The 102,485-nt window shown below is 71.4% G+C and carries 82 protein-coding genes, 1 pseudogene and 1 riboswitch; of the genes and pseudogenes, 29 read left to right on the forward strand and 54 right to left on the reverse strand.

What is annotated here, in order from left to right; genetic code table 11:
* Nucleotides 1-399 (reverse strand): annotated as a pseudogene (locus M8I34_RS25205) (two-component sensor histidine kinase); the annotation flags it as partial.
* 5 nt (nt 400-404) lie between these two features.
* Nucleotides 405-1,058: a response regulator transcription factor gene (locus M8I34_RS25210; protein WP_006602630.1), complete on the reverse strand. Its 654-nt coding sequence runs from the start codon at nt 1,056-1,058 to the stop codon at nt 405-407.
* Nucleotides 1,059-1,384: 326 nt separating this feature from the next.
* Between M8I34_RS25210 and M8I34_RS25215 the strand changes: the two genes are divergently transcribed.
* Complete coding sequence (locus tag M8I34_RS25215; RefSeq protein WP_006602631.1) at nt 1,385-1,561, forward strand: hypothetical protein; 177 nt, start codon at nt 1,385-1,387, stop codon at nt 1,559-1,561.
* Nucleotides 1,562-1,642: 81 nt separating this feature from the next.
* Here M8I34_RS25215 and M8I34_RS25220 read toward each other — a convergent pair whose 3' ends face one another.
* Nucleotides 1,643-2,488 (reverse strand): inositol monophosphatase family protein, encoded by an 846-nt coding sequence (locus M8I34_RS25220; protein WP_250052724.1) that lies wholly within the window; start codon nt 2,486-2,488, stop codon nt 1,643-1,645.
* A gap of 41 nt (nt 2,489-2,529) precedes the next feature.
* On the reverse strand, nt 2,530-3,684 hold the full coding sequence (locus tag M8I34_RS25225) for a ferrochelatase (protein ID WP_250052726.1): 1,155 nt from the start codon (nt 3,682-3,684) through the stop codon (nt 2,530-2,532).
* Nucleotides 3,685-3,869: 185 nt separating this feature from the next.
* On the opposite strand from M8I34_RS25225, the gene M8I34_RS25230 reads away from it, so the two are divergent.
* The gene (locus tag M8I34_RS25230; RefSeq protein ID WP_250052728.1) at nt 3,870-5,144 is read left to right on the forward strand and encodes an MFS transporter; all 1,275 of its coding nucleotides are present in this window, start codon (nt 3,870-3,872) and stop codon (nt 5,142-5,144) included.
* 245 nt (nt 5,145-5,389) lie between these two features.
* Nucleotides 5,390-6,733 (forward strand): D-arabinono-1,4-lactone oxidase, encoded by a 1,344-nt coding sequence (locus M8I34_RS25235; RefSeq protein ID WP_250052730.1) that lies wholly within the window; start codon nt 5,390-5,392, stop codon nt 6,731-6,733.
* A gap of 104 nt (nt 6,734-6,837) precedes the next feature.
* On the opposite strand, the gene M8I34_RS25240 is transcribed toward M8I34_RS25235, so the two are convergent.
* The gene (locus tag M8I34_RS25240; RefSeq protein WP_250052732.1) at nt 6,838-8,046 is read right to left on the reverse strand and encodes a hypothetical protein; all 1,209 of its coding nucleotides are present in this window, start codon (nt 8,044-8,046) and stop codon (nt 6,838-6,840) included.
* Nucleotides 8,047-8,543: 497 nt separating this feature from the next.
* On the opposite strand from M8I34_RS25240, the gene sepH reads away from it, so the two are divergent.
* Entirely contained in the window at nt 8,544-9,614 is a 1,071-nt protein-coding gene (gene sepH / locus M8I34_RS25245; RefSeq protein ID WP_244418349.1) for a septation protein SepH, read from the forward strand.
* A gap of 113 nt (nt 9,615-9,727) precedes the next feature.
* On the opposite strand, the gene M8I34_RS25250 is transcribed toward sepH, so the two are convergent.
* On the reverse strand, nt 9,728-10,567 hold the full coding sequence (locus tag M8I34_RS25250; RefSeq protein WP_250052741.1) for a sulfurtransferase: 840 nt from the start codon (nt 10,565-10,567) through the stop codon (nt 9,728-9,730).
* A 249-nt stretch (nt 10,568-10,816) separates the two neighbouring features.
* On the opposite strand from M8I34_RS25250, the gene M8I34_RS25255 reads away from it, so the two are divergent.
* Entirely contained in the window at nt 10,817-11,593 is a 777-nt protein-coding gene (locus M8I34_RS25255) for a VOC family protein (RefSeq protein ID WP_250052743.1), read from the forward strand.
* A 104-nt stretch (nt 11,594-11,697) separates the two neighbouring features.
* On the opposite strand, the gene M8I34_RS25260 is transcribed toward M8I34_RS25255, so the two are convergent.
* From M8I34_RS25260 to M8I34_RS25275, 4 genes are all read right to left on the reverse strand, one after another.
* Entirely contained in the window at nt 11,698-12,363 is a 666-nt protein-coding gene (locus tag M8I34_RS25260) for a thymidine kinase (RefSeq protein ID WP_244418352.1), read from the reverse strand.
* A 70-nt stretch (nt 12,364-12,433) separates the two neighbouring features.
* A complete protein-coding gene (locus tag M8I34_RS25265; protein WP_250052745.1) occupies nt 12,434-13,624 on the reverse strand; it encodes an alkaline phosphatase family protein in 1,191 nt (396 codons plus the stop codon).
* Nucleotides 13,624-14,217, reverse strand: coding sequence for a DUF5998 family protein (locus M8I34_RS25270; RefSeq protein ID WP_030078412.1), 594 nt, complete (start codon nt 14,215-14,217; stop codon nt 13,624-13,626). Before M8I34_RS25270 ends, M8I34_RS25265 begins: the two co-directional genes overlap by 1 nt.
* Before the next feature lie 38 nt (nt 14,218-14,255).
* Nucleotides 14,256-17,291 carry a GNAT family N-acetyltransferase gene (locus M8I34_RS25275; protein WP_250052747.1) on the reverse strand — a complete coding sequence of 1,012 codons (3,036 nt, stop codon included), beginning with the start codon at nt 17,289-17,291 and terminating at the stop codon, nt 14,256-14,258.
* Nucleotides 17,292-17,513: 222 nt separating this feature from the next.
* On the opposite strand from M8I34_RS25275, the gene M8I34_RS25280 reads away from it, so the two are divergent.
* Complete coding sequence (locus tag M8I34_RS25280; RefSeq protein WP_030990508.1) at nt 17,514-17,795, forward strand: HPr family phosphocarrier protein; 282 nt, start codon at nt 17,514-17,516, stop codon at nt 17,793-17,795.
* Nucleotides 17,796-18,103: 308 nt separating this feature from the next.
* Here the strand turns inward: M8I34_RS25280 and M8I34_RS25285 are convergent, their stop codons facing one another.
* From M8I34_RS25285 to M8I34_RS25300, 4 genes are all read right to left on the reverse strand, one after another.
* A complete protein-coding gene (locus tag M8I34_RS25285) occupies nt 18,104-18,793 on the reverse strand; it encodes a GntR family transcriptional regulator (RefSeq protein WP_250052749.1) in 690 nt (229 codons plus the stop codon).
* Between the two features lie 286 nt (nt 18,794-19,079).
* Nucleotides 19,080-19,859 carry a M23 family metallopeptidase gene (locus M8I34_RS25290; RefSeq protein ID WP_250052751.1) on the reverse strand — a complete coding sequence of 260 codons (780 nt, stop codon included), beginning with the start codon at nt 19,857-19,859 and terminating at the stop codon, nt 19,080-19,082.
* Between the two features lie 13 nt (nt 19,860-19,872).
* A riboswitch (cyclic di-AMP (ydaO/yuaA leader) is annotated at nt 19,873-20,028 on the reverse strand.
* Nucleotides 20,029-20,237: 209 nt separating this feature from the next.
* The gene (locus M8I34_RS25295; RefSeq protein WP_250052854.1) at nt 20,238-21,620 is read right to left on the reverse strand and encodes a pitrilysin family protein; all 1,383 of its coding nucleotides are present in this window, start codon (nt 21,618-21,620) and stop codon (nt 20,238-20,240) included.
* Nucleotides 21,621-21,658: 38 nt separating this feature from the next.
* Nucleotides 21,659-22,990, reverse strand: a complete 1,332-nt coding sequence (locus M8I34_RS25300; RefSeq protein ID WP_244420186.1) for a pitrilysin family protein — start codon at nt 22,988-22,990, stop codon at nt 21,659-21,661.
* A gap of 298 nt (nt 22,991-23,288) precedes the next feature.
* Between M8I34_RS25300 and M8I34_RS25305 the strand changes: the two genes are divergently transcribed.
* Complete coding sequence (locus M8I34_RS25305; RefSeq protein ID WP_250052753.1) at nt 23,289-25,736, forward strand: DNA topoisomerase (ATP-hydrolyzing) subunit A; 2,448 nt, start codon at nt 23,289-23,291, stop codon at nt 25,734-25,736.
* Nucleotides 25,737-25,798: 62 nt separating this feature from the next.
* Here M8I34_RS25305 and M8I34_RS25310 read toward each other — a convergent pair whose 3' ends face one another.
* Both M8I34_RS25310 and M8I34_RS25315 read right to left on the reverse strand, forming a co-directional pair.
* Nucleotides 25,799-26,923: a GTP-binding protein gene (locus tag M8I34_RS25310; RefSeq protein WP_250052755.1), complete on the reverse strand. Its 1,125-nt coding sequence runs from the start codon at nt 26,921-26,923 to the stop codon at nt 25,799-25,801.
* 122 nt (nt 26,924-27,045) lie between these two features.
* On the reverse strand, nt 27,046-28,215 hold the full coding sequence (locus M8I34_RS25315; RefSeq protein WP_250052757.1) for a citrate synthase/methylcitrate synthase: 1,170 nt from the start codon (nt 28,213-28,215) through the stop codon (nt 27,046-27,048).
* Between the two features lie 113 nt (nt 28,216-28,328).
* On the opposite strand from M8I34_RS25315, the gene M8I34_RS25320 reads away from it, so the two are divergent.
* The 4 genes from M8I34_RS25320 to M8I34_RS25335 all read left to right on the forward strand — a co-directional run bounded on the left by M8I34_RS25320 (nt 28,329) and on the right by M8I34_RS25335 (nt 34,126).
* A complete protein-coding gene (locus M8I34_RS25320; RefSeq protein WP_250052759.1) occupies nt 28,329-29,576 on the forward strand; it encodes a citrate synthase in 1,248 nt (415 codons plus the stop codon).
* 201 nt (nt 29,577-29,777) lie between these two features.
* The gene (locus tag M8I34_RS25325) at nt 29,778-30,776 is read left to right on the forward strand and encodes a sucrase ferredoxin (protein WP_250052761.1); all 999 of its coding nucleotides are present in this window, start codon (nt 29,778-29,780) and stop codon (nt 30,774-30,776) included.
* A 1,023-nt stretch (nt 30,777-31,799) separates the two neighbouring features.
* Nucleotides 31,800-33,455, forward strand: a complete 1,656-nt coding sequence (locus tag M8I34_RS25330; RefSeq protein WP_250052856.1) for a sensor histidine kinase — start codon at nt 31,800-31,802, stop codon at nt 33,453-33,455.
* The gene (locus tag M8I34_RS25335; RefSeq protein WP_244418362.1) at nt 33,452-34,126 is read left to right on the forward strand and encodes a response regulator; all 675 of its coding nucleotides are present in this window, start codon (nt 33,452-33,454) and stop codon (nt 34,124-34,126) included. The genes M8I34_RS25330 and M8I34_RS25335 overlap by 4 nt, the downstream gene beginning before the upstream one ends.
* Nucleotides 34,127-34,291: 165 nt before the next feature.
* Here the strand turns inward: M8I34_RS25335 and M8I34_RS25340 are convergent, their stop codons facing one another.
* From M8I34_RS25340 to M8I34_RS25365, 6 genes are all read right to left on the reverse strand, one after another.
* Entirely contained in the window at nt 34,292-35,896 is a 1,605-nt protein-coding gene (locus tag M8I34_RS25340; protein ID WP_250052763.1) for a cation acetate symporter, read from the reverse strand.
* Complete coding sequence (locus M8I34_RS25345) at nt 35,893-36,402, reverse strand: DUF485 domain-containing protein (RefSeq protein WP_250052765.1); 510 nt, start codon at nt 36,400-36,402, stop codon at nt 35,893-35,895. Before M8I34_RS25345 ends, M8I34_RS25340 begins: the two co-directional genes overlap by 4 nt.
* Nucleotides 36,403-36,497: 95 nt before the next feature.
* Nucleotides 36,498-37,184, reverse strand: coding sequence for a response regulator (locus tag M8I34_RS25350; protein ID WP_374210985.1), 687 nt, complete (start codon nt 37,182-37,184; stop codon nt 36,498-36,500).
* Nucleotides 37,181-38,347, reverse strand: a complete 1,167-nt coding sequence (locus M8I34_RS25355; RefSeq protein ID WP_250052767.1) for a sensor histidine kinase — start codon at nt 38,345-38,347, stop codon at nt 37,181-37,183. Before M8I34_RS25355 ends, M8I34_RS25350 begins: the two co-directional genes overlap by 4 nt.
* 31 nt (nt 38,348-38,378) lie before the next feature.
* Nucleotides 38,379-38,867, reverse strand: a complete 489-nt coding sequence (locus M8I34_RS25360; RefSeq protein ID WP_250052769.1) for a DUF1453 domain-containing protein — start codon at nt 38,865-38,867, stop codon at nt 38,379-38,381.
* A 156-nt stretch (nt 38,868-39,023) separates the two neighbouring features.
* Nucleotides 39,024-41,144, reverse strand: a complete 2,121-nt coding sequence (locus tag M8I34_RS25365) for a type IIA DNA topoisomerase subunit B (RefSeq protein ID WP_250052770.1) — start codon at nt 41,142-41,144, stop codon at nt 39,024-39,026.
* Nucleotides 41,145-41,587: 443 nt separating this feature from the next.
* Between M8I34_RS25365 and M8I34_RS25370 the strand changes: the two genes are divergently transcribed.
* Complete coding sequence (locus M8I34_RS25370) at nt 41,588-41,818, forward strand: hypothetical protein (RefSeq protein WP_006602664.1); 231 nt, start codon at nt 41,588-41,590, stop codon at nt 41,816-41,818.
* 122 nt (nt 41,819-41,940) lie between these two features.
* On the opposite strand, the gene M8I34_RS25375 is transcribed toward M8I34_RS25370, so the two are convergent.
* From M8I34_RS25375 to M8I34_RS25400, 6 genes are all read right to left on the reverse strand, one after another.
* The gene (locus M8I34_RS25375) at nt 41,941-42,750 is read right to left on the reverse strand and encodes a serine protease (RefSeq protein WP_250052772.1); all 810 of its coding nucleotides are present in this window, start codon (nt 42,748-42,750) and stop codon (nt 41,941-41,943) included.
* 138 nt (nt 42,751-42,888) lie between these two features.
* Nucleotides 42,889-44,448, reverse strand: coding sequence for an RNA polymerase sigma factor (locus tag M8I34_RS25380; protein ID WP_244418369.1), 1,560 nt, complete (start codon nt 44,446-44,448; stop codon nt 42,889-42,891).
* 397 nt (nt 44,449-44,845) lie between these two features.
* On the reverse strand, nt 44,846-45,847 hold the full coding sequence (locus M8I34_RS25385) for a FadR/GntR family transcriptional regulator (protein ID WP_308372704.1): 1,002 nt from the start codon (nt 45,845-45,847) through the stop codon (nt 44,846-44,848).
* Nucleotides 45,848-46,673: 826 nt separating this feature from the next.
* On the reverse strand, nt 46,674-47,438 hold the full coding sequence (locus M8I34_RS25390; protein WP_250052776.1) for an NUDIX domain-containing protein: 765 nt from the start codon (nt 47,436-47,438) through the stop codon (nt 46,674-46,676).
* Between the two features lie 48 nt (nt 47,439-47,486).
* Nucleotides 47,487-49,493, reverse strand: coding sequence for a glycogen debranching N-terminal domain-containing protein (locus M8I34_RS25395; protein ID WP_250052862.1), 2,007 nt, complete (start codon nt 49,491-49,493; stop codon nt 47,487-47,489).
* Between the two features lie 215 nt (nt 49,494-49,708).
* Entirely contained in the window at nt 49,709-51,361 is a 1,653-nt protein-coding gene (locus tag M8I34_RS25400; RefSeq protein WP_250052779.1) for a DUF4192 family protein, read from the reverse strand.
* Nucleotides 51,362-51,486: 125 nt separating this feature from the next.
* On the opposite strand from M8I34_RS25400, the gene M8I34_RS25405 reads away from it, so the two are divergent.
* Complete coding sequence (locus tag M8I34_RS25405; protein ID WP_250052781.1) at nt 51,487-53,652, forward strand: RecQ family ATP-dependent DNA helicase; 2,166 nt, start codon at nt 51,487-51,489, stop codon at nt 53,650-53,652.
* Between the two features lie 230 nt (nt 53,653-53,882).
* Nucleotides 53,883-54,626 carry a hypothetical protein gene (locus M8I34_RS25410; protein ID WP_374210986.1) on the forward strand — a complete coding sequence of 248 codons (744 nt, stop codon included), beginning with the start codon at nt 53,883-53,885 and terminating at the stop codon, nt 54,624-54,626.
* Between the two features lie 337 nt (nt 54,627-54,963).
* Here the strand turns inward: M8I34_RS25410 and M8I34_RS25415 are convergent, their stop codons facing one another.
* The 5 genes from M8I34_RS25415 to M8I34_RS25435 all read right to left on the reverse strand — a co-directional run bounded on the left by M8I34_RS25415 (nt 54,964) and on the right by M8I34_RS25435 (nt 59,978).
* Complete coding sequence (locus M8I34_RS25415) at nt 54,964-55,614, reverse strand: hypothetical protein (protein ID WP_250052783.1); 651 nt, start codon at nt 55,612-55,614, stop codon at nt 54,964-54,966.
* A 66-nt stretch (nt 55,615-55,680) separates the two neighbouring features.
* Complete coding sequence (locus M8I34_RS25420) at nt 55,681-56,382, reverse strand: ribonuclease HII (protein WP_244418376.1); 702 nt, start codon at nt 56,380-56,382, stop codon at nt 55,681-55,683.
* Between the two features lie 312 nt (nt 56,383-56,694).
* Complete coding sequence (locus tag M8I34_RS25425) at nt 56,695-57,603, reverse strand: ADP-ribosylglycohydrolase family protein (protein ID WP_250052785.1); 909 nt, start codon at nt 57,601-57,603, stop codon at nt 56,695-56,697.
* 11 nt (nt 57,604-57,614) lie between these two features.
* Nucleotides 57,615-58,274 (reverse strand): histidine phosphatase family protein, encoded by a 660-nt coding sequence (locus M8I34_RS25430; protein WP_250052787.1) that lies wholly within the window; start codon nt 58,272-58,274, stop codon nt 57,615-57,617.
* Between the two features lie 48 nt (nt 58,275-58,322).
* A complete protein-coding gene (locus M8I34_RS25435; protein WP_250052788.1) occupies nt 58,323-59,978 on the reverse strand; it encodes an ABC-F family ATP-binding cassette domain-containing protein in 1,656 nt (551 codons plus the stop codon).
* Between the two features lie 84 nt (nt 59,979-60,062).
* Here M8I34_RS25435 and M8I34_RS25440 point away from each other — a divergent pair, with 84 nt between their 5' ends.
* Nucleotides 60,063-60,824, forward strand: a complete 762-nt coding sequence (locus tag M8I34_RS25440; protein ID WP_250052790.1) for a TetR/AcrR family transcriptional regulator — start codon at nt 60,063-60,065, stop codon at nt 60,822-60,824.
* Between the two features lie 12 nt (nt 60,825-60,836).
* On the opposite strand, the gene M8I34_RS25445 is transcribed toward M8I34_RS25440, so the two are convergent.
* Both M8I34_RS25445 and M8I34_RS25450 read right to left on the reverse strand, forming a co-directional pair.
* Nucleotides 60,837-61,442, reverse strand: coding sequence for a YdbC family protein (locus tag M8I34_RS25445; protein WP_250052792.1), 606 nt, complete (start codon nt 61,440-61,442; stop codon nt 60,837-60,839).
* A gap of 69 nt (nt 61,443-61,511) precedes the next feature.
* Complete coding sequence (locus M8I34_RS25450; protein WP_250052794.1) at nt 61,512-62,924, reverse strand: amidase; 1,413 nt, start codon at nt 62,922-62,924, stop codon at nt 61,512-61,514.
* A 140-nt stretch (nt 62,925-63,064) separates the two neighbouring features.
* Here M8I34_RS25450 and M8I34_RS25455 point away from each other — a divergent pair, with 140 nt between their 5' ends.
* The gene (locus M8I34_RS25455) at nt 63,065-63,652 is read left to right on the forward strand and encodes a TetR/AcrR family transcriptional regulator (protein WP_250052795.1); all 588 of its coding nucleotides are present in this window, start codon (nt 63,065-63,067) and stop codon (nt 63,650-63,652) included.
* A gap of 204 nt (nt 63,653-63,856) precedes the next feature.
* Complete coding sequence (locus M8I34_RS25460; RefSeq protein ID WP_250052797.1) at nt 63,857-64,378, forward strand: TerD family protein; 522 nt, start codon at nt 63,857-63,859, stop codon at nt 64,376-64,378.
* A 266-nt stretch (nt 64,379-64,644) separates the two neighbouring features.
* On the opposite strand, the gene M8I34_RS25465 is transcribed toward M8I34_RS25460, so the two are convergent.
* Both M8I34_RS25465 and nrdR read right to left on the reverse strand, forming a co-directional pair.
* Nucleotides 64,645-67,524 carry a vitamin B12-dependent ribonucleotide reductase gene (locus M8I34_RS25465; RefSeq protein WP_250052799.1) on the reverse strand — a complete coding sequence of 960 codons (2,880 nt, stop codon included), beginning with the start codon at nt 67,522-67,524 and terminating at the stop codon, nt 64,645-64,647.
* 124 nt (nt 67,525-67,648) lie between these two features.
* Nucleotides 67,649-68,179 (reverse strand): transcriptional regulator NrdR, encoded by a 531-nt coding sequence (gene nrdR / locus M8I34_RS25470; protein WP_250052801.1) that lies wholly within the window; start codon nt 68,177-68,179, stop codon nt 67,649-67,651.
* Nucleotides 68,180-68,724: 545 nt separating this feature from the next.
* On the opposite strand from nrdR, the gene lexA reads away from it, so the two are divergent.
* Nucleotides 68,725-69,525 carry a transcriptional repressor LexA gene (lexA, locus tag M8I34_RS25475; RefSeq protein ID WP_030088314.1) on the forward strand — a complete coding sequence of 267 codons (801 nt, stop codon included), beginning with the start codon at nt 68,725-68,727 and terminating at the stop codon, nt 69,523-69,525.
* Between the two features lie 66 nt (nt 69,526-69,591).
* Here lexA and M8I34_RS25480 read toward each other — a convergent pair whose 3' ends face one another.
* The 5 genes from M8I34_RS25480 to M8I34_RS25500 all read right to left on the reverse strand — a co-directional run bounded on the left by M8I34_RS25480 (nt 69,592) and on the right by M8I34_RS25500 (nt 77,734).
* A complete protein-coding gene (locus tag M8I34_RS25480; RefSeq protein ID WP_250052803.1) occupies nt 69,592-71,595 on the reverse strand; it encodes an ATP-dependent DNA helicase in 2,004 nt (667 codons plus the stop codon).
* A gap of 41 nt (nt 71,596-71,636) precedes the next feature.
* Nucleotides 71,637-73,403: an IucA/IucC family siderophore biosynthesis protein gene (locus M8I34_RS25485; RefSeq protein WP_250052804.1), complete on the reverse strand. Its 1,767-nt coding sequence runs from the start codon at nt 73,401-73,403 to the stop codon at nt 71,637-71,639.
* 105 nt (nt 73,404-73,508) lie between these two features.
* Complete coding sequence (locus M8I34_RS25490; RefSeq protein ID WP_250052806.1) at nt 73,509-74,210, reverse strand: GNAT family N-acetyltransferase; 702 nt, start codon at nt 74,208-74,210, stop codon at nt 73,509-73,511.
* Nucleotides 74,211-74,318: 108 nt separating this feature from the next.
* Entirely contained in the window at nt 74,319-76,343 is a 2,025-nt protein-coding gene (locus M8I34_RS25495; RefSeq protein WP_250052808.1) for an IucA/IucC family siderophore biosynthesis protein, read from the reverse strand.
* Complete coding sequence (locus tag M8I34_RS25500) at nt 76,340-77,734, reverse strand: diaminobutyrate--2-oxoglutarate transaminase family protein (RefSeq protein ID WP_250052810.1); 1,395 nt, start codon at nt 77,732-77,734, stop codon at nt 76,340-76,342. Before M8I34_RS25500 ends, M8I34_RS25495 begins: the two co-directional genes overlap by 4 nt.
* A gap of 280 nt (nt 77,735-78,014) precedes the next feature.
* On the opposite strand from M8I34_RS25500, the gene M8I34_RS25505 reads away from it, so the two are divergent.
* Nucleotides 78,015-79,205, forward strand: coding sequence for a serine protease (locus tag M8I34_RS25505; RefSeq protein ID WP_250052813.1), 1,191 nt, complete (start codon nt 78,015-78,017; stop codon nt 79,203-79,205).
* Between the two features lie 117 nt (nt 79,206-79,322).
* Here the strand turns inward: M8I34_RS25505 and hflX are convergent, their stop codons facing one another.
* The 6 genes from hflX to miaA form a co-directional block, all read right to left on the reverse strand.
* The gene (gene hflX / locus M8I34_RS25510) at nt 79,323-80,810 is read right to left on the reverse strand and encodes a GTPase HflX (protein ID WP_250052815.1); all 1,488 of its coding nucleotides are present in this window, start codon (nt 80,808-80,810) and stop codon (nt 79,323-79,325) included.
* Between the two features lie 183 nt (nt 80,811-80,993).
* On the reverse strand, nt 80,994-82,661 hold the full coding sequence (locus M8I34_RS25515) for a M1 family metallopeptidase (protein ID WP_250052817.1): 1,668 nt from the start codon (nt 82,659-82,661) through the stop codon (nt 80,994-80,996).
* Between the two features lie 143 nt (nt 82,662-82,804).
* Nucleotides 82,805-85,000: a bifunctional (p)ppGpp synthetase/guanosine-3',5'-bis(diphosphate) 3'-pyrophosphohydrolase gene (locus tag M8I34_RS25520; protein WP_250052819.1), complete on the reverse strand. Its 2,196-nt coding sequence runs from the start codon at nt 84,998-85,000 to the stop codon at nt 82,805-82,807.
* Nucleotides 85,001-85,195: 195 nt separating this feature from the next.
* Complete coding sequence (gene dapF, locus M8I34_RS25525; protein WP_250052821.1) at nt 85,196-86,071, reverse strand: diaminopimelate epimerase; 876 nt, start codon at nt 86,069-86,071, stop codon at nt 85,196-85,198.
* Nucleotides 86,072-86,399: 328 nt separating this feature from the next.
* Nucleotides 86,400-86,927, reverse strand: a complete 528-nt coding sequence (locus tag M8I34_RS25530) for a hypothetical protein (protein ID WP_244418396.1) — start codon at nt 86,925-86,927, stop codon at nt 86,400-86,402.
* 108 nt (nt 86,928-87,035) lie between these two features.
* Nucleotides 87,036-87,974 carry a tRNA (adenosine(37)-N6)-dimethylallyltransferase MiaA gene (miaA, locus tag M8I34_RS25535; RefSeq protein ID WP_250052823.1) on the reverse strand — a complete coding sequence of 313 codons (939 nt, stop codon included), beginning with the start codon at nt 87,972-87,974 and terminating at the stop codon, nt 87,036-87,038.
* 182 nt (nt 87,975-88,156) lie between these two features.
* Here miaA and M8I34_RS25540 point away from each other — a divergent pair, with 182 nt between their 5' ends.
* Nucleotides 88,157-88,528, forward strand: coding sequence for a hypothetical protein (locus tag M8I34_RS25540; protein ID WP_250052832.1), 372 nt, complete (start codon nt 88,157-88,159; stop codon nt 88,526-88,528).
* Nucleotides 88,529-88,634: 106 nt separating this feature from the next.
* On the opposite strand, the gene M8I34_RS25545 is transcribed toward M8I34_RS25540, so the two are convergent.
* The 3 genes from M8I34_RS25545 to M8I34_RS25555 all read right to left on the reverse strand — a co-directional run bounded on the left by M8I34_RS25545 (nt 88,635) and on the right by M8I34_RS25555 (nt 91,566).
* Complete coding sequence (locus tag M8I34_RS25545; RefSeq protein WP_250052834.1) at nt 88,635-89,345, reverse strand: class III extradiol dioxygenase subunit B-like domain-containing protein; 711 nt, start codon at nt 89,343-89,345, stop codon at nt 88,635-88,637.
* 69 nt (nt 89,346-89,414) lie between these two features.
* Complete coding sequence (gene miaB / locus M8I34_RS25550; protein ID WP_244418399.1) at nt 89,415-90,929, reverse strand: tRNA (N6-isopentenyl adenosine(37)-C2)-methylthiotransferase MiaB; 1,515 nt, start codon at nt 90,927-90,929, stop codon at nt 89,415-89,417.
* 94 nt (nt 90,930-91,023) lie between these two features.
* Nucleotides 91,024-91,566, reverse strand: a complete 543-nt coding sequence (locus M8I34_RS25555) for a DoxX family protein (RefSeq protein ID WP_250052835.1) — start codon at nt 91,564-91,566, stop codon at nt 91,024-91,026.
* A gap of 276 nt (nt 91,567-91,842) precedes the next feature.
* Between M8I34_RS25555 and M8I34_RS25560 the strand changes: the two genes are divergently transcribed.
* Entirely contained in the window at nt 91,843-92,838 is a 996-nt protein-coding gene (locus tag M8I34_RS25560) for a TAXI family TRAP transporter solute-binding subunit (protein WP_030990396.1), read from the forward strand.
* Between the two features lie 163 nt (nt 92,839-93,001).
* On the opposite strand, the gene M8I34_RS25565 is transcribed toward M8I34_RS25560, so the two are convergent.
* The 3 genes from M8I34_RS25565 to M8I34_RS25575 all read right to left on the reverse strand — a co-directional run bounded on the left by M8I34_RS25565 (nt 93,002) and on the right by M8I34_RS25575 (nt 95,593).
* Nucleotides 93,002-93,205, reverse strand: coding sequence for a cold-shock protein (locus M8I34_RS25565; RefSeq protein WP_006602702.1), 204 nt, complete (start codon nt 93,203-93,205; stop codon nt 93,002-93,004).
* 215 nt (nt 93,206-93,420) lie between these two features.
* Nucleotides 93,421-94,836 carry a HAMP domain-containing sensor histidine kinase gene (locus M8I34_RS25570; RefSeq protein WP_250052837.1) on the reverse strand — a complete coding sequence of 472 codons (1,416 nt, stop codon included), beginning with the start codon at nt 94,834-94,836 and terminating at the stop codon, nt 93,421-93,423.
* 16 nt (nt 94,837-94,852) lie between these two features.
* On the reverse strand, nt 94,853-95,593 hold the full coding sequence (locus M8I34_RS25575; RefSeq protein WP_250052839.1) for a response regulator transcription factor: 741 nt from the start codon (nt 95,591-95,593) through the stop codon (nt 94,853-94,855).
* Nucleotides 95,594-95,868: 275 nt separating this feature from the next.
* Here M8I34_RS25575 and M8I34_RS25580 point away from each other — a divergent pair, with 275 nt between their 5' ends.
* The 8 genes from M8I34_RS25580 to M8I34_RS25610 form a co-directional block, all read left to right on the forward strand.
* The gene (locus tag M8I34_RS25580) at nt 95,869-96,654 is read left to right on the forward strand and encodes an amino acid ABC transporter ATP-binding protein (RefSeq protein ID WP_250052841.1); all 786 of its coding nucleotides are present in this window, start codon (nt 95,869-95,871) and stop codon (nt 96,652-96,654) included.
* Nucleotides 96,655-96,710: 56 nt separating this feature from the next.
* Nucleotides 96,711-97,622 carry a glutamate ABC transporter substrate-binding protein gene (locus M8I34_RS25585; protein ID WP_250052844.1) on the forward strand — a complete coding sequence of 304 codons (912 nt, stop codon included), beginning with the start codon at nt 96,711-96,713 and terminating at the stop codon, nt 97,620-97,622.
* 127 nt (nt 97,623-97,749) lie between these two features.
* The gene (locus M8I34_RS25590) at nt 97,750-98,397 is read left to right on the forward strand and encodes an amino acid ABC transporter permease (RefSeq protein ID WP_250052846.1); all 648 of its coding nucleotides are present in this window, start codon (nt 97,750-97,752) and stop codon (nt 98,395-98,397) included.
* Between the two features lie 73 nt (nt 98,398-98,470).
* Nucleotides 98,471-99,406 (forward strand): amino acid ABC transporter permease, encoded by a 936-nt coding sequence (locus M8I34_RS25595; protein ID WP_250052848.1) that lies wholly within the window; start codon nt 98,471-98,473, stop codon nt 99,404-99,406.
* A gap of 228 nt (nt 99,407-99,634) precedes the next feature.
* Nucleotides 99,635-101,455: an FAD-dependent monooxygenase gene (locus M8I34_RS25600; protein ID WP_250052850.1), complete on the forward strand. Its 1,821-nt coding sequence runs from the start codon at nt 99,635-99,637 to the stop codon at nt 101,453-101,455.
* Nucleotides 101,448-101,534, forward strand: a complete 87-nt coding sequence (locus tag M8I34_RS41995) for a putative leader peptide (RefSeq protein ID WP_311624691.1) — start codon at nt 101,448-101,450, stop codon at nt 101,532-101,534. Before M8I34_RS25600 ends, M8I34_RS41995 begins: the two co-directional genes overlap by 8 nt.
* A 78-nt stretch (nt 101,535-101,612) precedes the next feature.
* Nucleotides 101,613-102,155: a cysteine dioxygenase gene (locus M8I34_RS25605; RefSeq protein ID WP_030990379.1), complete on the forward strand. Its 543-nt coding sequence runs from the start codon at nt 101,613-101,615 to the stop codon at nt 102,153-102,155.
* Nucleotides 102,152-102,485 (forward strand): rhodanese-like domain-containing protein (locus tag M8I34_RS25610; RefSeq protein WP_250052852.1); only part of this gene is annotated, 334 nt, incomplete at its 3' end. The genes M8I34_RS25605 and M8I34_RS25610, both read left to right, overlap by 4 nt.

Here is a 102,485-nt window from a genome sequence, read left to right on the forward strand (position 1 = left end):
GCCGAGCAGGGCCAGCAGGGAGCGGTTGAGGAGGCTGTTGAGGGCCACCGCGCGCTGGTGCTGAAGGCACTGCTCGACGGCCTGCTGGAGCATCTGCCCGGAGGTCTCGGTGGGCAGGTCGCAGATGTCACTGGTCGACTGGAACTTTCCGCCGAGGATCTTCAGCGGCAGCGCACTGCCGTCGTGCAGCGCGTCCGCGGCCAGCATGTAGATGATCGTCAGCAGCACGATGCCGGCCATCAGGAACATGCCGCCGTACAGCAGCGTCAGCCGTATCCGGATCGTGGGCCGCAGCCACGGGAACGGACGGACATCGACCGGCCTGGGGTCCCAGGTCGGCTTGGGCGGAACGGGCGGCGGCGGGGCGGCCGCCTTGGAGAACGAGGGCAGGGAGGGCATCGCGGTCAGATCCGGTATCCCGAGCCGGGGACGGTCACGATCACCGCGGGCTCGCCGAGTTTACGGCGCAGCGTCATGACCGTCACCCGTACGACGTTGGTGAACGGGTCGGTGTTCTCGTCCCAGGCCTTCTCCAGGAGCTGCTCGGCCGAGACGACCGTGCCCTCGCTGCGCATCAGGACCTCCAGCACCGCGAATTCCTTCGGGGCGAGCTGGACCTCCTTGCCGTCGCGGAAGACCTCACGGCGGTTGGGGTCGAGCTTGATGCCGGCCCGCTCCAGGACGGGCGGCAGCGCGACGGTGGTACGGCGGCCCAGGGCGCGTACGCGGGCGGTCAGCTCCGTGAACGCGAAGGGCTTGGGAAGGTAGTCGTCCGCGCCGATCTCCAGTCCCTCGACGCGGTCGCTGACATCGCCGGAGGCGGTGAGCATCAGGACGCGGGTGGGCATCCCCAGCTCGACGATCTTGCGGCAGACATCGTCACCGTGGACGACCGGGAGGTCACGGTCGAGCACGACGACGTCATAGTCGTTGACCGCGATCCGTTCCAGAGCGGCAGCGCCGTCGTAGACCACGTCGACCGCCATGGCCTCCCGGCGTAGTCCGGTGGCCACCGCATCGGCGAGCAGCTGCTCGTCCTCGACGACGAGAACACGCACGTCGCTAGTCCTTCCTCAGGGCCCTTTCGGGCAGGCACAACAAAGTCTTCAGAGCTCCTCCATCCTGCCCCGAAGAGCCATAAACCGGCGGTAAGAGGGGTGCGGAGGGGTGGAGGGCCGGGGCCGGGGGCGCCCGACGGGCAGGATTCCCGGGCGGGTTGAGGTTTCCCTGAGGTGGGGGGTGGGGAGGACGACTGCACACCCGCGATCACGCCCTGTTTTTTTCGGCTACTTGCCATGAACTGATCCATCGCAGGGCCCACGCAGTGATCGACCCACCCGTCGGCACACCCCCGTGCCCACCGACCCACGACGAGGGGGCGCACATGGACGCGTTCACCGCAGGCATTTTGCAGCGCATAGAGAACACCGAAGCCGATCTGGACCGTGCCCGCGCTGCGGGCGATGACTTCCTCGCCGAGGTCGAGCAGGCAGAACTCGAAGATCTCCAGCGCCTGGCGACCGAGCACGGAGTGCGGTACGGAGCGGTCAGCAACGCCTGACCGCTTCCCGGCGCAGAGCGACAGCGCCCCGGCATCCAGGGGATGGTGCCGGGGCGCTGTGGTGCCCGGACGCGGGCCGGGTCAGTCGTGCCAGGCCCCGAGCTCGTCCAGGAGCGGCTGGAGCCGCTCGAAGAGGGCCGGGGAGGCGGCGAGGGTCAGCTCGTGGGAGGCCGGCTGTCCGGGACGGCCGCCGGTGAGCGCGCCGGCCTCGCGGGCGATCAGGGCACCGGCCGCCAGGTCCCAGGGGTTCAGCCCGCGCTCGTAGTAGGCGTCGAGCCGGCCGCAGGCCACATCGCACAGGTCGATCGCGGCCGAGCCGGCCCGCCGGATGTCGCGGACCTGCGGCAACAGGGTGCGCACCACCTCCGCCTGGGCGGCCCGGCGCTCGGCGAGGTAGCCGAAACCGGTGCCGACGAGTGCCTGGGAGAGCGGCGGCGCGGGCCGGTGGCGGAGGCGCTCGCCGTTGTTGAACGCGCCACGGCCCACGACGGCCTGGTAGGTCTCGCCGCGCATCGGGGCGGCAACGACCCCGACGACCACCTCGCCGTCCTTCTCCGCCGCAATGGACACCGACCAGGCCGGCAGCCCGTAGAGGTAGTTGACGGTGCCGTCGACGGGGTCGATGACCCAGCGGATGCCGCTGGTGCCGTCGGAGCTGGCGCCTTCCTCCCCCAGGAAGCCGTCGTCGGGGCGGTGCTCCCCGAGGAAGCCGGTGATCAGCTTCTCGGAGGCGAGGTCCATCTCGGTGACGACGTCGATGGGGCTGGATTTGGTGGCGGCCACACCGAGGTCGGCGGGACGGCCGTCGCGCAGCAGCGCACCGGCACGGCGGGCGGCCTCCAGGGCCAGTTCGAGAAGTTCGTCGTACAGCGCGTCGCTCTGCGCCGGGGCGGTCTGCGGGGCGTCGGGGTGCAGCGGGTCGGGCACGATGCTCCTTGCTCGGACGAGCGGTGGTCGGGGGTGGGGCGTTACGCGCGGGCCTCGGCGGCCGGGCCCCGCCAGTCGGCGCCGGCGGCGGCCGGGCGCGGTGCGCGCGCGGGGCAGCAGCCGACCGGGCACAGGTCGTGGCTCGCGGCGAGGGAGCCCAGGGCGCAGCGCTCCGGGGCGCGGCCCCGTTCGGCGGCCGCGCGCTCCAGGAGGAGGTCGCGGACAGCCGCGGCGAACCGGGGGTCGGCGCCCACGGTGGCGGACCTGGCGACCGGCAGGCCCAGCTCGGCGGCCTTGGCGGTGGCTTCGGTGTCGAGGTCGTACTTGACCTCCATGTGGTCGGAGACGAACCCGATGGGGGCCATCACGACGGCCGGGACGCCCGCGGCGTGCCGCTCCTCCAGGTGGTCGCAGATGTCCGGCTCCAGCCAGGGAATGTGCGGGGCGCCGCTGCGGGACTGGTAGACGAGCCGCCAGGGGTGGTCCACACCGGTCTCCGCACGGACGGCGTCCACGATCACCCGCGCCACGTCCAGGTGCTGGGCGACGTAGGCGCCGCCCTCGCCGCCTCGGGTGTGGTCGGCGGGGGTGCCGGAGGTGTCGGCTGCGGCGGTGGGGATGGAGTGCGTGGTGAAGGCGAGATGGGCGCCGTCCCGGGCCTCCTGGGGCAGGGCGGCGAGCGACGCCAGCACACCGTCGATCATCGGGCGGATGAAGCCGGGGTGGTTGAAATAGTGCCGCAACTTGTCGACCTGCGGCACCGGCAGCCCCTCGGCCCGGAGGGCGGCGAGGGCGTCGGCGAGGTTCTCGCGGTACTGCCGGCAGCCCGAGTACGAGGCGTAGGCACTGGTCGCCAGTACGGCGATACGGCGGTGCCCGTCGTGGACCATCGTGCGCAGGGTGTCGGTCAGGTAGGGCGCCCAGTTGCGATTGCCCCAGTAGACGGGCAGGTCCAGGCCGTGCTCGGCGAAGTCCTTGCGCAGTGCGTCCAGCAGTTCCCGGTTCTGGGCGTTGATGGGGCTGACGCCGCCGAACAGGAAGTAGTGCTGCCCCACCTCCTTGAGGCGCTCACGGGGGATGCCGCGTCCACGGGTGACGTTCTCCAGGAAGGGGACCACGTCGTCGGGGCCTTCGGGGCCGCCGAAGGACAGCAGCAGCAGGGCGTCATAAGGGCGGGGATCGCACTGTTCGGGCATGCCATCGATCCTGCCACCCTTCCCACGGGGGCGGCGGGCAGGTCCCGTCGCACCCATGGGAAGGCCGGCCGCCCCGGTGGGCGCTGCCGAAAATCCGAGGCGTACGGCGTCACCGCGCCCGTAAGCTGTATCGGCCCCAGTCATTCCTTACCGATCTTTCGGTCCTCACCGGCGGAGCACCCCCGTTGCCCAGTCCCTACCGCGCCATCTTCGGCCGCCCCGGCACCAAGTCGTTCTCGGCCGCCGGACTGCTGGGCCGGATGCCCCTGTCGATGATGGGCATCGGCATCGTCACGATGATCTCCCAGCTGACCGGCCGCTACGGCCTGGCCGGCGCGTTGTCCGCGACCCTCGCGCTGTCCGCCGCGGTCCTGGGCCCGCAGATCTCCCGGCTGGTGGACCGGCACGGGCAGAGCCGGGTGCTGCGCCCGGCCACCCTGGTGTCGATCGCCGCGGTCGCCGGGCTGCTGCTGAGCGCGCAACAGCGCTGGGCGGACTGGCTGCTGTTCGCGTTCGCGGCCTGCGCGGGGTGTGTGCCGAGCGTCGGCTCGATGATCCGGGCGCGCTGGGCGGAGCTCTACCAGGGCTCCCCGCGCGAGCTGCACACGGCGTATTCGTGGGAGTCGATCGTCGACGAGACGTGCTTCATCTTCGGGCCGATCCTGTCCATCGGCCTGTCCACCGCATGGTTCCCGGAGGCCGGGCCGCTGCTGGCCGCCGGTTTCCTGGCCGTGGGGGTCTTCTGGCTGACGGCGCAGCGTGCGACGGAGCCGGTGCCGCATCCGCGGGAGCAGCACGCCAAGGGGTCCGCGCTGCGCTCGCGGGGGCTACAGGTGCTGGTGGTGACGTTCGTGGCGACCGGCGCGATCTTCGGGGCGATCGATGTGGTGACCGTTGCCTTCGCCGAGGAGGTCGGGCACAAGGCGGCGGCCAGTCTGGTGCTGGCGGTCTACGCGCTCGGATCCTGCCTGGCCGGTGCGGTCTTCGGGCTGCTGCATCTGAAGGGCCATCCGTCCGGCCGCTGGGTGGTGGGGGTGTGCGCGATGGCGGTGAGCATGGTGCCGCTGCAACTGGTGGGCTCGCTGCCGCTGCTGGCCGTCGCGCTGTTCGTCGCCGGGCTGTCCATCGCCCCGACGATGGTGACCACGATGGCGCTGGTCGAGGAGCATGTGCCGCGGGCGAAGCTGACCGAGGGCATGACCTGGACCAGTACCGGCCTGGCAGTGGGCGTCGCGCTGGGTGCGTCGGCGGCCGGCTGGGTGGTGGACGCCGCCGGGGCCGCCCGGGGCTATCTGGTGCCGGGGGCGGCAGGGGTGCTCGCCGCGCTGGTGGCGTTCGCGGGCTACCGCAGGCTCCGCCCGCAGCCCGCGCCGCCGGTGGCGGGCACGGCCGTGGCCGGCAGCCTGGCCGGCGGGCACGGCACGGCCAACGAGCGGCAGGGCGAGGAGAGCGTCGCGTAGGGCCGCTCCGCAGGAGCCCGGTCGGACCGCTCCGTAGGGGGCGGCCCACCGGTCCGGGTGAACCCGCCCTGCCCCTTGGCGAGTTACCGGCGGTACGACATGTCCGGGAGCCGGGCGATTCCAGCCGATTCCTTGATCCTGTGATTCCCGTCACCCCACCTGAACGGCGCGTCGGTGACTGACATCATGCGCTCACACCAAGGCGGCCGAACCCGGCCGGCCCGCGGGGAGGGAGGGGACGTCACATGGCTCTCAGCAACGCCGTCGACGGCTCAGGAGGGCGCGGCCGGACGGCCGGGCCATGGCGCAACTGGGCGGGCAATGTCACCGCCCGCCCTGCCCGGAGCGTCGCCCCGGCGAGCACCGAGGAGCTGGCGGCCGCGGTCCGCGCCGCCGCCGAGGACGGGCTGACGGTCAAGGCCGTCGGCAGCGGTCACTCCTTCACCCCGGCGGCCGCCACGGACGGTCTGCTGGTCCGCCCCGACCGGCTGACCGGCATCCGCCGGGTCGACCGCGAGGCGGGCACGGTGACGGTGGCGGCCGGTACACCGCTCAAGCGCCTCAACGAGACGCTCGCCGCGCACGGACTGTCGCTGGCCAACATGGGCGACATCATGGAACAGACGGTCTCCGGGGCGGCCGCCACCGGCACCCACGGCACCGGCCGCGACTCGGCATCGATCGCCGCTCAGATCACCGCCCTGGAGCTGGTCACCGCCGACGGCTCGGTCCTGACCTGCTCCGCCGAGGAGAACCCGGATGTCTTCGCCTCGGCGCGGCTGGGCCTGGGTGCGCTGGGCGTGGTCAGCGAACTCACCTTCGCCGTGGAGCCGGAGTTCCTGCTGACCGCCCGCGAGGAGCCGATGGCCTTCGACGAGGTGACGGACCGGTTCCACGAGCTGGTCGCCGAGAACGAGCACTTCGAGTTCTACTGGTTCCCGCACACCGGCAGTTGCAACACCAAGCGCAACAACCGCAGCCAGGGCCCGGCGGCGCCGCCCGGGAAGGTCAGCGGCTGGGTCGAGGACGAGCTGCTGTCCAACGGGGTCTTCCAGCTCGTCTGCACCCTCGGCCGGGCGGTGCCGGCCGCCATACCGGGCATCGCCAAGATCTCCAGCCGCGCCCTGTCGGCCCGTACGTACACCGACATCCCGTACAAGGTGTTCACCTCGCCGCGGCGGGTGCGGTTCCTGGAGATGGAGTACGCACTCCCCCGCGCGGCCGCGGTGGCGGCGCTGGGTGAGCTCAAGGCCCTGGTGGAACGCTCGGACTTCAAGGTCAGCTTCCCGGTGGAGGTGCGGACCGCGCCCGCCGACGACATCGCGCTGTCCACCGCTTCGGGCCGGGACACCGTCTACCTCGCCGTACACATGTACCGCGGGACACCCTACGAGGCGTATTTCGCGGCCGCCGAGCGGATCATGACGGCTCACGACGGGCGCCCGCACTGGGGGAAGCTGCACACCCGCGATGCCGCCTACCTTGCCGACGCCTATCCGCGGTTCGGTGAGTTCACCGCGGTGCGCGAACGGCTGGACCCGGAACGCCGGTTCGCCAACGCCTATCTGCGACGGGTCCTGGGGGACTGACGACGACGGCTGCGACCCGGCGCCCTGTAGTGGGCACCGGGTCGCAGCCGTTGCGGGTCCGCCTCATCCGGACGGTCCGTCTGCCCCGGACGAAGCACCTGTCCTCAGGAGGAGGCGCCGGGGGCGGGGTCCGGTGCACCGGACTGCTGTCCGTCCGGACGGTCACCCTGGCTCCCGCCGTCGGTCGAACCGTCACCCGAACCGGTGGCGTCGTCGCCGGCCGAGCCGCTCGGGGACGGGTTCGGGGACGAGGGCGAGCCGGGGTCCGGCGACGTCTTGCCGCCGTCGGACGGGTCCGGGTCCGGCGACGGGGTGCCGCGGTCCGTTCCCTTTCCGGTGCCGGTGTCTTCTGACTTGCCCGGGTCCGGACTGGGGTCGCCGTTCCCGTGCCGCCTGCCGTCGTCCGGGGAGTGGCCGGTGCCGGGCGACTGCGGGGTGCGGGGCTGCTGCCGCTCCGATCCCCCGGTGTGGGTGAGGTTGCTCAGCGTCGTGCCCCGCGCGCCGCTCGGCGTCTGTCCGGTGATCAGCTCGGTACCGGTGACCACCCCCATGGCGAGCGCGAAGACCGCGAGCGCGCCGATCGCCGGCCGCTTCCAGCCACGCAGCCGGGTGCCGTACGTCGCGGTACTGAGCTCCTCGGGCGGGCCGTCCGGGTGCCGCGCGGCCGGGACACCGGCCGGGCGGGCGGCCGCCTGACCCGGCGCCATGGTCCGCTCGTCGAGACGCGGCACCAGCTGCGTCCGGTCGGCGGGCCGCCCCGGGCCGGTCCCGTCCACCGCACGCAGGGCGCGGGTCGCATCGGGGGCGGCGGGGCGCAGCAGCCGCGTCGCGTCATCGTCCTGCGAGGCGGGATGGGCGCCCGCCGGGTCGCGCCGACGGACCTGTTCGACCCGCGGGATCAGCTGCGTACGGGCCGTGCCGGCCCCGGTCGTCCTGGCGGCCACGGAGGTGACCTTGTCCTCCGCGCCCTCCTTGTCGAAGGTCGGCAGCACCATCGTGGAGGTGACCTGCCGGGCGTCCGGTGTGGTGGATCGAGTGCGGGCGGAGGAGAAGCGGCGCGGCTTCGGACGCGTGGTGACCGACGCTTCCTTGAGCTGTTCGCCGGTGCGCCGGAACAGGTGCTGGAATATCGAGCCGCCGGTGGTGGCCACGACACTGACCACACCCGCGCCGATGATGGTCCCGTAGACGCCGAGCCGGCCCGCGAGGTACGCGGCGACCGCCGCGGCAAGCGCGCTGCCGGCCACCTGAGCAATGCTCAGGTCTATCCGCTTCTCCTTCTTCTTCGTGTCGCTTTCGGTTTCTTCGTCCATCTCCAACCTTTGATAGCCCCTTCGATCCATCTTGCATGGAGAAGTGACCATTCGGCGGAGCCAAAAGTTCCGATTTTGGGGAATCTGTGAAAATCGCCACCTGCGTGCCAGGTAGAGAGGTCGACAAGACGACCAGACTCCGTTGCCCGCCCAGAAGTTCAGCGGCGCGGCGGTCCACCTCAGTGGTCCGAATGGAGTACTGTGGCGAGCCCTGGCCCCGGTTCCCGTCCGGCTGCCCGGAACCCATGGGAGGGGCCATGAAGGCGGCACTCACCCCGGGGCGCCGCCGCTCGGAACGGGTGAACGGCGACAGGGCAAGCGGCATGGTCACTGAGCGTGGCGAACAGGTAACCGTGTCATAACGGCGTTTCAGGGCCAAGCCCCGACACGCCGGGCAACTCGGCAATGTTGTGGCAGGCTGCACCCGGGCAGGCCACACTCGACTAGCGGAAGCAGCGACGCGAGTGACGTCGGCAGGCACCACCCGGGAGGTCCCCATGCCCGAACTGCGTGTCGTGGCCGTCTCCAACGACGGCACACGGCTGGTGCTCAAAGCTGCGGACAGCACCGAGTACACGCTTCCGATCGACGAACGGCTGCGCGCCGCCGTCCGCAACGACCGTGCGCGTCTCGGCCAGATCGAGATCGAGGTCGAGAGCCATCTGCGTCCGCGGGACATCCAGGCGCGTATAAGAGCCGGTGCCTCCGCAGAAGAGGTCGCCCAGCTCGCCGGCATCCCCGTCGACCGGGTGCGCCGTTTCGAGGGCCCGGTGCTCGCCGAGCGCGCCTTCATGGCCGAACGCGCCCGCAAGACCCCCGTGCGGCGGCCCGGCGAGAACACCGGTCCGCAGCTCGGCGAGGCGGTCGCGGAGCGGCTGTTGCTGCGCGGCGCCGACAAGGAGAGCGTGCAGTGGGACTCCTGGCGCCGGGACGACGGCACCTGGGAGGTGCTGCTGGTCTACCGCGTCGCGACCGAACCGCACTCCGCGAGCTGGACGTACGACCCGCCGCGCAGGCTCGTGCAGGCCGTGGACGACGAGGCCCGGGCGCTGATCGGCGAGAGCGACGACACGCCCGAGCCGAGCTTCCCGTTCGTGCCGCGGATCGCGCGGCTGCCGCGCGACCGGCCGCTGGACCGCGCGTTGGACCGGCAGACGTCCGAACGCGGCGAGCGCCCGGCGCCATCCGGAGGCGAGGACGACGAGGCGGTCGCGGAGGAGGCTGCCGCCGGTGAGCGGGAGCGCGAGCGGGATTCGCTGACCAGCCTGCTGGAGGCGGTACCGAGCTTCCGTGGCGACATGGTCGTACCGGAGAGCGTGAAGTCGGCGCAGAGCGAAGAGGAGTCCGAGGCCGAGGTCGAGGAGCCGCCCGCTCCGGCGGCCAGTGCGGGTGCGGGTTCCGCGTACGCCGATGTGCTGATGCCGCGCGCGGTGGCCGGCCATCGCGACCGGCTGACGGGGACGACGGACCGGCAGGCCGAGGCGGACGGCGTACGGCCCGGTCGCCGTGCCGCGGTGCCCAGTTGGGACGAGATCGTCTTCGGCACCCGGCGCAAGAAGCCGGAGTAGCGGGGCGGCCCCGGCCCGTCCCGCCGCGTACACCACCCGTCCGTCCGCCCCCTGGAAGCAGGGAGCGGGCGGACGGCGTCGTATGACACCCCGTTACGGGGCCCGGCGGGGGCTCAGCCGGGCTGCGGGCCGGTGGCGACCGGACGGGACGGGTCGGCCGACCACTCGCTCCAGGAGCCGACGTACAGGGCGGCGGGGACACCCGCGACCGCGAGGGCAAGCACCTGATGGGCGGCGGAGACCCCGGAGCCGCAGTACACGCCGACCTCCGCGTCCGCCGTGGCGCCCAGCGACGCGAAGCGCTTGGCCAGTTCCGACGCGTCACGGAAGACGGTGCCGCCCTCGACGACGTTCTCGGTCGTCGGGGCGGACACGGCGCCCGGGATGTGGCCGGCGACCTTGTCGATGGGTTCGACCTCACCCCGGTAGCGCTCGGCGGCCCGTGCGTCCAGCAGGACTCCACGGCGGGCCAGGGAGGCCGCGTCATCGGCCCGCAGCAGCGGCAGCCCGCCGGGCACCGGGGTGAAGTCACCTGCCTGGGGAACCGGTTGACCGACGCTCAGCTCGCCGCCGGACGCCTGCCAGGCGGCGAGACCACCGTCCAGGACACGCACGTCCGGGTGACCGGTCCAGCGCAGCAGCCACCAGACGCGGGCGGCCGCCCAGCCCTGGCCGCCGTCGTAGGCGACCACGGGGCGGTCCGCACGGACACCGGCGGTCCGCATGGCATCGGCGAAGACGTCGAGGTCGGGGAGCGGGTGCCGGCCGCCCGGGCCGGGCGGCGAGGCGAGTTCGCTCTCCAGATCGACGTAGACCGCGCCGGGCACATGTCCGGCCTCGTACACGGGACGACCGGGCGGGCCACCGAGTTGGTAGCGGACGTCCAGGAGCACCGGCGCGGTGGGCTGCGCCAGCTCGCTCGCGAGTTCGGTAGCGGTGATGATGGCATTCATGGGACTCATCCTTGCGTAGCGACGACTACGTACAGAAGGTGGGTGTCCACCCTCCGTATGACGCAGTTACACCCTTCAGTAACACCTCTGGAACGGATGGGAAACCTCAAAACGGGCATTCTCCCTCGCGAACGAGCCATGGACGGCGCGGCCGGGGCGCACACCAGGTCACAGGGTGCGAGCATCTGCTCGGGACCCGCGCCCGTGGCGCACATGGTCAGCACCCGACGCTCCGAGGAGAGAGTGACAATGACGACCGAGGCAGCGACCCGGCGGATGCACGGCGCGCCCTGCTGGGTGAGCCTCCTGGCCCACAGCCTGTCCGCGACGCAGGAATTCTACGGCGCGCTGTTCGGCTGGGAGTTCCGCCCGGGACCGCAGCATTTCGGTCCGTACGCCCGGGCTTTCCTCGACGGCCGGGAGGTCGCCGGGGTCGGCGAGCTGGCGCCCGACCGTCATCTTCCGGTCGCCTGGACCACCTATCTGGCCAGCGACGACACGGATGCGACGGCCGAGCAGATCCGTTCCTGCGGTGGGACGGTGGGCGTCGGGCCGCTGGATGCGGACGACGACGCGGGGCGGATGGCGATCGCCTCCGACCCGCAGGGGGCGATCTTCGGCATCTGGCAGGGCAGGTCGGTGATGGGCACCACGATCACCGGGGAGCCGGGCACCCCGGCTTGGAACGAGCTGGTCACCCGGGACACGAGCTCCGTCCTGCCGTTCTACGAGCATGTCTTCGGCTATGAGGCGGAGCCCGTGGTCTCGGCCGACTTCGACTATCTGACGCTGCATCTCAAGGACCACCCGGTGGCCGGCATCCACGGCGTGGGCAACTCCCTGCCGCGCGACCGGGGCTCCCACTGGATGACGTACTTCGCCGTCACCGACACGGACGCGGCGGCCCACCGGGTCACCCAGCTGGGCGGACATGTGCTGCACGCCGCCCGGGACTCCGCGCACGGGCGGCTGGCGACGGTCGCCGACAGCGAGGGCGCCGCCTTCACGATCATCCAGCGGAGCTGAGAGGCGGTCACACCTGGGCGCCGCCACCGTTCACGGCGGGTTCCGTGGCAGTGATGTCCGGTCGGTAACCGCTGTACGGACCTGGCACCGCCCGGTGGCCGGGCCTACTTCGCGCTGTCGACCGGCAGTACGTCCGGGGAGAGCGCCGCCGCGCGGGTGGCCGCCGAGGTCTGACGGCGGCGGTGGTGACGCCGGCACAGCACCTCGTAGCCGACCTCGGCGTGGGGGCTGTCCACATCGCCGACGACATCGCCGACCACGACCTGGGCGCCCTCGACGACCATGCGCCCGTCGACCGTACGGGCATTGTGCGTGGCGCGGGCGCCGCACCAGCACAGCGCCTCGACCTGCAACACCTCTATCCGGTCGGCCAGTTCGACCAGGCGCTGGGAGCCGGGGAAGAGCTTGCTGCGGAAGTCGGTGGTGATGCCGAAGGCGAAGACGTCCAGGTCGAGGTCGTCGACGACGCGGGCGAGCTGGTCGACCTGTCCGGGGGCGAGGAACTGTGCCTCGTCGACGATGACGTAGTCGACCCGGCCGCCGGAGGAGAGGTGACCGACGACATGCGTGTAGAAGTCCATGTCGTGCGCCGCCTCGACGGCCTCGGTGACCAGGCCGAGGCGGGAGGAGAGCTTGCCGCGGCCGGCCCGGTCGTTGCGGCTGTAGATCATGCCTTGCAGACCGCGGGAGGAGCGGTTGTGCTCGATCTGCAGAGCAAGTGTCGACTTTCCGCAGTCCATCGTTCCGGAGAAGAACACCAGCTCGGGCATGGGAAGTTGCGGGCCTTTCGGGCTCGTACGGAGGAGGGCGGGACGGCGTGCGGGCGGCGGGCCGTGCAGGTCAGGTGCGGACTTCCAGGAGCGGCACCAGCTGCTCCACCGGGGTCATCGAGCCGTGCATGCCGACCATCTCCGACTCGCGGGGCTCTCGTTCGGTCGCGATGATCACCATGTCGGCGTGCGCGGCCGCCACGACATCGCCGATCCGGGCACGCACCCGGTCGTCGACCTGCGGCCCGAACCACCCCGCGGCGATGGCCTCTTCGCGGCTCGCCACCCACATCTGCTCGCCGACCACCTCGCGCCAGACGGCGAGCACATCGGCGGCCGCGCCCGGGTGGGCGTAGACATGCCGGGCCCGGCCCTCGCCGCCCAACAGGCGTACTCCGGCGCGCAGTTCCCAGTCCTCGTCGAAGTCGATCCGGGACTCGGGGTCGAAGGGGATGTCGATCATGCCGTGGTCGGCGGTGATGTAGAGGGCGCTGCGCGGCGGCAGCTGTTCGGCCAGCCGCTGGGCGAGCCGGTCGACGTACATCAACTGGCCGCGCCAGGCGTCGGAGTTGACGCCGTAGCGGTGCCCCTTGCCGTCGACCTCGGAGTAGTACGTGTAGACCAGCGAACGGTCACCGGTGGCGAGCTGCTCGGCGGCGAGGTCCATCCGCTCCTCGCCGGAGAGCCGGCCGTGGAACGTACCGCCGCTCAGCGCGACCTGGGTGAGCGGGGTGTGCTGGAAGCTCGGCGCGGAGACCTGGCAGGTGTGGATCCCGGCGGCGTCCGCACGCTGGAAGACCGTCGGATACGGCTGCCAGGCATACGGGTCGGTCCACGGATACCAGCGCAGCTGGTTCATCAGGGCGCCGGTGGCCGGGTCCTCGCAGGTGTATCCGGGCAGGCCGTGGGCGCCCGGTGGCAGGCCGGTGCCGACCGAGGCGAGGGAGGTGGCGGTGGTGGACGGGAAGCCCGCGGTGAGCGGGCGGCCGCTGCCGTTGAACGACGTGCCCAGGAGCGAGGTGAGAAACGGCGCCTCCTCCGGGTGGGCGCGCAGCAGCTCCCAGCCGAGGCCGTCGATCAGGAAGACACAGGCCCGGTCGGCGGGGGCCAGCTCCATCGTCGTGGCGAGGCCGGTCATCCCCAGCCCGGTGGCGATGGTGGGCAGCAGATCGGCGAGCGAGCCGGTGCCGTACCGGGGTACGGGGGCGCTGAGCGGGTCGAGCGGTTCGGGTTCCGGCCAGGCGGGGGCGATGTGGACCATCAGCGGGGGCTGGGGGTGGCCGCGGTGGCCTCGGAGAGCGCCTGGGCGAAGGTGAGCGTCTCGCGCACCGAGTCCGGGCCGTCGCCGGCCTCGCTGACCCGCAGCGAGAGGTCGTCGGCGGTGGAGGAGCCCGTGTAGCCGTGGTCCGCCTCGCAGTTGGGGTCGCCGCAGGCGGCGGGCTCCAGGTCCAGGCGGGCGACCGCGCCCCAGCCGATGGTGAGCACGACCTCGCGGGGCAGCTGGCCCGGGGTGTACGACTCGGGGTTGGCGACCACCCGGCTGAGCACCACGGAGGAGATCCGGCTCAGCTTCACGGATTCGGTGGAGGTGGTGGCATACGGCGACGGGGAGGTGGCGTCGGCCGCCTGCTCGTCGGTGTGGCTGACGATGAAGCGGGTGCCGGTCAGAACCAGGACCGTGACATGGCGGCGGACCTCGTTGGCGTCGAAGGTCGTCTCCTGATGGACGAGGTACGACACCACGGGCTCACCGCCGACGGCGGCCTGCACCGCCTCGGCCACGAGCGTCGGGTAATAGCCGCTGCGCTCGATCGCCGCGCGCAGCCCCTGGGTCGTCGTACCGGTCTTAGCCATGGGGTCCATCTTACGGGGCGTACCGGGCCGCGAGAGCCTCAGTAGACGGGCAGCCGGCGGGGGCCGAGGTCAGTGGTGGCAGGGGCCGGGGCCAGGCGCACGGTCGCCCCCAGTACGGAGAGGCCGTGTGCGGCGACGACGACCGGTTCGAGGTCGACGCCGACGACCTCGGGGTGGTCGTCGACCAGCCGGGAGACGCGCAGCAGCAGCTCCGACAGCGCCGCGGTGTCCACGGGCTGGGAGCCGCGCCAGCCGAACAGCAGCGGGGCGGCGCGGATCGAGCGGATCTGCTCGGTGACCTCGCGGTCGGTGGCGGGGATGAGGCGGTGGGCGATGTCGCCGAGCAGCTGGGAGGGCGCCCCGGCCAGGCCGAAGGAGAGGACGGCACCGGCGGCGGGGTCGATGGCGGCACGGATGACCGTGTCGACGCCGCGCGGCACCATCGACTGGACGACCGGACGCAGCTCCTCCGGAGAGCCCAGGAAATCGGTCAATTCGGAGTATGTGCGGCGCAGTTCGGCCTCGCCGGCGATGTCCAGGCGGACCCCGCCGAGGTCGGCGCGGTGGCGTAGATGGGGTGCGGTGGTCTTGAGGGCCACCGGGTAGCCGAGGCGGGCGGCGGCGCGGACGGCCGTGTCCGGGTCGGGGGCCGGGAGGACGGGGCGGGTGTGGATGCCGTAGCGGGCGAGCAGGGCCTCGGCGTCCTGGGGCGGCACCGGGACGGAGCGGCCCGTGGGGGCGTCGGGGGTCAGCCGCCCGAGGAGGCGCTCGATGTCGGCGCCGGCCGCCGCCTCCTGGATGTCGTCGTACTCGGGCACCCGGCCCGGTTCGGCGGCCTCCCGGCGCCAGGCGGCGTAGCGGACGGCCTCGGCGAGGGAGCGCACGGCGCGCTCGGCGGCGGGGTAGGCGGGGATACGGAGGGGGGCACGGCGAGGCCGGGGCGGGGTGTTGGCCTCGGCGTCGCGGGCCGGGTCCTGCTGTCGCCCGGAGAGGGTGGGCGGCGGGCCGGGGGGAAGCAGGGGGCGTGGGCGGTTCGGGGGGCTGTGCGGGGCCGGTGGGAATGGTGAGGTCCCGGCAGGCGCGGGGACCGGGTCCGCGGAGCGGGCCGCGTTGTCCCCGGCGGAGGCTGCGGGCCCGGGTGACTGTGCCGGTGCCGGGCCTGGTTCCGTTCCTGGTTCCGGTGCCGGTTCCGGTGCCGCGAGTGTCTCGGCGAGATCGTCCATGGCGAGGTGGACGACCGTGACCGGCTTCTCCGGATGCGCCGCGGCCGCGGTACGCAGCGCAGCGGCGAGTGCGACGCCCTCGCTGTCGGCCAGGGAGACGGCGGCCCCCTCCCCCACCCAGGGGATGGCCGTGACGACCACGGCATCGCAGCCGTCGCCGGACAGCGCCTCGGCGAGCGCCGCCCGGAAGTCGTCCGGGGTGGCGGCCGAGGGCAGTACATGGGGGCGCTGCGGGCGCAGCCCCTCGGTCAGACAGGCGTCGTACGCGAGCAGCGCCAGCGACTCGGAGTTGCCGAGGATGGCGATGCGCGGGCCGGCCGGCAGCGGCTGGGAGGCCAGCAGCAGACCGGCGTCGATCAGCTCGGTGACCGTGTCGACGCGGATCACGCCGGCCTGGCGCATCAGGGCGGCGACGGTGCTGTCGGGGACGCGGACCGTGGGCACGGCGTGGCCGGGCGGGGCGGTGCCGTTGTGCCGGGCCCCCTTGGCGACCACGACCGGTTTGACGGCGGCGGTGCGGCGGGCGAGCCGGGCGAATTTGCGCGGGTTGCCGATGGACTCCAGATACAGGATCACGACGTCGGTGTCCGGGTCGTCGTACCAGTACTGGAGCAGGTCGTTGCCGGAGACGTCGGCGCGGTTGCCGGCCGAGACGAAGGCGGAGATACCGGCGATACCGCCGTCACCGGGGCCGCGCGCATGCAGTCCACTGAGCAGGGCGATGCCGATGGCACCGGACTGGGTGAACAGGCCGATGTGGCCGGCGCCGGGCATCTGGGGTGCGAGGGAGGCGTTCAGCCGGACGTCGGGGGCGGTGTTGATCAGCCCGAAGGCGTTGGGCCCGATGAGCCGCATGCCGTACGAGCGGGCCTGGCGGAGCAGGGCGCGCTGCCGCTCCCGGCCGTCCTGGCCCGCTTCGGCGTAACCGGACGACAGGATCAGCAGGCCCTGGACGCCGTGTTCACCGCAGTCGCGGACCACGTCGGGGACGTGGTCCGCGGGGACGGCGATGACGGCGAGGTCCACCGGGTCGGGGATCTCCCGCAGGGCGCGGACGGCCGGCACGTCTTCGGGGCGCAGCCGCTGCATGTCTTCGGGGAAGGCGTGGTTGACGGCGTGCACACGCCCCGTGAACCCGGAGTCCAGGAGGCTGCGCAGGGCGGTGCGGCCGACGCCGCCGGGGGCGCGGCCGGCACCGATGACGGCGACCGAGCCCGGGGCGAGCAGGCGCTGCACGGAGCGGGCCTCGGCGCGCTGCTCGCGGCCGCGCATCACGGCCATGGACTGCTCGGTCGGCTCCAGGTCGAACTCCAGGCGGACCACACCGTCTTCGAAGGTGCGCTTCTGGGTGTAGCCCGCGTCCGTGAACACCTTGATCATCTTGGAGTTCGCGGGGAGCACCTCGGCGGCGAACCGGCGGATGCCGCGCTCGCGGGCGACGGCCGCGACGTGCTCCAGGAGGGCGGAGGCGACCCCGCGGCCCTGGTGGGCGTCCTGGACGAGGAAGGCGACCTCGGCCTGGTCGTCCTCGGGGTTCTTGGCGGGCAGGCCCTGGTCGTCGATCCGGTCATAGCGGACGGTGGCGATGAACTCGCCGCCGACGAGGGCCGCGAGCCCGACCCGGTCGACGTAGTCGTGGTGGGTGAAGCGGTGGACATCGCGGTCGGACAGGCGCGGGTAGGGCGCGAAGAAGCGGTAGTACTTCGACTCGTCCGAGACCTGCTCGTAGAAGGAGACCAGCCGCTCGGCGTCATCCGGGGTGATGGGGCGGATCCGCGCCGTGCCGCCGTCACGCAGCACCACGTCGGCTTCCCAGTGGGTCGGGTATGCGTGGTCCGGCGGCTTCTGCATGCCGACAGCGTACGACCGGGCACCGACAACCGGCGCCGCGCGCGTACGCTCGGGATGCGGGGCAGTCCGGCGCGGCCGTATGGACATACGGACCGGCCGGTCGGCCGTGCCTCCGTTGGGAGGACCAATAGCCGCAAAAGGCCAGGCCTCAGGGCTGTGGAGCACTTCCCGCAGCGTGAGAGACTGGTCTAGACAACAGTCACGACTTTGAAGGGCAACACCATGGCTGAGCGCCGCGTCAATGTCGGTTGGGCCGAGGGCCTGCACGCCCGCCCCGCGTCGATCTTCGTCCGTGCGGCCACCGCCTCCGGCGTCCCGATGACGATCGCCAAGGCTGATGGCAACCCCGTCAACGCGGCCTCCATGCTCGCGGTCCTGGGCCTGGGCGCCCAGGGCGGCGAGGAGATCGTGCTGGCCTCCGACGCCGAGGGCGCCGAGGAGGCACTCGACCGCCTGGCCAAGCTCGTCGCCGAGGGTCTCGAGGAGCTCCCCGAGACCGTCTGAGTCCGCCAGGACCTCTGCATGCGGCGGGGCCGTTTCCGTGTGCCGGAATCCGGTCGCTGCGCCTGTGGCCGGGATATCGATATATGCGCTCACCGCATGCGCCGTACGCATTACGGCACGGGGGAGCTAAATTCCGGGGGACCCGACATGCGCCGCAATACGCAAAGTATTTGGCGCGCACCCTTCTCCCTCCCTCTCCCGCTTGCCGCAAAACAGGCAGCGGAATTCGGGCTGAAGGCGGACCGAATAGAGAAAGCCGCCCCGGCTGCCGGAGAAATATTCGCACTTCTTTGTATACGGGGCCCTTGTTAAGGGCGGGCACGCGCCGTGTTGACGTGTGGTTTCGGATCCCTCACCTCCGTCTTGGCGGGGCGCCGCAGCCGGTACACCGGGAGTGAGCGCTCGACATGAGCCGCCATCAGGGCGCGGGCCCGCTCCGCGTCCCCCCGGGCCACCGCGTCCAGCACCGCACCGTGTTCGTCCCACGACTCCCCGGCCCGGGCCGGCAGTTCCACCACATACATCCACTCGATCTTGCGCCGCAGCTGAGTGAGCAAGGCCGTCAGACTGGGGCTGCCGGCCGCCTGGGCCAGCGTCTCGTGGAACCAGCCGTCCAGTTGGCGCAGATCGGCGGGGTTGCCATGACGGGCCCGCTCGCGGCCGAGCCGTACCAGACCACGGAGCACCTTGAGGTGAGCCGGGCTACGGCGGGCGGCCGCACGGGCGGCTCCCAGCGGCTCCAACAGGGCGCGGACGGCGAGGAGATCGGCGGCCTCCTGCTCGGTGGGCTCGGCGACACAGGCACCTGCGTGGTGGCGGGTGGTGACGAACCCTTCGGACTGCAACGTACGCAGCGCTTCACGGACCGGCACTCTGGAGACGCCGTACCGGGCCGCCAGGATCTCCTCGATCAGCCGGCTCCCCGGCACCAGCGCGCCGGAGACAATGTCGTCGCGAATCGCCGTGCACACCGCATGCGCGGAAATATGGCCTCGCATCTTCCGTGCCTCCGCCGTAATCCCCTGGAAACGCCGCCGGTCGGCGACTTTTCCGTGACTCTATTCGACGGGAACGGCTTTTCCGAAGGACTCCGGTTATTCATGGATATTTTTTGGCCAGCAGCCACGGGTTGCCGACGTATCGCGGGTCGCCGGCGTATCCGGTGCACGCACACCGCAGCCGCACACCGGATAACGCCGAAGCCCCGGCCGTGTGGCCGGGGCTTCCGTCGGATGCGCGGTGCGACGCGGGCCTGCGGGGCGCGCGGCCGGGCGAGGCCGGAGGTCAGGCGTTGACGCCGTGCGAGCGCAGGTAGGCGACCGGATCGATGTCCGAACCGTAGTCGGCGCCGGTACGGGCTTCGAAGTGCAGGTGCGGGCCGGTGGTGTTGCCGGTGGAGCCGGAGAGGCCGATCTGCTGGCCCGGGGTGACGTGCTGGCCGACCGAGACGCCGAGCGACGACAGGTGACCGTACTGGGTGTAGGTGCCGTCGTTCATCTTGATCACGATGTTGTTGCCGTACGCACCGCCCCAGCCGGCCTCGACGACGGTGCCCGAGCTGACCGCGTGGACGCTGGTGCCGGAGGCGGCGTGGAAGTCGATACCGGTGTGACTGCCCGAGGACCACAGGCCGCTGGAGGCCTTGTACGAGGTGGAGACGTAGGAGTCCGCGACGGGGGCGACGAAGGTGTTGAGGCGCTTGCGCTCCGCCTCACGGGCGGCGCGCTCCTTGGCCTTGCGGGCGGCTTCGACACGCTGCTTGGCCTCTTCGGCCTGCCTCTTGGCCACGGCCTCCGCCTTGGCCTTCGCGGCGGCGGCCTCGGCCTCTGCCTGCTGCGCGTCGGCCTGGGCCTCGACATGGTTGGCGAGCTCGTCGCCCAGCACGACGGCCCGCTGGAGACCGGTGTCGTGGGTGCGCGCCTCGTCCGTGGCCGCCAGCGCCGGCGAGGCCACGGAGGCGACAACGCCGCCGGCCGCGAGGGTGGCTATGCCGGCGATGCTGCGGGTCGTTCGAGCGGGGCGGTTCGCACGACGGTGCTTCCCGGTGGCACGGATGAACGCCATGTGGCTGGCTTGTCCTTTCCTTCCTTCTCGCCTACCGGGTTAGCTGACGGGTTCGGAGCAGGAAGGTCTCCTACGGGCTCCTCCGGAGAGGAGTCCGATTCACCCCAAGGGACACTGGGTCCCCGGCTCCCCTGGCTCGCGCCGTACGGGGACTCGGCGATGACTGCCCGGTGCCACTGTTGTGGCGGACTTGTGACGAACAGCCGGACCGACGCTAAACGGGGCAACTTTCAATCGGCAAACAGATCCGCTTTTTTGTGCGGGATGCCACAAGAACCGTGGCACCAGCCGCAATAAACCGGACATACAGCGGCTCCCGTGGCGCGAACGCCACGGGAGCCGCTTTGTCGATATATGACCTTCCGTCACATGGCGGGACTAACCGCCGACGACCGTCACCTCACCGATGCCCAGCGCCTTGATGGGCTCGGCGATCTGCGCCGCATCGCCCACCAGCACCGTCACCAGCCGGTCCATGGGGAAAGCGTTGACCGCCGCCGCCGTCGCCTCGACCGTGCCGGTCTCCGCGAGGCGGACGTACAACTGCGCCTGGAAGTCGTCCGGCAGGTGCTGTTCCACCTGGTCGGCGAGGGTGCCCGCGACGGCTGCCGCGGTCTCGTACTTCAGCGGCGCCACCCCGACGAGGTTCTGTACGGCGACGTCCCTCTCGTCGTCCGTCAGCCCCTCTGCCGCGAGGGTGCGCAGCACCTTCCACAGGTCCTCCAGCGCCGGGACGGTGGAGGCGGTGTCCACCGAGCCGCTGATGCCGAGCAGCGAGGCTCCCGTGGCCCCCTCAGGAGAGGTGGGGGCGGTGGAGCGGAGCACCTGGCCGAAGGCGCGCACCCCGTAGGTGTAGCCCTTCTCCTCCCTCAGGACACGGTCCAGACGGGAGGTGAGGGTGCCGCCCAGGCAGTACGTGCCGAGGACCTGCGCGGGCCACACCCGGTCGTGCCGGTCGGCACCGATACGGCCGAGGAGCAGCTGCGTCTGGACGGCTCCGGGGCGGTCCACGATCACCACGCGGCCGGTGTCGTCGGCGACGATCGGCGAGGCCTTCAGCGGCTCGCCCGTCGAGCCGCTCCAGGCGCCGAGGGTGTCGGCGAGCGCGGCGTCCAGGTCGACGCCGGTGAAGTCACCGACGATGACGGCAGTGGCCGTGGCGGGCCGTACATGGGCGTCGTAGAAGGCGCGGACGGCCCCGGCATCGACGCGTCCGACGGTCTCCTCGGTGCCCTGGCGCGGCCGCGACATCCGGGATGTGGCCGGGAACAGCTCCTTGGACAGCGCCATCGCGGCGCGCCGGGCCGGGTTGGCGAGCTCGTGCGGGATCTCGTCGAGACGGTTGCGCACCAGCCGCTCGATCTCGCTCTCCGGGAAGGCGGGCGCGCGCAGCGCGTCGGCGAGCAGCCCGAGCGCGCGGTGCAGCCGGGACGCCGGCACTTCGAGGGACACCCGTACACCCGGGTGGTCGGCGTGCGCGTCCAGTGTGGCGCCACAGCGCTCCAGCTCGGCGGCGAACTCCTCGGCGTCGTGCTTGTCGGTGCCCTCGGACAGGGCACGCGCCATGATCGTGGCGACGCCGTCCAGGCCCTCGGGCTCGGCGTCCAGCGGAGCGACGAGGTTGATCTCGACGGCGACGACCTGCTGGCCGGGGCGGTTGCTGGTCAGGAGCGTGAGCCCGTTGGGCAGTTGGCTGCGGCCGGGGGCCGGGAAGGCCCACGGCCTGGGCGCGCCGCCCTGGGGCTGGGGGTGAAAGTCCATGCTGCTCACGGGGGAATCGGCGTGGGTGGTGGCGTCGCTCACTGGTCCGCCTCCCCTTCCTCGGTGTCGGCGGCGTCGGTCGGCTCGTAGACGAGCACGGCGCGGTTGTCGGGGCGCAGCCGGGCCTTGGCGACCGCCTGCACCTCCTCGGGGGTGATGTCCAGGACGCGCTGCACGGCGGTCAGCGCGAGCTGCGGGTCGCCGAACAGGACGGCGAAGCGGCACAGTTCGTCGGCGCGGCCGCTGACCGTGGCCAGCCGGTCCAGCCATTCGCGCTCCAGCTGGGCCTGTGCCCGCTCCATCTCCTCCGGGGTCGGGCCCTCGGCGGCGAAGCGGGCCAGCTCCTCGTCGACGGCGCGCTCGATGCCGGGGACCTCCACGCCACCGGACGTCTTCACGTCCAGCCAGCCCAGCGAGGGTGCGCCGGCCAGCCGCAGCAGGCCGAAGCCGGCCGCCACGGCGCTGCGGTCGCGCCGCACCAGCCGGTTGTACAGGCGGGAGGACTCGCCGCCGCCCAGGACGGTCAGCGCGAGGTCCGCGGCGTCCGCCTCACGGGTGCCGTCGTGCGGCAGCCGGTAGGCCGCCATCAGGGCCCGGGCGGGCACGTCCTCCTCGATGACCTCGCGCAGCTCGCCGCCGATGACGTCGGGCAGCGTGCCGTCGCGCGGCGGCTGCTTGCCGTCGTGTCCGGGGATCGAGCCGAAGTACTTCTCCACCCAGGCCAGCGTCTGCTCGGGGTCGATGTCGCCGACGATCGACAGGACGGCGTTGTTGGGCGCGTAGTACGTGCGGAAGAACGCCCGCGCGTCCTCCAGGGAGGCCGCGTCCAGGTCGGCCATCGACCCGATGGGCGTGTGGTGGTACGGGTGGCCCTCCGGGTACGCCATGGCCGTCAGCTTCTCGAAGGCCGTGCCGTACGGGACGTTGTCGTAGCGCTGGCGGCGCTCGTTCTTGACGACGTCGCGCTGGTTCTCCATGGAGTCGTCGTCGAGCGCGGTCAGCAGCGAGCCCATCCGGTCCGCCTCCAGCCAGAGCGCGAGCTCCAGCTCATGGGCGGGCATGGTCTCGAAGTAGTTGGTGCGCTCGAAGCTCGTGGTGCCGTTGAGCGAACCGCCGGCACCCTGCACCAGCTCGAAGTGGCCGTTGCCCTTCACCTGCGCGGAGCCCTGGAACATCAGGTGCTCGAAGAGGTGAGCCAGGCCCGTACGGCCCTTGACCTCGTGGCGGGAGCCGACGTCGTACCACAGGCAGACCGCTGCGACCGGGGTCAGGTGGTCTTCGGAGAGCACCACGCGCAGGCCATTTGCCAGCCGGTGCTCGGTCGCTGTCAGGCCGCCGGAGCCGGCTTGTTCTGTGGCCGTGTGACCCATGGGCATGTACGTCCCTTCGATCCGCTTGCGAGGAAGTTCTGTCACTGTATGCAAGCGGATCGGCATCTGGCGAAGTTCCCGTGCGACCGGCCCCGAACGTGCGTCGCCCTCGGCCCCGCAGGAGGCGAAGGGGGGAGTCGCGGTCGGCGTTGTCAGTGGGGCGGTCCACAATGGTCCGCGTCAGACTCACACATACTCGCGGGTCGATCGCCAGCTGGTTGACCCGGCCAGTTGACCGTTGGTCCGATGTCGCCCCCCGACCTCGGCAGTAGACGCAGCAGAAGGAGCCGCAGCCGCGATGGCCCGCCGCAGCACGAAGACCCCGCCGCCGGACGACTTCGAGGAGAGGATCCTCGACATCGACGTCGTCGACGAGATGCAGGGTTCCTTCCTCGAGTACGCGTATTCGGTCATCTACTCGCGCGCCCTGCCGGACGCCCGCGACGGTCTCAAGCCCGTGCACCGCCGCATCCTGTACCAGATGAACGAGATGGGGCTGCGGCCCGACCGCGGCTACGTCAAGTGCGCCCGCGTCGTCGGTGAGGTGATGGGTAAGCTCCATCCCCACGGCGACGCGTCCATCTACGACGCACTGGTGCGCATGGCGCAGCCGTTCTCGATGCGGCTGCCGCTGGTCGACGGCCATGGGAACTTCGGTTCGCTGGGCAATGACGACCCGCCGGCCGCGATGCGGTACACCGAGTGCCGGATGGCGTCCGCGACGTCCCTGATGACGGAGTCCATCGACGAGGACACCGTCGACTTCGCGCCGAACTACGACGGCCAGGAGCAGGAACCGGCCGCCCTCCCCGCCGCGTATCCGAACCTCCTGGTCAACGGCGCGTCCGGCATCGCAGTCGGTATGGCGACGAACATGCCGCCGCACAACCTGGGCGAGGTCATCGCCGCCGCCCGCCATCTGATCAAGCATCCGAACGCCGATCTCGACACCCTGATGCGCTTCGTGCCGGGTCCCGATCTGCCCACGGGCGGCCGGATCGTGGGCCTCGGCGGCGTACGGGACGCGTACGAGAAGGGCCGCGGCACGTTCAAGATCCGTGCGACGGTCGCGGTGGAGAACGTCACCGCCCGCCGCAAGGGCCTGGTCGTCACCGAACTCCCGTTCACGGTCGGCCCCGAGAAGGTCATCTCGAAGATCAAGGACCTGGTCGGCTCGAAGAGACTCCAGGGCATCGCGGACGTCAAGGACCTCACCGACCGTGAGCACGGCCTGCGGCTGGTGATCGAGGTGAAGAACGGCTTCAACCCCGAGGCCGTATTGGAGCAGCTGTACAAGCTCACGCCGATGGAGGAGTCCTTCGGCATCAACAACGTCGCGCTGGTGGACGGCCAGCCGCTGACGCTGGGCCTCAAGGAGCTGCTGGAGGTCTACGTCGACCACCGCTTCAACGTGGTGCGCCGGCGCAGCGAGTTCCGGCGCGGCAAGGCCCGCGACCGTCTCCACCTGGTCGAGGGCCTGCTGACGGCCCTGGTGGACATCGACGAGGTGATCCGGCTCATCCGCTCCAGCGACAACAGTGCGCAGGCCAAGGAGCGGCTGATCGAGCGGTTCTCCCTGAGCGACATCCAGACGCAGTACATCCTCGACACCCCGCTGCGCCGGCTGACCAAGTTCGACCGTATCGAGCTGGAGTCGGAGCGTGACCGGCTTCAGGACGAGATCGAGAAGCTGACGCGGATCCTGGACTCGGACGCCGAGCTGCGCAAGCTGGTGTCCGGCGAGCTGGCCACGGTCGCGAAGAAGTACGGCACGGACCGGCGGACGGTCCTGCTGGAGTCGGCGGGCACCTCGGTCGGCGCGGTGCCACTGGAGGTCTCCGACGACCCGTGCCGGGTGCTGCTGTCCTCGACGGGCCTGCTGGCGCGTACGGTCACGGGGGACGTGGCCTTCGACGTCGACGCCAAGCGCGTCAAGCACGATGTGATCGTCTCGGCGGTGCCGGCGACGACCCGTGGCGAGGTCGGGGCGGTGACGTCCCTGGGCCGGCTGCTGCGGATCTCGGTGATCGATCTGCCGCAGCTCCCGGAGACCGCTGCGGCGCCCAGCCTCTCCGGTGGTGCGCAGGTCTCGGAGTTCCTGTCGCTGGAGGACGGCGAGGAGCTGATCTGTCTGATGACGCTGGACGAGTCCTCGCCGGGTCTGGCGCTCGGCACGGAGCAAGGTGTCGTCAAGCGGGTGGTGCCCGACTACCCCGCCCACAAGGAGGAGTTGGAGGTCATCACCCTCAAGGACGGTGACCGCATCGTGGGCGCGGCCGAGCTGCGCACCGGTGAGGAGGACCTGGTCTTCGTCACCAACGAGGCGCAGTTGCTGCGCTATCCAGCGTCGCAGGTGCGGCCGCAGGGCCGGCCCGCGGGCGGTATGGCGGGCGTCAAGCTGGGCGAGGGCGTGAAGGTGATTGCGTTCGCCGCGGTCGATCCGGCCTCCGAGGCCATGGTGTTCACGGTCGCCGGCTCGCACGGCACGCTGGACGACTCCGTGGCGACGGCCAAGCTCACCCCGTTCGACCAGTATCCGCGCAAGGGCCGGGCGACCGGTGGTGTGCGGTGCCAGCGGTTCCTGAAGGGCGAGGATCTTCTGACCCAGGCCTGGGTGGTGCCGGCTCCGGTACGGGCCGCGGACGCCAAGGGCTCGCCGGTCGAGCTGCCGGAGGTGGATCCGCGGCGGGACGGCTCGGGAGTGCCGCTGACGAAGTCGGTGGCGGCGCTGGCCGGGCCGGTGTAATCAGGCGCGGTGACAGAGGTGGGGTGACGCCGTCGGGCCGGTGAAGAGCCGGCCCGGCGGCGTCACTCGTTGTCGGATTCCTCGCGTGCGGCCACGTACCGCAGCACGCCCCACATGCTGTTCTGATCGGCATCCGACGGTGCGCTCTCACGGCAGTTGTCCAGCTCCTTGCGCAGGGCCGGTGCGTCGATACCGCTGCCGATCATGACGAGCTGGGTGCACCGCTCCTCGCCCTTCGGCCACGGCGCGGGGTAGAAGCGCAGGAAGTCACCGACGGCATGCACCGTGAACTTCTGGCGGTTCTCCGGTACGTCGAAGTGGACGAAGCCCTTGATGCGGTAGAGACCGGCCGGGCGGCTGTCGAGGAAGTCCATCAGGCGACGCGGGTGCAGCGGCTCGGCGGAGGTGAACTCCACGCTCTGGTAGGCGGCGTGGAGGTGGCCCGCATGGTGGGCGTGGTCGGGGAGACCGCAAGGGTCCGGATGGTCGCAATGGTCGTCCGAGCCGTGGGCGGGGTCCATGTCCGCTGCGGTATCGCGCAGCAGGTCCTCGAAGGACAGCTGGCGCACGGCCGCGTCGTGGTCCTCCCCCGGTCCACGGTCGAAGAACAGCTCGGGATCGACCCGCCCGTATGCGGTGCTGATCACGGGCCGGCCGGGGGCGAGGTCCGCGAGTGTGTCCATGAGGTGCTGGCGCGCCGCGTCGCCGATGCGATCGGCCTTGTTGAGCACCACGATGTCGGCGATGCCCACATGCCGGTCCAGTTCGGGGTGCCGGTTCCTGGTGTCGTCGAACTCCGCGGCGTCGACGACCTCGATCAGCCCGCCGTAGACGATCCGGTCGTTGTCGCTGGCGAGGATCATGCGGATGAGTTCCTGCGGCTCGGCCAGCCCACTGGCCTCGATGACGATCACATCGATACGGGCGGCGGGGCGAGCGAGCCGCTCCAGGTAGGTGTCCAGTTCGCTGGTGTCGACCGCGCAGCACAGACAGCCGTTGCCGAGCGAGACCATCGAGTCCACCTGGCCGGCGACGGTCATGGCGTCGATCTCGATGCTGCCGAAGTCATTGACGATCGCACCGATACGGGTGCCGTCGCCGGTGCCGAGCAGATGGTTGAGGAGCGTGGTCTTGCCCGATCCGAGGAAGCCCGCGAGCACGACGACCGGGATCTGTTGCGTGGCCAAGGGAGCGCCTCCATGGTGCGGGTGGCGGGCCGCGCGGACCGGCGGCGGACGAGCTGTCGATCGTAACGGACCGCCGGCGGCGCGGGCTCGGCTCGGCCCCGCGCCGCCTACGGCCTGCCGCGCTAGCGGGACGCGACGAGGGGCAGCGGCTGGGGCGGGGGCGGGCCGACGTACCGGGCCGCGGGGCGAATGATCTTCGAGTCCTCGGCCTGCTCCAGAATGTTGGCGCTCCAGCCGACCACACGGGCCGCGCAGAACGTGGGCGTGAACATCTCGCGCGGCAGCCCGCACAGCTCCATGACGACGCCCGCGTAGAGCTCCACGTTGATGTGCAGCTCACGGCCGGGCTTGAGCTCGGCCAGCAGCTCTTCGACCCTCGCCTCCACCTGTACTGCGAATTCCACCAGCGGCCCACCGAACTGCTCGGCGATACCGCGCAGCATCCGGGAGCGCGGGTCCTCGGTGCGGTAGACGGAGTGACCGAACCCCATGATCCGGTCGCCGCTCAGGATGCGGTCACGAATCCAGGGGTCGATTCGGTCGGGTGTGCCGATGGCGTCGAGCATGTCCAGGGCCCGGCTGGGCGCACCGCCGTGCAGCGGCCCGGAGAGCGCGCCGACGGCGCCGACGAGGCAGGCCGCGAGGTCGGCGCCGGTGGACGCGATGACCCGTGCGGTGAAGGTCGAGGCATTGAAGCCATGGTCGATGGTGGAGATCAGATATGCCTCGATCGCCCGTACCCGTTCCGGCTCCGGCACGTCGCCGGTGAGCATGTAGAGGTAGTTGGCGGCGTGGCCGAGATCCGCGCGAGGCTCGATGGGCTGCTGTCCCTGGCCGAGCCGGTGGAGCGCGGTGATCAGGGTCGGTACGGCGGCGCAGGCGGCAAGTGCATCGGCACGACGGCGGTCGGCGTCGAGGTCGTAGAGCGGCCGGAAGCCGACCGTCGCGCCGAGCAGCGAGAGCGCGGTGCGCAGCCCGGCGAGCGGGCCGGAGAGCGCACCGGCACGGGCGAGTGCGGGCAGCGCGTCACGTACGGCCGCGGGCAGCGTACGCAGAGCGGCGGTCTCTGCCCGGAAGGCCGCAAGCTGCGTCGCGTCGAGCAGCGCCCCGTGGAACATCAGGTACCAGACGTCCTCGAAGGTACGAGCCGTTGCCAGCTCGACGGCGGAGTACTGGCGGTAGTGATAGAAGCCCTCGGTACCCCGGACGTCACCCAGCTCGGTCTCGGTGACGATGACGCCCGCAAGCCCGCGGGGCGCGTCGAACGGGGTGTTCACCTCGGCGCTCGGCATGGCTGTTCTCCTTGCTCTTCCTCACCCAAATATTGATCCGACTGTCTATGCTTGACTCAAGCATTGTCAATATTGATTGAATCAATGTGGATGAGTCTGGATACGGTGACCCCATGGCGGATCGAGACATGGCGCAGGACACGGGCGGGCAGCGACTGAGCACCCGGGAGGCAGCCGACCGGCTGGGCGTGAAACCGGAGACGGTGTACGCCTATGTCAGCCGCGGCCAGTTGACCAGCCGCCGCGAGCCGGGCGCCCGCGGCAGCACCTTCGACGCGAAGGAGATCGAGGCGCTCGCCCGCCGCGCCGGCCGCCGCGAACCATCCGCCTCCGGCGGCGAGTTGGCGGTCCGCACGAGCATCACATTGATCGACCGAGACCACTGTTACTTCCGCGGCGTCGACGCTTCGGAACTCGCCACCCGCTACAGCTACGAGGAAGTCGTCGAATGGCTGTGGACCGGTGAGATGCAGCCCGGCATCCGCTTCACGGCACCACAGGACGCGCTGACGGCTGCCCACCGCGCCGTAGCGGCGCTGCCGACCGACAGCGGGCCGATGGACCAGCTACGGGTAGCCGTGATCGCCGCGGCGGCCGCCGACCCGCTCCGCTTCGACCTGTCCGAGGACACCGTCATCGGCACCGCCCGCAGCCTCATCCCGACCCTTGTCGACGCCTTGCCGTCACGCGCCCCGGACCAGCCCGCTGCTGACGCCCTCGCCACACGTCTCTGGTCGCGGCTCACCTCGGAACCGGCCGACGCCGCGGCACTGCGCGTGCTGGACGCCGCACTGGTCCTGCTCATCGACCACGACCTCGCCGCTTCGACGTTCGCGGTACGGGTCGCCGCCTCCGCCCGCGCCCATCCGTACGCGATCGTCTCGGCCGGCTTCGGAGCGCTGGACGGTGTGCTGCACGGCGCGGCGAGCGGACTCGCCCACCGAATGCTCCTGGAGGTACTCGACCGAGGCAGCGCAGCTGCCGTTGTCGCCGACCACCTGCGGGCCGGCCGCCGGGTACCGGGCCTCGGCCACCGCCTCTACCCGGGCGAGGACCCGCGGGCCCGCGCCCTGTTCCGACTTCTGGAAGACGTACCGCGGGCGCGCCCCGCCCTGAAGGCCGCCCGCCAAGTGATCAGCACCACGGCGCGGCACGCGGAGCTGCACGCCAACGTCGACCTGGCGCTGGCCGTACTGACCGTTTCCACGGGCATGCCGGCCGAGGCAGGCGAAACAATCTTCGCCATCGCCCGCACGGCCGGCTGGATCGCCCATGCCTTGGAGGAATACGCCGAACACCCCCTCCGCATGCGCCCCAGCGGCCAGTACCACGGCCCCCGCCCACCACAGCCGCTGCCGTGACCGGAGGGGGCGGCGGGTTGGTACCGCTCGGGAGGAGCCGGCACTCCGGTGGCACCCACACCCATGAGGCCTGTCCAGAGGACGTCGTCGAACTCACACGAAGGGGCACTCGCCGTCGCCGCGGAGCATTTCGTTCGCCCTCGCCCCTCTGGACACCCACCCGGAAGCCGACGCGGGCCAAATGAGGTTAGGCTCACCTATGTGAGTACCTGCGCCACCGCTTCCCGTGAATCGGCCGAATCTCTCGCCGGGACTGCGGCCCCTGCCCGGACCTGGCTGCTCATTGAGCAGACGGGACCGTGGGGCACCCATGCACTGACGGACAGTCACCTCGACCCTGACGTCGGCCGGGCCTTGGAGGCCGCGGCAGAGGGGACGGGCGTACGCGTCGCTCTGATCCGCCGGCCGGGACGCCATGCCGACCGCCACGGCGCCTCCCGGCGCAGGATGTTCCTTGCGCACACCGCGCCGGGGCGCTCCTGGATCCGTACGACCACCGTCACCGACCCGCGGGCGGCCGTCGGGCTGAATTTCACGGCCCTCGGAGCCGGAGAGCATCACGGCCTCTGGGAGCCGTACATCGGTGAGCCGCTGGTCCTCGTGTGCACCAACGGCAAGCGGGACCGTTGCTGCGCCCTGCTCGGCCGCCCGCTCGCCGCCGAGCTCGCCGCCGGCGGAATCGAGGCCTGGGAGGTCACCCACATCGGGGGCCACCGCTTCTCCCCCACCCTTTTCGTCCTCCCCTACGGCTACGCCTACGGACGAGCCTCGGCCCCTCTGGTCAAGGAGGCCGTGGAGGCGGCGCGCGACGGACGGATCACGCTCGACCACACCCGTGGCCGCTCGGCCTGGGAACGGCCGGGCCAGGCCGCCGACCTCGCGGTCCGTGAGCTCATCGGGGAGGACCTGGCGGACGCACTCGACGTCGTACGGACCGACACGATGTGGCCCGAACCGAAGGCGGCCGACAGGATGGCGCTCGGTAGCGCGCCCTCGACCGGGGCCTCCCCCGCCTGGGCGGTCACCGTCGCGCACTCCGACGGTCGCATCTGGCGGGTCGTTGTCGAACAGCGGGCCGACGGTGCTGCGGCGCCCGCCAGCTGTGGTGCGCCGCTCGGTCCACCGGCCCGCATGGCGGTTGCGTCCATCACTGCGGCGATCGGCATGCCGCAAAGGACGGCCCAAGCCACCGGCAGTTGACTCAGTCGGCTCCTCCGGGCGCTCCCCGGACACTTCGTCGCCCCCCGTTTTCACCTCAAGAGGCAGGTCCGGGACCTCGTCCGTGCCGAGTCGATACCCGTCCGGAAGCCGACGGCCGCGCCGGCCGCATGACGCCTCGCCGCTCGCCCGAACGTCGCCCGGCAGCGGGCGGCTGCGCCAAGACCACGTGAAGCGACAGGCGAAACGCACCGACCAGCTGCGTCGAGTCCGTACACCCGCGGCCCGTAGGCCGAGCAGCACACCACCCGCCTTCCTCCACGACTTGCGCCACGCCCCGTGGCCCTCCCCCGTCGACCGCATGACCGCTCCCTCCCGCGCACCGCTGTGCGCCTCACCCGGCCGCGCCGGCCCCTCACCGCCGGCGCGAGACCGACCCACGACTTCACCGGACGAGGCTAGGCACACACCCTCCGCAACCGAAAGGCCTGTGGATAACTCCTCTCGCCCCTCCCCTGACCCCATGACACGCGCCTGACCTGCGCCTTCGCCGCCGAAGCCTGGCCGCATCGACAACCTCCCGCGGGGGCATGGGCCGCGAGCCGCGGCATCGGCCGCTGATAGTTGCCGTGCCGCGTCATGGCTGGTCGTGAGCGTGTGAGCGTTCTACGTGCTTGCCTCCGGCTGGGCAACAGCGGAGGGGGCGGCCACGGCTCGCGATCGGTCGGAGTCACCTTCGAGTCGCCGCCCGGACACCCTCCGAATTCGCCCCGTCAGGGATTACCGGCCTGCCCATCCCCACGCTTACTGTTCGTTCGTATGGGCGAGAAGGAAGCGTCGATTCCCCGCCCGAGCGCCGCAGAGCCCTCGGGTTCCGCGCCGTTTCCCGCCGCTGCGGCGGCTTCTGGCACCACGACCGGCAAGCCGGGCAGCAGTGCGCACACGGCCGGCTGTCAAGCGGCGCCCGAAGACCCGGCTCCGGCCGACCGCACGTCGGCCGCCCGCACACTGCGTCGCACGAGGCCGCGGCTGGGCTGGCCGCGGCGGGTGTTCTCCCAGGTGCTCATGGTGCAGCTGGCCATCGCCGCCGGAGTCACGGCCCTGGCGACCGGCCTGTTCCTCGCGCCTCTGAGCGCGCAGCTCGACGATCAGGCAATGCGCCGCGCTCTCGCCATCGCGCAGACCACCGCGTCCGAGTCCCGGCTCGACAACGCCCTGGAGTCCTCCCGTCCGACGCGCCACGGCCCCGTACAGACCGAGGCGGAGCGGATTCGCGCCGCCACGGGCGCCGAGTACGTGGTGATCATGGACAAGCGGGGTGTGCGCTGGTCCCACACCGACCCGGACGAGATCGGACGCCACGTCTCGACGGACCCGAGCGTGGCGCTCTCCGGCCAAGAGGTGATGCAGATCGATGACGGCACCCTCGGTCGGTCCGCACGCGGCAAGGTCCCGCTCCGGGATGAGGACGGCAAGGTCGTAGGCGCCGTCTCCGTCGGCATCGCGTACGAAAGCGTGCGGGACCGGCTGCTCTCCACCGTCCCCCAGCTGCTCGCCTACGCAGGCGGGACGCTCGCCGTGGGTGCTCTCGCCGCCTACCTCGTCGCCCGCCGGCTTCAGCGCCGCACCCACGACCTGGCGTTCTCCGACATCTCCGCGCTGCTCGTCGAGCGGGAGGCAATGTTGCACGGCATCCGCGAGGGATTCGTGGCCCTCGACAGGAACGGCCGCATCCGCCTGCTGAACGACGAGGCACAGCGTCTCCTGGACCTCCGCGCCCAGGACACCGGCCGCCCTCTGGAAGCGGCCCTGCCGCCCGGCCGCACGACAGACGTTCTGGCCGGCCGCGTTTCGGGGGCGGACCTACTGGCCGTCAGCGGGCACCGGGTCCTGGTGGCGAACCGCATGCCGACCGACGACGGCGGAGCCGTGATCACCTTGCGCGACCGCACCGAGCTGGAGCGGCTGGGGCGCGAACTGGACGGCACCCGCGGCCTCATCGACGCACTCCGCGCCCAGGATCACGAGCACGCCAACCGGCTGCACACCCTCCTCGGCCTGCTCGAACTCGGTCTGCACGAGGAGGCCGTGGAATTCGTGACACAGGCCGTGGGCGTACATCACGCAACCGCCGAACAGGTCACCGAGCACATCCACGATCCGCTGCTGGCCGCCCTCCTGGTGGGCAAGGCCACCGTCGCCACCGAGCGTGGCGTCTCCCTGAGCATCTCGCCTGCTACCCACCTGCCTGACCGCCTGGTCGACCCGCACAGCCTGGTCACCATCCTCGGCAATCTCGTCGACAATGCACTCGACGCCACATCGGGCGAGCGCGACGCGCAACTCGAGGCGGAGGTCCGCGCCGAAGGCCGGACCGCTGTCGTCCGCGTCAGCGACAACGGACCGGGCGTGCCCGAGGACCGTCGTGCGGAGATCTTCACCGAGGGCTGGACGACCAAGGAACCGCCGGCCCATGGGCAGCGCGGCATCGGCCTCGCACTCGTAAGGCGCCTCGCTGAGCGCTACGGAGGCAGCGTCGCGGTCGGCGAGCGCCCCGGTGGCGGTGCAGTGTTCACCGTGACGGTCCCCGACGCACTGTCCGACGAGCTTTCCGAGGCGCAGGAAACACCCCACCGGGAAGCAGTCACGGGCAGCCATCCCACGAGACGGACCGAGGGAGGCGCTTGCCGCCCCGAAAGCGCCACGGAGGCCGACCGATGATCGACGTACTGGTGGTGGACGACGATGTACACGTCGCGAAGATCAACGCGGCGTATGTCGCCAAGGTCGAGGGCTTCCGTGTCAGCTGCCTCGCGCACTCCGCCACGGAGGCCCTTGCTGCTCTAGAGACCCATCCCGTCGATCTGATCCTTCTGGACCATTACCTCCCCGACAAAACGGGACTCCAACTGGTCGGCGACCTGCGGCGGCGCGGTCTGCTCACCGACGTGATCATGGTGACGGCGGCCCGCGACATCGCCACCGTGCAGGCCGCGATGCGACACGGCGCGCTGCAGTACCTGGTCAAGCCGTTCACCTTCGCGGGCCTGCGCTCCAAGTTGGTGGGTTACGCGGCGCTGCACCGTACGTTTGCGGGCGGCGGGCAGGCGGAGCAGTCAGAAGTGGACCGGATCTTCGGTGCGTTGGGGGCCGCCAATGCGGGTCCCGCCGAGCTGCCGAAGGGGCACTCCACCGCCACCGCCGACCGTGTGCGCTCGGTACTGCGCTCCGCGGACGCCCCGTTGTCGGCGCAGGACGTGGCCGTCCAGGCAGGCCTGAGCCGGCAGACCGCCCAGCGCTACCTGAAACTCTTGGAACGCGCCGGGCGGGTGCGCCTCACGCTCAAATACGGCGAGACCGGCCGCCCAGAGCACCGCTACGAGTGGGTCTAGCAGGAGACCGAACCATGTGCGCGCGGACGGCGAGGGACGCGGGAAACGCGCGCACACGGGGCAGGGCGCGGCAGCCACACACCGCACGGCTGCCGCGCCCCGCACACGCCCGTCCCCGCTCCAGGGTCAGGGCCTGCCCGCCCCTGACCCCGTCGGACAGGCGCTCTAAGCCGCCCCCGCCCCCGTGAGCGCCCGTACCTCCGTCTCCGCATGCCGTGCCTCGTCGGCGGCCTCCGGGGAGAGCACCGTTCCCAGCCAGCCCATCAGGAATCCCAGCGGGATCGACACCACACCGGGGTTGTCGAGCGGGAAGAGGACGAAGTCCATTCCGGGGAAGAGCGACTCCGGGCTGCCGGAGACCACCGGCGAGAGAACCACCAAGGTGATCGCCGGAATCAGACCGCCGTATACGGACCAGACCGCGCCCCGGGTCGTGAAGCGGCGCCAGAAGAGTGTGTACAGCAGGACCGGAAGGTTGGCCGATGCGGCAACGGCGAAGGCCAGGCCCACCAGGAAGGCGACGTTCAAGTCCTGGGCGAGCAGGGCGAGGCCGATAGCCACCGCGCCAACAGCCACCGCCGCGCCGCGCGCCACGGCCACCTCGGCACGCTGGGCGTGCTGCGGCGTACCGCGCGGGTGCCGCAGCGAGGCATACAGATCGTGGGCGACGGAGGCCGACGAGGCGAGCGTGATGCCGGCGACCACCGCCAGGATGGTGGCGAACGCGACAGCGGCCACCACGGCGAAGAGAACCGTGCCGCCGGTCGAACCGGCGCCGCCTCCCAGGTCGAGGGCCAGCAGCGGGACGGCGGTGTTGCCGGCCGTATTGGACTTGCGTACGGCGTCGCTGCCGAGCACTGCCGCGGCGCCGAAGCCGAGCACGATGGTCATCAGGTAGAAGCCACCGATCAGACCGATGGACCAGACTACGGAGCGACGGGCGGACCGCGCCGTGGGGACGGTGTAGAAGCGGGAGAGGATGTGCGGCAGCCCGGCCGTCCCCAGGACGAGCGCGATGCCGAGGCTGATGAAGTCGAGCCGTGAAGTCCAGTCGTCGCCGTATTTGAGGCCGGGCGCGAGGAAGTCATGGCCGTGGCCGCTGCGTTCGGCGGCGGTGTTCAGCAATGCGTTGAAGTCGCCGTGAAAACGGACCAATACCAGGACAGTCAGGGCGATGGCGCCTCCCATGAGGAGTACGGCCTTGACGATCTGGATCCAGGTCGTGGCTCGCATCCCGCCGAAGGCGACGTAGACCACCATCAGGGCACCGACCCCGATCACCATCCAGGTACGAGCCTGCTGGCCCGCGCCCCCCAGGAGCAGGGCGACCAGGCTGCCGGCACCGACCATCTGCGCCACCAGATAGAGCACGGACACCGTGACAGAGGCCGTGCCGGCCGCGATACGGACGGGGCGCTCCCGCATCCGGGCGGCGACGACATCGGCGAGGGTGAACCTGCCGCAGTTGCGGACCAGTTCAGCGACGAGGAAAAGGACGACGAGCCAGGCGACGAGGAAGCCGACCGAGTACAGCAGGCCGTCGTACCCGAAGAGGGCGATCAGCCCGGAGATACCCAGGAAGGATGCGGCGGACATGTAGTCACCCGCGATGGCGAAACCGTTCTCCATAGGAGAGAAGAGCCTTCCGCCCGCATAGAACTCCTCGGCGGAGCCGTGCCTGCGGCGGCTCACCCATGTGGTGATCGCCAGGGTGACAGCGATGAACACGCTGAACAGGACCAGCGCGAGGGTCTGGTGGTCGTCGGTCACCGGACGTTCCCCCCGGTGAGTTCCTGGGTCTCCCAGCGGATGTCGAGCGCCGCGCTGTCCCTGCGCAGCCGGGCGTGACGGGCGTACGCCCAAGTGAGCAGGAATGTCGTGGCGAACTGGCCGAGTCCGGCGAGCATCGCGACGTTCAGAGCGCCGACGACACGGTGGGCCATGAGGCCGGGCGCGGCCGTTGCCGCAATGACATAGGCGAGGTACCAGGCCAGGAAGACCGCCGTGCCGGGCAGGACGAACCGCCGGTAGCGGCGCCGCACCTCCTGGAAGGCCGCGCTTCGTTGCACCGCCAGATAGATCTCGTCGTGCGGCGCGGGCCGCTGTTCCGGTACCGGTAGTGGTGCCGAGGGGGGTGGCTGCCTGCGGCCCCACTCGCCCGTCGCCTCCGCCCCGCCGTCCAGCTCGCCCCACCCGGAGGTGAGTGCGTCGTACCAGGGGTCGTCGAGCCGTACGCCCCCTGGCTCACCGGCCGAGTGGCCGTCCTGCTTGTCCACCGAACTCTCCTTGGTGCACGGGTCTGTTGTCCGTGCGTCCCAAGGTTGGACAGAAAGGAAGATCCTGGACTCTTCATTCCGAACCCTTCACCCCATCAGGTGATGGGCCGTCCGGGAGGCTGCGCAAGGCCGTGGCGGTACGCGTAGTGAATGGCCTGGGCCCTGTCCCGCAACCCCGCTTTGGCGAAGAGATTGTTGATGTGGGTCTTCACGGTCGCGTTGGAGACATGCAGCGTGCGGGCGATTTCCGGATTGGACTGGCCCTCGGCGACCAGCCGCAGCACCTCCACCTCGCGTGCGGTCAGGCCGTCCGGGGGCGCGTCCGGCGGTTGCGGCAAGGCACGTACGGGCTCCGTGAAGCGCTCCAGCAGCCGGCGCTGGATCTTGGGGGACAGACCGGCGTCGCCCGAGAGCACATCGTCGATGGCGCGGACGATCTCATCGCCGTCCGCGTCCTTGGTCAGGTAGCCGCGCGCACCGGCTTGCAGGGCAGGAAAGAGCGAGTCGTCGTCCGCATAGGTGGTGAGCACCACCACCTGGGTACCGGGGTGCTCGGCACGGATGCGCCGGGTGGCCTCGACGCCGTCACAGCGCGGCATCCGCAGGTCCATCAGGACAACGTCGGGGGCGAGTTGGGCGACGAGACGGACCGCGTCCTCGCCGTCCGCGGCCGACCCCACGACCTCGATACCCGGCAATAGCCCCAGCAGCATCACGATTCCCTCGCGCACCACTGTCTGGTCATCGGCGACCACGACCCGTGTCGCTGTGTGTGTCGTCACGCAGGCACCCGCAGCCGCACCACGAAACCCTCCTCGTCGGGGCCGGAATCCAGCGTTCCGCCGAGGAGTTCGGCGCGTTCCCGCATCCCGAGCAGACCGTATCCGGAGCCGCTGCTCGCGAGCTCACCGGGCTTGCCGCGGCCGCCGAAGTCGCGCACTTCGAGCCCGACGTCGTCCCGCGCGTACTCCAGCCGGACGTCCACCCGGGCCCCTGGGGCGTGCTTGCGTACATTCGTCAGCGCCTCCTGGGCCACTCTGCGGACCGCGAGTCCCGCCTCGGCCGGCAAGGCGCGCCCCTCGCCCCTCACCTCCAGCCGGACGCCCTCAGCGGCCGTCAGGCTACGCATGAATTCCTCGACCGGGATCATCTCCCCGCGCAGGGCGGAAAGCGCCTCACGGGTGCCGTCCAGCCCTTCACGGGCCATCCTCCGGCAAGCCACCACCCGGTCCAGGAGCTGATCGCGGTCGGTCTCGAGGTCGGTGCTGCGCCGGATCAGCAGCCTGGCCGCCTCCAGGTGCACCAGCTGGGCGCTCAGGCTGTGGGCGAGGACGTCGTGGATCTCACGTGCGATCCGCCCACGCTCGGTGAGCGCCGCCGATTCCGCCTCCGCCTTGCGGGCCGCCCGTTCCTGGGCCAGCAGCCGCTGGGCGTTGCCGCGCGCCTCGGCGTCCAGACGTACGACATAGCCCGCCAGCCCCAGGCCCGCGGTGGTCGCGACGGTCGCCATCCAATTGTCGTGACTCACCACTGCGTACGCGCCGAGCGCAACGGTGGAGCACGGCACCGCGATGCTCAGCGGCAGCCGCTCCATGGCAGTGATGGCGCAGGCGCACCACAGCACGATCGCGGGCGCCCGCGCTCCGGTGAACTCGAAGCCGAAAGCCGCCGCTTCCAGTACGGCGAACAGCCCGATGGACGGCCACAGACGGCGGTCCGCGGTCATACGGAAGAAGCCGCGGAACGCCAGGAAGGTGGCCGCCATGCCGGCGCACGCCGCCAGCAGGCTCCAGCCGGTGAAGCGCGGCCCCGTCAGGGTGACCCACACCAGTCCGGCGACCACCACGGCACGCACCGCCCGGCCGATCCACATCCGGGCGTCGCTCATGCCCTCACGGGACAGCGACTCCCGCAGGGGCCAGCTCGTCCAGGAGCTCAGCGTCACGAACGGTCCTCCCGATGGCGCGCGCGGGGCGTCAGCCCGCGACAGGGACACGGTACGTCTGCTGCACGGAGCGGGCCCGCCAGGTGGTGACACCGGTACGGGTCAGCAGCATCGCCGCAACGGAGAGCATGGTGGCCGCGCTGCCCTCGTGGATACCCATGGCCGCGGCGATGCCCATGAGGCCGACTCGTAGCGCCATGCCGCAGAACCACACGCCGGCCGCCGCCCAGCCTCCCTTCGCCCAGACCGTGCCGTCCGCTTCCGTCCAGAGGCGCGTGGTCCAGGCCCAGCCGGCGCCGCAGGCCAGCCCTATCAGGATCTCCACGCCGAGCAGAACGGCGGACGCCGTGGGGTGCTGGGAGTCCATGAGGCCGGGCTGCCGCACCGACATCACCGTCAGGACGACCGGAATCAGCCACCACTTCTTGCCCTCCGACGAGACGCGCTGCGCCGTGAACTGCTGGACGACCACCCATGCAACTACCGCAGTGATCACAACGATGTTGAGCAAGCCGCTCATGACCTGGCCCTCCGTGGGACGGGGAAATCGACCTGTCCGACGCTATGGAGCGGCGCTGACGGCCGGATCGGAGCCAGGGTGGGGGCCGGGTGGAAAGGGCGACGGGCGCCTCTCCACCCAGGGGTGGAGAGGCGCCCGTCGGGAGTCGCGTCCGGCTCAGGTGTCGATGCGCGAACGGTCCAGAGTGGACGCGGAGTTGGTGATGAACTCCTTACGGGGGGCGACTTCGTTGCCCATGAGGAGGTCGAAGGCCTTCTCCGCCGCTTCGAGATCGCTGATGTTGATGCGGCGCAGGGTGCGGTGGCGCGGGTCCATGGTCGTCTCGGCGAGCTGGTCTGCGTCCATCTCACCCAGGCCCTTGTAGCGCTGGATGCTGTCCTTGTAGCGGACCTTCTTGCGCTGGAGCTCGAGCAGCGTCTGGCGCAGCTCGTTGTCCGAGTACGTGTAGATGTACTTCTCCTGGCCCTTCTTGGGGTTGATCAGTTCGACCCGGTGCAGCGGCGGGACGGCGGAGAAGACCCGGCCCTGCTCGACCATCGGCCGCATATAGCGCTGGAAGAGGGTCAGCAGCAGGCAGCGGATGTGAGCGCCGTCGACATCCGCGTCGGCCAGGAAGATGACCTTGCCGTAGCGGGCGGCGTCGATGTCGAAGGTGCGGCCGGATCCAGCCCCTATGACCTGGATGATGGAGCCGCACTCGGCGTTCTTGAGCATGTCCGAAACCGATGACTTCTGGACATTCAGAATCTTGCCGCGGATCGGCAGCAACGCCTGGAATTCCGAATTCCGGGCCAGTTTTGCGGTACCGAGCGCCGAGTCACCCTCGACGATGAAGAGTTCGCTGCGGTCGACGTCGTCGCTGCGGCAGTCCGCGAGCTTGGCCGGCAGCGAGGAGGACTCCAGCGCCGTCTTCCGCCGCTGGGCCTCCTTGTGCTGACGGGCGGCGATACGCGTCCGGGCCGCGGCGACGATCTTCTCCATGACGGCGCGCGCCTGCTGCTTGTCGTCCCGCTTCGTGGACGTCAGGAACGCCTTGAGTTCCTTGCTCACCACCTGGGCGACGATCCGCGAGGCGGCGGAGGTGCCGAGCACCTCCTTGGTCTGGCCCTCGAACTGCGGCTCCGCGAGTCGTACGGTCACGACGGCGGTGAGGCCCTCCATGGCGTCGTCCTTGACGACATCGTCCTCGGCGACGCGCAGCAGCTTGCTCGATCGCAGCGCCTCATTGACGGTCTTGGCCACCGACCGCTCGAAGCCGGATACGTGGGTGCCGCCCTTGGGTGTCGCGATGATGTTGACGAACGACTTCACCGTCGCGTCGTAGCCGGTGCCCCAGCGCAACGCGATGTCGACGGCCAGTTCCCGGGTGACCTCGGTCGGTGTCATGTGGCCCCGGTCGTCGAGGACCGGCACGTTCTCCTTGAAGGTGCCCTGGCCGGTCAGCCGGAGCACGTCGCAGACGGCCTTGTCCTGCGCGAGGTACTCGCAGAATTCGCTGATGCCGCCGTCGTAGCGGAACGTCTCTTCGCTCTTGCCGGCGCCGTCGACGCCCCGTTCGTCACGGACGACCAGAGTCAGGCCCGGCACGAGGAACGCCGTCTGGCGGGCGCGGGCGTACAGAGTCTCCAGGGAGAGCTTGGCGTCCTTGAGGAAGATCTGCCGGTCGGCCCAGTAGCGCACCCGGGTGCCGGTCTTCGTCTTGGCGATCCGCTTGCCCTTGAGCAGGCCGTTGCCCGGGTCGAACGGGGCGTCCGGGCCCGATTCGGTGAAGATCCCGGGGACGCCGCGGCGGAAGCTGATCGAGTGCGTCTTGCTGTTGAGGTCCACCTCGACGTCGAGCCGCGCGGAGAGCGCGTTGACGACCGAGGCGCCGACACCGTGCAGGCCGCCGGAGGCCGCGTACGCGCCGCCGCCGAACTTTCCGCCGGCGTGCAGCTTGGTCATCACGACCTCGACGCCGCTGAGGCCGGTCTTGGGCTCGACGTCCACGGGGATGCCGCGGCCGTTGTCCCTGACCTCCACCGACCCGTCGTCGTGGAGGATCACCTCGATGTGGTCGCAGTAGCCGCCCAGCGCCTCGTCGACGGAGTTGTCGATGATCTCCCACAGGCAGTGCATCAGGCCGCGACTGTCCGTCGAGCCGATGTACATGCCTGGGCGCTTTCGGACGGCCTCGAGCCCCTCGAGGACAAGCAGATGCCGCGCGGTGTAGTTGGAACCGTCCCGGTCTGCCCCGGTCAGCACTGCGGTGGACGGCACGGACATCTCGGCGGTCACGCGGTTCGCTCCTCGCTGAATTTCTGGCAGTCCGCATTCCGCGGACTCTGGTGTGGCGGTGTCGCCCGTCAGAGGGTACCGAGGCCTGGTAGAGCCGATGTGACGCCACCCGTAAGCATGCCCATGGTAGTAGAATTTCGCTCGTACGTTCGATCCCTCGATGGGGTGACGTCCGAGTGACGTGCACATCACGTTCCCTTCGAGGCATGAACCATTTAGGCTCCGGGCACGTCCTCATCAACAACCGGCAAGCCAGCCGGGAGGACGGACACAACAACCAACGTGAATCAGACCACCAAGCAATACGGCTCATTCGCCGCCACCCGGCAGCACCCGGCCCCCTCGGAGAATTTTTTCGAGGAAAAGGCACGAGCGGGAACGTTTTCGGCCTGGTTGGATGTTGACCCTGGTACGACAGCTCGTCGAGCTAGAGAAGAGGCGACGTGACTACTGTTCTGACACCCGCGAGCCCGCTGACGGCCGCTGACCGCTGCGACCGCTGCGGCGCCCAGGCATACCTGCGCGTCGTCCTGATGTCCGGCGGAGAACTGCTCTTCTGCGCCCACCACGGTCGCAAGTTCGAGCCAGAACTCAAGAAGATCGCCGCGGAAATACAGGACGAGACGGAGCGGCTGACCGCTTCTCCGGCGTCCGCGTCCGAAGAGGAACGCTGACACATCGCATCCACGACGAGCGAGCAGCGGCCCAGCGCCGTACCGCGGGCGGTTCCCCGACACCACAGGGGACACCGCCCGCACTCGTGCGCCCACACGCGCCTGTAAGCCCCCCTCGCGACTCAGCCGGCACCATGTGCGGACACCGCCGGGAGAAGCGCCGAGGCGCGCGTATAGACCCCGGGACTGCCGGGCTGACCGCAGCCGGTCCCCCACGACACCAGGCCCACCAGCCGTCCGCGCACGACGAGCGGCCCGCCACTGTCCCCCTGGCAGGCGTCCCGGCCACCGGCCGGCTCCCCCGCGCACAACATCGTCCGCGCCCGGTACGCACCGTCGGCACTGCCCGGATACGCCTTCGCACAGACCGCATCGGGCAGCACATTGACGTGCGCCGCCCGCAGCCGGGACGCATAGCTGCCCCCGCCCGTGGTGTCCCCCCAGCCGTAGACCGTGGCCGCGCTGCCGGCACGGTAGGCGCTGTCCTGCCGCCCCGCTATCGGGATGGGCCGGTTCGGAACCGGCTTCGTCAGCGTGAGGACAGCCATGTCACCGTCGTTCGTGTAGCTGTCATAGCGCGGGTTGACCCAGATTTCCGCGGGCTTGAGCTCCTGGCCGCCGGCACCGCTGAGCTTGTCGCGTCCGACGACGACCTTCAGGTCCCGCACCTGCTTCCAGGGGATGCCCAGCACCTCCTTGCTCAGACAGTGCGCCGCTGTCACCACCGTCGAGTGCCCGACGAGCACGCCACCACAGAATTGCCCGGAGCGCTGGGCCCCGAAGCGTTCGTGGGAGGTCAGCGCCACCGCCCAGGGGCTCTGCGACAGCGGTGCCGGCTTTCCGCCGATCACCGACTCGTCCGCAGCCGCCGATGTCGGCAGGACGAGGGCCAGCGCGAGGGCTCCGAGGGCAGCATGTGCGGTCGGACGCATTCGTACTCCTGACTCTGGGGCAATGCGCGCACACCCAGAGTGACCCAAACGGCGGCCGCGCGCACCCCGGAACAGGCGCGAGCCCGGCCCCTCCAGCTAGGAGTGACCGGGCTCGTGGCGCTCTTTTGGGCGGTTGGACTAGTCGAGGTAGTCGCGCAGCACCTGCGAGCGAGACGGGTGACGCAGCTTCGACATCGTCTTCGACTCGATCTGACGGATCCGCTCACGCGTGACGCCGTAGACCTTGCCGATCTCGTCCAGCGTCTTGGGCTGACCGTCGGTGAGCCCGAAGCGCATGGACACGACGCCGGCCTCACGCTCGGAGAGGGTGTCCAGCACCGAGTGCAGCTGCTCCTGGAGAAGCGTGAAGCTGACCGCGTCGGCCGGGACGACCGCCTCGGAGTCCTCGATGAGGTCACCGAACTCGCTGTCGCCGTCCTCGCCCAGCGGGGTGTGCAGCGAGATCGGCTCACGCCCGTACTTCTGGACCTCGATGACCTTTTCGGGGGTCATGTCGAGTTCCTTGGCCAGCTCCTCCGGGGTGGGCTCGCGGCCCAGGTCCTGGAGCATCTGGCGCTGGACGCGCGCCAGCTTGTTGATGACCTCGACCATGTGGACGGGGATACGGATCGTACGGGCCTGGTCGGCCATGGCACGGGTGATGGCCTGGCGGATCCACCACGTGGCGTAGGTCGAGAACTTGTAGCCCTTGGTGTAGTCGAACTTCTCGACCGCACGGATCAGACCGAGGTTGCCCTCCTGGATCAGGTCCAGGAAGAGCATGCCGCGGCCCGTGTACCGCTTGGCCAGGGAGACGACCAGACGGAGGTTGGCCTCCAGGAGGTGGTTCTTCGCCCGGCGGCCGTCCTCGGCGATGATCTCCAGCTCGCGCTTGAGCTTCGGTGCGAGCTTGTCGGCGTTCGCCAGCTTGTCCTCGGCGAACAGGCCCGCCTCGATGCGCTTGGCGAGCTCCACCTCCTGCTCGGCATTGAGGAGCGGGACCTTACCGATCTGCTTGAGGTAGTCCTTGACCGGGTCGGCGGTGGCACCGGCCGCGGCGACCTGCTGCGCAGGCGCGTCGTCCTCGTCGTCGTCGGACAGGACAAAACCGGCGTTCTCGGTGCCCTCGGCGGCCTCGGGAGCGTCGCCCTTGCCGGGCGCCGGGGTCTCCTCGGTCACCTCGTCGTCGAGCAGCTCGTCGACGTCCTTCTTGGACGCGGTCTTCTTTGCGGTGGCCTTCTTGGCCGTGGTCTTCTTCGCGACCGTCTTCTTGGCGGTCGCCTTCTTCGCCGCTGCCTTCTTCGCAGGCGCGGACTCGGACTCACCGGCCGGGTCGTCCGCCACAGGGGCGGGTGCCGCGGCCGCGGTGGTCTTCTTGACCGTGGCGGTCTTCGCCGCGACGGTCTTGGTGGCGGTGCGCTTCGCCGGACTCTTCGCTGCGACGCTCTTGCGGGTGCGCTTGGGCGCCTCTGCGGCACTGACCATCAGCGTCACACCCTCCTCGTCGAGGATCTGGTTGAGGCTGCGCAGAACGTTCTTCCACTGGGTTGGCGGAATCTGGTCAGCCTCGAAGGCCCGACGCACGTCATCGCCGGCGATCTGCCCATCTGCCTTTCCCCGCTCGATGAGCGCCATCACAGACTCGGACTCGGCGATCTCCGGCGGGAGCGTACGGGATGTGCTGGCCGACACGAACAACCTCTCGGAACGATGGAAACGGCTTCCGACCCCGTCCAATGTGGATCGGAGCCGACGACCGCCGGTGGGGATGGACCGACGGCGCAGGGGCAACCGGGGAGTTGAACAGCGTCACGAACGCCGCTCGTATTCCCTCCTCGGCTATCACCTCTTAAGTCATCGCGCTTCCCGGAAGAGCGTTACGCCCAATCTGCGTGGCCCGAGTCACACCCCATAACGACCCATTCCCAGTCATATGACATGCAACCCTCCCAAGACCTGTCGCCGGATCCGGTCGACGACCCGGATCCGGCGATGTGTGTGCGCCTCGCCGCGTACGGCGTGCCCTGCCCGAGGAGTGCGCAGGGCACGGGGGCCGCGCGGCGCCTACGGTCCGTACGCGGTCGGGTACGGACCTTCAGTGCTCGCGGGGCGCGGGGACGACGTGGTCCACGGGCGTCCCGGAGCCCTGGCCCACGATCTCGCCATGGGCGACGAGGAGCTGGCGCATCGCGGATTCGGCTGCCGTGGCATCGCCGGAGCCGATGGCGTCGACGACCCGCATGTGCTGTCCCACGGACGTCTCGACCGGTCGCTCGCAGCCGCCGGCGGCGCCGCCGGAGACGTGCAGGGCGGAGGAGACGATGCCCGAGAGGTGCTCGAGCATGCGGTTGCCGGCGAGCTGTAGCAGCAGCGAGTGGAACTCGGCGTCCGCGCGGGAGAACGTCATGGTGTCGCCCTGGGCGGCGGAGTGGCCCATGATCTCGACCATGTCGGCCAGCCGCTGCTGGATGTCCTCACGGCCGTGGCCGGCGGCGAGCCGGGCGGCGAGGGGCTCGATCGTCCAGCGCAGCTCACAGAGCTCGCGGCGCTGGTCGTCGCGCTGGGGCCCGTAGGCCCGCCACTCGATGATGTCGGGGTCGAGGAGGTTCCAGTCGCTTACCGGGCGTACTCGGGTGCCCACGTTGGGGCGAGCGCTGACGAGGCCCTTGGCCTCCAGGACTCGCAGCGACTCACGGACGACGGTGCGGGATACCTCGAAGCGCTGGCCGATCTCCTCGGGGACGAGCGGGCGGTCGGCGCCGAGATCGCCGGAGACAATCATCTGGCCGAGCTGTTGGACGAGTTGGCCGTGCAGGCCGCGGCCGCGGCTGCCGGCCGCGCGACGGCCGACCCGGCCGATGTCTGCCTCGGAGCTGTCCCAGACCTGCGAAACGCGCTCGGCACGGTCGTGGCCGGCTGCGTTGTTGGCGTTCGCGGCGTTGGCGGCGTTGGCGTAGGGGTAGCGGTCAAGCTCGCCCGGGCCTGCGAGGCCGGTGTCGCCGGGGCGAGCCGCGGTCATCATGGTGTGCGCAAGGGTACTCACGCATCTTTTGTCGGCGACACCCTGAACACCCTTGAGGTCTTTGGTGAAAAGCACACGAAAGGGTGATCGCCCCCCATCCCCGAATTGACGCTTTATCGGAAAGAAATGCGCTCTCCATGGCGAGTTGTGGACAGCGGCCACAACAACAGGGCGCCAAAATATATGCCTTACTCGATCAGCAGAAGAAGCCGGGAAGTGCCGCGGCCGCATATCCGCAGACCAGGCGGGGTGGCGGCAACATCCTTGCACCGCCTACGGGTTGGCGTGGGCACCGCATCATGAACAGATGCGTCTTGGTCGATTCCGAACGGGCACTTGACGCGGCCACCGGACGGCAGGTGGCCGCCTCCACAGAAGCGTTGCGGCAGAGCTCGCCGACAATCCCGGTGCGGTGGAAAGAAATACACCGACGGTCAATAAACCGGCCCGAACGCGACGGCCTGCGGCCCCGCCCAACTGACGGCGAGCACAGGGCACTCGATAAGGCCGGCGGCACACTCCGCCGCAAAGGCGGCGACAGGGCCGGGGGCAGCCGCACAGAGGCAATCGGCCCGTCGGCCGGGCAGGCAGTCACCGGCCGGGCCGGTCGCTAACGGGCCGGGGGCAGGGGTGAGCGGTGCCGCTCGCCCAGAGGCGTCGATGACGGTCGATGCAGGCTGCGGTCTGCGGGCCGCGGGGGCGATCGGACCGCCCGGCGATACGGGGCGTCGCCCCTTGGCGGGGCGTGAGGCCGGTCGGACACTGCAAGGGAGACGAAGGGACTCACCCGGTCACAGTACCGCCATATGTCCTATTTTCTAGTAATTAGCCAATTTTGACGGTTCATCGTGTCACTGCGCGTGAGCCCCAGCCCCTGCGGCGACGTGGGTCCTGGCCGGCCTCAGACCTCGGGACGCAGCATCGGCGGGTTGAGCAGCGTCGCTCCCCCGGCCCGGAACAGCTGTGCGGGGCGGCCGCCCTGACGCGTCGTCGTGCCTCCCGTGGGCACGAGGAATCCGGGGGTGCCGGTCACCTTGCGGTGGAAGTTACGGGGATCCAAGGCAACGCCCCAGACCGCCTCGTACACGCGGCGCAGCTCGCCCACGGTGAACTCCGGCGGGCAGAAGGCCGTGGCGAGCGAGGAGTATTCGATCTTCGAGCGGGCGCGCTCCACGCCGTCGGCAAGGATCTGGGCGTGGTCGAAGGCCAGCGGGGCCGCCATCTCGCCCTCGTGGGTGAGGGTGTCGTCCTGCTCCAGCAGGGTCTCCACGGCTGCCCAGCGCGCGCTGTGGGCGTCGCCGCCGGCCTTGGGAGCGGGCAGGTCGGGGGCGAGTACCAGGTGCGCGACGCTGACGACCCGCATCCGGGGGTCCCGCTTGGGGTCGCCGTACGTGGCGAGCTGTTCGAGGTGTGCGCCGTACACGGGGGACGGGCCCGCCGGGGACTGGGCGTGCAGACCGGTCTCCTCGGCGAGCTCCCGGGCTGCCGCCTCCTCGAGGTCCTCATCGGCCCGGACGAATCCACCCGGCAGGGCCCAGCGGCCCTGGAACGGCGGCTCACCACGGCGTACGGCCAGCGCGCACAGGGCGTGGCGGCGCACGGTGAGCACGACCAGGTCGACGGTGACGGCGAAGGGCGGGAAGGCCGACGGGTCGTAGGGAGGCATGGGCGTGATCATAGTCGTCCGCCTGACGATAAACAGGCCTGGAGCACCTCACGAACCCAGTTGCAGGCCTTCCGCCGCCGTCTCCACCATCCCCATGCCGAGTCTGCTGATCCGTACGGCGAACGGCTGCTCCGCGACGCTCAGGCCGGTGAGCTGCATCGCGCCGAGCGGGGCCGTGGCGAGCGGCCGCACGGACACCGTCCCGGCGGGGACGTCCGGGCGCAGGCCCGCGAGGGCGACGAGTATGTGCACTGCGCCGCCCGCCGCCACGGCGGCGGGCCGGCAGGCCGCCGGATGCGGGACGGGGGCGCCGCCGGTGGTGCGCTGCTCGCCCGCGTACATCTCGGGGAGGCGATACCCGAAGCTGTCCGCGGCGTCGAGGACGCCTCTGGTCAGGGCGCCTGCCGCCTGCTCATGGCCGGCCGCTGCCAGACCCGCGGCGGCGATCGCCGTCTCGTGGACGCGAACCGCGCCGCTGCGGTGGCCGAACGGGTTGTAGCCGCTCTCCTTGGCGCTCAGCCCGCGCAGGCCCCACCCGGAGTCCATGGCCGGGCTGCCCAGCAGTCCGGCCAGCTGGTCGGTCTGTGCCGCGTCCAGCAGTCCGGGGGCCGAAGTCCCGCCACCGAGCAGTCCGGTGTCGAGGAGATGGGCGGTGGTGGAGCCGAGGTGCGGGACGGGCCGGCCGTCGGCGGTGAGCAGGGCTGCGGGACGGCCGCCCGCAGGGTCCTCCAGCCAGAAGTCCCTGCGGAACCTGATACGGAGTCCTGTGGCCCAGTCCCGTAACGCCGACGCGTCGGATGATCCGCAGGCATCGAGGAGATCGGCGCCCAGGAGGGCGGCGCGATGGGCATGGGCCTGGGTCTCACAGCGGTACGGGCCTCCGGACACGGGATCGGGGACGTAACCGCCGCGGCCGCCGCCCGGTGGGTCGGTGACCCTCCTCAGCCATGTCAGGCAGCGCTCCGCGGCGGGCAACAGCCGCTCCGTCTCCTGCTCGGGCAGGCCCCAGCGGCGGGCCTCCGCGAGAACGGCGGGGAACAGGAGAGTTGCCTCGATGCCGGTGCAGCTCGGCGGCGAGTGTGGGCCGGCGTCCCGGAGAGCGCCGGGAATTCGGCCGAAATCCGCCCCTGGCGCGGCTTGTTGGCTACGGGCGAGCGCGCGCAGTGTGCCTGCGGCGAGCTTGGTGCCCAGGGGCAGGAGCATCCGGGCGGCCCACAGCGCTTCGACCGGTGCAAGGCCGCAGCGCCAAGGGAATCCGCCGGCGACGTACCTGTCCCCAGCGGCAATCGGGTCCCGCATCACCAGGCCGTGGAGGTCGTCGAGACTGCTCGCCATGAGGGCGTCGGCTCGGTGGTCGTCGCACTCCAGCCGGGCCGCTGTCCAGGGGCGCGGCGGCCGGTCGCTGCGGGTCCGCGGAGTGAACGCCCCCGTGCGCGGGCCGGGGATACGGACGCCCACCGGATACCGGTGGTGACCCGAGGGGCTGCCCGGGCCGCCGGTCCCGTATTCCAGTGCGGCGCGGAGTCCGATCGTGCGGTGGCCGCCGGGTGCCAGGTCGATTTCCCAGCGCAACAGGCCGGGCGAGGCCAGTGAGTCCTCCGGCGAGGGCGTCGTGGACACCACCGCGTGCACACCGTCGGCACCGGACCAGCGAAGCCCGGAGCCGTGGACAGCGGCCCGTAGTTCGGGGCCCGGGAGTCCGACGGCGACGGATCCGAGCTCCGCGAGGTCCGTGCCCAGCCGGATCTCGACCGGCAGCCGGACGGGCCGCGCGGCACTGCTGCGGAACGTGATCTGTTCGGTGCCGTCGGCGGATCGCAGCCGCTCCATGCGGATCTCCGGGTCCGGCCCACGCTCTCCGGCCCTGCGGATCGTCCCGATGAACCGGGCCCGGTCCGCACCGGTCAACCGCCCTTGGACGATGAGCGGTTCATCGCCCGCGACCCGCAGTTCGCAGCGGGCCAGGACCCGTCGGCCGTCTCGGTAGAAGCCGTCCATGCCGTCGCCGGTCAGCTGCCCCGACGCCGGGGAAACGGCGAGGGCCGGGAGGGCCACACAGACGAGGGAGGAGTGGACGGGCTGGGGTTGCGGGGCCCGGGGCGGCGCCGGGCGCCGCTCTCCGGGCAGCCGGCGGGCCGGCTGAGTAGTGGGGACGATGCCTGGCACGCTCTGCGCTCCCTGGTGAGGTCGGGGCTCCCTACGGGTTGCTCCACTCAGGTGAACGGTGCGGCCGGCGCACAGGTCACGCCGGCCGCGCACCGACGGCATGGTCACCGCCGGCTCCGGTCGCCGTCCCGCCCGGCCCGGCGCCTGCCCCGCCCGTCCGTCGTACGGCTGCCGGGGCCCGTGCCACCGCGGGGTCCCCGGGGACGGCCGGCCGGCCCGGGACGGGTCGGCACAGGGCGCTTCGTGGGCTGCCGGGTGTCCTTGGCGGCGGGCGCGGGGTCGGCGGGCCGGGGTTCATCGGCCGCCTCCCGGTGCTGTTCGCGCAGGCATCGGCGCAACGGCTCCGGGTCGAGGCCTTCGTTGACGGCGCGGTGCAGCAGTTGGGCGAAGGTGTAGTCGGGGTCGATGGCCAAGGCGCAGCTGAGGGCGACGCGCGCCGAGGGTCCGTCCTCGGTGGACCAGCAGACCCAGCCCGCGAGGGTGAGCGGTGCCACCGCATGTTCGGCGTAGCCGCCGGCGCAGCGGCGGGCGAGGGCACGCCAGAGCCGAAGGGCCGGCGCGGCGGCGGGGCCGTCCATCCACTCCGCCGCCCGGTCACGGGTGACCCGGTCCTGGAGGCCGAGGATCAGATCGGCGGCTTCGGCATCGGTGATCAGCGCGTCGTCGCAGGCGTCCCTGGCCCGGTTGCTGCCCGAGGGGGTGTCCTGGCGGAACCGGTGGATCATGGCGCCGGCCAGGTCGAGGGTGTCCCGGCGGACGGCCGCCGCGCCGTCCCTCCGGAGCATGCGCGGGACCAGCGCGCCGGCGGCCGCGTTCAGCGCCTTCTCCTGCTCGGCAGCCCGCGGCCCGGTGCGGGGCGTGAGCCTGGCCTCCATCTCCTTGAGCGAGCCGCGCACCTGCATTCCCGCGTAGGCGGCGGCCGCGGCCATCACGGACGTGCCCGGCATGACCATGGGTGTGCCCTCCGCCGGGCAGCACCGGAAGTCGGGGCAGCAGTAGGACCAGAAGCGGCCGTTGGAGAGGCACAGGGCTTCCAGGACCGGTACGTCGAGTGCGCCGCAGGCGGTGCGCAGCCGCTGGGCGAGCGGGCGGAGACGGTCCTTGACGTCCTTGCCGCTCTCGCCCGCCGCCGGCTCCTGGCAGAGGTAGACGATGATCGCCGCGGGGCGGGAATCACGCTCCTGACCTGCGGAGATCAGACACTCGGCGAGCTGGTCGGCGACATCGGGCCACTGCGCGGTGTCGGTCGGGATGCCGAGCCTGACCCGGCCGCCGAAGCGTCCGCGCTCGCCGTTCAGCGCGACCATCACGATGCTGTCGTCCGGATAGAAACCCATGAGGTACGGCAGGGCGTCGGCGAGCTCGGCCGGGCCGCGCAGGGTGACCTGGGCCTCGGCGGGCTGGGCCTTGGCCGCGTCGGCAGGGGCGGAGGAGTGGGAGGAGTGGGCGGGGCGGGACGGGGTTGCGGAGCCGGTGAGGTGGGACGTGGGCGAGGAAGCGGCGGGTTCGGAGGAGGTGGAGGGGTTGGTGGTTTTCTCAGGGCCGGGCGGGCTGGAGGTTTCTGCCGGGTCCTGGGGGTCGATGGGTTCCGTGGGGGCGGAGGATCCGGATGAGCTGGGCGGGTCGGCGGGGGCCTGCGGCTTCGGTGTGTGGGGAGAGCGAGGAGAGTTCGGCGGGTTGGCCGCGGAAGGGGTGACGGTCGTGGGGGTGGAGGGGATGTCGCCGGTGCGCTTGCTCGGTTCGCTGTGCGGATTCATGGCTCGAAGATCCCGCGGTCGGCCGCCGCTCCGCGACCCCTGTGGATAACTCTCGGGCGACGAGGTTATCCACAGCTTCGGGCGGGCGTTCGCGCGTTGTCAGTGGCATCGGGTTGCATGGGGGCATGAGCAACGAAGATCTGCGTGCCGCAGCCGATGCCGTCCTGACCCGACTCGTCGGGGATCCCAGCGGCGAGGCCAGGCTGCGCGAGGATCAGTGGCGGGCGATCGAGGCGCTGGTCGCCGACCACCGCCGCGCCCTGGTCGTGCAGCGCACGGGCTGGGGCAAGTCCGCGGTCTACTTCGTCGCGACGGCGCTGCTGCGCGAGCGCGGCAGCGGCCCGACCGTGATCGTCTCCCCGCTGCTCGCGCTGATGCGCAATCAGGTCGAGGCGGCCGCGCGGGCCGGCATCCGTGCCCGCACGATCAACTCGGCCAACACCGAGGAGTGGGACACGGTCCAGGCCGAGGTGGCGGCCGGCGACGTGGATGTCCTGCTGGTGAGCCCCGAGCGGCTCAACAACCCCGATTTCCGTGATCAGGTGCTGCCCAAGCTCGCGGCGGCGACCGGTCTGCTGGTGGTCGACGAAGCGCACTGCATCTCCGACTGGGGCCATGATTTCCGTCCGGACTACCGGCGGCTGCGCACGATGCTCGCCGATCTTCCGCCCGGTGTGCCCGTGCTCGCCACCACCGCCACGGCCAACGCGCGGGTGACCGCCGATGTCGCCGAGCAGCTCGGGACGGGCGAGGGCTCCACCGAGGCGCTGGTGCTGCGCGGGCCGCTGGACCGGGAGAGCCTGAGCCTGGGCGTCCTCCCCCTGCCGGACGCCGCGCACCGGCTCGCCTGGCTTGCGGACCATCTGCACGAGCTTCCGGGCTCGGGGATCATCTATACGCTCACCGTTGCCGCCGCCGAGGAGGTCACGGCCTTCCTGCGCCAGCGGGGGCACACGGTCTCCTCGTACACCGGCAAGACGGAGAACGCCGACCGTCAGCAGGCCGAGGACGATCTGCTCGCCAACCGCGTCAAGGCGCTGGTGGCGACCTCGGCGCTGGGCATGGGCTTCGACAAGCCCGACCTGGGTTTCGTGGTGCATCTGGGCTCGCCGTCGTCCCCCATCGCGTACTACCAGCAGGTGGGCCGGGCCGGCCGTGGGGTCAAGCACGCCGAGGTGCTGCTGCTGCCCGGACGGGAGGACGAGGCGATCTGGAAGTACTTCGCGTCACTGGCGTTCCCGCCCGAGGAACAGGTGCGGCGGACCCTGGACGTCCTTGCGGCCGCCGGCCGGCCGGTGTCACTGCCGGCCCTGGAGCCGCAGGTCGAACTGCGCCGCTCGCGCCTGGAGATCATGCTCAAGGTGCTCGACGTGGACGGCGCCGTGCAACGCGTCAAGGGTGGCTGGACGTCCACCGGCCGTCCATGGTCGTACGACGCCGAGCGCTATGCATGGGTGTCGCGGCAGCGCGAGGCCGAACAGCAGGCGATGCGGGAGTACGCCACCACAACGGGCTGCCGGATGGAGTTCCTGCGGCGGCAGTTGGACGACGAGGCGGCCGTCGCGTGCGGGCGCTGCGACAACTGCGCCGGGGCCCGGTTCACCACCGAGGTGTCCACCACATCGCTGGATGCGGCGCGCGGTGAACTGGGACGGCCCGGCGTGGAAGTGGAGCCGCGGCGCATGTGGCCCACGGGGCTGCCGGCCGTCGGCGTCGACCTCAAGGGGCGTATCCCGGCAGGTGAGCTGGCCGCGACCGGCCGGGCCCTGGGGCGGCTCTCCGACATCGGGTGGGGCAACCGCCTGCGGCCGATGCTCGCACCACAGGCTCCGGACGGTCCGGTACCGGATGATGTGGCGGCCGCCGTGGTCACGGTGCTCGCCGACTGGGCCAAGGGGCCGGGTGGTTGGGCCTCGGGTGCGGCTGAGGCACCGGCCCGCCCGGTGGGCGTCGTCGCGCTCTCCTCGCGCAGCCGCCCACAGCTGATCCGGTCACTCGCCGAGCGGATCGCCGCGGTCGGCCGCATGCCGTTCCTGGGCGCGGTGACCTCGGTGGACGACGGCTTCGACGGCAGGATTCCGCGTAGCAACAGTGCCCAGCGGCTGCGTGCTCTGCACGGTTCGCTGAGCGTGCCGCCGGAGCTGGCGCAGGCTCTGGCGTCGGCGGGCGGCCCGGTGCTGTTGGTGGACGACTTCGCCGATACCGGCTGGACGCTGGCCATGGCCGCCCGGCTGCTGCGCCGGGCGGGCGCGGAGGGGGTGTTCCCGCTGGTCCTCGCCGTACAGGGCTAGGCGCGGTACGACACGGCGCGGCCCGAGGCAGCGGCGGGCAGGGACATTTGCCGCTTCCCGGGCGATTCCGGTCGTGGGCGGGAATCGCCCGTTGCCGCATGCCTGTACGGCCGCGAGAATTGGAGCTGCTTCCCCATACCGGCCGTCCGTGGCCAGGCAGGGCCATGCCGTGGTGCGCTCCCGCGCCCGGCCGCCGCCCGACGTGCGGACGCGTAGACGATGGGAGGAACGTGTCCTTCGGCTTCGCCCCGCCCCAGCAGGTGCCCCCGCCCGCGTCCGCCGACCCCGCCGCCCGACTGGGACGGATGCTGGAGCCCGCCGAATGGGCCTCGGCAGGTATCCCGTTGCTGCGCAATCCCCGTGAGGTCGTCGCCGGCCTGCACGACCTTCACCGGCCGGTGACGTCGACGGCCATCGTCGCGGTGCTCGACACGCACGAGCGGGTGACGGCCAGCGCCTCGTTCACCGAGCTCACAGCCGCTCCCGATGGCTGGGAGTTCCGCAATGTACTGCTGGCGCATCTGCGCCGGGTCATCCCGCACGACCTGCGGCTGCGCACCCCGGTCCGGACCGCCGTGCTGCTCTACTGCCGTGCGGGCGAGCCCCGTTGGACGGAGACGGACGGAGCATGGATGTGGGGGCTGCGCGACGCCTGCACCCTGCACGGGCTCCGCTGCGGGGCGTACATCACCTTGACCCCGGACCGCTGGCAGGTATTGGGAGAGGGCCGGGGCGGGCGCCGCCCGAAAACGTCCTCCGTGGCCAAGCCGGTCACCGCATCGCGCCGCACGGGGGCGGGACATATGGAGGCACGTCGCACGACGGCGGCGCGTACGGATTCACCACGTCAGGATTCGCCGCGTACGGATTCGCCACGTAGAGCCGCGGCTGCTCCCGTCACTCAGCACCGGGCGGCGCCGCGGCGCACGGGAGGCGGTGCCCCGGAATCCCATCGGCACACGGCGGCACGCTGAGCGACCGGGCGGATGCGCGCCCGGCTTCCGGCACCGGCAGGTGATGCCGGGCCGGGCCACCCCGCTCGGTGCTACCGCACATGCCGACCAGCCCACTCAGCGTTCCGGCTGCTCAGCGCTCCGGCACACGGGCAGGCCGCCCTGACCAGCGCCCAAAGCCGCCCGCAGCAGCCGCGCCTCTCCCCGAAGCGTGCGGCTCCCGAACCTCGTCCGTGCGTGAGCGCGAGTAAGGACCGTGCGGGAGCCCGAGCGAGTCCCTCCAGGAACACAAGCGAGCAGGAACGCAAGCGAGCCCGACGGCCTCCAGGGCCGACGGGCTGTTGCGAACCGGCAGCGGTCAGGCGTGCGTGCCGAGAACGGTGTTGATCCGCTGCGGGTCGCCGCAGACGATCAGCAGCACTCCCGCACGGGCCATCGCCGCGGGCAGTGCCTGCGCGGTGACCTCGTCCGTAGCGCCGTTGACCGCGACGACCACAACGGGCCGGCCGGTGGCGCGCTCGGCGCCGGCGTCCGCGTAGAACACGTCGTCCGCAGCGTCGTGTTGGGCCCAGTAGGACGCCTCGCCGAAGGACAGTTCATGGGCGGCCCACGGGTGCGTTTCACCGGTGGTCAGCACCAGGATGTCGCTCGGCGCACGCCCGGAGTCCAGCAGCAGGTCGACGGCCTCGTCGGCGGCGTCGATGGCGCCGTCGGCGGGTGCCGGGATCAGCTGGAGCTGCGCTCCCGCGGCAGTGCCGGTCTTGCCGGCGGACGGCTGCGGGGAGCTGGTGCGCTGCGCCGGCGGAGCGGCGACAGGCCCACGCGGCGGGGCAGCAGGTCCGGGCTTGCCCGGACGGACACTGGACGCGGGAGCGCCACGCGGCGGTGCGGGGCGGGGACCGGGACCAGGAACAGGACGGGGGGTCGGCGCGGTACGGCCGGCGGCCGGAGTTGCGCGGGGACCCGGGACACTCTCGTGAATCTGAGGCTCCTCGGGGAAGAGAGGCATAAAGGGATGTCTATCAAACGTAAGTGCGGAACATGTCATCGGGTACCGAATTGATGTCCGCACCGCTCAGAAATCGAAGCCGAGTTGGCCACCGGCTTCCAGAGCGGCTGCTTCGGGGGTGATGCGCACCTTCTTCAGATGCCGCCACCGGGGCAGGGCGTCCATGTAGGACCACGACACTCGGTGGTGCGGCGTAGGACCGTACTCCTCCAGGGCGATGCGATGGGTCGGCGAGGGGTAGCCTGCGTTGGCCGCGAAGTCGAAGTCGGCGTACACCAGGCCCAGTTCGGCCATCATCGCGTCGCGCCGCACCTTGGCGATCACGGACGCGGCGGCGACCGCGATGCAGGACTGGTCACCCTTGATGACCGTGCGGACCCGCCATGGCGCGCCCAGGTAGTTGTGCTTGCCGTCGAGAATGATCGCGTCCGGCCGGACCGGCAGCGCCTCCAGGGCGCGTACGGCCGCGAGCCGCAGGGCCGCGGTCATGCCCAGCTCGTCGATCTCCTCCGGGGAGGAGTGCCCCAGGGCATACGACGTGACCCATTCGCCGAGCACCTCGCACAGTTCGGTGCGGCGCTTGGGGGTCAGCAGCTTGGAATCGGTGAGTCCGTCGGGCGGCCTGCGCAGGCCGGTGATGGCTGCGCAGACGCTGACCGGACCGGCCCACGCTCCGCGTCCGACCTCGTCGATACCTGCAACGATCTTGGCGCCCGTCGTGGCGCGCAATGATCGCTCGACGGAATGGGTGGGGGGCTCGTACGGCATGGCGCCAGCAAGGTTACGCCTATTCGGCTCAGCCGTCCGCACCGGATCCCCACCTGGTGGCCGACGATGTCGGCGACCGTGTGAGCGGGACGCGAACGGGACCGGCCGGTTCCGCTACCGATGGGTATGCGGAGGCAGGCCGGGACGGGGCGAGGCCGGCACCGGGCGCCGCCGTCCCCTTGCCCCGCGCGGGCCGTACCCCGTCAACTCTCGGTCCGGGGCCGCCCGTTGGAAGGGGCAAGAAGGGCGGAAGCGGACAGGCCCTGGTCGCAGCGGGCGGGGAGGGCAGCGGGTGGGACGGAACGACTGCGATCAGTCGGCGAGGGCGGGGGTCCAGGACGGGAGGGGCTCGGTGCCGTCCAGCCATGCCTCGGGCGGGCTCCCCGCGCGACCGGCGGCGACGATGCCGCCGACGATGGCGCAGGTGGTGTCGACGTCGCCGCCCGCCTGAGCCGTGGTCCAGAACGCCCGCTCGTAGTTGCCGATGTGCCGGGCCGCTGCCCAGAGGGTGAAGGGCACGGTGTCGTGGGCGCTGGTGCGTCGTCCGCATCCCAGGACCGCGGCGACGGTGCCGGAGTCGGCGTAGTCGAGCATGTCGCGGGCCCGGCGCAGCCCGGCCTGTACGGCGCTGCGCGGGATCAGCTCCAGCACGCCGTCCAGCAGCTGTTCGGGGCCGGTGTTGCGGTTCGGGTCGGCCACCAGGGCGGCCGCGGCGGCCACGGCCATGGCGCCGACGACGGCCTCGCGGTGCTGGTGGGTGGTGTAGGCGGAGATCTCCGCCTGGTGGGTGGCCTGCTCGGGGTCGTCGGCGTACCAGGCGCCGAGGGGAGCGATGCGCATGGCGGCGCCGTTGCCCCACGAGCCATGGCCGTTGAAGAGTCCGGAGGCGAGTTCACGCCAGTCGCCGCCCTCGCGGATCAGCCGCAGCATGCGGTTGACGGCCGGGCCGTAGCCACGGTCGAAGTCGTGGTGGTGGGCGAAGGAACGGGCGAGGTCGTCCTGGTCGATCCGGCCATGGGCGGTGAGCACCGCCAGGACGGAGCAGGCCATCTCGGTGTCGTCGGTCCACTGCCAGGGGGCGGGAGGCAGCTCGCGGCGCTTGAGCGAGGGGTAATGGGCGGGGACGAAGAACTGGGATCCGAGGGCATCACCCACGGCGAGGCCGCGCAGGCTCGCCAGAGCCCGCGCACAGCGGTCCGCGTCACGGTGGTCGGGGGTCATCGCTGTGCACTCTAACCGGTAGTGCCATAAGGCTCGGGTTCACACCAGCGCTCGAAAGGCCGGTCGAGGGCGTAGCGGCCGTCCGGGCCGAGCAGCAGGGTGCGCCATTCCGCATTGCCGGGATTGGACAGTGACTCGAAATCGGCCACCGTCCAGTGGAACCACCGCATACAGAACAGCCGCATGGTGAGACCGTGCGTGACGATGAGGACGTTCGGCGGGTGGTGGGGGTCCTCGAAGCTGCGCCACAGGCTCTCCAGGAACGCCCCGACCCGGTCGTAGACATCCGCTCCGGACTCACCCTGGGCGAAGCGGTAGAAGAAGTGGCCGTAGGCGTCACGGTAGGCCTTCTGCCGTCGCACGTCGTCACGGTCCTGCCAGTTCCCCCAGTCCTGCTCGCGCAGCCGGGGCTCCTCGCGCACCCGGACCTTTGCCGGATCGAGGCCCAGTTCCCGGAAGGTCTGGTGGGTGCGGCGGTAGGGCGAGACATAGGCGGAGATCCGTTCGTCGCCGAACATCTCGCGCACCGGTCCGCCGGCTTCGTTTGCCTGCCACAGCCCGGTCCTGGTGAGCGCGAGCGCATGATCGGGCTCCCGCTCGTACACGGTGTCGTCGACATTCCCCACCGACTCTCCATGGCGGATGAGGACGATGCGACGGGGCCGGGCCATGCCGCCAGCCTAAATCTCCTGCTTTGTACATGCCGCGCACGGCTGTCCTCACGGCGTTGTCCCCGCACCCCGTCCCCTCCGTTGTCCACCGACCGCTTCTGCCGGGCGGCCGTCGCGTATCTCGTAGGGGCGGCCACCGAAGCGTTGTCGCAGCAGGCGGTCGTGGGAGACGACGACCAGCGCGCCGGGCCATGCCGACAGGGCCGTTTCGAGCTCTTCGACGAGGGTGAGCGCCAGATGGTTGGTCGGCTCGTCGAGCAGGAGAAGGTCCGCGGGGCGGGCCAGCAGCCGGGCCAGCGCGAGCCGGCGCCGCTGACCGGCCGAGAGCGCCCCGACGGGCACAGAGAGGTCACCTTCGCGGAACAGGCCGAACGAGAGCAGCAGGGCTGCCAGCTCCTCGGTGTCCCCGGCCAGACCGCGGCGGAACGCGGCGAACAGCGGCTCGGCGGGGCGGGAGACCGGTATTTCCTGTGCGAGGAAGCCGATCCGCCCTCGTCGCTGCACCGTCCCGCGGTCCGGCGGGACGACCCCCGCCAGGACACGGAGCAGCGTGCTCTTGCCCGCGCCGTTGGCACCGTGGATCAGCAGGCGGTCACCGGCGGAGACGGTGAGGGAGTCCACCGCGAGCCGGTCCCCGACCCGCACCCCCTCGAGCCGGACGAGGGTGCCCTCGGCCTCGCCGATTCCCGGTGCCGCCCGGAAGCGGAGCGGCTCGGGCGGCCTGGCGACCGGATTCTCCCGGAGCCTTTGCAGCCGCTCCTGGGCATTACGCACTCGGCTGGACACGGAGGACTGGACACGGCCCTTGTCCCGGTCGTACGCCATCTTGTTGCCGTCCTTGATGGCCCGGCCCTGGGCGACGCTGCGTGCCCCGCCCGCGGCGAAGTCGGTGAGCTGCGCGATCCGTTCGCACCACCGGGCATGGTCCTGCTCCCAGCGCAGGCGGGCGGCAGCCTTGGTGGCGACGAACGTGCCGTAACCGCCGCCGTAACGGACGAGGCTCCGGCGGTCGGCGTCCACTTCGACGATCGCGGTCGCGGTCCGCTGGAGGAAGAGCCGGTCGTGCGAGACGGCGAGGAGGGTGCCCCGGTGGGCGAGCACGGCATCTTCCAGCCAGTCGAGTGCTGCGGCGTCGAGGTGGTTGGTGGGCTCGTCGAGAAGCATGACCTCGGGGGCGGCGGCGATCAGACAGGCCAGGCCCAGCCGGGCCTGCTCGCCGCCCGAGAGGCCGCCGAGCTGCCGGTCGTGGGCCAGCCGGGCCAGTCCCAGGGCGTGCAGGGCCTTCTCGACACGGGCATCGGCTTCGTAGCCGCCGCGCAGCTCGAAGACGGTGAGCAGCTCGCCGTACTCCTCCAGCGCGCCCGGTGTGGCACGGCCGAGCCCGCTCTCCAGCGACCGCAGCCGGCGCTCCATTTCCCTGAGGTCCGCCAGGGCTGCGTCTATCGCGTCCTGGACGGTGCGGTCCGGCGGGAGGTCGGGGGTCTGGCCGAGGTAGCCGATGCCGCCGTCGGCACGGACCACCACATGGCCCTCGTCGGGCTGCTCGGCTCCGGCGAGGATGCGCAGCAGGGTCGACTTTCCGGCGCCGTTCTCCCCCACGATCCCGATGCGTTCGCCGGGGCGTATCGACAAGGAGACACCGTCGAGAAGCAGCCGGTCCCCGTAGGACTTGGTGAGGTCGCGTATCGAGATCTGAGTGGGCAATCATCCTCCTCCACACAAATGCAACCCATGTCGCATTACGATGATGATGGCACACGAAATCCGCTAACGCAACAGGAGTTGCAATTGCCTGAGGAGACGGCACACGAGAAGCGGCGCGAGACCGGTGATTCCGCGCCCACCCCCGGCACCCGGCGCCCCGGCGGCCGCACCGCCCGCACCCGCGCCGCCGTCCGCGACGCGGTGCTGGCCGGACTCACCGAGCACGGCTATCCGGGCTTGACCGTGGAGTACGTCGCCGAGCACTCCGGCGTGCACAAGACGACGCTCTACCGCCGCTGGAAGGACGTCGAAGGCCTGGTGGCGGACGCCCTCGACCTTGCGGGCGAGGACAGCTGGGCCCCGCCCGACACCGGGTCCCTGGAAGGCGATCTGCGCGCCCTGGCCCGCGAGGTCGTCACCTCCTTCACCGACCCCGCGGTGGCCGTGTCGGGCTCCGCGATGATCGCTGCCGCCTTCCAGTCGGAGCGAGCGGCCGTGGCACTGCGTCACTACTACGCCGAGCGGTTCGCGCGCTGTGAGGTCCTCGTCGAACGCGCCGTCGGGCGCGGGGAATTGCCGGCGGCCCCGGACGCCGAGACCGCGGAGGTCATGCCGACGACTCCCCCGTCGGATACCGCTTCCGGCACCGCCCCGGGCAGCGCCATCGACGCCGGCGCGCTCGTCCGCTCCGTGTCCGCGCCGCTCTTCTTCCGCCTGTTCATCACCCGGGAGCCGATCGACGACGCCCTCGCCGACCAGGCCGTGGCGGTGACGCTGGCCGCCGCCCGCGCCGGGGCGTTCACCACCGGCGGTACGATCGACGGCTCCTCGGGCGCAGCCCCCTGACCGCGCCGCCGGTCACACCGTCCACGACGGTTCGAGCTGCACCACATCGCCCGCGATCGCCCGGACATCCGCGGCTATCTGGGCCCGCAGCGCCAACCGCTCCACCCTCTCGGGCCGGTACTTCCCCCGCTCCGCCGCCGACTGCCACATCGACAACACCAGGAACTCCTCCCCCGGAGCCCGCCCCAGCATCCCCCGCAGCATGCCCGGCGAACCCGCCATCGCGGGGTTCCAGACCTTCTCCTGCATCAGCATGAAGTGATCCACCCGGTCCTGGTGCACCTGGCAGTGCGCCAGCCGCAGGACGTCCACCTCACCGAACGACGGGCGGAATCCCACCTTCACATCAAACTCGTGCTCGAACAGCCGCACTTGGGCGTCCTTGTACGTACCGACCTGGGAGGCCGCCAGCCGGTCGTGCGAGCGCGCCATGAAGGAGTCGTAGAAAGCCCGGCTCTCCCAGAAGGCGACCAGATGGGCGACGCCCGGCCGCCCCCGGCTCCACCCCCCGCCCTGCCCTCGAAACCCCGGCTCACCCAGCAGCCCCGCCCATTTCCGCTGCCCCCGCTCGAACCCTCGACGGTCCACAACGGTGAGGCGAATCCACTTGACCAGCACCGCGCCATCGTACGGCCCAGTGGCGGGACGGGATCACTGCGCGTCACATCCCGACCGGCCCGAACTTCCTTACGGGCGGGGGTCGATCGGCGTGTGCACAGCCAGCCGACGCTCCACCTCCTCGGCCGCCTCCAGGCACAGGTCTTCCCGGTAGGAGCGCCCGATCAGCTGCACGCCATGAGGGAGCCCCGCCACCACCCCGGTGGGCACGGCTACCGCGGGCACGCCGACGAAGCTGGTCGCGGTGCACAGCCGCATCGCCTGCTGCACCCGCCGATGGCCCTCCTCGTCGCGCACGTCGTCCCCCGGCGCGAACGGCGGCTCGGTGAACACCGGCCCCAGGACCAGCGGGTACACGTCCAGGAACGCCGCCCAGTCCCGCTGGATGCCCATCCGCACCCCGGTCAGGCGCAGATAATCCGGCAGCTCCAGAGGGCAGGACCTCGCCATCGCCCTCTCGATATAGCGGTGGCCGCCCTCCCCGAGCAGCGGCTTGACGACCGGCCAGGTGGTGGCGAATTCCGTGAGCGTCATACGGGCGTAGGCGTCGAGGGTGTCGTCCAGCCTCGGTACGTCCGCCACCTCGGTCACCTCGTACCCCGCGTCCCGCAGCGCGTCAGCGGCGCTCTCCACCGCCTTGCGCACCACGGGGTGGACGCCGTGCCCTCCGGGGTCCGTCACCATCGCCACCTTGAGAGGACGCTCCAACGGATCGCCGTAGGGCGGCACCGGAACGGCCCGCGGGTCGCGCGGATCGGCCCCGGCCAGTACCTCGTACGCGAGCCGCAGATCGTCGACCGTACGGGCCAAGGGGCCGTCGACCACGAGGATCTGGGCGGCGAGGGAGGGATCGTCGGGCCCGATGCGGTGATCGGCGGCAAACCGCCCGTAGGTCGGCTTCAGACCCGCGACGCCACAGAAGGACGCGGGGATACGCACCGACCCTCCGGAGTCGTTGCCGAGTCCGAGCGCGGCCATGCCGCTCGCCACGGCCGCGCCGTCGCCGCCGCTGGTGCCGCCCGGTGTGACCGCGCTGCTCCACGGGTTCGCGGTGTCCCCGAACAGCTCGCTGCGGGTGTGGACACCGGCCAGGATGAGCGTCGGCATGTTGCTGTGCCCGACAGGGATGCCGCCGGCCGCGCGCAGCCGCGCCACCGGGGGCGCATCGGCGCGTGCGACAGAGTCACGCAAGCACTTCGCGCCGTAGGTCGTCGGCACGCCCTCGATGGCCGTGGTCTCCTTGACCGTGAACGGCACACCGGCCAGCGGGCCCAGCTCCGCGCCGGCCGCCCGGCTGCGGTCGATCTCCGCCGCCGCACCCCGCGACTGCTCGGCAAGGAGCTGGGTGACGGCGTTGACGGCCGGATTGACCTCGGCGATCCGCGCCAGATGGGCGTCGACCAGCTCCACTGCCGACACCTCACCGGTGCGCACCGCCCCTGCCTGGGCACGGGCCGGCATCTCCCACAGCGCGTTGCGCATGTCCTCACCCTTTCGTGGCCTCCGCCGGCCCTCCCCCGGACCGCGCAGGCCGTGTCAGACTCTTTCCGATGCGCTTGCATCGGATCCACATCGTAGCCTTGTCACCGATACATACGCATCGAATAAACCGGAGTGCGGGCATGCCCAAGCAGGTCGACCACGGGAGCCGGCGTCGGCAGATCGCCGAGGCCGTGTGCCAACTCGCCGACGAGAGCGGCCTGGAGGGCGTGACGCTCCGCGACGTGGCGGCCCGCGCAAAGGTGTCCATGGGGGCCGTCCAGCGCTGCTTCGGCACCAAGGAGGAGATGCTGGCCTTCGCACTCAGTGACATCGGCGAACGGATCGCCGCACGGGTGGCGGCCCGGCTCGTCGCATCGCCCGCCCAGTCGGCCCGTTCGACGCTGGGGCACGCCGCGGCCGAAGTGTCACTGCTCCGGGAGGAACATCGCGCCGAGGCCCGGGTCTGGCTGGCCTTCATGGCACAGGCCGCCGTCAGCCCGGCCCTGGCCGAAATTCTGCGCACCAACTACACCGGCCTTCAGACGGTGTTCGCGCGGCTGGTCGCCGACGCCTGCGACACCCCCGACCCGGACCGCGCGGCCCGCACCCTCCTCGCCCTCGCCGACGGGCTCACCACCCACGTCCTGATCGGCCACCTCTCCCCCGCCGCCGCCTTGGACGTACTGGACGGCCACCTCCACCGCCTCTGGGACGAGCGGGCCCGCTGAGCCGGGCCCTGCGACACCACGGGCGATGGGGGCACTTTCAAGCCATCGACGCGGAGACAAACCCCATGTGACCAGGGGCAGTTCACCCGCCCTGCGGAGCGCCGGACGTGACACGATGGTCAGCCAACGGGAAGTCCTGGGGAGTTGTCCGCGTGACCGCGTGGTTCGAGCCGTGTCCCCGGGAGATGACGGGAGGGAAGCCCGGTGAGCACGTTCAACAAAGGGATCGAAAAGGTCGAGGTCACCCTCAAGTGGGACCCCAGCCCCTTCGGGACGCCGGACAACGACCTCGACATCATCGCGGCGACGTATACGGCCGATGCGCCGCACGGCGATCCTGCCTATCTGGTGCACTTCGACAGCCGGTCGCCCGACGGGACCATCACCCTCAACCGGGACAGCAGGACCGGCCAGGGGTTCGGCTTCGACGAGATCATGACCCTGGAGCTGGACCGGCTGTCCGACACCTACACCCGCGTGGTCGTGGGCGTGGCCATCCAGCAGGGCGAGGGCCGCAAGGTCTTCGGCGACATTGAGAACACCGCCGTACGGATCCGCGAGGGCTACACCGATCTGGCGGAGAACGACTTCGCCGAGGTGGCGGACGCGACCGCCGCCAGGGTGGCCGAATTCACCCGGGACGAGGCGGGGCAGTGGCGATTCCACGCCGCAACCCGCGGATTCGACTCCGACCCGGACGCGTTCGTCTCGCAGATGGGCGGCTGACGGGAGCGGCGAGAGCCCGGCAACCGGCAGCAAGCAGGGGGAGGCGGCAGACAGCCGCCTCCCCCTGCTCCGCTCGACGGACGGGCCCGGCTGCCCGCACCGGCGCGACGGCCGCACGCCCCGGACGTTCGCTCCGCCGGCGCCCCGCCCCTGACGCTGACAAACTCCCCGCACACGACGGAGGGGACCGGCGCCCGGCCGGTCCCCTCCACGCTTCCACGAGCTGTGTCAGCCCGCGGCACGAGCCGCGCGGGCCCGCTTCATGCTCAGCTGCAACCGCTGGTCGATCCGCAGCCCTCGCACAGGTAGCAGCTGCCGGCCCGCTGCATCTTCGTCCCGCAGGAGAAGCACAGCGGCGCGTCGGCGTTGATGCCGAGCTGCATCTCGACGAGTTCGGCGTTGGTGTGCGCCTGCTTGGGCGCAGGGGCCGCGGCCTCCTCGACGATCTTCACCGCCGGGGTGGACTCCGTCACCGACTCGGTCTGCCGCGGCGCCGACTGGGCCAGGCCCTCGACGTCGACCTCGTCCTCGGACGGCTCGTACGAACCGGTCTCCAGGTGGCGCGTGCGCTCCTCGACGGAGTGGATGCCCAGCGCCGAGCGGGTCTCGAACGGCAGGAAGTCCAGCGCCAGGCGACGGAAAATGTAGTCGACGATCGACTGCGCCATCCGCACGTCCGGGTCGTCCGTCATGCCGGCCGGCTCGAAGCGCATGTTGGTGAACTTCGAGACGTAGGTCTCCAGCGGCACGCCGTACTGGAGGCCCACCGACACCGCGATGGAGAAGGCGTCCATCATGCCCGCGAGGGTCGAGCCCTGCTTGGACATCTTCAGGAAGACCTCACCGAGACCGTCGTCCGGGTAGGAGTTGGCGGTCATGTAGCCCTCGGCACCGCCGACCGTGAAGGAGGTGGTGATGCCGGGACGGCCCTTGGGGAGGCGCCTGCGCACCGGGCGGTACTCGACGACCTTCTTCTCCACCGGGGCCTCGGCCTCGACCTTGGCCTCCTCCTTCTTCTTGGCGGAGAGCGGCTGGCCGACCTTGCAGTTGTCGCGGTAGATCGCGAGCGCCTTCAGGCCGAGCTTCCAGCCCTCGAAGTAGACCTCCTCGATCTCCTCGACGGTGGCCGTCTCCGGGACGTTGACCGTCTTGGAGATCGCACCGGAGAGGAAGGGCTGCGCGGCGGCCATCATGCGCACGTGGCCCATGGCGGAGATCGAGCGCACGCCCATGGCGCAGTCGAAGACCTCGTAGTGCTCGGTCTTCAGGGCCGGGGCGTCGACGACATTGCCGTGGTCGGCGATGTGGGCGACGATCGCCTCGACCTGCTCGGGCAGGTAGCCGAGCCGCTTGAGCGCCTTGGGGACCGTGTTGTTCACGATCTGCATGGAGCCGCCGCCGACCAGCTTCTTGAACTTGACCAGGGCCAGGTCCGGCTCGACGCCCGTGGTGTCGCAGTCCATCATCAGGCCGATGGTGCCGGTCGGGGCCAGCACGGAGGCCTGCGCGTTGCGGAAGCCGTTCTTCTCGCCGAGGCGCAGCACGTCCTGCCAGGCCTCGGTGGCCGCCGCCCACACCGGGTTGTCCAGGTCGTCCATGCGCACCGCGGCACCGTTGGCGTCGGAGTGCTGCTTCATGACGCGCTTGTGGGCATCCGCGTTACGGGCGTAGCCGTCGTACGGGCCGACGACCGCGGCCAGCTCGGCGGAGCGCCTGTAGGAGGTGCCGGTCATCAGGGAGGTGATGGCACCGGCCAGCGCGCGGCCGCCGTCGGAGTCGTAGGCGTGACCGGTGGCCATCAGCAGGGCGCCGAGGTTGGCGTAGCCGATGCCCAGCTGGCGGTAGGCGCGGGTGGTCTCACCGATCTTCTCGGTGGGGAAGTCCGCGAAGCAGATGGAGATGTCCATCGCGGTGATGACCAGCTCGACGACCTTGGCGAAGCGCTCGGCGTCGAAGGACTGGTTGCCCAGGTCGTCGTCGCGCAGGAACTTCAGGAGGTTGAGCGAGGCGAGGTTGCACGAGGAGTTGTCCAGGTGCATGTACTCGCTGCACGGGTTGGACGCGGTGATCCGGCCCGACTCCGGCGAGGTGTGCCAGTGGTTGATGGTGTCGTCGTACTGGATGCCGGGGTCGGCGCACGCCCATGCCGCTTCCGCCATCTTGCGGAAGAGACCCTTGGCGTCGACCTCCTCGATGACCTCACCGGTCATCCGGCCGCGCAGCCCGAACTTCGAGCCGGTCTCGACGGCCTTCATGAACTCGTCGTTCACGCGGACCGAGTTGTTGGCGTTCTGGTACTGGACGGACGTGATGTCGTCGCCGCCCAGGTCCATGTCGAAGCCGGCGTCGCGCAGCGCGCGGACCTTCTCCTCCTCCTTCACCTTGGTCTCGATGAAGGCCTCGACGTCCGGGTGGTCCACGTCCAGGACGACCATCTTGGCCGCGCGGCGGGTGGCGCCGCCCGACTTGATCGTTCCGGCGGACGCATCGGCGCCGCGCATGAAGGAGACCGGGCCGGAGGCGTTGCCGCCGGAGGAGAGCAGCTCCTTGGAGGAGCGGATACGGGAGAGGTTCAGGCCGGCGCCGGAGCCGCCCTTGAAGATCATCCCCTCTTCCTTGTACCAGTCGAGGATCGACTCCATGGAGTCGTCGACCGAGAGGATGAAGCAGGCGCTGACCTGCTGCGGCTGCGCGGTGCCGACGTTGAACCACACCGGCGAGTTGAAGCTGAAGACCTGGTGGAGCAGGGCGTACGCCAGCTCGTGCTCGAAGATCTCGGCATCCGCCGGGGAGGCGAAGTAACCGTTCTCCTCGCCGCCCTTGCGGTACGTCTTGACCACGCGGTCGATGAGCTGCTTGAGGCTGGACTCACGGGTCGGGGACCCCACCGCGCCACGGAAGTACTTGCTCGTGACGATGTTGACCGCGTTCACCGACCAGAAGTCGGGGAACTCGACGCCACGCTGCTCGAAGTTGACCGAGCCGTCGCGCCAGTTGGTCATGACGACGTCGCGAGACGCCCACTCCACCTCGTCGTACGGATGCACGCCGGGTGTGGTGTGAATGCGCTCGATACGCAGACCCTTGCTCGCCTTGCTGCCCTTGGCGCGGGAGCCTCGTGCCGGGCCGCTCGTCGTCTCTGTCATGCCGCCTCCCTGTATACGGGCAAACGCCCATATGTGCGCACTCATTCCGTGGCACGGTGTATGTCTTTCTGCTACCGGGACGCCCTGCTCTCGCCCCGGTACAGGTCCTGGATGCGCGCCGAACTCAGTCGGCGGCGGTGGCGGGCACGGGGGCGGCCGGGCCGCCGGCCTCCCCTTCGGTCCCGCATTCCTGCCCGGGCGGTCCCTGCTCGCGCTGCTCCCGCAGCTCGGCGATGGCCGCCTCGAAGTCCTCGAGTGAATCAAAGGCCCGGTAAACGGACGCGAAGCGCAGGTACGCGACGAGGTCGAGCTCCTGAAGCGGGCCCAGTATGGCGAGCCCGACGTCATGGGTGGACAGCTCGGCACTGCCGGTGGCACGCACCGCTTCCTCGACCCGCTGGCCGAGCTTGGCGAGGGCGTCCTCGGTGACCGGGCGCCCCTGGCATGCCTTGCGCACACCCGCGATGACCTTGTTGCGACTGAAGGGCTCGGTGACCCCGCTCCGCTTGATCACCATCAGCGACGCCGTCTCGATGGTGGTGAAACGGCGGGAGCAGTCGGGGCACTGGCGGCGCCGGCGAATCGCCGTCCCGTCATCGGTGGTGCGACTGTCGACGACCCGGCTGTCCGGGTGCCTACAGAAGGGGCAGTGCATGGCTCCACCCTCCTCACCGCTCGATATACGGACGTACGTACGCCAACGAACCCGGCACACGCCGATAACCTCCGACGGGTCCGTACGGGCCCTTCGGAGTGGTCACCAGCATAGGCGATTCCCGACCCCCTGGGAGACCAGGCACCACAACTTCTGGGTAACCGATCGCATCTAACCACTAGATGTGGTGTCGGGGCGCTTACATCTGCCTACCGCGTGTCGCGGCGGCGACGGGCCGGACGGTCGCCCATGAGAGTACGGGAAGCCACCCGGGCGGCGGCGCGGCGGGGAGAGGATGACAGAATCGGCCGGGTCGCGGCGGCCGGCCGCCGCACCCCTCCGCACACCGACGGCCCGACACACCGGACGGCCGGAAAACCGGGCGGAAGGGCACGGCCAGGGCCGGTATTTCCGCTCGGCCATACACCCCGCCACTGATTCGAGCAGCCAATCGGCGAATATTTCACTCGAACGTGTGTTTGGCGCAACCTTTCGAAAGCAACTACCGTTGGCTAACTAGGGAGAACATTTCGAGAGGGGCCGACGTGACCACCACCGCAGACAGCGCGACCATCACCGCACAAAGCCACTCCCAGAGCCGGTTCGAGCATCAGCAACAGGCACAGCGGCCGCCGATGGACGACGCCACGTCGGACTCCGAAGAGCAGAAGCCCGCCCGCTCGCTGCCCGGCCGCCCTCCAGGGATCCGAGCCGACAGTTCCGGACTCACCGACCGCCAGCGCCGGGTGATCGAGGTGATCCGGGATTCGGTGCAGCGGCGCGGCTACCCGCCGTCCATGCGCGAGATCGGCCAGGCCGTCGGGCTGTCCAGCACCTCGTCCGTCGCCCACCAGCTCATGGCTCTGGAGCGCAAGGGCTTCCTGCGGCGCGACCCGCACCGCCCCCGGGCCTACGAGGTCCGCGGCTCGGACCAGACCACCGCAGCGGCGACGGAGACCGCCGGCAAGCCCGCCGCCTCCTACGTCCCGCTGGTCGGCCGGATCGCCGCCGGTGGCCCGATCCTCGCGGAGGAGTCGGTCGAGGATGTCTTCCCGCTTCCCCGCCAGCTCGTCGGCGACGGCGAACTGTTCGTGCTGAAGGTCGTCGGCGACTCCATGATCGAAGCCGCGATCTGCGACGGCGACTGGGTCACGGTCCGCCGCCAGCCGGTCGCCGAGAACGGTGACATCGTGGCCGCCATGCTGGACGGCGAAGCCACCGTCAAGCGCTTCAAGCGCGAGGACGGCCATGTGTGGCTGCTGCCGCACAACTCCGCGTACCAGCCGATCCCCGGCGACGAGGCGACCATCCTCGGCAAGGTGGTGGCGGTACTGCGCCGCGTCTGACCCGCCCCTCACGACCGAGCCCCGGAACCACTGCGCCGGTTCCGGGGCTCTGCCATGCCGCTGAACCTAGTCCTCGGCGGCTTCCGGCTGTGCCGCTTGCGGTGATTCCGCCGCCTTTGCCGCCGCATCGATGGCGGCGAGGGAGCGGCGGACCTGGTTGCGGTCGGTGGTGTACCAGAACTCGGGCATCGACTTGCGGAGGAAGGAGCCGTAGCGGGCCCGCTCCACACGGGGGTCGAGGACGGCGACCACACCGCGGTCGCCGGTGGCCCGGACCAGACGGCCGGCGCCCTGGGCCATCAGCAGCGCCGCATGGGTGGCCGCGACCGCCATGAAGCCATTGCCGCCGGCCTCCTCCACAGCCTTCTGCCGGGCGCTCATCAGCGGGTCGTCCGGCCGCGGGAACGGCACCCGGTCCATCACCACCAGCTGGCAGTTCGCGCCCGGCACGTCGACGCCCTGCCACAGGGACAGCGTGCCGAACAGGCACGTACGGGCGTCGGAGGCGAAGGCCCGGATCAGCTCGCCGAGCGTCTCCTCGCCCTGGAGCAGGATCGGCACGTCCAGCCGGCCGCGCAGCTCCTCGGCGGCGGCCTGGGCCGCGCGCATGGAGGAGAAGAGGCCGAGGGTGCGGCCGCCGGCGGCCTCGATCAGCTCGGCGAGTTCGTCGAGCATGTCGGTGCGGCTGCCCTCGCGGCCGGGCTGGGCCAGATGCTTGGCGACGTAGAGGATGCCCTGCTTCGCGTAGTCGAAGGGGGAGCCGACGTCCAGGCCCTTCCACGGCGGGATGTCCTCGCCCTCCGTGCCCTCGGGCGCCAGGCCCAGGGACGCCGCGACACCGTTGAAGTCGCCGCCCAGCTTGAGAGTGGCGGAGGTGAGGGTCACCGAGCGGTCGTCGAAGAGCTTCTCGCGCAGCAGGCCCGAGACGGACAGCGGGGCCACCCGGAGGGACGCGCCGAAACGGTCATGGCGCTCGTACCAGACGACGTCGTACTCGGAGCCGTTCGCGATGCGCTCGGCGACGGCATGGACGTTCTCCACCGCGGCGAGGGCCTGCTTGCGGACGGCGTCCTCGTCCTGGACCGACTTGTCACGGGTCGAACCGAGCGCCGAGATGACCGTACGGGCCGCATCCCGCAGCGCCATCAGGCAGTAGCCGAGGTCCTCGGGGATCTCCTCGAGACGGCCGGGCAGGGCCAGTTCCATCAGGCGCTCGAAAGACTCCGACGCGGTCTGGAGCTGGTCGGCGGCCTTTTCGTTGACGAGCTTGGCGGCCCGGCGCACGGCGCGGTTGACCTGCCCCGGGGTGAGCTCGCCGGTGGCGACGCCGGTGACCCGGGAGACCAGCTCATGGGCCTCGTCGATGATCAGGACCTCGTGCTGCGGGAGGACCGGCGCACCCTCGATCGCGTCGATGGCGAGCAGCGCGTGGTTGGTGACGACGACATCGGCGAGCTTGGCGCGCTCCCGGGCGGCCTCGGCGAAGCACTCCGCCCCGTAGGCGCACTTCGAGGCGCCCAGGCACTCCCGGGAGGAGACCGAGACCTGGCCCCACGCGCGGTCGGAGACTCCGGGGGTCAGCGCGTCACGGTCGCCGGTCTCGGTCTCGTCCGCCCAGTCGCGCAGCCGCAGCAGGTCCTTGCCGAGCTTGCTGGTCGGCGTCGCCTGCTCGAACACATCGAAGAGACCGTCCTCCTCTTCCTGGGGGACGCCCTCGTGGAGGCGGTGCAGACACAGGTAATTGGAGCGGCCCTTGAGCATGGCGAATTCGGGGCGACGGCGCAGCAGCGGATGCAGCGCCTCGACCGTACGCGGCAGGTCGCGCTCGACGAGCTGGCGCTGGAGCGCCAGGGTGGCCGTGGCGACCACTACTCTCTCGCCGTGCGCGAGCGCCGGCACCAGATAGCCGAGGGACTTTCCGGTGCCGGTGCCGGCCTGCACCAGCAGATGGGCCTGTTCGTCCACGGCCCCGGCGACGGCCTCGGCCATCGCCACCTGGCCGGGGCGCTCGGTGCCGCCGACGGCGGTGACGGCGGCATGGAGCAGATCGGGGAGGGAGGGCTTCGTCATAGCGGTGCAAGCCTACGCGGGACCACTGACAGCCGGTCCCGTCACGGGTGGTGCAGCGGATTGGGGACGGTGCCGTGCACGGCCGCGTGCGGGCGGTCGCGGCGGTCCCGGTAACCGTCCACATGCAGACGGTTGCGGTTCAGGCACAGCCGCTCGATCCGCGGAGTGAGCAGGTCGAAGGTCTCGTGCCGCTCCTTGAGGGCGGGGAAGCGCTCGTGGTGGCGCAGGATCTCCGCCCGTACGAGTGACCAGAACTCGGCCTCGGGAACGCCCAGTTGGTCCGCGCACAGCGGCGCGAGATAGCGGAAGACACCGACGAACAGCCCGGAGTGGATGAACTGGGTGAGGAAGGCGGGCGGTTCGGTCAGCAGCACGGCCCGTACGTCGTCGGGCATGGAGTCGTGCTCCGGGAGCGGCCGGGAGCTGGTGTTGACGTCGTCGACGAAGTCCTTGACCGCGAGGCGGGTGGGGACGTCGTGCTCGTCGAAGACGACGATGGCGTTCTCGCCGTGCGGGGAGAAGACCGTGCCGTACCGGTAGAGGAAGTGCAGCAGGGGCGGGAGCAGGGCGGCGAACAGCCGGGCCAGCCAGTCGCGCGGGGCCAGCCCCGAGCGGCGCACCAGCTCCGCGGTCAGGGAGCGGCCCTGCGGATCGGTCTGTAGCAGCGCGGCCAGGGTACGGGCGCGCTCGCCGGGGTCCAGCTGTCCGCTGACCGGCTCGCGCCAGATACAGCCGAGCAGCTCCTTGAACTGGTACGGGACGCCGGGCAGCCGGTCGTAGAGGGGGTGCTCGACGGTGACGGAGGCGGTCTCGCCGAGCAGGATCACCCGGGTCTCGTCGCGCAGATAGGGGTCGGCGTCGCGCAGGCCGTGCACCCAGCGGGTGACGGCGGGCGCGGCGAGGGTGCGCTCGGTGGGCAGACCGCGCCAGACGAGGGTGTTGAGGATGGACAGCGGCAGTTTGACCGTACGGGCCCGTGGGCGGCTGAGGTTGAGGAAGGTACGGATCGACTGCTGCGGCAGGCGGAGGTCGTTGTCAGTGGGCAGCGCGATGATGGATCTGTCGGCGAGCTGCGGGGCGAAGAGCGGGGCGATGGTCTCGTCCCATTGCCAGGGGTGCACGGGGAGGTAGAGGTAGTCGGCGGGGTCGTGGCCCTCGTCGGCGATGGTGCGGGCGAAGGCGTGACGGGTGGCGGGGGCGAGCTCCTCGCCGTAGAGGCGGTCGGGGGTGGCCAGCGTGGGGATACCGCGGTAGTGGGCGATGCTGTGGTGCGCGGCGAGCCAGGGCAGGCGCTGGGGGGTGCGGGCTTCGGGGGCCCAGGTCGCCGCGTCATGGGCGGAGAAGCCGAGCCGGCCCTTGTTCGCGACGAGCCAGGGGTGGCCGGTCTGGTGGCCTTCGAGGGTGGCGTAGTCCAGATCGGCGAGGTCGGCGGCGCTGAGGGCGGTGGCGTCGAGCCGGGTGTCGGCGGCGAGGGTGGCGGTCAGCTCGCGGATGAGGTGGCCGGTGGTGTCGCCGGACAGGCCCAGCACGGTGTCGTGGGCGTGGGTGAGGAAGCGGAAGGGGTCGGTGTCGGGGGTGATCGAATCGGGGTCGACGCGCCAGTGGCCGTAGGCGCCGCGGCGGGCGCGGAAGCGGTAGACCAGGTCGTCGGTGATCCGCAGCCGGTACTGCGGGGTGCCGTCGGATGCGGTGCCGTCGGGCTCGGGGGTGAGGACTTCCTCGTACGCGAACTCCGCCAGGGTCTTGGCGAACAGTCGGCGCGCGGCATGCTGCCAGGCGCTGTGCGAAGGCTGGGGCTCGGGCGACAAGGCGGGCTCCTCGAAGCGGGACCGCCCCGGCACGTACGGGGGACAACCGGGGCAGCGGGGATGGACGGCGGGCCGGAGCGGGACCGTCGGCGGACGGCGCCGGGGTCAGAGCAGGTCGCGGAGCGCGCGGTCGCGGACCATCAACGCCGCGCGTTTGCCGGGCAGTTCGATCTCGTCGCCGTAGCGGAATCCGGCGCTCAGGAAGGCCGCGACGGAGGCGGTGTTGCGCAGATCGGGCTCGGCGAGGACCCGCGCGCACTGCGGGCGGTGGTCGAGTACGAGATCGGCGGTGGCGCGCAGCAGCATGCCGCCCAGCCCGCGTCCCCGGTCTCCGCCCCCGCCGATGAGCAGATGGATACCGGTGTCCTGGGGGCGGGCCGGGTAGTGGCGGGCGAGGGGGTCCAGATCGGCGCGGTAGATCTCCCAGTAGCTCATCGGGAACCCGGCCAGCACCCCCAGGCAGGGCACACTGCGGCCGTCGCCGTCGAGCTGGCCGCGCAGATGGGCGGCGGTGGTCTCCGGCGGACCCGCCAGCTCCCAGAAGGCCGCCACGGCCGGATCGTTCATCCAGCCGGTGATGAGGGCGAGATCGCGGGCCGGCCGGACGGGAACGAGCTCGAACGGCCCGGCGGGGGTGTCGGCCGCACCCCAGCCCGCCAGGTTGTCGAGCAGCGGGCCGGCTGCCGGGACGTCCAGGGACGCCGGCCGCCCGTGCCCCTCGGCGAACAACGCGCTGAATTCGGGCGGGAGTTGCAGATCGAGGGTGTCATCGGAGCTGGAGCCGAGGCCGGAATCGGTGGGTGGCACGGCGACACTCTCCTCTCGTGGCCGCGTGCCGCGTGGCCTGGTGGGTCGCGGGGCGCCGGGGACGGGGACGGGGGCCGGAAGGCTGCGGGCGGGGGTTGCGCCGGGCGGCTACGGGGCGAGGGGGTTGGGCAGGGTGACGTAGACGGACTGGGTTTCGACCGGGCCGACGAGTTCGTCGAGGCCGTGCAGCCGGGTCGCCAGATTGGCCTTGCAGCGCAGCGTGCGGGCGGCCAGCAGCTGCTCCGGGAGCGGCGAACGGTGCGCGCGGGGGGCCGCGGCGGCGTCGGCGAGGAAGCGCCGGAAGGCGGCGAGCAGGATCTCCTCGCGGGCCAGGCGCTGGGAGCCGAAGGCACCGATGAGGCCGAGGACGTTGTTGATCCCGAGGTAGTAGGCGAAGCGTTCGTCGGTGACGTCGTCGGCGACGAAGCTGTCGCTCGCCACGCCGATACCGGGCAGCCGCCGCTCCAGCTCGGCGCGGCGGGAGGTGCGGAAGTAGTAGCCCTGGTTGTCGCGGTAGCGGCCGCCGACCGGCCAGCCGTCGGGGTCCAGCAGCACGAGGGTGTTCTGCTGGTGGGCCTCCAGGACGATGCCGGCCGTGCCGTCGAGCCACAGCAGGGGCCGTACGACCGCTTCGAGGTAGCGCAGGAACCATTCGGTGGCCACGGCGTCCAGGGCACGGCCGGTGCGGGCGCCGAGCGTGACGACGAGAACCTCGAGCCGGGAGCGCACCCCCGAGTGGCCGGGCCAGGGCCGGGGAGAGGTGAGACCGGCGACGCAGACGGCGTCGTCGGTGGTGCTGAAGGGGTTGTGGCGGATGACGACATCGAGGCCCTGGACGGGTTCGCCGTCGGGGCCGTCGACGGCGAGGTAGGCCGGGTCGCGGACGATGTCGAAGCCGGGGTGGACGGTCTGCCACTGCTCCGCGAGGCCGGTGCGCAACAGCCGGTGTACCTCCACACCGCGGACCAGTTCCTTACGGAGGTTCTCCCGGCGGGAGTTGGTGATGCGCAGCCCGAGGGAGAGCTTGAGCATGGCGTCCGCGTCGGGCCGGTAGACCGTGCGGACGGAGGAGGTGGGGTGCCAGCGCGGGCCGTGGGCGCCGAGGTCGTGCAGCAGTCCGGCCTCGCGGAGGGCGGTGACGTCGGGGCGGTCGGCGAGTTCCCTGGCCTGCCAGGGGTGCAGCGGCAGGGGCACGGTGTCCTCGGGGAGCCGGAGGCCGTCCCCGGCGAGGTCCCTGGCGAGCTGCTCGGCCGGGACGGACTTGCCGCGCTCGGTCCAGGCGGAGTCGGCGGCCAGGGCGGAGCGGTGCACGGCCATCCAGTGCAGCGGGAAGGCGCCGCGCAGTTCGGGCGAATAGGCCCGGGTCTCGGCGTCGGAGAGGCCTTCGCGGCTCTTGGGTGTGGGGTGCAGCGGGTGGCCGAGGAGGAGGGACTGTTCGGCTTCGAGGAAGAGGGCGCCGTGGTCGTCGGCGGGCCGGGCGCGCCGGTCGGTGAGGAAGGTGGCGACATTGCGCACGGAGTTGGCGACCCGGCCGATGAGTTCGGCGCCGTCGCCGTCCGGTGCCTGCTGCCCCTCGCCGTCCGGTTCCGGCCGCTCGTCGGTGTCCGCCACCCGGTGCTCGCCGCCGTCGGAGGCCCGGCGGTCGCCGTACGCGGCCTCGCGGCGCAGCAGCGCGGCGAGGGTGACGGCGTCCAGCGGGGCGGCGCCGGCCGGGGCGCCTTCGAGGGCGGGGGCGCCCAGACGGTGCCAGCCCGTGGGCGACCAGTAGCGGACGGGGATGTCCAGGGCGCCCGCGGCGGCCCGCAGGGGGATGCGCAGCCTGGTTTCGGCCGGGCGGTGGGTGCCGTTCTCGCGGAGCCAGCAGCGCAGCAGATGCTCGATGCCCGCGGCATCGGCGGCGACGGCCGGATCCGGGTGATCGAGAGGGTCGCGGTCACCGGACCGGACGTGGTCGTACGGGCCGGGGGCGCCATGGGGGGCGGCCGGGTCCTGGGCCTCGCAGGGCTGCTGGTGGCAGCCGTCGTCCGCGGCGCGCCGCTGCTGGCGCGGTACGGACTCGATCGTGCCCGCGCCCTGGTGGGCGGGGATGCGCTCGGCGGGCTGGCCACCGTCGGGGCCGGGGCGTTCGTTCATGGGGAGGTGCCTCGCATTGTCGTGGGGGACGAGCCCGTCGGCCCGGGGGTGGTGCGGACCGCCGCCGCGATGGCGTCGGCGAGGCGGTCGAGGATCGCTTCCGCCTGTTCGTCGGTGATGGTCAGGGGTGGCAGCAGCCGGACGACGGCGGAGTGCCGGCCGCCCAGTTCGACGATCAGGCCGCGTTCCAGGCAGGCGTGCTGGACGGCGGCGGCGAGCTGCGGGTCGGCGGGGCGGGCACCCATGGCGTCGGCATCGGCGCTGCGGTCGACGAGCTCGACGCCGAGCATCAGCCCGCGGCCGCGGACATCGCCGATGCAGTCGTGGGCGGCGGCGAGGGCGGTGAGCCGGTCGAGCATCCGGGCGCCGAGCTCCCCGGCACGCCGGTCGAGGCCGTTGGTGCGGACGTAGGCGAGGGTGGCGGCTCCGGCGGCCATGGCGAGCTGGTTGCCGCGGAAGGTGCCCGCGTGGGCGCCGGGCTGCCAGGCGTCGAGCTCCTCGCGGTAGACGATCACGGCGAGCGGCAGGCTGCCGCCGATCGCCTTCGACAGCACGATCACATCGGGCACGATGCCGCTGTGGTCGACCGCCCAGAAGGCGCCGGTGCGGCCGACGCCGGTCTGCACCTCGTCCACGATCAGCGGGATCTGCCGGGCGGCGGTGATCTCCCGCATCCGCCGCAGCCAGCCGTCCGGCGCGGGGATCACCCCGCCCTCGCCCTGGACCGGCTCCAGGATCATCCCGGCCGGTGTGGGCACCCCGCTCTTGGGGTCGTCGAGCAGGCTCTGTGTCCAGCGCGCGGCGAGCTCGGCGCCGCGCTCGCCGCCGGTCTGGAAGGGGCAGCGGTAGTCGTACGGGTAGGGCAGCCGGACCACGCTGGTGTGCTGCGCGCCCCCGGAGGCGGCGAGCGCCTCCGCGGTCATGCCGTGGTAGGCGCCGGAGAAGGCCATCAGGCCGTCCCGGCCGGTCGCGGTGCGGACGAGTTTGAAGGCTGCCTCGACGGCGTCCGTGCCGGCCGGGCCGCAGAACTGGATGCGCGCCGTTTCCGCCAACTTCCCCGGGAGGGTGGCGAAGAGCTCGGTGGTGAAGGCGTCCTTGACGGGAGTGGCGAGGTCGAGGACGTGCAGTGGCGCGCCGGAGTCGAGGACCGTGCGGATCGCTTCGAGCACCACCGGATGGTTGTGGCCGAGCGCCAGGGTGCCGGCGCCGGAGAGGCAGTCGAGATAGCGCCGGCCGTCGGCGCCCTCGATGGTCAGCCCGCGGGCGCGCACCGGGACGATGGGCAGCGAGCGCGCGTAGGTGCGGGCAGCGGACTCACGCAGGGACTGCCGGCGCAGGATCCCCTCATGGGCCGGCGGCGCGGCCGCCGGCACGGTTTCGGTCAACGCCACGGCAGTTGTGTCCTCCTGCTGGTGAGCTGCTGGTGCCGCGCGGGCTGGGGGCAGCCCGGGACGTCCCCCGTACGTACCAACGACGGCGGCCACTCGGGATCACGGTTTTCGGCAAGATCCTTGATGGCGTGGAACCGGGGACCCGAGTACCGCCGTCCCCATCGTCACCGGCATAGTGGGGTGTTGCGCCGGGATCTTGAGGTTCATGACAAAGAACAGACCGGTGCAACACCGAACAAGCCACACCGGCTCAGTCCGATTCACCAGGGGGAGCTCACCCATGCGATCCATACGTCGGCCAGTCCTGGCCGCCGCCGCCCTCACCGCCGTCGTGGCACTCACGGCCACCGGCTGCGGACCCGAGGGCGGCAACGCGGACTCCAAGGCCAGCCAGTCCGCGGCCCAGGACTCCACGGGCGGGGGTGGCTTCCAGATCCCTCAGGACATCCAGGACAAGCTCAAGGAACACGGCTTCGACCTGGACAAGTGGAAGAACGGTGAGTGGAAGAACTGGGACCGGGACAAGTGGCTCCGGGAGGCCGGGGAGTTCATCAACCCGATCATCAAGGACTTCTGGGACAAGGACAAGATCGACAAGGTCAAGCCGCCCCAGGACCCCAGCAAGCCCGAGGACATCTCGGAGGACCAGGGCAAGACCGACCCTGAGCCCGCCGCCGTCCCGGCTCAGGCCGTGAAGACCCCGTACACCTCGACCGCTCCCGGTGTGGGCCTGCTGCTGTTCAGCACCGACGAGGGCGGGTCGCGTTGCTCCGCCACCGTCGTCAAGGACCCGGCGCACCCCGGTAAGTCCAACCTCGTGTGGACCGCTGCGCACTGTGTACACAAGGGCAAGAGCGGCGGCTGGTACCGCAACATGATGTTCGTGCCGAACTTCAACAAGACCGGTGGCACTGCCGGCCAGTTGAAGGGCAAGTCCTACGAGGACCGGGTCCCGTCGGGCAAGTGGTGGGCGGACGACATGGCGACGTCCCAGGAGTGGATCAAGGGCGGCGGCGCCGTTCCGGGTGTGCCGATGGCTCCGTACGACTTCGCGCTGATGCATGTGAAGCCGGAGGAGAACACGGGCGGCAAGTCGCTCGAAGAGGTCGCCGGCGGTGCGTACCAGGTCGACTTCAACGCGCCCGCGATGGCCAAGATCCCGAGCCTGACCGCGCAGGGTTACCCGGCCGAGCCGCCGTTCGACGGTGCGGCGCAGCAGCAGTGCACCGACAAGCCGAGCCGGCTGTCGATGGACGCCAACAAGCCGACCATGTACCGGATCGGCTGCACCATGACCGGTGGCTCCTCCGGTGGCCCCTGGTTCATCAAGGGCACCGACGGCAAGCCGGTGCTGATCTCCAACATGTCGATGGGGCCGCGTCCGGCCCGCTGGTCGGCCGGCCCGCACCTGGGCCCCGAGGCCAAGAGCATGTTCGACACCATGAGCAAGAAGTGGGCCGGCAAGCAGTAGGCGTGTGAGGCGGGTGGCGCCGGGGACGGCGGCCACCCGCTTACCGCCCGCAGACGACGAAAGGCCCGCCCCCGGGAGACCAGGGGCGGGCCTTTCGTCGTCTGCGCTGCGCGGCCGCTACGCCGCCGGGGCGAACGACTGGAACTCGGCGGCCAGCTCCGCATGCACCCGCGCCTTGAGCATCGTGCCGTCCGCGGTGTGCTCCTCGGAGATGACCTCGCCCTCGGCGTGCGCCCGCGAGACCAGGGCGCCCTGGGTATACGGCACCAGGACCTCGATCTCGACCTGCGGCCGGGGAAGCTCCTCGTCGAGCAGGGTCAGCAGCTCTTCCATGCCCTGGCCCGTACGGGCCGAGACCACGAGGGCGTGCTTCTCCTGGCGCAGCAGGCGCTGGAGCACCAGCGGATCGGCCGCGTCGGCCTTGTTGACGACCACGATCTCGGGCACGTCCGTCGCGCCCACGTCGCGGATCACCTCGCGGACGGCGGCCAGCTGCTCCTCCGGCACCGGATGCGAGCCGTCGACCACATGCAGGATGAGATCGGAGTCGCCGACCTCCTCCATCGTGGAGCGGAACGCCTCGACGAGGTGGTGCGGCAGATGCCGGACGAAGCCGACGGTGTCGGCGAGGGTGTAGAGCCGTCCGCTGGGCGTCTCGGCCCGCCGGACGGTGGGGTCCAGGGTGGCGAACAGGGCGTTCTCCACCAGCACACCGGCGCCGGTGAGGCGGTTGAGCAGGGAGGACTTGCCCGCGTTGGTGTAGCCGGCGATGGCGACGGAGGGGACCTTGTTGCGCCGGCGTTCCTGGCGCTTGATGTCCCGGCCGGTCTTCATCTCCGCGATCTCCCGGCGCATCTTCGCCATCTTCTCGCGGATCCGCCGCCGGTCCGTCTCGATCTTGGTCTCACCGGGACCACGGGTGGCCATACCGCCGCCCGCCGAACCGGAGCCACCGCCACCCATCTGCCGGGACAGCGACTGACCCCAGCCACGGAGCCTGGGCAGCATGTACTGCATCTGCGCCAGCGAGACCTGCGCCTTGCCCTCCCGGGACTTGGCGTGCTGGGCGAAGATGTCGAGGATCAGGGCGGTCCGGTCGACCACCTTGACCTTGACGACGTCCTCGAGGTGGATCAGCTGGCCGGGGGAGAGTTCACCGTCACACACCACGGTGTCCGCTCCGGACTCCAGCACGATGTCGCGCAGCTCCAGCGCCTTGCCGGAGCCGATGTACGTGGCCGGGTCGGGCTTGTCGCGGCGCTGGATGACGCCGTCGAGCACCATGGCACCGGCGGTCTCGGCGAGTGCGGACAGCTCGGCGAGCGAGTTCTCCGCCTCCTGGACCGTGCCGGTGGTCCAGACGCCGACGAGTACCACACGCTCCAGGCGGAGCTGTCGGTACTCGACCTCGGTGACGTCCTCGAGCTCGGTGGAAAGGCCCGCTACACGGCGGAGCGCGGCACGCGCCGAACGGTCGTACTGGTCGCCGTCACGCTCCCCGTCGATCTCGTGGCTCCAGGCGACGTCCTCTTCCATCAGGGCGTTGGCCCGAAGGCTCTCGGGGAGGCGCTGCCGGTCCTGCGGAAGGGAAGAAGAGGAGGTCATTTGATCCTTTGTGTCGTCGGTAAGCCCTCGCGGGGACCTGGTGTTCCCGCCGGGACTGTCGGTGGTGCGGCGACCGCCGCGATGCTGCCGCGGCCGTCGCTCTTGTCAACGTCCGAGCCGCCCCGGAGATTCCCGGGCCGGCCGGCGCCGACCCGAAGATGGTCCCACGACCCGGGAAGGCCGTCACACGGGTTTTCCGGGCGTTCCGGCGGCTCCCCCGGGCCCGGGGGGCCCGGCCGCCCCCTTGGGCGCGGGGTTCTCCGCCGCCCCCTTGGGTCCAGGGGTTGCGGCGGCGCCCTTGGGCCCGCCGGGCTTGTCCGCGCCCCCCTTCTTGTGCAGCCACTCCGGATGCCCCGGCATCGGCGGTGTCCGGTCGCCGTAGAGCCATGCCTGGAAGAACCCGGTCAGGTTCTGCCCGGCGACCTGGGAGGACAGCTGGATGAAGTCCGCGGTGTCCGCCACGCCGTCGCGGTGCCGGTCCACCCACTCGTGTTCCAGGCGCTCGAAGGCGGCGGTGCCGATCTTCTGCCGCAGGGCGTACAGGACCAGCGCGCTGCCGTCGTAGACGATCGGGCGGAAGATGCCGATCTTCTGCCCCGGGCCGGGGATCTTGGGCGCGGCCGGCGGGCCGCCCTCGGCCCGCCAGCCGTCGGACTCCTCGTAGGCATGGCGCATACGGGCGTCCAGCGAGGCACGCTTGTCGCCCCTCTCCTGGGCGTAGAGCGCCTCGTACCAGGTCGCATGGGCCTCGTTGAGCCAGACGTCCGACCAGCGGCGCGGGCTGACGCTGTCGCCGAACCACTGGTGGGCCAGCTCGTGCACCATCACGGACTCGACATACCAGTCGGGCAGCTGGCCGGCGGTGAACATGGCCTTCTCGAAGAGCGAGAGGGTCTGGGTCTCCAGCTCGAAGCCGGTCCTGGCGTTGACGATCAGCACCCCGTACGCCTCGAAGGGGTACGGACCGACCTTGCGCTCCATCCAGGCCAGCTGATCCGGGGTCTTCGCCAGCCAGCGCGCGAGGGCGGAATGGTCCGCGGTCGGTACGACATCGCGGACCGGGAGCCCGTGCGGCCCGTGGCGCAGCAGCACGCTGGACTTCCCGATGGAGACCTGCGCCAGCTCGGTGGCCATGGGGTGGGTGGTGCGATAGGTCCAGGTCCGGCGCGCCGCCGCGCGGGCACCGGGGCGCTGGGGCAGCCCGTTGGCGACGGCGGTCAGCTCCTGGGGCGCGGTGATGTGGAAGGTGAAGAGCGCCTTGTCGGAGGGGTGGTCGTTGCAGGGGAAGACGCGGTGTGCGGCGTCGGCCTGGTTGGCCATCGCGAGGCCGTCCGAGGTGCGGATCCAGCCGCCGTCGGCCTTGCCGGTGGGCTCACTGGTGTGCTCGACGGAGATCTTCACCTCCTGCCCCCGGGAGATGTGGAAGGCCGGGGTGAGCACCAGGTCCTCGCCGTGCTGCTGGTGCTCGGCGGGCAGACCACCGATCTTGACGGAACGTACGGTGCCGCGGGCGAAGTCGAGGTTGAGGTGGTCGAGCTCGGTGGTGGCCCGGGCGGTGATCTCGGTGACGGCTTTCAGCGGCTGGTTGTTGTGGCCGGAGTAGTCCAGGGAGACGTCGTAGGACGTGACGTCGTAGCCGGTGTTGCCGAGCGTCGGGTAGAGGGGGTCGCCGAGGCCTTGCGGCCCCAGGGACGACGGCTCGGCCACGCCGAGGGTGGCGAGGGCGGCCAGTCCGAGGGCGGCGGCCCGGTAGCCGGTCCACCGGATCCGTCCCCTCGGGCCGCGGGTCAGGGCGCGGGCGCGGGCGGGGCGATCGGGGTCGCGGAACGGGCGGCGCAGGGGAAGGGACATGAACTACGGCTACCAACGCGGCGCCCTCCCCCGCGGGTGACCGGGCAAACGGCACCCGAACGGGCGGCGGATCGTGCGTCCGTCTTACGCCGCCGGACGGAGAGTTTCCCGACGGACCGTCACCCGGCGTGCCCCGGAAGCATTCAGGGGCGCAGCGCCGCGGCCTGCCGGGCGCGGCCCGCGCGCAACACGTCGAAGACACCCGGCACTTGGCGCATGGCCCGCATCAGGGAGGGCAGTCCGGCGGCGTTCGGCAGATGCAGCGTGTAGGTGTGGCGGACCCGCTGTTCGTGCGGGGGTTCGACGGCGGCCGACACCACGGCGGCGCCCTGGGAGGCGATGGCTTCGGTGAGGTCGGCCAGGAGGTGCGGCCGGCTGAAGGCCTCTGCCAGGAGGGTGACCCGGCAGCCGTGGCCCCCCTGGTCGGCGCCGCGCCAGCGCACCCCGACCGGCTGCCGGCCGGTGGCCGCCATCCGCGCCACCACGGGGCACAGGGCGCGGTGGACGGTGACCGTGCCGCCCCGTACGGCGAATCCGGTGACGGTGTCCGGCGGCACCGGGGTGCAGCAGCCCGCCAGCCGCACGGCCGCACCGGGCAGATCCGCCACCGCGAGGAGCGAGGCGGGGGCGGCCCGGTCCGCGCCGGAGCGGTCGTGGTCCGCGGCGCGGCGGTCGGCGGGGGGCGCCGCGGCGGGCCCCTCCCCGGGGCTCGCCGGGCGGGCGACGGGCTCCCCCGGCCCGGCCAGCCACCGGGCGATGGCGAGCCGGGCGGCGGGCGTACGGGCGTGGTCGAGCCATTCGGGCGAGGGGCCGGCCGCGGAGTCCGGGGCCATCAGCAGCTGGAGGCTGTCGCCGTCGTGCAGGACGGTGGAGAGCGTGGCGAGCCGCCCGTTGACACGGGCGCCGATACAGCAGTGCGCCGCCTCGCCGTGCCGTTCGTACGCGGCGTCCACACAACTCGCCCCGGCGGGCAGACCGATGGCCCCGCCCGTGACACCGGAGGAGCCGCCCGACGGGGCGTCGGCGCAGAAAACGGTGATCTCCCGGTCCTGAGCGAGGTCGTCGCGCAGCGAGGTCCAGAACGTGTCCGGGTCGGGGGTGGTGCGCTGCCACTCCAGCAGCCGGGAGAGCCAGCCGGGGCGGGTCGGGTCGGCCCGCTCGCCCTCGGGGGCGTCCACGCCGTCCGTGGGGGCGTACGGATTGCCCAGCGCGATCACTCCGGCCTCGGCCACCCGGTGCATCTGGTGCGTACGGATCAGTGTCTCGGCGATCTCCCCGGACGGGCCGGTGATCGCCGTGTGCAGCGACTGGTAGAGGTTGAACTTGGGGGCCGCGATGAAATCCTTGAACTCGGAGATGACCGGGGTGAAGCAGGTGTGCAGCTCGCCGAGGACGGCGTAGCAGTCGGCGTCCTCCGCCACCAGCACCAGCAGCCGCCCCAGATCCGCGCCGGTCAGCTCGCGGCGGGCGAGGCGTACCCGGTGGACGGAGACGAAGTGCCGTGGCCGGACGAGGACTTCGGCGTCGATACCCGCCTCGTCCAGGACCGCGCGCACCCGCCGCGCGAGGGTGGTGAGCGGATCGGACCGGGTCGCGTACTCCATGACCAGGGCCCGGGTGGTGGCGTACTCCTCGGGGTGCAGGATCGCGAAGACCAGGTCCTCCAGCTCGGCCTTCAGCGCCTGGACGCCGAGGCGTTCGGCGAGCGGGATCAGCACATCGCGGGTGACCTTGGCGATCCGGGCCTGTTTCTCGGGGCGCATCACACCGAGCGTGCGCATGTTGTGCAGCCGGTCGGCGAGTTTGATGGACATCACCCGGACGTCGTTGCCGGTCGCCACCAGCATCTTGCGGAAGGTCTCCGGCTCGGCCGCCGCGCCGTAGTCGACCTTCTCCAGCTTGGTGACGCCGTCGACCAGATAACAGACCTCCGCGCCGAACCGGTCCCGAACCTGATCCAGCGTCACTTCCGTGTCCTCGACGGTGTCGTGGAGCAGGGAGGCGGTCAAGGTCGTGGTCTCCGCGCCCAGTTCGGCGAGGATGAGGGTCACCGCGAGCGGGTGGGTGATGTACGGCTCGCCGCTCTTGCGCAGTTGGCCGCGGTGCGAGGACTCGGCGAGTAGATAGGCCTTGGCGAGGATGTCCAGGTCGGCGTCCGGGTGGTGGCCGCGGTGCACCTTGGCGACGTGCTCCAGGGCGTGCGGGAGGCCGTCGCGCGGGGCCGGGCCGAGCAGCGCGGCACGGCCGATACGGCGCAGCCCTCTGAGCTCCAGTCGGCGGCGGCCGCGCTTGCGGCCCGCTGCTCCAGGGTTACCAGGGTTAGTGGCCTCTGCGCTCATGGGCACCTCCGGCAGCGTCGACCGGCGGTGGGACGTGTCAGTTGGGACGTCCGGGCCGGTGCTTGATGCTACCGAGCCCATCACGCAGCGCTGCCCACCTCTCGCTCAGAGTGATCCGGATCACCCGTTCGAGCGAATGTTTTGGCCGGAACCGCCCTCGCGGGAAGCCGTCCCCGGGAGGTGCCGCAGGTCCCGTCAGGCGAGCGCGGCACCCATCCAGGCGGGGGTGAAGGTGCCCTCGGCGACGATCTCGGCCGGGCCGGTCATCTCGACCGTGCCGTCGGGCAGCTCGGTGATCGAGAGGCTGCCGCCGAGCACATCGACCGTGTACGTGACGGGTGTACCGGTCTGCGTGGGGTCCGCACCGTCCCTGCGGGCGGTGGCGACGGCGACCGCGCAGGCGCCGGTGCCGCAGGAGCGGGTCTCGCCCGAGCCGCGCTCGTGGACCCGCATCGCGACCCGGCCCGGACCGCGGTCGACGACGAACTCGATGTTCACGCCGTCGGGATAAACCGACGCTGGGCTGAACGGCGGTACCGCCAGCAGGTCGCCGGCGTGGGCCAGATCGTCGACGAAGGCGACGGCGTGCGGATTGCCCATGTTCACGTTCCGGGCCGGCCAGCTGCGGCCGTCGACCGTGACGACGACGCTCTCCTCGCGGAGCTCGGCGCGGCCCATCGAGACCGTGACATCGCCGGTCTTGGCGACGTGGACGCGGCGTACGCCGGCGCGGGTGGCGATGGCGAGGTCACCGGCCTCGACCAGGCCGGCGTGCAGCAGATAGCGCGCGAAGACGCGGACGCCGTTGCCGCACATCTCGGCGATCGAGCCGTCGCCGTTGCGGTAGTCCATGAACCACTCGGCCTCGTCGGCCTGGGCACGCGCCTCCGGGTGCGCGGCGGACCGTACGGCACGCAGCAGGCCGTCACCGCCGAGTCCGGCCCGCCGGTCACAGATCCTGGCGACGGCGGTCGCTGGCAGGTCGCGGCGGCCGTCCGGGTCGGGGACGATCACGAAGTCGTTCTCGGTGCCGTGGCCCTTGAGGAAGGGGAGGCGCTGCGTGCTGGTCACCCTTGCATCGTACGGGGACGGCGGCGGGATCGGCCTTACGGGGGCGGGGGGCGGGGGCGGGGGCTGCGCTCGCCTACACCCGCCCACCCCCCGAAGGGGGGTGGGCGGAGGGGAAAACCCAGGCCCACGGCAAAGCGAGCCCGCAGGACACCCAGGATCCGCAAGCCCGCAGGCCCCCAGGAGCCGCGGAAGCAAGCACCGGAAAACGGAGGGCGGGAACAAACGGGGGGCGGGAACAGCCGCACCACCGAGGACAGTCGCCCCATCGGAACAGCCGCCCCCTGGGGAGACCCCCGAGGGTCCCCGCCGGTGGGGAGACGCCGCCGGCTCAGCGCAGCCGGGCCACGCGCCAGATGGCCAGTGAGGCCGGGATGGCCACCACGACGGCGTACAGCAGCACCACGCGCCAGTCGGCCCGGCGGCCGGAGCCGCGTGCCGGGAGGCCGGGCCAGGTGTGGCCGACGCGGCGGGCGGCCATCATGCCCCAGCCCGCGGCGCAGCAGCACAGCAGCAGGCCGAGCATCGCGATCATCGCGCCGCCGTCGCCGCCCAGCTCGAAGGCGAGGGGGAAGGCGAACATCAGCGAGCCGAGGGCGGCGAGCGCCACGATCGGGGCCAGCTGCCACAGCCGCAGCCGACGGGGCGGGCGCAGCTCCCGGAAGGACTCGCCGCCCTCGCCGGTGCCGGAGTCGGGGGCGTCGGAGTCGTCCAGGGTGTCCGGGTCGGTGAGCGGTCCGCTGCCGACACCGTCGGCGCCGGGCAGGCCGTCGTCGGCGTCCGGACCGTCGTCGGTCAGGGGTGCCGCATCAACGCCGTTGTCCGGACGCTGCGCTCCGTTGCGAGGGCCGGCCTCCATTGACACGCGCCCTCCCCACTCCAGACTGCACGCCTCGATCGAAGGTCGATGATGACACGCCCTCAGGGGCCCGGATGACGGCCGGAGCGTCCCGATGCCATGACGTGATCAGGCTGTGACCGGTCGTTCGAGCAACGCCAGCGCCTGGCCGGGAAGTTCCGCCCGGTGCTCGGCGGCGCCGCTGAGCCAGTGGACCCTCGGGTCCCGGCGGAACCACGAGTCCTGGCGGCGCGCAAAGCGCTTGGTGGCGCGCACCGTCTCGTCGCGCGCCTCCTGCTCGGTGCACTCCCCCGCCAGCTGGGCGAGCACCTGCTGGTAGCCGAGCGCCCGGGAGGCCGTACGGCCCTCGCGCAGCCCCTCGCCCTCCAGCCGGCGCACCTCGTCGACCAGGCCCGCCTCCCACATACGGTCGACCCGCCGGGCGATCCGCTCGTCGAGTTCGGGGCGTTCGACGTCGACGCCGATCTGAAGGGTGTCGTAGACCGCTTCGTGGCCGGGGAGGTTGGCGGTGAAGGGGCGGCCGGTGATCTCGATGACCTCCAGGGCGCGCACGATGCGGCGGCCGTTGCCCGCCAGGATCGCGCGGGCCGCCTCGGGGTCGGCGACGGCCAGCCGGGCGTGCAGGGCGCCGCTGCCCAGTTCGGCCAGTTCGGCCTCCAGGCGGGCGCGCACCTCCGGGTCGGTGCCGGGGAAGTCGAGGGCGTCGATGGCGCCACGGACGTACAGGCCGGAGCCGCCGACGAGGACCGGGGTGCGGCCCTCGGCGAGCAGCCGGTCGATCTCGGCGCGGGCCAGCCGCTGGTACTCGGCGACGCTGGCGGCGCAGGTCACGTCCCAGATGTCCAGGAGGCGGTGCGGGACGCCCTGCTGCTCCTCGGGCGTGAGCTTGGCGGTGCCGATGTCCATGCCGCGGTAGAGCTGCATGGAGTCGGCATTGATGACCTCGCCCCCCACATGCTGTGCGAGTGCGACGCCCAGATCGGACTTTCCGGCCGCAGTGGGACCGACGACGGCGATGACCCGCGGAGCGGGAACGGCGGTGTTCACCCCGTCAGTCTCGCAAACATCACGCCCCCATCTCGAACGAGCGACGTGACGGGCCACCGATGGGTTCGTTGCCTGTTGCGAGGTCCCAGGAGCCGGTGCGTCCCACCGGCGCCCGCGGGCGGCGCAATGGGCCGTTCCCCGGCGGCATGGGATTTCGCCACATGAAGAGCGTAGGAGCAGTTATGGGCGTGTTTTCGCGGTTTCGCCGCCGTAAGTCCGAAGCGTCGGCGGAGGAGAGTGCCGCTGCGGCGGTGACGGCCGAGGCGGAGGAGCCGACGGAGCCGGCGGAAGCGGCGGAACCGGCCGTTTCGGCGGCCGCCGAGGGCGCCGGGGCCGAGGACGCCGTCGGCACCGAGCAGGCCACGGACGGCCCCGGCGCCCCGGCGGAGACGGCATCCGCGGCGGAGGCGGCGGCTCCGGAGGCGGCCGCTGAGACGGCGGCCGCGACGGCCGCCGCCGATGAGCCGTCGGCGGAGAAGGCCGGCGAGAGCGCCGGGATCCCCCGCCAGCAGTCGGCGGAGGCCGCCGCGGACAGCGAGAGCGCACGGCACTAGCCGGCGCGCCTGCCATACCCGGCTCGACGGCCGCGAGGTGGAGCACCTCGCCGCCGTCGGCGTATCCGTGCTCGCGGCCGTCGGCGTATCCGTCCTCGGGGCCGCGCTACGACCAGGCGGCCACGAAGTAGCCCACGCCGTACGGGGCCTCGTCGCGGAGCAGCCGGCCGCGCAGGTCCGCGCCCTCGGCCGCGCCCGCCAGGACCTGCCAGCCGGCCCGTCCGGATACCTGGAGGGCGGCGGCGCGCTCCTCGTCCAGCGCGGTCAGCGCATCGAGGTCGGCGGTGCCCAGGGCGCGGGCCGTCGCGGCGTCGAAGGCCTCGGCCCGCTCGTCGAAGTAGCCGGGCGCCTTCACCGTCCGGCAGGCGCTGCCGTCGCCCATCACCAGCAGCGCCACCCGGGGCGCGGACGCCGCGAGCTCCCGGCCCGTCGACAGGGCGTGGTCGCGGGGCAGCGACTCCGCCACACCCAGCGCGTCCACGGGGGCGCCGGCCCATTCCGCACGGGACAGTAGCCAGGCGCCGACCGACAGCGACGGCGGGAGTTCCCGCTCCGGCGTGGCCCCGGCGGCGCCCAGCCGCACCTCGAGGTCCACCCCGAAGCCGCGGAACGAGCCGCGGGCGCCCTGCGGGTGCGGGCCCCGGCCGGCCTCGTCGGCGGGGCCCAGGACGACCAGCCGGTCGGGGCGGGCCGCGGCGAGCACGCCGGTCACGTCCAGGCAGGCGGCACGCAGCGCCGCCAGTTCGGGCGCCGCCCCGGCGGCCACCGCCGGGACGAGAAGCGGCGGGCAGGGGCAGAGAGCGGCGGCTACGAGCATGCACGCAGCGTAACGCTCCAGGTGCGAGGGCGGTCGTGGTGCCCTGTGGGCACCTGGCGCGCGACCAGGTCAGTCGCAGCCGCAGCCGGCGGCGGGCGCCGGGCTCGGTGCCGGGGCGCCGATGGTGGGCAGGCCCAGCAGCACGCCCTGGGGCTTCTCGGCCGGGGCGGCGTTGCGCTTCTCCCAGGCGTCACCGGCCCGGGTACGGCGGACCGCCTTGGCCGGGCCCTCCGCCAGCAGGTGGTGCGGAGCGGCGTAGGTGACCTCGACGGTCACCGTGTCGCCGGGGCGGACCGGCTCGTCGGGGCGGGTGAAGTGGACCAGGCGGTTGTCGGGGGCCCGGCCGGACAGGCGGTGGGTCGCCGTGTCCTTGCGGCCCTCACCCTCGGCGACCAGGACCTCGAGGGTGCGGCCGACCTGCTTCTTGTTCTCCTCCCAGGAGATCTCCTCCTGGAGGGCGACCAGGCGCTCGTAGCGCTCCTGGACCACGGCCTTGGGGATCTGGCCCGCCATGTCGGCCGCCGGGGTGCCGGGGCGCTTGGAGTACTGGAAGGTGAAGGCCTGGGCGAAGCGGGACTCGCGGACCGTGTGCAGGGTCTGCTCGAAGTCCTCCTCGGTCTCGCCCGGGAAGCCGACGATGATGTCCGTGGAGAGGGCGGCGTCCGGCATCGCGGCGCGCACCTTCTCGATGATGCCGAGGAAGCGCTCCTGGCGGTACGAGCGGCGCATCGCCTTGAGGACGGTGTCCGAGCCGGACTGGAGCGGCATATGGAGCTGCGGCATGACGTTGGGCGTCTCGGCCATGGCGGCGATGACGTCGTCGGTGAAGTCGCGGGGGTGCGGGGAGGTGAAGCGGACCCGCTCCAGGCCCTCGATCTTCCCGCAGGCGCGCAGCAGCTTGCTGAAGGCCTCGCGGTCGCCGATGTCGGAGCCGTACGCGTTGACGTTCTGGCCGAGCAGGGTGATCTCGCTGACGCCCTCGTCGACCAGCGCCTCGATCTCGGCGAGGATGTCGCCGGGCCGGCGGTCCTTCTCCTTGCCGCGCAGCGCCGGGACGATACAGAACGTGCAGGTGTTGTTGCAGCCCACCGAGACGGACACCCAGGCCGCATACGCGCTCTCGCGGCGGGTGGGCAGGGTCGAGGGGAACGCCTCCAGGGACTCGGCGATCTCGACCTGCGCCTCTTCCTGGATGCGGGCGCGCTCCAGCAGCACCGGCAGCTTGCCGATGTTGTGCGTACCGAAGACCACGTCGACCCAGGGGGCCTTCTTGACGATGGTGTCGCGGTCCTTCTGGGCGAGGCAGCCGCCCACGGCGATCTGCATACCGGGCCGCGCGGCCTTCTTCGGGGCGAGCTGACCGAGGTTGCCGTAGAGCCGGTTGTCGGCGTTCTCCCGCACCGCGCAGGTGTTGAAGACCACCACGTCAGCGCCCTCGCCGTCCTTGGGCGCGGGGACGTATCCGGCGTCTTCCAGCAGGCCGGACAGCCGCTCGGAGTCGTGGACGTTCATCTGGCACCCGTAGGTGCGGATCTCGTAACTCTTGTTCACGCCCACTGCCTGGCTCCGGTCGCTGCTGGTCATGCAACAAGGGTAGGCGGTACCGGAAGTACCTCCCGACCCCGGAGTCTTCGGGCGGGATCGGGCCCCGGGCGTGCGGCGGCGCGGGCGGCCCGTCTCACAGGGCCAGCACGATCGCGGCGCCGACGCCGCCCGCCACCAGCGCGAAGGCCGCGCTGCGCAGGCCGCCGTTCCCCCAGCGGAAGGGGCGGTCGAGGGCGAAGCGGCCGGGTCCGGTCGCCGCGACGGTCAGTGCGACGACGGCGATGGTCAGGGGGTATTCGATGCCGCCGGACACCGCCCAGAGCCCCTGGGACGCGGAGAGGGCCATGGCGTTGATCATCACGCCGATGAGTGCGGCCGCCGCGAGGGGCGTGAGCAGCCCGGCCGCGAGGCCGAGGCCGCCGAGGACCTCCGAGGCCCCGGCGAGGCCGGCGTAGAACTCACCGGGGTGGTAGCCGAGGGCCTCGAAGCCCTTGCCGGTGGCGGTGAGCCCGTGGCCGCCGAAGAAGCCGAAGAGCTTCTGGGCGCCGTGTCCTGCCAGGATCAGCCCCACGGTCAGGCGCAGCAGGAGCAGGCCGAGGTCGGCGGCGAGCGGGGGTGAGCGGAGAGCGTCGGGCCGGGCATGGAGGTCCGGACGCAGTTCGGTGAGCGGTTTCATGAGGTGTCGATTCCCGCACCGGCGCGTCAGGGGGCCGCGGTGTCGGGCACCGGCGCCGGTGCGCTCGGGTGGAGGGATCACAGGGAGTGCGCGCCGGACGGCACGCGGTGGGGGACGTGCCAGGTCCCCGCTACGTCGCATGATCGTGAGGGGCGGCCCTCTATGTTCGATCGTGCTACGCGAAGTGCCATCTGCATAGGGCGGTCGGACCTGTGGCGAGGCCCCGGTCCACCCCACCCCTCCCTTTCCGGCCGATGTGCTGGCAGGATCCCGCCCATGGTCACCGCACTCTCCCGCACCGGCCGCCGGGCCTTCCAGGCGACGGTCGCCGCACTGGTCGCCCTCGGGCTGGGCCTGTGGTGGCTGCTGGCGATGGGCGGTGAGCCCTCCCCCCGCGGACAGGTGACGCTGGCGACGGGCGTGCCGACCGGGGTGTACGCGCGCTACGGGGAGCTGCTGAAGCAGGACCTGGCCCGCGACTTGCCGGACGTGGATCTGCGGCTGGCCCGCAGCGAGGGCTCCATCGACAATCTGCGGCAACTGGTCGCCGGGCGCGCGGAGTTCACCATCGCGACGGCGGACGCGGTCGCCGAGTACCAGGTCAGGGGCGAGTCGGGCGCGGACCGGCTACGGGCCTGTGCGCGGCTGTACGACGACTACATGCAGCTGGTGGTGCCGAAGAAGTCCGCGGTGCGCTCGACGAAGGATCTGCGGCGGCTGCGGGTGGGCGTCGGGGCCGACAGCTCCGGCGTACAGCTGATCACCCGGCGGTTGCTGGAGGCGGCCGGGCTGGACTTCGACAAGGACATCGAGCCGGTACGGGTCGGCATCGACGAGATGCCGAAGCTGCTGGAGCAGCACAAGCTGGATGCCTTCTTCTGGTCCGGCGGGCTGCCGACGACGGCGGTGCAGCGGCTGGTCCAGCGGTTCCCGGTGCGGCTGGTCCCGCTCGGTGATCTGGGCCCGGCGCTGCACCGGCAGGGCGAGCGCACCCGCTACTACCGCGCGGCGGTGATGCCGGCCGACGCCTACCCCCTGGCCCAGGACGGGCAGGGTGTGAAGACGATCGCGGTGGCGAACCTGCTGGTGACGACGGACCGCGAGGACGCGGCGATGACCCAGGGCATCACCCGTACGGTCATCGACAGCCGGGACTCGATCGGGCGCCAGGTGCATGCCGCACAGAAGGTGGATCTGCGGACGGCGGTGTTCACCGATCCGCTGGAGCTGCACGAGGGCGCCCGGCGCTATTACGTGTCCCAGAAGCCCTGAGCCGGCAGCCGGCAGCCGGGGGACCTGATCGCAAACGGCCCGGTCCGGCAGCCCGGAGGCGCCCTCCCGGGCCCTGAGGCCCCGGACGGGGCCCGTGCGCGCACGGATCGGGGCCCGCACCGGACCAGCCGGTACGGGCCCCGGTCACGGGACGCGCGAAGCGTCAGGCGGCGACGATGTTCTCCGCCTGCGGGCCCTTCGGGCCCTGGGTCACGTCGAAGGTGACCTTCTGGCCCTCGAGGAGCTCACGGAAGCCCTGCGCGGCGATGTTCGAGTAGTGGGCGAAGACGTCGGGGCCGCCGCCGTCCTGCTCGATGAAGCCGAAGCCCTTTTCCGAGTTGAACCACTTGACGGTGCCGGAAGCCATGTTTTTCTCCTTCATGGGGCAAACCGGAGACCACACCGTGCGGCCTCCTTGTCGCCGAGATGATTGCCCCACACCGGAACAGGTCCGGAAAACAAGGAACGCCCGGGGCTACCAGCCTCCGGGCGCGCACAAAGTTCATCATGGGTACCACAACTGCAACGCCGTAAACGGTAGCACAGGTGACCGGGATGCCCGGCGGCCCGAGCGGACGCCCCTCACGGGGCGGTGCGCGGCACGGTGACGGTGACCTTCAGCCCGTGCGGCGGATGCGGGGCGTAGGTGATGGTGGCGCCGCCCGCGGTGAGCAGGGCGCGGGTGATCGACAGGCCGAGCCCGGAGCCGGAGACGTTCTGGTGGCGGCTGCTGCGCCAGAAGCGGTCACCGACCCGGACGAGCTCGTCGTCGGTCAGGCCGGGCCCCCGGTCGGCGACGGTGACATGGACGCGCTCGCCCTCCGGCGCGACACCGACGGTGACCGGCCGGCCCTCCGGAGTGAACTTCAGGGCGTTGTCGACGACGGCGTCCAGGGCGCTGGACAGGGCGATCGGGTCGGCCCAGCCGGTGACCGCGCGCTGCCCCTCGTACGTGAGGAGGACGCCCTTGTCGCCGGCCAGCGGACGCCAGGAGTCGACGCGTTCGGCGGCCAGCGCCGCGACATCGGTGAGCTGGAGGTCGGCGGCGGTGTGTTCGGCGAGCGCGAGGTCGAGCAGATCGTCCAGGACGCGGGCCAGCCGCTTGCCCTCCGTGCGGACCGAGGCGATCTCCGCGTTGCCGTCGGGGAGTTCGAGGGCCAGCAGCTCTATGCGCAGCAGCAGCGCGGACAGCGGGTTGCGCAGCTGGTGGGAGGCGTCGGCGACAAAGGCGCGCTGCTGCTCCAGGACGTCTTCGACGTTGTCGGCCATCTCGTTGAACGAGCGGGCCAGGCGGCGCAGTTCGGGCGGGCCCGCGGTGGCGGCCACCCGGGCGTTCATCCGGCCGGTGGCGATGTCGTGGCTGGCCGCGTCCAGGACCCGTACCGGCCGCAGCACCCAGCCGGTGAGGCGGAAGGCCGCGGCGACGGCGACGAGCATGGCCGCGCACTCTCCGGCCGCGATCAGCAGCCAGCCGCGCAGGACATGGGAACGCATCTGTGCGGTGGGCGAGTCGGTCATGACGACGGCGACCACATCGCCGTCGCGGATCACCGGTGAGGCGACCGGGATACGGCCGGTGTCGTCCCAGGGCCAGATCTGGTGCGGGTCGTGGCTGCGGCGGCCGGCCAGCGCCTCGCTGAAGGCCTGTGCGCCCTCGCCCTCGCGGGGCACCGGCATACCGGCCGGGGCGGCGGCCATCGGGGTGTGATCGCGGTAGAAGACACCGGCCCGTATGCCGTAGAGGCCGTAGTAGCGCGCGAGTTCGGTGCGCAGGGTGGCGCGCCGCTCGTCCTCCTCCGGGGTCTTGCTGTCGCCGTCGGCGGCGGGGCGGGCGGTGACGAACTGGGCGAGGGAGGCGAAGCGGGCGGCATCGTCGATCCGGTCGACGACCACCCGCTGCTGCTCCACACCGGCCGTGATGACGCCCAGCGGGATGCCGAGCGCGAGCAGCACACCGGCCATGAGGACGATGAGGAGTGGGAGGAGTCGGGTGCGCACGTGGTCGCAGCGGCCGTCAGGAGGCCGGGGCGGCGGGCGGCCGGGGCCCCGCGCCGGCGGCCGGGACGACCAGGCGGTAGCCGACGCCGCGCACCGTCTCGATCAGCGCGGGCATCCGCAGTTTGGCGCGGAGGGAGGCGATATGCACCTCCAGGGTCCGTCCGGTGCCCTCCCAGCTCGTCCGCCACACCTCGCTGATGATCTGTTCCCGGCGGAAGACCACGCCGGGGCGCTGGGCGAGCAGGGCGAGCAGGTCGAACTCCTTGCGGGTGAGCGGAACCGAGGTGCCGTCCACGGACACCTGGCGGGTGGGGAGTTCGACGGTGACCGCACCCAGGTGCAGCGCGTCGTCGGCGGCGCTCTCGTCGGCCGGCTGGTCGGTGCCGCCGGGTGCGGTACGGCGGCTCACCGCGTGGATGCGGGCCAGCAGCTCACCGGTGTCGTACGGCTTGACGACATAGTCGTCCGCGCCGAGGTTCAGGCCGTGGATACGGGAGCGCACATCGGAGCGCGCGGTGACCATGATGACGGGGATGGCGCGGATCTTGCGGATCCGGCCGCACACCTCGAAGCCGTCCTGGTCGGGCAGCCCGAGATCGAGCAGCACCACCGCGAACGGTTCCGCATGGTCGGGCAGCAGGGCCTTGAGCGCTTCCTCGCCGTTGCGTGCGTGCACGACGGACAGTCCGTGCTTGGCGAGCACCGCGGACAGGGCCGCGGCGACATGATCGTCGTCCTCGACGAGCAGCAGTCTCATCGGGCCTCCTTCCCGGGTGCGTGTGTACAGGCCACAGGGCATCTACGGCGATGGGAGGTGCGCGCGTCAAGAGGAGGCCACCTCCCGGCCGCCATCCGTTACCCAGCCGGTACGCCCGCGGCCACCGTCCAGCGCCGGCAGCTCGGCGCCCCGCTTCACGCAGAGTGTCCGTTTGCGGCCGGATCGTTATCCTCAAGTTCCCCTCAGAACTAATGACGCTGGTCGAAGGGCGTTACTAGGGTCCTCCCAACCGAGGAGGACGGAGCTACACGCCGATGAGCGAAGTATCGGTGACCAAGAACGCCGAGGGTCCCGCGCCGGCAGCGGACCAGCTGGTCGTGCTGGACAACGTGAACAAGCACTTCGGCGCGCTGCACGTGCTCCAGGACATCGACCTGACGATCCACCGCGGCGAGGTCGTCGTCGTGATCGGGCCCTCGGGCTCGGGCAAGTCGACGCTCTGCCGCACGATCAACCGCCTGGAGACCATCGACACCGGCAGCATCACGATCGACGGCAAGCCGTTGCCGCAGGAAGGACGGGAGCTCGCCCGGCTGCGCGCCGACGTGGGCATGGTCTTCCAGTCCTTCAACCTGTTCGCGCACAAGACGGTGCTCGAGAACGTGATGCTGGGGCAGACCAAGGTCCGCAGGACGGACAAGGCAGCCGCCACGAAGAAGGCCCGCGCACTGCTCGACCGGGTCGGCGTCGGCACCCAGGCCGACAAGTACCCCGCACAGCTCTCCGGCGGTCAGCAGCAGCGGGTGGCGATCGCCCGTGCGCTGGCGATGGACCCGAAGGTGATGCTGTTCGACGAGCCGACGTCCGCGCTGGACCCGGAAATGATCAACGAGGTGCTGGACGTGATGCAGCAGCTCGCCCGGGACGGCATGACGATGATCGTGGTCACCCATGAGATGGGGTTCGCGCGCTCCGCGGCGAACCGGGTCGTCTTCATGGCGGACGGCCGCATCGTCGAAGAGGCTGAGCCGAACCAGTTCTTCAACAACCCGCGCAGCGACCGCGCCAAGGACTTCCTGTCGAAGATCCTCCACCACTGAGGCCGCAGTTGGGCCACCATCAATGCCAACACTTGCTGAACCAAAGGATGTTCACCATGAGGATTCGTAAGACGGCTGCGGCCGGTGCGGTGGTGCTCGCGCTGGCGGCCACGGCGACTGCGTGCGGCGGCGAGTCGGGTTCTGCGGGCGACAAGCCGGCGGGCGGCGAGGTCTACAGCGGCGACTACAAGGTCGCCTCGGCGCCGAAGATCGACTCTGCGGTGCTGAAGAAGGCCCAGCAGGCCAAGAAGATCGTCGTCGGCGTCAAGGCGGACCAGCCGTTCCTCGGCTTCAAGGACCCCGCCACCAACAAGTACTCCGGCTTCGACATCGAGATCGCCAAGATGGTCGCCGCCGACCTGGGCTTCTCCGAGAAGCAGATCGAGTTCCAGACGGTCGACTCCAACGTCCGCGAGACCAAGATCTCCGGCGGTGCCGTCGACTTCTACGTCGGCACGTACACCATCAACGACGAGCGCAAGAAGCAGGTCGGCTTCGCGGGCCCGTACTACACCGCCGGTGCGGACCTCCTCGTGAGCAAGGACAACAAGTCCATCACCGGGCCGGACAGCCTCCGGGGCAAGAAGGTCTGCTCGATCACGGGCTCGACCCCGCTCCAGGAGATCAAGAAGTCGAAGTACGGCGCCAAGACCACCGAGCTGGGCAAGTACTCGGACTGCGTCAAGAACGTGCTGGACGGCTCGGTCGACGCCGTCACCACCGATGACGCGATCCTCAAGGGCTACGCCGCCCAGCGGCCCAGCAAGCTCCGGGTCGTCGGCAAGCCCTTCACCAAGGAGCCGTACGGCGTCGGCATGAACAAGGACGACAAGGCGCTCCGCAACGCGATCACCAGCGCCCTGGAGAACCACATCAAGAACGGCGACTACCAGAAGGCGTACGAAGGCACGCTCGGCAAGTCGGGCTCGAAGTACACCGCCCCGCAGACGCCGCTGCCGCGCTACTGAGGCGCCGGCACCCGCTTGACTGCGCCGCCCCGTACGCCCGCCGCGGCCGGGTGTGCGGGGCGGGCTGTCTTCCCCCGCTCCTCGCCCCTCTTCCCACCGTCGACCTGACCGCTACCGCGGAGACCCCATGAACGTACTCCTCGATTATCTGCCCGAGTTCCGGGACGGGTTCCTCAGCACTCTGGCGATCACCGCGTCCAGCGGTCTGCTCGCGCTGGTACTGGGCGTACTCATAGCCGGGTTCCGGGTCTCCCCGATTCCGCCGCTGCGCGCCTTCGGGACGGCCTGGGTCACGCTGCTGCGCAACACCCCGCTGACGCTGCTCTTCCTGGTGGCGTTCTTCGTCGTGCCGCAGATCCTCTTCAACGGCTGGAGCCCCTTCGCCCTGGCCACTCTGGCCCTCGGCTTCTACACCTCCTCCTTCGTGTGCGAGGCGGTGCGCTCCGGCATCAACACCGTGCCGCTGGGGCAGGCGGAGGCCGCCCGCTCGATCGGCATGACCTTCTCCCAGACGCTGCGCGTGATCGTGCTGCCGCAGGCCACCCGCACCGTGCTGTCGCCGCTGAGCAGCATCTTCATCGCACTGACGAAGAACTCCGCGATCGCCGGGGCGTTCAGCTACCCCGAGCTGTTCAGCGTCTCCAAACTGCTCAACGACAAGGGCTACGCGATCGCCTTGATCTTCCTGTGGACCGCCCTCGCCTACCTCATCATCACCTTCGCCATCAGCGGCTTCTTCCGGCTGCTGGAGCGCCGGATGGGGGTCGCCCGATGACCGGCCGCGGCATACAGAGCAGCACGACGTGGGCGCCGCGCGCAGGCGGGGCGGAACGAAGCGAGGTAGGGGCATGAGCGGCGCGAGCGTTCTTTATGACGTACCGGGACCGAAGGCGAAGACACGCAACCGCGTCTACACCGTCCTCGGCACTCTCGCGGTACTCGGGCTGATCGCGTTCGCCGTGCTGCGGCTGAGCGCCAAGGGCCAGCTCGAGCCCGAGGTGTGGAACATCTTCAACAACGCCGGTGTACGGACCAACATCCGTGACGGTGTGCTGACGACGCTTCAGGTCTTCGCGGTCGCGGCGGTGCTGTCGCTGATCCTGGGCGTGCTGCTCGCGGTGGCGCGGCTGTCGGACCACAAGCCGGTCCGCTGGCTGTCGACCGGGTTCATCGAGCTCTTCCGCGCCGTCCCGCTGCTGATCACCATCTATGCGCTGTGGGTCATCTTCCTCACCAACCGCGACAGCCTCGGCCTCACCGGCAGCCAGCCGCAGTTCTGGGCGCTGGTCGTCGGGCTGACGATCTACAACGGTTCGGTGCAGGCCGAAGTGCTGCGGGCCGGCATCAACTCGGTGCCCAAGGGGCAGCGCGAGGCCGCCTACGCACTGGGCATGAGCAAGACCCAGGTCATGACGACGGTGCTGATCCCGCAGGCCGTCCGGGCGATGCTGCCGACGATCATCAGCCAGCTCGTGGTGACCCTGAAGGACACCTCCCTCGGCTACATCATCACGTTCGAGGAGCTGCTGTTCACGGCCCGTCTGATGAGCACCAACATCATCGTGAACGGCAACGACACCTATGTCCCGGTCATCATCGTGACCGGCGCCATCTACGTCGCGATGTGCCTGGCGCTGTCCGCGCTCGCCAACTGGATCGAGCAGCGCGGCCGCCGGGCCAGGACCGGTATCGAGGTGACCACGGCCGGCGAGCCGGTGGCGGCCGGCGACGCGATGGAGGTTGCCGACGCGGTGCCCGACAAGCCGGCGGGCAAGCAGGACTGACGTGCCCGGCCGCGTGCCTGCCGTGCCGTTCCGAGCGGCCCGGCCGGCACGACAGCCGCTGCGCGGCTGAGATGAGACCGTCCGGAGGCGGTGGCGCCGTCGCCACCGCCTCCGTCACTTGACGCGAGCGGCCGCAGTGGGTTGCATACGCTGTGTGATCACGCACCGGGCTCCAACTGCCAGTTCCCGCCTGTCCCGTACGTACCAGCGGCCCCGGGGAGCTGCGCCGTGGACCCGGTGATCGTCGTCGGGGCCGGCCCGGTCGGCCTCTCCCTCTCGCTCGCCCTCGCCCGCCTCGGCGTGCCCTGTGTCGTCCTCGACGAGACCACCGGCGAGGAGGACACCCGGCCCGCCCGCACCGCCGTGCTCCGCCAGGACACCGCGGCCTTCGTCGGCCGGCTCGGCTGTGCCGACACCCTGGAGAGCGCCGGCATCCGCTGGACGGCCTGGCGCACGATGCGCCGCCGGCGCCTGCTGGAACGCGTCGCCTTCGCCCCCCAGGCCCCGGACGGCGCCGCCGCCCCCGCCGCCGTGTCCCCGGTCCATCTCCCGCAGCATGCGCTCACCCGCGCCCTGCGCGCCGCCCTCGCCGACGAGAAGCTCGCCGAGATCGTCACCGGCAGCCGTCTCGCCGACCTCGAACAGGACGAGCACGGCGTCAGCGCCCAGACCCGCGGCCCCAACGGGACGTGGTGGCGCGGGAGTTACCTCATCGGCTGCGACGGTCCGCGCTCGACGGTCCGCAAGCTGCTGGACATCCGCTTCCCGGGCCGTACGGCCGTGGAACGGCATGCCGTGGCCGCGCTGCGCTGCGAACTCCCCTGGCCCGGTGAGGCCCTGCTCCACCGGTCACCGCCCCGGCACGGCGGCCAACCGGGCAACGAGGTCTCCGCCCGTCCACTGGCCGACGGACTCTGGCGGCTGGACTGGCTGCTGCCGCCGGGGCGCGAACTGGTCACGCCGGACGCCCTGGTCGCCAGGATCCGCGACTCGCTGGCCGGCTGGACCACCGAACCCCCGGCGGACGCGGCGGGCGAGAGCGGCCCGGACGGCGGCGCGGTGCCCGCCCGGGGCCGCGGCCACGGCCGGCTGGTCCCGCCGTACGAGCTCCTCGACACCGGCGTGCACACCGTCCACCACCGGCTGGCCCGCTGCTGGCGGCAGGGCCGCGCCTTCCTCGCCGGGGACGCCGCCCATCTGCTGGGCGCCCTCGGCACCCAGGGCCTCGACGAGGGCCTGCGGGACGCCGAGAACCTCGCCTGGAAACTGGGCCTGGCCTGGCACCACGGCGCCTCCGAGGTGCTGCTCGACAGCTACCAGGCCGAGCGCCGAGGCGCGGTCGCGGCCCGGCTGCGTGCCGCGGACCAGGCGCTGCCACTGCTGCGGGACGGCCGCTCGGCGCGCTGGCGGACCGTGCTTCCGGGTGCGGTGCGCGGCCGCAGCACCCTGCTGACCGACGGCCACCTGGGCCGCGGCCCGCTGGGCTCGCCGCCCGTGTACGCCCGTACCCCGCTCGCGCCGCCCGCCGCCGAGGGGCCCCTCGTCGAGACGCTCCCCGGCGCGGCCGTCACCGATGTGCCGGTGACCGCGTCCGACGGCTCGGTGGTCCGGCTGCACGACCGGCTCGGAAAGGGCCTCCTGGTGGTGCTGGTGGCGCCCGGCACGGGGGTCTGGGACCGGCGGCACTGGCAGTCGGCGGGTCTGATGCCCCGGTTGGCCGACGCGGTCGACGCGCTGCCGATGGCCGCCGAGATCCTCGTCACCGAGGCCTATCCGGGTGCGGCCGCCCACACCGTGCTGCTCGTGCGGCCGGACGGCCATCTGGTCACCGCACTGTCCGGTGTCCGCCCGGCCGAGATGGCCGCCTGCGCGGACGCGGTACGGGGCGGGGCGCACGGGCGGGAGGCCGGGGCGGGCCGGGCCCGGCGGTCCGGGGGCAGCGGGGAGACCGGGGAATCCTTGGTGTCCCGGGACAGCGGAACCGGGGAAGGGGAGCCGTCCGCTGTTGACCCTGTGCGAACGTCCATGCTTCACTCCGAGGGTGACTGATCACAGCTCGCGATTCTGGCGGAGGGTCCATCTCGACCTGCTCCGCTATGCGGGCTGCATGTGTCGTCCGTCCTGTTGATCCTCATCTCCTCCCCCGCGCGGCCGCCTGCCCCTGTCCGGCAGCCGCGCCTCTTCGCGATCACCCAGGACGGTTTCCGTGCCCGACGTACGTACCCCTGCGCGCCCGCATACCACCGGCCATGACGGCGGGCCCAGCGCGTCCGAACTCCTCGACTTCGCCCACCGCACCGCCGCGGACACAGCGCTCATCGCCTCGCTCCCGCTCGACCCCGAAGGCCGTACCTGGATCCGGCTGGACGGGCCGGGCGGCAGCGAGGCATGGCTGATCGGCTGGCCACCCGGCACCGGCACCGGCTGGCACGACCACGGCGGCTCGCACGGTGCCTTCGCGACGGCCGCGGGTGAGCTGACGGAACAGTCGCTCACCGCCGCCCTCCCCACCGAGGGCTGGAAGACCCTGGAACTCGCCGACGGCGTGGACCGGGAGCGCAAACTGAGCGACGGCCGCGGCCGGGCGTTCGGCCCGCACCATGTGCATCAGGTGCTCAACCTCTCGGCCGAGACCCATGCGGTGTCGGTGCACGCCTACTACCCACCGCTGCCGTTGATGCGCCGCTACAGCCGCACCGGACCGGTACTGCGGCTCGAAGCGGTCGAGCAGCCGGAGGAATGGACATGAGCGGGATCGACGAGTTGCTGGCCCGGGTCCGGAGCGAACTGGGGCACCGGGTGGGCCCCCGGGAGGCCGCAGCGGTCCAGGAGTCCGGCGGGCTGCTGGTGGACATCCGCTACGCGGAGCTGAGGGAACGCGACGGCATCATCCCCGGCGCGCTGATCGTGGAACGCAATGAGCTGGAGTGGCGGCTCGACCCGACGGGCGAACACCGCGCTCCGGAAGCGACACATCACGCCCTGCCGGTCGTGGTCGTCTGCAACGAGGGCTATGCATCGAGCCTCGCGGCGCTCTCGTTGCGCGAGTTGGGCCTGCACCGGGCAACCGATCTGGAGG

Source organism: Streptomyces sp. MCA2 (assembly GCF_023544705.1).
GTDB classification, from domain to species: Bacteria; Actinomycetota; Actinomycetes; order Streptomycetales; family Streptomycetaceae; genus Streptomyces; species Streptomyces decoyicus.

Excerpts from the sequence above, each read along its gene's own strand:
- M8I34_RS25215 (WP_006602631.1), top strand. The coding sequence starts at position 1,385 with ATGGACGCGTTCACCGCAGGCATTTTGCAGCGCATAGAGAACACCGAA.
- M8I34_RS25225 (WP_250052726.1), bottom strand. The coding sequence starts at position 3,684 with ATGCCCGAACAGTGCGATCCCCGCCCTTATGACGCCCTGCTGCTGCTG.
- M8I34_RS25235 (WP_250052730.1), top strand. The coding sequence starts at position 5,390 with ATGGCTCTCAGCAACGCCGTCGACGGCTCAGGAGGGCGCGGCCGGACG.
- M8I34_RS25240 (WP_250052732.1), bottom strand. The coding sequence starts at position 8,046 with ATGGACGAAGAAACCGAAAGCGACACGAAGAAGAAGGAGAAGCGGATA.
- sepH (WP_244418349.1), top strand. The coding sequence starts at position 8,544 with ATGCCCGAACTGCGTGTCGTGGCCGTCTCCAACGACGGCACACGGCTG.
- M8I34_RS25250 (WP_250052741.1), bottom strand. The coding sequence starts at position 10,567 with ATGAATGCCATCATCACCGCTACCGAACTCGCGAGCGAGCTGGCGCAG.
- M8I34_RS25255 (WP_250052743.1), top strand. The coding sequence starts at position 10,817 with ATGACGACCGAGGCAGCGACCCGGCGGATGCACGGCGCGCCCTGCTGG.
- M8I34_RS25260 (WP_244418352.1), bottom strand. The coding sequence starts at position 12,363 with ATGCCCGAGCTGGTGTTCTTCTCCGGAACGATGGACTGCGGAAAGTCG.
- M8I34_RS25265 (WP_250052745.1), bottom strand. The coding sequence starts at position 13,624 with ATGGTCCACATCGCCCCCGCCTGGCCGGAACCCGAACCGCTCGACCCG.
- M8I34_RS25270 (WP_030078412.1), bottom strand. The coding sequence starts at position 14,217 with ATGGCTAAGACCGGTACGACGACCCAGGGGCTGCGCGCGGCGATCGAG.
- M8I34_RS25275 (WP_250052747.1), bottom strand. The coding sequence starts at position 17,291 with ATGCAGAAGCCGCCGGACCACGCATACCCGACCCACTGGGAAGCCGAC.
- M8I34_RS25280 (WP_030990508.1), top strand. The coding sequence starts at position 17,514 with ATGGCTGAGCGCCGCGTCAATGTCGGTTGGGCCGAGGGCCTGCACGCC.
- M8I34_RS25285 (WP_250052749.1), bottom strand. The coding sequence starts at position 18,793 with ATGCGAGGCCATATTTCCGCGCATGCGGTGTGCACGGCGATTCGCGAC.
- M8I34_RS25290 (WP_250052751.1), bottom strand. The coding sequence starts at position 19,859 with ATGGCGTTCATCCGTGCCACCGGGAAGCACCGTCGTGCGAACCGCCCC.
- M8I34_RS25295 (WP_250052854.1), bottom strand. The coding sequence starts at position 21,620 with ATGGACTTTCACCCCCAGCCCCAGGGCGGCGCGCCCAGGCCGTGGGCC.
- M8I34_RS25300 (WP_244420186.1), bottom strand. The coding sequence starts at position 22,990 with ATGGGTCACACGGCCACAGAACAAGCCGGCTCCGGCGGCCTGACAGCG.
- M8I34_RS25305 (WP_250052753.1), top strand. The coding sequence starts at position 23,289 with ATGGCCCGCCGCAGCACGAAGACCCCGCCGCCGGACGACTTCGAGGAG.
- M8I34_RS25315 (WP_250052757.1), bottom strand. The coding sequence starts at position 28,215 with ATGCCGAGCGCCGAGGTGAACACCCCGTTCGACGCGCCCCGCGGGCTT.
- M8I34_RS25320 (WP_250052759.1), top strand. The coding sequence starts at position 28,329 with ATGGCGGATCGAGACATGGCGCAGGACACGGGCGGGCAGCGACTGAGC.
- M8I34_RS25330 (WP_250052856.1), top strand. The coding sequence starts at position 31,800 with ATGGTGCAGCTGGCCATCGCCGCCGGAGTCACGGCCCTGGCGACCGGC.
- M8I34_RS25335 (WP_244418362.1), top strand. The coding sequence starts at position 33,452 with ATGATCGACGTACTGGTGGTGGACGACGATGTACACGTCGCGAAGATC.
- M8I34_RS25360 (WP_250052769.1), bottom strand. The coding sequence starts at position 38,867 with ATGAGCGGCTTGCTCAACATCGTTGTGATCACTGCGGTAGTTGCATGG.
- M8I34_RS25375 (WP_250052772.1), bottom strand. The coding sequence starts at position 42,750 with ATGCGTCCGACCGCACATGCTGCCCTCGGAGCCCTCGCGCTGGCCCTC.
- M8I34_RS25390 (WP_250052776.1), bottom strand. The coding sequence starts at position 47,438 with ATGCCTCCCTACGACCCGTCGGCCTTCCCGCCCTTCGCCGTCACCGTC.
- M8I34_RS25400 (WP_250052779.1), bottom strand. The coding sequence starts at position 51,361 with ATGAATCCGCACAGCGAACCGAGCAAGCGCACCGGCGACATCCCCTCC.
- M8I34_RS25405 (WP_250052781.1), top strand. The coding sequence starts at position 51,487 with ATGAGCAACGAAGATCTGCGTGCCGCAGCCGATGCCGTCCTGACCCGA.
- M8I34_RS25415 (WP_250052783.1), bottom strand. The coding sequence starts at position 55,614 with ATGCCTCTCTTCCCCGAGGAGCCTCAGATTCACGAGAGTGTCCCGGGT.
- M8I34_RS25420 (WP_244418376.1), bottom strand. The coding sequence starts at position 56,382 with ATGCCGTACGAGCCCCCCACCCATTCCGTCGAGCGATCATTGCGCGCC.
- M8I34_RS25425 (WP_250052785.1), bottom strand. The coding sequence starts at position 57,603 with ATGACCCCCGACCACCGTGACGCGGACCGCTGTGCGCGGGCTCTGGCG.
- M8I34_RS25430 (WP_250052787.1), bottom strand. The coding sequence starts at position 58,274 with ATGGCCCGGCCCCGTCGCATCGTCCTCATCCGCCATGGAGAGTCGGTG.
- M8I34_RS25450 (WP_250052794.1), bottom strand. The coding sequence starts at position 62,924 with ATGCGCAACGCGCTGTGGGAGATGCCGGCCCGTGCCCAGGCAGGGGCG.
- M8I34_RS25455 (WP_250052795.1), top strand. The coding sequence starts at position 63,065 with ATGCCCAAGCAGGTCGACCACGGGAGCCGGCGTCGGCAGATCGCCGAG.
- M8I34_RS25465 (WP_250052799.1), bottom strand. The coding sequence starts at position 67,524 with ATGACAGAGACGACGAGCGGCCCGGCACGAGGCTCCCGCGCCAAGGGC.
- nrdR (WP_250052801.1), bottom strand. The coding sequence starts at position 68,179 with ATGCACTGCCCCTTCTGTAGGCACCCGGACAGCCGGGTCGTCGACAGT.
- M8I34_RS25480 (WP_250052803.1), bottom strand. The coding sequence starts at position 71,595 with ATGACGAAGCCCTCCCTCCCCGATCTGCTCCATGCCGCCGTCACCGCC.
- M8I34_RS25495 (WP_250052808.1), bottom strand. The coding sequence starts at position 76,343 with ATGAACGAACGCCCCGGCCCCGACGGTGGCCAGCCCGCCGAGCGCATC.
- M8I34_RS25505 (WP_250052813.1), top strand. The coding sequence starts at position 78,015 with ATGCGATCCATACGTCGGCCAGTCCTGGCCGCCGCCGCCCTCACCGCC.
- hflX (WP_250052815.1), bottom strand. The coding sequence starts at position 80,810 with ATGACCTCCTCTTCTTCCCTTCCGCAGGACCGGCAGCGCCTCCCCGAG.
- M8I34_RS25515 (WP_250052817.1), bottom strand. The coding sequence starts at position 82,661 with ATGTCCCTTCCCCTGCGCCGCCCGTTCCGCGACCCCGATCGCCCCGCC.
- M8I34_RS25520 (WP_250052819.1), bottom strand. The coding sequence starts at position 85,000 with ATGAGCGCAGAGGCCACTAACCCTGGTAACCCTGGAGCAGCGGGCCGC.
- M8I34_RS25530 (WP_244418396.1), bottom strand. The coding sequence starts at position 86,927 with ATGGAGGCCGGCCCTCGCAACGGAGCGCAGCGTCCGGACAACGGCGTT.
- M8I34_RS25540 (WP_250052832.1), top strand. The coding sequence starts at position 88,157 with ATGGGCGTGTTTTCGCGGTTTCGCCGCCGTAAGTCCGAAGCGTCGGCG.
- M8I34_RS25545 (WP_250052834.1), bottom strand. The coding sequence starts at position 89,345 with ATGCTCGTAGCCGCCGCTCTCTGCCCCTGCCCGCCGCTTCTCGTCCCG.
- miaB (WP_244418399.1), bottom strand. The coding sequence starts at position 90,929 with ATGACCAGCAGCGACCGGAGCCAGGCAGTGGGCGTGAACAAGAGTTAC.
- M8I34_RS25555 (WP_250052835.1), bottom strand. The coding sequence starts at position 91,566 with ATGAAACCGCTCACCGAACTGCGTCCGGACCTCCATGCCCGGCCCGAC.
- M8I34_RS25560 (WP_030990396.1), top strand. The coding sequence starts at position 91,843 with ATGGTCACCGCACTCTCCCGCACCGGCCGCCGGGCCTTCCAGGCGACG.
- M8I34_RS25565 (WP_006602702.1), bottom strand. The coding sequence starts at position 93,205 with ATGGCTTCCGGCACCGTCAAGTGGTTCAACTCGGAAAAGGGCTTCGGC.
- M8I34_RS25575 (WP_250052839.1), bottom strand. The coding sequence starts at position 95,593 with ATGAGACTGCTGCTCGTCGAGGACGACGATCATGTCGCCGCGGCCCTG.
- M8I34_RS25580 (WP_250052841.1), top strand. The coding sequence starts at position 95,869 with ATGAGCGAAGTATCGGTGACCAAGAACGCCGAGGGTCCCGCGCCGGCA.
- M8I34_RS25585 (WP_250052844.1), top strand. The coding sequence starts at position 96,711 with ATGAGGATTCGTAAGACGGCTGCGGCCGGTGCGGTGGTGCTCGCGCTG.
- M8I34_RS25590 (WP_250052846.1), top strand. The coding sequence starts at position 97,750 with ATGAACGTACTCCTCGATTATCTGCCCGAGTTCCGGGACGGGTTCCTC.
- M8I34_RS25595 (WP_250052848.1), top strand. The coding sequence starts at position 98,471 with ATGAGCGGCGCGAGCGTTCTTTATGACGTACCGGGACCGAAGGCGAAG.